General features: G+C 40.0%; 100 protein-coding genes, 1 tRNA gene and 2 pseudogenes (2 of these 103 running past the window's edge). 50 read left to right on the top strand and 53 right to left on the bottom strand.

The genetic code is table 11. The features are described from left to right. Both QQK02_RS05715 and QQK02_RS05720 read left to right on the top strand, forming a co-directional pair. On the top strand, window positions 1-1,001 hold the 3' portion of the coding sequence (locus tag QQK02_RS05715; protein ID WP_284207013.1) for a helix-turn-helix domain-containing protein. The gene continues 34 nt to the left of window position 1, outside the view; the window shows 1,001 of its 1,035 coding nt (coding positions 35-1,035); its start codon lies off the left edge, out of view; its stop codon occupies window positions 999-1,001. An 87-nt stretch (window positions 1,002-1,088) separates the two neighbouring features. Further along, entirely contained in the window at window positions 1,089-1,727 is a 639-nt protein-coding gene (locus tag QQK02_RS05720) for a transglutaminase-like domain-containing protein (RefSeq protein WP_284207016.1), read from the top strand. A 1-nt stretch (window position 1,728) separates the two neighbouring features. Here the strand turns inward: QQK02_RS05720 and QQK02_RS05725 are convergent, their stop codons facing one another. The 6 genes from QQK02_RS05725 to yjgA all read right to left on the bottom strand — a co-directional run bounded on the left by QQK02_RS05725 (window position 1,729) and on the right by yjgA (window position 20,449). Continuing rightward, window positions 1,729-2,373 carry a glutathione S-transferase family protein gene (locus tag QQK02_RS05725; protein ID WP_284207017.1) on the bottom strand — a complete coding sequence of 215 codons (645 nt, stop codon included), beginning with the start codon at window positions 2,371-2,373 and terminating at the stop codon, window positions 1,729-1,731. A gap of 132 nt (window positions 2,374-2,505) precedes the next feature. Continuing rightward, window positions 2,506-9,729, bottom strand: coding sequence for a thrombospondin type 3 repeat-containing protein (locus QQK02_RS05730; RefSeq protein WP_284207018.1), 7,224 nt, complete (start codon window positions 9,727-9,729; stop codon window positions 2,506-2,508). 206 nt (window positions 9,730-9,935) lie between these two features. Then, a complete protein-coding gene (locus tag QQK02_RS05735) occupies window positions 9,936-13,508 on the bottom strand; it encodes a S8 family serine peptidase (protein WP_284207019.1) in 3,573 nt (1,190 codons plus the stop codon). A 58-nt stretch (window positions 13,509-13,566) separates the two neighbouring features. Next, entirely contained in the window at window positions 13,567-17,424 is a 3,858-nt protein-coding gene (locus QQK02_RS05740; protein WP_284207020.1) for a S8 family serine peptidase, read from the bottom strand. Window positions 17,425-17,710: 286 nt separating this feature from the next. Beyond that, window positions 17,711-19,705 (bottom strand): hypothetical protein, encoded by a 1,995-nt coding sequence (locus QQK02_RS05745; protein ID WP_407705015.1) that lies wholly within the window; start codon window positions 19,703-19,705, stop codon window positions 17,711-17,713. 234 nt (window positions 19,706-19,939) lie between these two features. Continuing rightward, window positions 19,940-20,449: a ribosome biogenesis factor YjgA gene (gene yjgA / locus QQK02_RS05750; protein WP_284207022.1), complete on the bottom strand. Its 510-nt coding sequence runs from the start codon at window positions 20,447-20,449 to the stop codon at window positions 19,940-19,942. A gap of 150 nt (window positions 20,450-20,599) precedes the next feature. On the opposite strand from yjgA, the gene pmbA reads away from it, so the two are divergent. Beyond that, window positions 20,600-21,943 (top strand): metalloprotease PmbA, encoded by a 1,344-nt coding sequence (gene pmbA / locus QQK02_RS05755; RefSeq protein ID WP_284207023.1) that lies wholly within the window; start codon window positions 20,600-20,602, stop codon window positions 21,941-21,943. A 49-nt stretch (window positions 21,944-21,992) separates the two neighbouring features. Here pmbA and mgtE read toward each other — a convergent pair whose 3' ends face one another. The 12 genes from mgtE to QQK02_RS05815 all read right to left on the bottom strand — a co-directional run bounded on the left by mgtE (window position 21,993) and on the right by QQK02_RS05815 (window position 31,343). Next, window positions 21,993-23,354 carry a magnesium transporter gene (gene mgtE, locus QQK02_RS05760; RefSeq protein ID WP_284207024.1) on the bottom strand — a complete coding sequence of 454 codons (1,362 nt, stop codon included), beginning with the start codon at window positions 23,352-23,354 and terminating at the stop codon, window positions 21,993-21,995. A gap of 217 nt (window positions 23,355-23,571) precedes the next feature. Continuing rightward, a complete protein-coding gene (locus QQK02_RS05765; protein ID WP_284207025.1) occupies window positions 23,572-23,838 on the bottom strand; it encodes an HPr family phosphocarrier protein in 267 nt (88 codons plus the stop codon). Window position 23,839: 1 nt separating this feature from the next. Next, window positions 23,840-24,694 (bottom strand): RNase adapter RapZ, encoded by an 855-nt coding sequence (gene rapZ / locus QQK02_RS05770; protein WP_284207026.1) that lies wholly within the window; start codon window positions 24,692-24,694, stop codon window positions 23,840-23,842. Between the two features lie 6 nt (window positions 24,695-24,700). Continuing rightward, complete coding sequence (locus tag QQK02_RS05775) at window positions 24,701-25,153, bottom strand: PTS sugar transporter subunit IIA (RefSeq protein WP_284207027.1); 453 nt, start codon at window positions 25,151-25,153, stop codon at window positions 24,701-24,703. Window positions 25,154-25,158: 5 nt separating this feature from the next. Continuing rightward, window positions 25,159-25,446 carry a ribosome hibernation promoting factor gene (hpf, locus tag QQK02_RS05780; RefSeq protein WP_284207028.1) on the bottom strand — a complete coding sequence of 96 codons (288 nt, stop codon included), beginning with the start codon at window positions 25,444-25,446 and terminating at the stop codon, window positions 25,159-25,161. Between the two features lie 23 nt (window positions 25,447-25,469). Further along, window positions 25,470-26,972: an RNA polymerase factor sigma-54 gene (locus QQK02_RS05785; protein WP_284207029.1), complete on the bottom strand. Its 1,503-nt coding sequence runs from the start codon at window positions 26,970-26,972 to the stop codon at window positions 25,470-25,472. A 64-nt stretch (window positions 26,973-27,036) separates the two neighbouring features. Continuing rightward, window positions 27,037-27,768 (bottom strand): LPS export ABC transporter ATP-binding protein, encoded by a 732-nt coding sequence (lptB, locus tag QQK02_RS05790; protein ID WP_284207030.1) that lies wholly within the window; start codon window positions 27,766-27,768, stop codon window positions 27,037-27,039. Then, a complete protein-coding gene (lptA, locus tag QQK02_RS05795) occupies window positions 27,768-28,295 on the bottom strand; it encodes a lipopolysaccharide transport periplasmic protein LptA (RefSeq protein ID WP_284207031.1) in 528 nt (175 codons plus the stop codon). Before lptA ends, lptB begins: the two co-directional genes overlap by 1 nt. After that, entirely contained in the window at window positions 28,261-28,827 is a 567-nt protein-coding gene (gene lptC, locus QQK02_RS05800) for an LPS export ABC transporter periplasmic protein LptC (RefSeq protein ID WP_284207032.1), read from the bottom strand. The genes lptA and lptC overlap by 35 nt, the downstream gene beginning before the upstream one ends. After that, window positions 28,824-29,372, bottom strand: a complete 549-nt coding sequence (kdsC, locus tag QQK02_RS05805; RefSeq protein ID WP_284207033.1) for a 3-deoxy-manno-octulosonate-8-phosphatase KdsC — start codon at window positions 29,370-29,372, stop codon at window positions 28,824-28,826. Before kdsC ends, lptC begins: the two co-directional genes overlap by 4 nt. A 1-nt stretch (window position 29,373) precedes the next feature. Beyond that, window positions 29,374-30,339, bottom strand: a complete 966-nt coding sequence (locus QQK02_RS05810) for a KpsF/GutQ family sugar-phosphate isomerase (RefSeq protein WP_284207034.1) — start codon at window positions 30,337-30,339, stop codon at window positions 29,374-29,376. A 23-nt stretch (window positions 30,340-30,362) separates the two neighbouring features. Beyond that, window positions 30,363-31,343, bottom strand: a complete 981-nt coding sequence (locus tag QQK02_RS05815; RefSeq protein ID WP_284207035.1) for a calcium/sodium antiporter — start codon at window positions 31,341-31,343, stop codon at window positions 30,363-30,365. Window positions 31,344-31,612: 269 nt separating this feature from the next. Between QQK02_RS05815 and mlaF the strand changes: the two genes are divergently transcribed. From mlaF to murA, 7 genes are read left to right on the top strand one after another with little or no spacing between them, the layout of a single operon-like run. Then, window positions 31,613-32,416 (top strand): phospholipid ABC transporter ATP-binding protein MlaF, encoded by an 804-nt coding sequence (gene mlaF / locus QQK02_RS05820; RefSeq protein ID WP_284207037.1) that lies wholly within the window; start codon window positions 31,613-31,615, stop codon window positions 32,414-32,416. Beyond that, window positions 32,416-33,192, top strand: coding sequence for a lipid asymmetry maintenance ABC transporter permease subunit MlaE (gene mlaE / locus QQK02_RS05825; RefSeq protein WP_407705016.1), 777 nt, complete (start codon window positions 32,416-32,418; stop codon window positions 33,190-33,192). Before mlaF ends, mlaE begins: the two co-directional genes overlap by 1 nt. A gap of 15 nt (window positions 33,193-33,207) precedes the next feature. Continuing rightward, a complete protein-coding gene (mlaD, locus tag QQK02_RS05830; protein ID WP_284207038.1) occupies window positions 33,208-33,678 on the top strand; it encodes an outer membrane lipid asymmetry maintenance protein MlaD in 471 nt (156 codons plus the stop codon). An 8-nt stretch (window positions 33,679-33,686) separates the two neighbouring features. Next, window positions 33,687-34,331: an ABC transporter substrate-binding protein gene (locus QQK02_RS05835; protein WP_284207039.1), complete on the top strand. Its 645-nt coding sequence runs from the start codon at window positions 33,687-33,689 to the stop codon at window positions 34,329-34,331. Then, a complete protein-coding gene (locus QQK02_RS05840) occupies window positions 34,331-34,642 on the top strand; it encodes an STAS domain-containing protein (protein ID WP_284207040.1) in 312 nt (103 codons plus the stop codon). Before QQK02_RS05835 ends, QQK02_RS05840 begins: the two co-directional genes overlap by 1 nt. A gap of 11 nt (window positions 34,643-34,653) precedes the next feature. Then, on the top strand, window positions 34,654-34,911 hold the full coding sequence (locus QQK02_RS05845; protein ID WP_284207041.1) for a BolA family protein: 258 nt from the start codon (window positions 34,654-34,656) through the stop codon (window positions 34,909-34,911). Window positions 34,912-34,931: 20 nt separating this feature from the next. Then, entirely contained in the window at window positions 34,932-36,194 is a 1,263-nt protein-coding gene (gene murA, locus QQK02_RS05850; RefSeq protein WP_284207042.1) for a UDP-N-acetylglucosamine 1-carboxyvinyltransferase, read from the top strand. A gap of 57 nt (window positions 36,195-36,251) precedes the next feature. Here murA and QQK02_RS05855 read toward each other — a convergent pair whose 3' ends face one another. From QQK02_RS05855 to QQK02_RS05930, 16 genes and pseudogenes are all read right to left on the bottom strand, one after another. Continuing rightward, window positions 36,252-38,384, bottom strand: coding sequence for a peptidase domain-containing ABC transporter (locus tag QQK02_RS05855; protein WP_284207043.1), 2,133 nt, complete (start codon window positions 38,382-38,384; stop codon window positions 36,252-36,254). 311 nt (window positions 38,385-38,695) lie between these two features. Next, on the bottom strand, window positions 38,696-38,887 hold the full coding sequence (locus QQK02_RS05860; protein ID WP_284207044.1) for a hypothetical protein: 192 nt from the start codon (window positions 38,885-38,887) through the stop codon (window positions 38,696-38,698). Between the two features lie 17 nt (window positions 38,888-38,904). Then, the gene (locus QQK02_RS05865) at window positions 38,905-39,084 is read right to left on the bottom strand and encodes a class IIb bacteriocin, lactobin A/cerein 7B family (protein WP_284207045.1); all 180 of its coding nucleotides are present in this window, start codon (window positions 39,082-39,084) and stop codon (window positions 38,905-38,907) included. A gap of 168 nt (window positions 39,085-39,252) precedes the next feature. Beyond that, a complete protein-coding gene (locus QQK02_RS05870; RefSeq protein WP_284207046.1) occupies window positions 39,253-40,509 on the bottom strand; it encodes an HlyD family secretion protein in 1,257 nt (418 codons plus the stop codon). Between the two features lie 121 nt (window positions 40,510-40,630). Continuing rightward, entirely contained in the window at window positions 40,631-41,707 is a 1,077-nt protein-coding gene (locus QQK02_RS05875; protein WP_284207047.1) for a multifunctional CCA addition/repair protein, read from the bottom strand. Window positions 41,708-41,861: 154 nt separating this feature from the next. After that, window positions 41,862-44,039, bottom strand: a complete 2,178-nt coding sequence (locus QQK02_RS05880; RefSeq protein WP_284207048.1) for a peptidase domain-containing ABC transporter — start codon at window positions 44,037-44,039, stop codon at window positions 41,862-41,864. A 506-nt stretch (window positions 44,040-44,545) separates the two neighbouring features. After that, on the bottom strand, window positions 44,546-44,782 hold the full coding sequence (locus QQK02_RS05885) for a glycine zipper domain-containing protein (protein WP_284207049.1): 237 nt from the start codon (window positions 44,780-44,782) through the stop codon (window positions 44,546-44,548). Window positions 44,783-44,798: 16 nt separating this feature from the next. Next, window positions 44,799-44,996 (bottom strand): hypothetical protein, encoded by a 198-nt coding sequence (locus QQK02_RS05890; RefSeq protein WP_284207050.1) that lies wholly within the window; start codon window positions 44,994-44,996, stop codon window positions 44,799-44,801. Window positions 44,997-45,216: 220 nt separating this feature from the next. Further along, the gene (locus QQK02_RS05895; protein WP_284207051.1) at window positions 45,217-46,473 is read right to left on the bottom strand and encodes an HlyD family efflux transporter periplasmic adaptor subunit; all 1,257 of its coding nucleotides are present in this window, start codon (window positions 46,471-46,473) and stop codon (window positions 45,217-45,219) included. A gap of 151 nt (window positions 46,474-46,624) precedes the next feature. Beyond that, window positions 46,625-47,872 carry a multifunctional CCA addition/repair protein gene (locus QQK02_RS05900; protein WP_284207052.1) on the bottom strand — a complete coding sequence of 416 codons (1,248 nt, stop codon included), beginning with the start codon at window positions 47,870-47,872 and terminating at the stop codon, window positions 46,625-46,627. A gap of 3 nt (window positions 47,873-47,875) precedes the next feature. Then, the gene (locus tag QQK02_RS05905) at window positions 47,876-48,334 is read right to left on the bottom strand and encodes a hypothetical protein (RefSeq protein WP_284207053.1); all 459 of its coding nucleotides are present in this window, start codon (window positions 48,332-48,334) and stop codon (window positions 47,876-47,878) included. Continuing rightward, window positions 48,331-50,298: a site-specific integrase gene (locus QQK02_RS05910; protein ID WP_284207054.1), complete on the bottom strand. Its 1,968-nt coding sequence runs from the start codon at window positions 50,296-50,298 to the stop codon at window positions 48,331-48,333. The genes QQK02_RS05905 and QQK02_RS05910 overlap by 4 nt, the downstream gene beginning before the upstream one ends. Beyond that, on the bottom strand, window positions 50,295-52,103 hold the full coding sequence (locus QQK02_RS05915; protein WP_284207056.1) for a hypothetical protein: 1,809 nt from the start codon (window positions 52,101-52,103) through the stop codon (window positions 50,295-50,297). Before QQK02_RS05915 ends, QQK02_RS05910 begins: the two co-directional genes overlap by 4 nt. After that, a complete protein-coding gene (locus QQK02_RS05920) occupies window positions 52,103-53,680 on the bottom strand; it encodes a site-specific integrase (protein WP_284207057.1) in 1,578 nt (525 codons plus the stop codon). The genes QQK02_RS05915 and QQK02_RS05920 overlap by 1 nt, the downstream gene beginning before the upstream one ends. 104 nt (window positions 53,681-53,784) lie before the next feature. Continuing rightward, a pseudogene (locus QQK02_RS05925) lies at window positions 53,785-53,964 on the bottom strand (CCA tRNA nucleotidyltransferase); the annotation flags it as partial. Between the two features lie 222 nt (window positions 53,965-54,186). Next, a complete protein-coding gene (locus QQK02_RS05930) occupies window positions 54,187-56,364 on the bottom strand; it encodes a TonB-dependent hemoglobin/transferrin/lactoferrin family receptor (protein ID WP_284207058.1) in 2,178 nt (725 codons plus the stop codon). Window positions 56,365-56,575: 211 nt separating this feature from the next. Between QQK02_RS05930 and QQK02_RS05935 the strand changes: the two genes are divergently transcribed. From QQK02_RS05935 to QQK02_RS05955, 5 genes are all read left to right on the top strand, one after another. Further along, a complete protein-coding gene (locus tag QQK02_RS05935) occupies window positions 56,576-57,103 on the top strand; it encodes a MotA/TolQ/ExbB proton channel family protein (protein ID WP_284207059.1) in 528 nt (175 codons plus the stop codon). 2 nt (window positions 57,104-57,105) lie between these two features. Further along, a complete protein-coding gene (locus QQK02_RS05940) occupies window positions 57,106-57,453 on the top strand; it encodes a DUF2149 domain-containing protein (RefSeq protein ID WP_284207060.1) in 348 nt (115 codons plus the stop codon). 2 nt (window positions 57,454-57,455) lie between these two features. Further along, window positions 57,456-61,529, top strand: coding sequence for a cobaltochelatase subunit CobN (locus tag QQK02_RS05945; RefSeq protein ID WP_284207061.1), 4,074 nt, complete (start codon window positions 57,456-57,458; stop codon window positions 61,527-61,529). A gap of 198 nt (window positions 61,530-61,727) precedes the next feature. Next, window positions 61,728-62,615, top strand: a complete 888-nt coding sequence (locus tag QQK02_RS05950) for an aspartoacylase (RefSeq protein WP_284207062.1) — start codon at window positions 61,728-61,730, stop codon at window positions 62,613-62,615. An 82-nt stretch (window positions 62,616-62,697) separates the two neighbouring features. Further along, entirely contained in the window at window positions 62,698-62,898 is a 201-nt protein-coding gene (locus QQK02_RS05955) for a hypothetical protein (protein WP_284207063.1), read from the top strand. A gap of 37 nt (window positions 62,899-62,935) precedes the next feature. On the opposite strand, the gene QQK02_RS05960 is transcribed toward QQK02_RS05955, so the two are convergent. From QQK02_RS05960 to QQK02_RS05970, 3 genes are all read right to left on the bottom strand, one after another. After that, window positions 62,936-64,168: a uracil-xanthine permease family protein gene (locus QQK02_RS05960; protein WP_284207064.1), complete on the bottom strand. Its 1,233-nt coding sequence runs from the start codon at window positions 64,166-64,168 to the stop codon at window positions 62,936-62,938. 74 nt (window positions 64,169-64,242) lie between these two features. Continuing rightward, a complete protein-coding gene (gene upp, locus QQK02_RS05965; protein WP_284207065.1) occupies window positions 64,243-64,869 on the bottom strand; it encodes a uracil phosphoribosyltransferase in 627 nt (208 codons plus the stop codon). 131 nt (window positions 64,870-65,000) lie between these two features. Continuing rightward, window positions 65,001-65,252: a hypothetical protein gene (locus QQK02_RS05970; RefSeq protein WP_284207066.1), complete on the bottom strand. Its 252-nt coding sequence runs from the start codon at window positions 65,250-65,252 to the stop codon at window positions 65,001-65,003. 78 nt (window positions 65,253-65,330) lie between these two features. On the opposite strand from QQK02_RS05970, the gene QQK02_RS05975 reads away from it, so the two are divergent. From QQK02_RS05975 to QQK02_RS05985, 3 genes are read left to right on the top strand one after another with little or no spacing between them, the layout of a single operon-like run. Continuing rightward, complete coding sequence (locus QQK02_RS05975; protein WP_284207067.1) at window positions 65,331-65,933, top strand: glutathione S-transferase family protein; 603 nt, start codon at window positions 65,331-65,333, stop codon at window positions 65,931-65,933. Between the two features lie 21 nt (window positions 65,934-65,954). Further along, window positions 65,955-66,209 (top strand): zinc ribbon domain-containing protein, encoded by a 255-nt coding sequence (locus QQK02_RS05980; RefSeq protein ID WP_284207068.1) that lies wholly within the window; start codon window positions 65,955-65,957, stop codon window positions 66,207-66,209. Between the two features lie 10 nt (window positions 66,210-66,219). Continuing rightward, the gene (locus QQK02_RS05985) at window positions 66,220-66,687 is read left to right on the top strand and encodes a methyltransferase family protein (protein WP_284207069.1); all 468 of its coding nucleotides are present in this window, start codon (window positions 66,220-66,222) and stop codon (window positions 66,685-66,687) included. 76 nt (window positions 66,688-66,763) lie between these two features. Here the strand turns inward: QQK02_RS05985 and QQK02_RS05990 are convergent, their stop codons facing one another. After that, a complete protein-coding gene (locus tag QQK02_RS05990; RefSeq protein ID WP_284207070.1) occupies window positions 66,764-67,522 on the bottom strand; it encodes a SapC family protein in 759 nt (252 codons plus the stop codon). Between the two features lie 605 nt (window positions 67,523-68,127). Between QQK02_RS05990 and glpK the strand changes: the two genes are divergently transcribed. Further along, the gene (gene glpK, locus QQK02_RS05995; protein WP_284207071.1) at window positions 68,128-69,612 is read left to right on the top strand and encodes a glycerol kinase GlpK; all 1,485 of its coding nucleotides are present in this window, start codon (window positions 68,128-68,130) and stop codon (window positions 69,610-69,612) included. A gap of 104 nt (window positions 69,613-69,716) precedes the next feature. Here the strand turns inward: glpK and QQK02_RS06000 are convergent, their stop codons facing one another. Together QQK02_RS06000 and QQK02_RS06005 are read right to left on the bottom strand one after the other, a co-directional pair. Further along, window positions 69,717-71,132 (bottom strand): DUF4397 domain-containing protein, encoded by a 1,416-nt coding sequence (locus tag QQK02_RS06000; RefSeq protein ID WP_284207072.1) that lies wholly within the window; start codon window positions 71,130-71,132, stop codon window positions 69,717-69,719. A gap of 90 nt (window positions 71,133-71,222) precedes the next feature. Beyond that, a complete protein-coding gene (locus QQK02_RS06005; RefSeq protein ID WP_284207073.1) occupies window positions 71,223-72,122 on the bottom strand; it encodes a LysR family transcriptional regulator in 900 nt (299 codons plus the stop codon). Between the two features lie 122 nt (window positions 72,123-72,244). On the opposite strand from QQK02_RS06005, the gene QQK02_RS06010 reads away from it, so the two are divergent. From QQK02_RS06010 to QQK02_RS06075, 14 genes are all read left to right on the top strand, one after another. Further along, window positions 72,245-72,961 (top strand): histidine phosphatase family protein, encoded by a 717-nt coding sequence (locus QQK02_RS06010; RefSeq protein ID WP_284207074.1) that lies wholly within the window; start codon window positions 72,245-72,247, stop codon window positions 72,959-72,961. Between the two features lie 18 nt (window positions 72,962-72,979). Next, the gene (locus QQK02_RS06015) at window positions 72,980-73,750 is read left to right on the top strand and encodes an SDR family oxidoreductase (protein WP_284207075.1); all 771 of its coding nucleotides are present in this window, start codon (window positions 72,980-72,982) and stop codon (window positions 73,748-73,750) included. Window positions 73,751-73,793: 43 nt separating this feature from the next. After that, a complete protein-coding gene (locus tag QQK02_RS06020) occupies window positions 73,794-74,900 on the top strand; it encodes an NADH:flavin oxidoreductase (protein WP_284207076.1) in 1,107 nt (368 codons plus the stop codon). A gap of 21 nt (window positions 74,901-74,921) precedes the next feature. Further along, window positions 74,922-76,136: an acyl-CoA dehydrogenase family protein gene (locus tag QQK02_RS06025; protein WP_284207077.1), complete on the top strand. Its 1,215-nt coding sequence runs from the start codon at window positions 74,922-74,924 to the stop codon at window positions 76,134-76,136. Between the two features lie 14 nt (window positions 76,137-76,150). Next, on the top strand, window positions 76,151-77,182 hold the full coding sequence (locus QQK02_RS06030) for a phosphotransferase family protein (protein ID WP_284207078.1): 1,032 nt from the start codon (window positions 76,151-76,153) through the stop codon (window positions 77,180-77,182). A 31-nt stretch (window positions 77,183-77,213) separates the two neighbouring features. Then, window positions 77,214-77,975 carry an SDR family NAD(P)-dependent oxidoreductase gene (locus QQK02_RS06035; protein WP_284207079.1) on the top strand — a complete coding sequence of 254 codons (762 nt, stop codon included), beginning with the start codon at window positions 77,214-77,216 and terminating at the stop codon, window positions 77,973-77,975. Between the two features lie 15 nt (window positions 77,976-77,990). Then, complete coding sequence (locus tag QQK02_RS06040; RefSeq protein ID WP_284207080.1) at window positions 77,991-79,796, top strand: acyl-CoA dehydrogenase; 1,806 nt, start codon at window positions 77,991-77,993, stop codon at window positions 79,794-79,796. Between the two features lie 23 nt (window positions 79,797-79,819). Next, window positions 79,820-80,281 carry a MaoC family dehydratase gene (locus QQK02_RS06045; RefSeq protein WP_284207081.1) on the top strand — a complete coding sequence of 154 codons (462 nt, stop codon included), beginning with the start codon at window positions 79,820-79,822 and terminating at the stop codon, window positions 80,279-80,281. Window positions 80,282-80,292: 11 nt separating this feature from the next. Then, a complete protein-coding gene (locus tag QQK02_RS06050; protein ID WP_284207082.1) occupies window positions 80,293-81,198 on the top strand; it encodes an SDR family NAD(P)-dependent oxidoreductase in 906 nt (301 codons plus the stop codon). A 133-nt stretch (window positions 81,199-81,331) separates the two neighbouring features. Then, a complete protein-coding gene (gene fadD, locus QQK02_RS06055; protein WP_284207083.1) occupies window positions 81,332-83,002 on the top strand; it encodes a long-chain-fatty-acid--CoA ligase FadD in 1,671 nt (556 codons plus the stop codon). 4 nt (window positions 83,003-83,006) lie between these two features. Beyond that, window positions 83,007-84,065: a patatin-like phospholipase family protein gene (locus QQK02_RS06060; RefSeq protein WP_284207084.1), complete on the top strand. Its 1,059-nt coding sequence runs from the start codon at window positions 83,007-83,009 to the stop codon at window positions 84,063-84,065. 24 nt (window positions 84,066-84,089) lie between these two features. Beyond that, entirely contained in the window at window positions 84,090-85,088 is a 999-nt protein-coding gene (locus tag QQK02_RS06065) for an NADP-dependent oxidoreductase (protein WP_284207085.1), read from the top strand. Window positions 85,089-85,112: 24 nt separating this feature from the next. Continuing rightward, window positions 85,113-85,703: a hypothetical protein gene (locus tag QQK02_RS06070; protein WP_284207086.1), complete on the top strand. Its 591-nt coding sequence runs from the start codon at window positions 85,113-85,115 to the stop codon at window positions 85,701-85,703. 88 nt (window positions 85,704-85,791) lie between these two features. Then, the gene (locus QQK02_RS06075) at window positions 85,792-86,367 is read left to right on the top strand and encodes a hypothetical protein (protein ID WP_284207087.1); all 576 of its coding nucleotides are present in this window, start codon (window positions 85,792-85,794) and stop codon (window positions 86,365-86,367) included. A 66-nt stretch (window positions 86,368-86,433) separates the two neighbouring features. On the opposite strand, the gene QQK02_RS06080 is transcribed toward QQK02_RS06075, so the two are convergent. The 6 genes and pseudogenes from QQK02_RS06080 to QQK02_RS06105 form a co-directional block, all read right to left on the bottom strand. After that, window positions 86,434-87,537, bottom strand: coding sequence for a DUF2855 family protein (locus QQK02_RS06080; protein WP_284207088.1), 1,104 nt, complete (start codon window positions 87,535-87,537; stop codon window positions 86,434-86,436). 2 nt (window positions 87,538-87,539) lie between these two features. Then, window positions 87,540-88,448, bottom strand: a complete 909-nt coding sequence (locus QQK02_RS06085; protein WP_284207089.1) for an alpha/beta fold hydrolase — start codon at window positions 88,446-88,448, stop codon at window positions 87,540-87,542. A gap of 35 nt (window positions 88,449-88,483) precedes the next feature. Then, window positions 88,484-89,146 (bottom strand): nitroreductase family protein, encoded by a 663-nt coding sequence (locus QQK02_RS06090; protein WP_284207090.1) that lies wholly within the window; start codon window positions 89,144-89,146, stop codon window positions 88,484-88,486. Between the two features lie 125 nt (window positions 89,147-89,271). Next, entirely contained in the window at window positions 89,272-91,884 is a 2,613-nt protein-coding gene (locus tag QQK02_RS06095; RefSeq protein ID WP_284207091.1) for a TonB-dependent receptor, read from the bottom strand. Window positions 91,885-92,267: 383 nt separating this feature from the next. Next, window positions 92,268-93,069 (bottom strand): annotated as a pseudogene (gene dkgB / locus QQK02_RS06100) (2,5-didehydrogluconate reductase DkgB). Window positions 93,070-93,124: 55 nt separating this feature from the next. After that, window positions 93,125-94,537: an alpha-amylase family glycosyl hydrolase gene (locus QQK02_RS06105; protein ID WP_284207092.1), complete on the bottom strand. Its 1,413-nt coding sequence runs from the start codon at window positions 94,535-94,537 to the stop codon at window positions 93,125-93,127. Between the two features lie 141 nt (window positions 94,538-94,678). Between QQK02_RS06105 and QQK02_RS06110 the strand changes: the two genes are divergently transcribed. From QQK02_RS06110 to rpoS, 11 genes are all read left to right on the top strand, one after another. Next, window positions 94,679-95,551, top strand: a complete 873-nt coding sequence (locus QQK02_RS06110) for a LysR family transcriptional regulator (RefSeq protein WP_284207093.1) — start codon at window positions 94,679-94,681, stop codon at window positions 95,549-95,551. A gap of 189 nt (window positions 95,552-95,740) precedes the next feature. Beyond that, on the top strand, window positions 95,741-96,370 hold the full coding sequence (locus QQK02_RS06115) for a hypothetical protein (protein ID WP_284207094.1): 630 nt from the start codon (window positions 95,741-95,743) through the stop codon (window positions 96,368-96,370). 90 nt (window positions 96,371-96,460) lie between these two features. Further along, on the top strand, window positions 96,461-96,781 hold the full coding sequence (gene ftsB / locus QQK02_RS06120) for a cell division protein FtsB (protein ID WP_284207095.1): 321 nt from the start codon (window positions 96,461-96,463) through the stop codon (window positions 96,779-96,781). Then, entirely contained in the window at window positions 96,774-97,502 is a 729-nt protein-coding gene (gene ispD / locus QQK02_RS06125; protein ID WP_284207096.1) for a 2-C-methyl-D-erythritol 4-phosphate cytidylyltransferase, read from the top strand. The genes ftsB and ispD overlap by 8 nt, the downstream gene beginning before the upstream one ends. After that, window positions 97,493-97,972, top strand: coding sequence for a 2-C-methyl-D-erythritol 2,4-cyclodiphosphate synthase (gene ispF / locus QQK02_RS06130; protein WP_284207097.1), 480 nt, complete (start codon window positions 97,493-97,495; stop codon window positions 97,970-97,972). Before ispD ends, ispF begins: the two co-directional genes overlap by 10 nt. Beyond that, window positions 97,969-99,018, top strand: coding sequence for a tRNA pseudouridine(13) synthase TruD (gene truD, locus QQK02_RS06135; RefSeq protein ID WP_284207098.1), 1,050 nt, complete (start codon window positions 97,969-97,971; stop codon window positions 99,016-99,018). Before ispF ends, truD begins: the two co-directional genes overlap by 4 nt. 9 nt (window positions 99,019-99,027) lie before the next feature. Further along, window positions 99,028-99,780, top strand: coding sequence for a 5'/3'-nucleotidase SurE (gene surE, locus QQK02_RS06140; RefSeq protein ID WP_284207099.1), 753 nt, complete (start codon window positions 99,028-99,030; stop codon window positions 99,778-99,780). Beyond that, window positions 99,777-100,439, top strand: a complete 663-nt coding sequence (locus tag QQK02_RS06145; RefSeq protein ID WP_284207100.1) for a protein-L-isoaspartate(D-aspartate) O-methyltransferase — start codon at window positions 99,777-99,779, stop codon at window positions 100,437-100,439. The genes surE and QQK02_RS06145 overlap by 4 nt, the downstream gene beginning before the upstream one ends. Beyond that, the gene (locus QQK02_RS06150) at window positions 100,436-101,023 is read left to right on the top strand and encodes a YqaA family protein (RefSeq protein ID WP_284207101.1); all 588 of its coding nucleotides are present in this window, start codon (window positions 100,436-100,438) and stop codon (window positions 101,021-101,023) included. Before QQK02_RS06145 ends, QQK02_RS06150 begins: the two co-directional genes overlap by 4 nt. Window positions 101,024-101,025: 2 nt before the next feature. Next, complete coding sequence (locus tag QQK02_RS06155; protein ID WP_284207102.1) at window positions 101,026-101,874, top strand: peptidoglycan DD-metalloendopeptidase family protein; 849 nt, start codon at window positions 101,026-101,028, stop codon at window positions 101,872-101,874. A gap of 114 nt (window positions 101,875-101,988) precedes the next feature. Beyond that, window positions 101,989-102,900: an RNA polymerase sigma factor RpoS gene (rpoS, locus tag QQK02_RS06160; RefSeq protein WP_284207103.1), complete on the top strand. Its 912-nt coding sequence runs from the start codon at window positions 101,989-101,991 to the stop codon at window positions 102,898-102,900. Window positions 102,901-103,010: 110 nt separating this feature from the next. Here the strand turns inward: rpoS and traF are convergent, their stop codons facing one another. From traF to rpsU, 6 genes are all read right to left on the bottom strand, one after another. Next, window positions 103,011-104,453, bottom strand: coding sequence for a conjugal transfer protein TraF (traF, locus tag QQK02_RS06165; protein ID WP_284207104.1), 1,443 nt, complete (start codon window positions 104,451-104,453; stop codon window positions 103,011-103,013). Window positions 104,454-104,601: 148 nt separating this feature from the next. Continuing rightward, window positions 104,602-104,678 (bottom strand) — tRNA-Ile (locus QQK02_RS06170). Window positions 104,679-104,885: 207 nt separating this feature from the next. Then, window positions 104,886-106,739: an RNA polymerase sigma factor RpoD gene (gene rpoD, locus QQK02_RS06175; protein ID WP_284207105.1), complete on the bottom strand. Its 1,854-nt coding sequence runs from the start codon at window positions 106,737-106,739 to the stop codon at window positions 104,886-104,888. Between the two features lie 253 nt (window positions 106,740-106,992). Continuing rightward, window positions 106,993-108,753, bottom strand: a complete 1,761-nt coding sequence (dnaG, locus tag QQK02_RS06180; protein WP_284207106.1) for a DNA primase — start codon at window positions 108,751-108,753, stop codon at window positions 106,993-106,995. Between the two features lie 164 nt (window positions 108,754-108,917). Then, entirely contained in the window at window positions 108,918-109,364 is a 447-nt protein-coding gene (locus tag QQK02_RS06185) for a GatB/YqeY domain-containing protein (protein ID WP_284207107.1), read from the bottom strand. 32 nt (window positions 109,365-109,396) lie between these two features. Then, window positions 109,397-109,612 (bottom strand): 30S ribosomal protein S21, encoded by a 216-nt coding sequence (gene rpsU, locus QQK02_RS06190; protein ID WP_193022122.1) that lies wholly within the window; start codon window positions 109,610-109,612, stop codon window positions 109,397-109,399. A gap of 236 nt (window positions 109,613-109,848) precedes the next feature. On the opposite strand from rpsU, the gene tsaD reads away from it, so the two are divergent. After that, window positions 109,849-110,862, top strand: a complete 1,014-nt coding sequence (tsaD, locus tag QQK02_RS06195) for a tRNA (adenosine(37)-N6)-threonylcarbamoyltransferase complex transferase subunit TsaD (RefSeq protein ID WP_284207108.1) — start codon at window positions 109,849-109,851, stop codon at window positions 110,860-110,862. A gap of 63 nt (window positions 110,863-110,925) precedes the next feature. Here the strand turns inward: tsaD and plsY are convergent, their stop codons facing one another. Beyond that, window positions 110,926-111,540 carry a glycerol-3-phosphate 1-O-acyltransferase PlsY gene (plsY, locus tag QQK02_RS06200; protein WP_407705018.1) on the bottom strand — a complete coding sequence of 205 codons (615 nt, stop codon included), beginning with the start codon at window positions 111,538-111,540 and terminating at the stop codon, window positions 110,926-110,928. A gap of 183 nt (window positions 111,541-111,723) precedes the next feature. Between plsY and folB the strand changes: the two genes are divergently transcribed. From folB to QQK02_RS06225, 5 genes are all read left to right on the top strand, one after another. Further along, window positions 111,724-112,083: a dihydroneopterin aldolase gene (folB, locus tag QQK02_RS06205; RefSeq protein WP_284207109.1), complete on the top strand. Its 360-nt coding sequence runs from the start codon at window positions 111,724-111,726 to the stop codon at window positions 112,081-112,083. 2 nt (window positions 112,084-112,085) lie between these two features. Further along, complete coding sequence (gene folK / locus QQK02_RS06210) at window positions 112,086-112,577, top strand: 2-amino-4-hydroxy-6-hydroxymethyldihydropteridine diphosphokinase (protein WP_284207110.1); 492 nt, start codon at window positions 112,086-112,088, stop codon at window positions 112,575-112,577. Between the two features lies 1 nt (window position 112,578). Next, window positions 112,579-113,406, top strand: a complete 828-nt coding sequence (locus tag QQK02_RS06215; RefSeq protein WP_284207111.1) for an undecaprenyl-diphosphate phosphatase — start codon at window positions 112,579-112,581, stop codon at window positions 113,404-113,406. Between the two features lie 128 nt (window positions 113,407-113,534). Further along, window positions 113,535-114,692, top strand: coding sequence for an acyl-CoA dehydrogenase family protein (locus QQK02_RS06220; protein WP_284207112.1), 1,158 nt, complete (start codon window positions 113,535-113,537; stop codon window positions 114,690-114,692). 93 nt (window positions 114,693-114,785) lie between these two features. Beyond that, a protein-coding gene (locus QQK02_RS06225) for a tetratricopeptide repeat protein (RefSeq protein WP_284207113.1) crosses the window boundary here: on the top strand, window positions 114,786-115,343 show its 5' portion. Its footprint extends 291 nt past the window's final position; 558 of the gene's 849 nt are visible here — the first part of the coding sequence; its start codon is at window positions 114,786-114,788; its stop codon lies off the right edge, out of view.

A 115,343-nucleotide genomic window follows, 5' to 3' on the forward strand; every position in this document is an offset into this window, starting at 1 on the left:
GTTGGCACTTTCGAGAGTTTCAAAGAAGAGGCTATAGCATCAGCCAAATTTGCCAACAGTTTGATGTGCCCGAGTCAGTCTTTGACTCTCAAGGGCAAGATATTAGCGCTGAAAGTTTTGCCAACATTATTAAGCAAAGCGTCGAAGTGTTAAATGATGAATCGTTCGGTGGTATTGGCACAAGCTTACCGATGGGAAGCTTTCGAATGATGACCTATGCTTGTATTAGCTGTGTCACATTAAAACAAGCGATACATAGGGCTTTTAATTTCTATCAATTACTCACTAACCAAATTCATTGGCAACTAAAAATTGACGGTGATAAATGCCATTTGGTTTTTGATACTAGCCTAGATGGTACAACAGGATCGAGTCATAACTACTTTATTATTTTTACTACTTGTATCATTTGGCGCTGGTTAAGCTGGATGATAGATCAACCAATAAAAATTGATAAATTAGACCTAATATTCTCTCCTGTATTTGCTCGCTCTTATCTACCAGGTTTATTCAAAACCTCAGTTAATTATGAGCAGCAAAATACGGTTATTACATTTGACAGCGCGCTACTTGAACTTCCTGTTAAGCAAACGCCACAAACTCTACAAACATTTTTGATAAATGCGCCTGAATGCCTCATGTCTCATTATCAATCAAGCATGAGTTTGACGAAAAAAGTGCAAGAATATCTAGAAAAAACCGAATATATTGGTGAAACTAATTTGCAACAAGCAGCGGAGCATTTCTTTTGTAGTGAGCAAAGTCTGATTAGAGGGTTAAAACAAGAAGGCGCACGCTTTAAAGATATTAGAGAAAAAGTACGTAAACAAAAATCGACATATTATTTGGTGAAAACAGGGCTCACCAATCAGCAAATATCTGCTCAATTAGGCTTTTCGGAAGTCAGCGTGTTTTATCGTAATTTTAAAAAATGGTTTGGTGTTACACCCAGTCAATATCGAGAAAACCCGAGAAAGTCCGAGAAACTTCATGAAAACTGATACTAATACCCAGTAAATTGTCAGTAACCGTCATGTTATTCATTTGATATCTCATCATAATGGTAAAAAAATTTCGAATGAATCGTCATGCAAGAGTATTTACAAGCAACGCCATTTTTTAATTATCATCATCCTCAGGTTGTCGAATTTTACGAGCGCTTACCCTTGTATAGTAATGTGCCGGATATAGAAAATGCCGTGACAATTTATTATGCCGTGCGAGATACATTTCGTTACGAAACGAGTGCGGCTTTTAAAGGCGTACCTACCCTAAAGGCAAGCTTTTGTTTCGCGGAACAACAAGGTTATTGTTTACCCAAAAGTGCTTTGATGATTGCGTTGTGCCGTTTGGCGGGAATTCCCGCGAGAATTGGTTTAGCGGATGTTAAAAACCACCTCGCTAACCCTCAGTTACTTGAAAAGTTGCAAACCGATATTTTTTCAATGCATGGTTATGTTGATGCGTTTTTACAGGGGAAATGGGTAAAAGCGACGCCGGCATTTGATATCGCATTGTGCCAACGCCATCACATTAATGCTCTTGAATTTAATGGTGTTAACGATTCTATTTTTCATGAATTTACTGAAGAAGGAAACAAGCATATGGAGTACCTAGTTGATCACGGTACATTTTCTGATATGCCTGTTAATTTTATTCTAGAGAATTTTTCAAAACATTACCCACATTTAGCTCATCTTTTTGATGTTGAAGATAAGCAAGCTTAGGTTATCGATTGAATATTTGGTCTTCTGTTGCTTGTTGTTTTTGAGCAGCTTCAAGCGCCATAAAGTTAGTAAAAAAGCTACTCACTTTAGGCCATTTTTCTCTGTCAATCTCATAACCAGCTCTTTCGAGACTCATCAAGTTACTGCCTATAGCAACATCAGCTACCGACATTGCGCTACCAATAAAGTAGTGCTCTGAAATCAGCTTTGATTCTAAGAAGTCTAATACCGGTGGGATCAGTTCATTAATGACTTGTTCTACGCGTTCTTCATCGGTTGTATGATCAAAGAATGCTGGCCCGACTACGCGCTGAAAATAGAGCGCGTTAGTTGCTTCGGCCATTTTTGTGTCGGCATATTCTTCAAGCCATAACGCTTGACCATACTTTTCACTATTTTCAGGGTACAGTGCGTTTTCTGGGTGAACACGTTCTAAATAAGCAATGATAACCGACGAGTCTGAAATCAATGTTCCCTGATCCGTTTGATAGGCTGGTATTTTGCCAAGAGGACTTGCTTCCCTGAACGTTGGGTCGTCACTACCCGGTGGTACCATTTTTATTTCAAAAGGTACTTGCTTTACTGTGTGCGCTAACATCGCTTTTCTTACATATGGTGAAGCAGGAACACCTAAAATAGTCGCCATTTATTATCTCCTTTTCAATTTATTCAATTAGTGTAGCAAGTAAATGTTGCTTGCATAGATATTCTTGTCATAAAAAAAGACCTGAGATTTGCTCAGGTCTTTTTAATTAACGTTACTTAATTTCAATACCTATTAATTTAACTCGGCATCAAATGGGAAGGCATCATTTTCATCGGCTACACCGTCATTATCGTCATCATCATCAACAGCATCTAACATACCATCACCATCAGAATCTATGTCGTAAACTTCATAGAAATTTAGACGTGGTGCGATTGCCATATAGAAATCTTCGATATCAGATGGGAAGTTCCAAGCATTATTGTTTTGCTCTTCCCATTCCAATACGTACAGACGGTTGCCAACTAATTGGAGTGGACGCCACGAGCGAACTCGCCAGCGATTACATGAACTGTCGCCAGCCCAATCACAATCGACATAGTTGCCATCAAACTCATGGGTGAGGGCAGTTAAATTAATATTGCCGCCATTCATTTCCCAGAACCAGCGATCCCAGCCTTGGCGGTAACTATCGAAATCAAAGTCACCGGAATAGATTCGAGTAGAACGGTTATCACTGCTTTCTAAACGATAACCAAAATAGTTTTCCGCTTTAACATCACCATTTTCGTCATACGCGTCTGGGTTTGTTAACGTGAAACTGTTCATCAAGTAGTTATCTTGCAGCGGCGTTATATCAACGGCGTCGCTTGCAGTGACGATTAACTCATAAGATGAAAGCATCGTTGCATTATCACTTATGACAATTACTGCAGAATAACCCGTTTCATAAGCTTCGACTTTCTCAACTTTAACCGTGTTATTGCCAACCGTCAGCACTAAGAGACCGTCTGAATTGATTTCCCAATCCATAGCCAGAGAAAATATTTCTGACATAGCCGTGCCATTTTCATCAAACGTAACAACGTCATGTTGTTTTCTTGACCATTGGTTTTCGTCATCAATATTAATATTAACGGGTAGTACCCAATCACTTGTTAGATCCTCTGGCGTCCAAGCGATACTCGCTAGCGAAACACGCGCCATCAGGTCAATGACTGTACCTTCAGAATCCGTAACAAACGGTATTTGATCTGCAGAGCCGGTAAGCTGTTCTCGTTCCCAATCATCAACGATTAAGTATGAAAGTTGTTGTACTTGCCAAAACGTATGCTGATCACCATCACTTGCCAATCGCTGCCATTGCGTTTCGCCCGCTGAGATAGATATCTGAATTTGATAATCACCATACTGGGCAATGAAATTATCGGCTTGCTCTTGGGTAACGATGCCGATCGCAACAAGGTTTGATACTTGCTCATAACTACTGCTTTCTAAGCCTTGAAAGTAGATAGTCATCACATCGCTTTCAATTGCGTAGTCGGCACTATCACTGCCAAAACCATCGCTTTTAGTCATAAAGCCTTGGTCAAACAGATACTGAGCACCATCAAGAATGCCAATACGAACTCCAGGGTCATCTAACGCAGATTCCGAAATTGAGATATAGCCGTCCAGTAGGTCATCTGTGCTAAAGGCAAGTGCAGCGCGTACATCATCGTTGTATGGATCAAGGTCAGTACCATTGGCCACTCCGTCACCATCGATATCGTCGTCACTATTATCACCAATACCATCCATGTCTGTATCTGATGTTTCAGAATCATCAAATGGAAATGCATCTTCTTTGTCTGGTACGCCATCATTGTCATCATCATTGTCAGCGTTATTACCGATGAGGTCTTGATCTGAATCCATTGACTCTGACTGATCATAAGGAAACTCATCATCAGCATCAGGCACGCCATCATTGTCATCATCATTATCAATGCTGTCGAAAATGCCGTCTTTATCCCAATCTATATCGTAAACTTCGTAGAAATTTACACGTGGAGAGATTGCAATATAAAGATCTTCATCCATTGATGGGGTAGTAAACGCATTGTTATTACGCTCTTCCCACTCTAGCACATATAATCTGTTGCCAACGATTTGCAGCGGTCGCCAAGTTCTTATGCGCCAACGATTGCAATAGTCGTCATCTTGCCAGAAACATGATGCGTACACGCCATAATCACTGTGCCATAAGGCACTAATTTTTATGTCGTTAGTATCATCTTGCATCCAGAACCAGCGGTCCCAGCCATCGCGCTCGTTAAACGAATTAAAGTCGCCAGTGTAAATGCGTGTTGAACGTCCCCCACCGGTTTCCAATCGATAACCGAAATAAGATTCTGAATTAAGCATTCCTTCATCATCATAGGCATCAGGATTGGTTAGACTAAAGCTATTTTGCAGGTAGCTGTTCAGTAAAGGGGAAATATCAATATTTGTCCCAACTGGTACCAATAACTCATAAGACGAAATGGTATTTTGTCCATCAGAGGCTTGAACGATTGCACCAATACCTGTTTCAAAATCATCAATCTTTTGAATGGTGATTTCGACGTTGTCACCCATGTCTAAAACGAGTATGCCATCGACGTCAATTGACCAGTCCATTGCAATATCAAAAATATCCGATGTCGCTGTTCCGTCACCAAATTCAACCACATCAAACTGTTTACGATTCCATTGTGATTCGTCATAAAAGTTGATGTTTACCGGTAATGTCCAGTTATTCGCTAAATCATCTTCCGTCCAGGCAATCGTATCAATTGTCGATAAATCGGTTAGTTCAATTAATGAACCATCTGATTCGGTAGCAAAAGGTACTTCGTCAATAGAGCCGGTTAATTGCTCGCGTTCCCACTCTGGTAATATGAGGTATTCTAGCTCTTGTACTTGCCAGAACCTATGCATTGGCTCAGTGCTTTCTAGTCGTTGCCAAAATGATGTACCAGTATTAATGAGCACTTCAATTTGATAATCGCCATGGTTAGCTTTGAAATCATCTGCACTTTGTTGCGAGATGATACCGATATCAACCATGTCGTCTAATGTCATGAAGCTAGAGCTTTCAACCCCTTCAAAATACAAGTTAAGGGTGTCGCTTTCTTCAGTAAAATTAAAGTCTGCGAAGCTACTACCAAAGTTATCACTTCTTATTAAGTAACCGTCATTAAACTCGTATTGCTCACCATTTATAGAGCCAATTCTTATTGCTGGCTCTTCTAACGCACCTTCAACAATTAAGATATAGTTCTCAAGTAAATCATCAACCGTAAAGCTAATGGCCTGAGTTACTTCATCATCATAAGGGTCTAAATCATCGTCATTTGCAATAGCATCGCCATCGATATCGCCATCACTGTTGTCACCAATACCGTCTGAATCAGTATCAGAAGATTCTGAGTCGTCTAACGGGAAAGCATCGTCTTCGTTAAACACGCCATCATTGTCTTTGTCGTCGTCTAATGGGTCTGGTATGCCGTCTTCATCAGTATCAACATAATCAAAAGCTTCAAGGATGTTAGCTAGTGCAATAGAGTTGAATAAAATGCCATTATCATCACGCATGCCTGCTTCTTGCATAAAGCCGCGACGAACATAGGTTTCTTCTTCAAGTTCATTGTCTTCGAACACAAATGGCATAAGTTCTTCACTATGCAGATCAAGGAACTCGACCAAGCTTTCTGGCACGCTAAATGAGTAGGTTGAAATATCGCCTACCATGGCAACAGTTACATCGACAGACTCATACAAGTACGGTTCATTGCCATTTTGCGGGAACTTATAGATATCAGCCTTCAGGTTGGTGCCATTGGCATTACCGTTATCTGATACTAAAAAGGCTTCAACGTTATAGCCATTCTCAGAGCCTATCCAAATAGCGCCTTGCATATTGTCTACTGAACTACCGGTTTGGTTAACAATATCATCTAGTGATTGTGCTAACATTGGGCCGATTTCATCCCAGTACAGCGGTACACCATTTTGGCAATTTAAGCCTTCGCCAATCCAATCATCGCACCAGAATTCATAAGTATCTGCAAGTATTTCAACAAGTGGCATATAAGCTATCGCGCCTTCACTAAAGACTGCATCTTTTGCTATTGCGCCATAAAATTCTTCTTCAAGTAGTGCCAATTGCATAATGCCGGTGATTGGCGTTGATACGAGATTAATGTTCTCATCGCGCACACCTGTTGTGATTAGTGCTGTTTCACCGTTTTCTCCAAAGCTTTCTACTTCAAAAATATCAGGATCTTGCACAATGCCATCAGCGGTTAGTAGGTAATCACTACTGCTCTCTTCTTCTGGAACAAATGCTGTCCATTGATCGGTTTGAGCATCAAAGTAGAAGATAGATTCAGGGCCACTATTAGTGATAACGCCGTATTCATAGAATATTTCACGTACTCCAGAATCATTTTGATCGGTGTCACTTTCAAACCATGCGATGCCGTCAGTGAACGCTGTTAGCTCATTTGTATCAACAAATTGTGTAGCCGTTATTACACCCGTGACAGCACACTCAGTGCCAGTGTCTTTATCAAATGTTTGGCTATAGGCTACCGTTAAAACGCCTGATTCTTTGTCATACGCGGCTTCTTGAGCTTCAAAGTCGTCGTCTTCGTCGATAGGCATTAACGTTATATTACCAGCGAGATCTACAGTACCTACTACGCCACTATCTTCGTCGGAATCATCAGCATCTTTTATTGTTAATGCATCTTGATTCATTGTGATATCAAGCATCCATGTATCTGCTTGATGGACACTACATTTAGGGTCTGTTTCATCAAATGTTATGGTTTCAGTGGCAAGCCATGTACCGTTTAGATCAAAGCTGTACTGGTCACAAACATCACCAACACCGTTTTCATCAATATCGGTTTGGTCAGGGTTAGCAACCATAGGGCAGTTATCGCTATTGTCACCAATAAGGTCTTCATCCAAATCATTGGTTTCAGTAGGATCATTTGGGAATGCATCGGCATTATCACCTACACCATCTTCATCAGAATCCATAGATTCTTCAGCGTCAAAATCAAAAGCGTCTTCGTTATTAGGTACGCCATCACCGTCGATATCAGTGTCGTTAACGTCAGAAATAAAATCACCATCAAAGTCAGCAGGTTGATCTTCACCATTTAATGGATCAGAACCCGCATCAACTTCATCTTCATCGGTATATTGATCATTATCGTCGTCAGGGTCAGCATTGTTACCAATGTCATCTTGATCACTATCTAACCATTCGTTGATATCTAATGGGAACATATCCTCATCGTCGGCAAAACCGTCACCATCATCGTCATCGTCGGTTGCGTTGCCAATGCCGTCGCCATCGGTATCAATGAAGTCGGTACCTGGATTAGACGCGTCGTTATCATCGGGATCTTGGTCTGCTGGCCAGCCATCTTGGTCTGCATCACTGGCGACACTTCTTGTGTCATCTAGCGGGAAATCATCTTCGGTATCAAGCACACCGTCGTTGTCATCATCACTATCACATAGGTCACCAAAGCCATCTTCATCCGTATCAATTTGGCTGGTATTTATTACTAGTGGGCAGTTGTCAGTTCCATTCCCTACACCATCATTATCACTATCAAAGCGCTCCGCAGGATCTAAAGGAAATGCATCGCTGCCGTCAAAAACACCGTCATCGTCTGTGTCGCTATCTAACGGGTCGGAACCTATTAAGGCTTCTTGCTCATCAGTTAAATCATCACCGTCATCGTCTTCATCGGTATTATTACCAATACCGTCTAAATCCGTATCTAGTGTTTCAGTAGGATCGCGTGGGAAGGGATCGTCACCGTTGAGTACGTTATCGCCATCAATATCGGTATCAGTGTTATCGCCAATGCCATCGCTATCAAGATCGCCCGATTCAGACGCATCAAGCGGGAAAGCATCGTCATCATCACTTACACCATCGTTGTCGTCATCGGTGTCACTGGCTAAACCACCTTCGTTTGCAAGGCCATCACCATCGGTATCGACAAAGTCTACTTCTGGTACGGTTTCGTCATTATCATTAGTGTCTTGCCCATCAGGCCAACCGTCATTGTCTTGGTCAACAGCATTTGAGCGGGTTGCATCTAGTGGGAAGTCATCGTCTGTATCAACAACACCATCGCCGTCATCATCGTCATCAGCATTGTTACCGATGCCGTCTTCATCGGTGTCGAGAAACTCAGTGTTATCTAATGGAAAATCATCATTTTCATCAATAACGCCATCATTATCATCGTCTGAATCTGAAGCTGCTTCATCAATATCTGAAGTTCTCAAACCGTCTGAAACGATATAACTGACATCTGGTATGCCATCGTTATCGGTGTCAGTATCAGCCGCCGCAGACTCTGGAAAGTCATCATCAGTGTTTAATACACCATCACCATCAATATCTGGTGATGTTTCAGCTGGTTTGACAACGATTTCTTCATCGGAATTCTCAAAATCTGATGTGTCAGTGTCATCTTGGCCTGTTTGCTCTGTTTCGCCAACAACTACATCTTTAACATCGGCGACGGTTCTGCCGTCTGGATCATTAGGAATAGGTAATGTGGAAGGGTCTTGCGCTAATACGTCTAGGGCTTCTTCAGGGTAGCTTGCAGTATCTTCACCATCTACCTGTCCATCAATTTTACCGTCTGATAAATCGGCAGCCATATCGTCAATAATATTGTTGGTCGATGAATCTGTGTCACCACTTAGTTGTTGCATTTGAAATACAACTGCCGTCAATGCTTCAACGGCACTGCGATAAGCTGTAGTTGATGTTTGCGCGTCAATATCAGTGGTTGATTCATCAATTAACGGAGGTGTTGTAAAAATATCGACTTCATCATCTAAGCCAAAACCCAAGGTAGATTTCACTTGGCTTTGGGCCGCAGGCATTGCTGCTAACACTTCTTCTAACGTGGTATCACCATCGTTATTACCTGTGTAGGGCGCAGTATCTGAGTCAGCATTTGAGAAAATTAACGAGACAGTCATATCTGTTAATGGGGTTGCGTAAATCGCAATCTCGTTGTCAATCATCTCTTGAGTAAGCAGGGTACTAACATTGGTAATTACAGGGGCTTGCCCTGTGGTTATATCAATGGTTCCTTCGATTGCTGTAATTTCGAGTAAGTAAGGTGGGGTTAATGGAAGAGTAAGGTTGAGGCCTTCAATTTGTGCTTGGTCATTGGTAGAGGCTGTCCCAACTATCTCTCCTTTAAAGCCTTCTGCACTTGTATCTATTAGATAAACGTTAACTTCAGCAAGAGCCATTGGCCCTTTTACACCACCACCAGAAAACGCTACGACTTCTGGTTCAGGAGGGGCTGGCGGTTCGGGTACTACGATTTCTCGAACATCGTCATTACTATCAGAACAACTTGAAATAAAAGATACCAGGCCAAAGAGTAGTATTACCTTTAAACAGGAGGAGCTTATTTTTTTTAACATATCCATACTATATCCCAGTGAATGTTAGTGCTTGATGAATGTCATTAAACTGTCATAAATGGAATTCATTTAAGTTACTTGAGATTAGTACAAAATTGGCATTTTCCAAGGTAACCTTAAATAAAATAAGGTTAATTGTTTGTTCAGGGGTAAAAAAAAAGCCCCTTACCAAAGAGATAAGGGGCAAATAATATAGGGTTTTATTATTATTTTTATTTGGTTTTTCTTAGTCGGTAGCTAGCTAAAGATAAGAATAGTAAGACGAAGTAACCCAAACTACCGCCACCGCTTGATGGTGAAGATGTTGGTGGCGTGACTGTCGGTGGCGTTACTACAATAGGGGCCGCTTCCACATTTACAGCAAATGATGTACTCGCTTGATTAGCGCCATCTGAAGCGGTAACGATAACTTCAAAACTACCAACTTCTGTTAATGTGCCAGAGATCATTTCATCGCTAACTGATAAACCATCGATACCTGATACTGAATAGGTTAATACATCTGATTCTGGATCAGAGAATACACCTGAGATATCAACGTTTAGGGCAACATTGCCCGAGTCAGTAAGTTGTGTATCAACATCGCTAATACTGCCGACAACTTCAGGAGCAAGATTAATTTCTTCATTTTCGAAACTAGTCAGTTCGATAAGTGTTGAACCAATATTGCGTTTTAACTCCGCTGTAGAGCCCATCTCAAGAAGACCATAATATTTTTTATTGGCTTCAAGTGCTTTGGATTCTTCACTAGCTGTTAAGTAACCATTAATTGTAAGGTTCACATCGAAGGCTTCATCGGCAACTACTTGAATTGGTGCGTCAATATCAAATGAAGCATCATCGGTATAGGTGATGTGTGCCACTTCAATTGTAACGTCATCAACTTCTCCGGCTTCTATACCCGTATAGTTATGAGCAAATATCCAGTAGTTACCAGCAATAGGAGTCTCAATAATACACTCTTCATTAGAGTCAACATGACCTGATATACAAACTAACGAGTAAAACATCTCTAAACCGTTAGGCAATCCATCACCGTCTTCATCAATACCGACAAATAAGTCCATATCTGGTGCAGTTGTATCAGTAATTTTAACGACTAAACGTTTAGTGTAAGGACGAACAATCGTTTCTGTTACAAATAGGTTGTCCATATTTGATGTAGGCGAATCTTTTTCACTAGTATTTGAAGAAGCACGAGCTTGACCAGAGAAGTCTTGAGCTTTAAATAAGCCAAAACCTTTAGTTTGCAAATCACTAGAGCCAGAGGTAACAACATCTTCAATCACTATTTCGTTAGTGACGTTGTTCACGTCACCTGTCACACGATTAACTACAATGCCCGCTTTAAACGCGATGGTTGCTTGAAAATGGGCATTACTAATAGAACTGTCACTCGGTGTTAAATCTACATAGCCGTGCACCCATTCATCTACCAAGTTCACATTTGATGACGCTGTAATTGTCAATTCTTGGCTTTCACCTGCTTTAAGTGTGAAAGTTGCTGGGCTAACTTCTAATTCAAAACCTGGGTTTAATAGCTCATAGCTTGCGGTCCACGTTGCGTCCTTAGTAGCCGTTACCGTGCGAGTCCATGAACATGATGTAACACACTCATTATCGACCATTGATGTAGAGTTTAATGTTCGAGGGTCGCCATTTAAGTATGGGTCTGTAGCTAAATATTCATCAATTGAAATATCAAGCAATAGACCAGCATTAATCGCATTATTAACGCGAATACTACCTGCACCTTGAGCAAAGAAATCTGAGCGAAGTAGCTCACCGTCGCCACCATCATCGGTATATGTCAGTTTATGTGCAGTCGACATAATGGCAGATTGAGCTTGTGCCGGTGTCCAATCAGGGTGAACTGAATAGATAAGAGCAAGTGCACCAGCAACATGCGGTGATGACATTGATGTACCACTCATCGTTGAATATGGAGCGGTTTGTGCGTCTTCAGTAAATGGTGCGTCATCGGCCATCGCTGCATAAATATCAACACCAGGACCGGCAATATCAGGAGAGAAAATATTGGTATATGGTTCGTTAGGACCACGAGAAGTAAAGTAACCTGCGATATCACCTAGGGTTTCATCTTTTGTGATTTCAGCGCCGGTAATTGTTGCAGTATGGTCGGTACCTGATGACAACCAGTCAACAATTGTTTTGCCATCAGTTGCGTTGACATGAATCGCAGGAAGCAAGTGTGTGTCAGCATTTACAGTTGCAGAGCCACCTTCAATATTAATTAATATTAAACCGCCAGCACCGCCTTCTTTTACGTTTAAACCTTTGCGTACGCGAGCAATCTCGCCACGTTCACAAACAACGATTTCACCGTTAAATGTACCTTCTTCAAACGGCGTAAGACACTGTGCGTCACCAAAATCCTCTGCTAATACGACAGTACCAGTATAACCATCTGTTGCACCTTGACCTGTCATAGCGTTAGGTGTTGAGTCACCGCCACTAAAGCCTTCAATTGTTTTATCCGTAAATGACTGATCGTGAGTATAAGCCGCTACCGTTGTGATCCATGGTGCGTTACCCGGTGAGCCAATGGTTGATGCTTCGGGCCCCGCGTTACCTGCAGAGGTCGCTACATGAATACCCGCTTCACGCGCATTTAAAAATGCTAAGGCATCAAGAGATTCCCATGGGCTTCGAGGTGAACCACCTACAGAGTAGTTAAGAACGTTGATACTATTGTCAATTGCATGTTCAACGGCCTTCACCGTTAGTTCTGTATAACACCCTGAAGAAACGTCACATACTTGATAACTCACAATATTTGCATGAGGAGCGACGCCGCTCATCGAGTCTAGTTTAAATTCAGTTTTACGTGCAATAGTGCCAATGTCATCTTCTAATGACATGTATAAATCCACATCATTTAAGATATTACCAGCAGCTGTTGATGCAACATGGCTACCATGGCCTTGGAAGTCATAACCAATGAGTACTTTTTCATCGATTTCTTCAATGTCGTTATTAATGACTTCAGGGTAACTGTTAATAATTTCAGGGTAGCTGATAATGCCAATTAGCTTGTCATTACAGAATTTAGGATACGTTTGACAGTCACCTAGGTAGACACCTTCACCTAACGGGTTGGTGTGATCGTAGCCGTCACCACCAACATCGGCAAAAGAAGGGTGGTAAGCGTTAATACCTGTATCAATAATACCTACGATAGTTCCTTCGCCTTTTGTACCTATATGTTCAGCAACACCAGCCCAAACATTTTTAGCGCCAATAAACTCAGGACCAGAGGCCGTATGTAAATAGTGCATTCCTGCTTTTTGTACTGCACGCACTTCTTTTTGTTTGCTAAGCAATGCCGCTTCAGCTGGCGTTAATTCAACAGCCACTGCGTTTAGCACTGTTTGATAATTATGTTTTGGTGAAAAATCTCGACCTAAAATTCGCTTGGCTTTTAGTGCGAAGGTGTCTTGTTTATTTTTTAGGTAAGACTTGTATTGAATACTTGAAGCTGATTTTGTGTTTAAAACACCGTTTTTAGTTACATTGGCTGAGTTTGCCGCAATGCTTGTAGCTGTGTAGCCTTTTAAATCACCAGAGTAGTTGGCAAGAGGGCTATCGGTAAATTGAACAAAGTATAATGAATCTGAACGTGCTTTATCTGCACGCATCATCTTGATTTTTTCTTTAGTCGGATTAATTTGGTGAGTAGCGCGCGCATCATCCGTTGCCGCATTTATAGATGTCGAAAGTGCACCTGCTGCAATCATTGCAATATAAGAAACTTTAAAATTCATAATTGGATCTCGTATTAAGATAAAGGAAGCTCTAAGGAGCTTCCTTTAATACGTTGGTTTATTTACGACGACGGAATGCAACTAAGCCTGCTAAGATGGCTAACATGCCACCCATGCTACCGCCACTGCTAGTTGTGTCTGCCATTTCGGCTGAAACTGAGAAGTCAGCTGTTGTTTCGTGAACACCGTCTGATGCTACAACCGTTACAACATAATTACCTGACTCAGTTACGTTCCCCGATACTGTTGTACCGTTAATGCTAACGTTGCTTAGTCCTGGCGCACTCGCTGTATAAGTTAATGCTTGACCTTCGCTTTCAACGAACACACCGGTAAAGTCAATGCTAAATGCTGTTGCATTATCGCCTGATAACTTCACATTAACAGCTGGTACTGCTGCAGCTACGTCAGCCATAACTTCAGGTGCTATATCGTTAACATCGTTGATATAAACCATCACCATTTGCGGAGTACCTAAACCGTTACCCTGTTGAGCGACAATTTGAACTTCGTATTCAGATTGGTTTTCGTAATCAAGCGCATCTGGATTAGCGACAACTAACTCAAGTGTTGCTTGGTCAATTGCAAATGGTGAACCTGGTAAGGCATTAACAATATGCAATTCGTGTTGTTGACTTTGAGCATCACCAACTGCAAAGAAACCAGCAGTGTCTAGTTTGATTTGGCCAACAACAGTACCCATTTGAGCATCTTCATCAATTGAGAATTTTTGACCACCACGCACATCAGCATGCACTGAACCGTCTTCGTCATCAAAATCAACAAAACCACGTTCAAAGAAGTTATCAGCCGTGCTAATTACCATGAACTCGCCTTTTGGACCGTTATAAAAATCTGGTTTTGCTGCCGCAATAGAGACTTTTTCTCCTGGAGAAGCTCTGTATATGTGGCTTAACTCAGCAGTTTCTATCGATTCTTCGTCTGAGACATGACCTAGACCTATACGTACAGATTTATCAACAGTCATAACTTCACACCAAGAACCTAGCCAGCCTGATTGACAAACTTCTTCTTCCGCGTAGTAACCGCCTTTAACAGGATTAAATTGAACGATTGGTTCACCCTTATCGCGAATAGCGTCACGGTCAGTTTCTAAGTGAAAGCCCATATTTTGATCAAAGTCTTCAATAGAATCTAGCTCGTGGTGATAAAGTTCATCGACACAAACTTCAGAAACTACGTTTGTACCGTCGTTAGAAAAACGTACTGGTAACTTTGACTCAGTGTAACGACCTGAAGGGTTTGTCCAGTCGTACTCTTTGTTGTAATTAATGTAGAACGTTGCAGGTTGGCCTTTGCTATTCAGTTGAACAAACGGTTGGTTAACAACTTGAGATTCATCCCAAATTTCGATGCCATTGAACGCATTATTAGCACCATTATCTAAAACAATTTGCTCATGAAAAAGGTCGTAAAAGAAAAGTGGTGCACCAATTTTGTCCATGTAGTTAGCTAATGCTACATTTGCCGGTTGGAAAAAGTTAACCGCAATAGATAACTTTTTACCTGAACTACACATCGCTTCATCGTATAGACCACCGCCGACTGCGCGAATTTTATGACCAGATACGTTCTCTTTTCCTAAAGGTTCGTGCGCGTTAAATTGAAATAAAGGATATGCTTCAAACGTTGTTGCTGACTGTGACTCGTTTACAAAACTAGATGTTTTAGCTTTGTAGGTTTTAGCGCCCCACTCACTGTCCGGGTAGAAAGTCTCAGCCCAATCAACACCAACCCATTCACTGCGACCTAAATCAGAGTTCCAACCTAATGAATATGGGTACTCTTCGCCGATTGCCATTTTATCTATTGTGGTTTCGTTTCGTGCTTGAATCATCCAGCCGACATTAATTTCAGGGTTGCCATCAGACGTCAACGTGAAATAGCCATTTAATTCCGTTGACTTTAAGTTTTCAGGCGTAAAGTCTTCTGTCGACTGTAATGGCCATTCAGGTAACATAGTACCGTCGATATTGACTTCAATTGCAACTTCAACCGAAGAGTTAGCTGGTATATTGACACTTGCCGGGTAGTTAATCTCTAGTGCGTCATGTGCCGCTTTTTCGCCATTCATCATGTAGCTCATGTTATATGTTTGAGCACTATCTGAAAGATTGCGTAACGTAATGTGTTTCGTTACGCGCTTATGCGTCCCCACTTCATGGAAACCAAATTGAATATATGGTTGGTAGCTAGTTTTTTCCCAGATAACAACTGGTGATGAAACAGCTGCTTCTACATCTGTTAAACCATGACCGATCAATAGCAACTCTGCCATTTCACTGTCCATATCATCGTATTCAGCGATATTTTTCTCAGTTGCTGTATTGGCTAAAAGTGCTTTGATTTCTACTGGACCTAAAGCGGGGTTAGCACCTTTAATGACAGCAGCTGCGGCAGCAATTTTAGCAGCAGCAGATACCGCATCTGTTCGCATATCTTTTGTATCAGCAGCTTCATCAGCTTGTGAAATTCGCATGACAGGGATATCGTTCGCTATTGCCATAATCTCAGGCTTTAACGCTTTAGAACCTCGCACAGGCCCCATTGGCGACCAATCTGCTGCGCTAAGGCTATCATCGTCAGCTAAGATTGCTGAACCTACCGTAATTGCATTTGTAGCCGCGCCTTCTGTTGATGTCCAGCTACGGAAGCGATCTTCGACTATATTACCGTTTAAATCTTGAACACCACCGGCACCCGCATGGGTAACGATAGTCGTGCCTAATGCTGCTGCACGTTGGATGATCGTTTGAACAAGACTGGAACCACCAGCGCCACCGCTAGCATTTTGATCAAAAAACGCTGCGCCAGAGCCCGCGTCTAAAAGCACGACATCAACGTGATCGGAAGTGTCGCCATCTTCATTTGGATCAAGCGCGTGCTCGATAGCCATCATTATATGTTCTGATCTTGCAGTGCGTACGTCAAATTGCGATGGATTCCAGCTGTATGGTGAAATGTTGGTTACTTTGTATGCAAATAATTTTGCACCGGGTGCTAATTGGTGAACGATACTCGCTAATTCTGTACCCATGCCTGTTGGATACTCCCAGCCACTCCAATGCGAACCAACTAAGTTTTGGTCAATTGGGTTGGCATCTTCACCATAGTTTTCACTGTTGAAATCTTTACCACCAATAACCACATCTGTAGGAAAACCGTCATAGCCTGGAATAGCGTCAGCTGATTCGTCAACATCTGGTGTTGTCGGGTCATCTTCAACAGCAGGAATAGTTGGACCTACTGCACCATTTTCAAAGGCTTCCATGTAACTGCCAGCTAAAGGTGGTGTTTCAGGATCACCATCGTCACCATATTCCCCGTTTCCGCCAAAAAATGAATGCGTATAATCAATACCTGTTGATACGATTGCTACGGTTGCGCCTTCACCGGCCGTATCGCTGCCAGTTAATGGCTCCATCATGACAATTTCTTCAGAAACAGCTTCACTGCGTTGCTGATTCGATAGTGTGTATGACTTGTTGTTCTGTGCAAGTGATGTTGTTCGTACAACTTCATTTACCGCTGTAACACCTGAAATTTGCTGTAATTGCTCTTTTGTGATGTGCGCACTAGAAATCGTAATGAAGTTACCAAGCAACTTAGATTTACCGACGACTCTCACTTCGCTATCAAGCGACATGACGTGGTTCAAAATCGATTCTTGTTGGCTTGCCACTTGTGCAGCTTCGTTTTTGTAGTTGTGTTTACCTTTCACATATTTGGTTAAAGCAGGAGCGTGTGACAAGTGAACGGTATATTCTATCGCCTTTGATTGGTTTTGTTTGAAGCTAGTACGTGATTCCACTTGAGCACTTGTATCAGCAATTACATTACCGGTAAGTAATGCGCCACTGATACACAATGCTAAGGCACTTTTGTTAAATCTCATTGACATGTTTCCTTTGATATATTTTTTGTTATTGGCGAAATCTTTATTGTTGTTTTTATTCGCCAAGTTAGTTCTATCGAACAAGGAATTCATGAGCAAGAGTAGGTGATTCTAAACTAACTCCAATTAACTTCTTTTTAACGTCATAAGAAGTTCTAAAAAATTTCATTTACTATATTTATCAATAGTTTGTTTGGTTTTTTTTTGGGGTTGTTTTTCAAACGGTGATAGCAAAAAAAGGCTGAAAAACCAGCCTTTTTTGTTGTCTAATTGGTCGGTTTTTGTATTATTCGTGAGTATGCAATGAAATTGGAATCGCATTAATATCAGCTTCATTCGTTATTTTTAAAGTTGCGATAAACTGATTGCTATTCGCTGCTGAAATACCAAAATATCTTCGAATGGTGTTTTTGGGGAATGAAGCAAGCACAGCAACGCTACCATCTTGGCTAATACGCTTTACTTCATCAGTAAATTTATTGCGATTCAAATAATACAAGGCACCGTCAATACAGAAAAACGAACCGTAGTCAAAATCAGCAAGTTCATCTGTTATTTGAATAAATGATTCAGTACGTGGGTTGTATTGCCAAATACCAGCTTGATTTAATCGTGACATATACAAGTTGCCATCATCACTTTCAATAGCATACTGCTCGTTTTTTTGGGTAAGTTGTTTAATTGTTGAAGACGATAGATCAAGGTTATATATGCCGGATGTTTCACCATTAGTGCTGAAAAAATAAATTGATTTTCCATCTTGTGCCCAAGACAGGTTTTCAACTTGTAGGCCATTAGTATCTAATTTTTGAAGTTGGTTCGTTGCCAATGTACCTAAATATAGACTTGTTGCTGAGCTCTTAGTAGAGGCTATTTTAACGACATATTTTTTTTCATCAGGCGATACCGCAGGAACGGTAACGTTGCCTAAGTCTTTCGTTAAGTTTTCACTATTGAGGGTTCCTTTCAACCAAACAGACCATAAGCCACTTCTATTGGATAAAAACATAATTTCTTTAGTTCGAGGTAAGTATCTGCCATACATATCTCGTGACGAGGAGGAAACACGACGATTTATTTTACTTGTTTTAAAGTCAACTAAGGCAACATATTCTTTAGATATATGATCTGATATTGCTAAATTATTTTGCTGATTATTGTAGCTAATAGTGCTGGGTAACGTTCTATTTGCGATGTGTTGGTGAGCGTTTGTTGATAAATCGATGTGTTCGATAATAAACTGGCCGCTTTTAGCGTAATTAACGATAACCGCGTCCTCTTCACCGTGAATACTAATATCGACAATTGATACTTGTCCCTGAAGAATTGTTTTATTTTCGCCCGCTTGCTGGGCAATAACGTCGTAACTTTGTGAACCTCTTTCCCTAATGAATACTAGTTTTTCATTATTAGGCGTTAATTGTGGTGCGAAGTCAGCTTCATGAACCTGAGGGAAAGTTAATTGTGTTGCTGTTTCACTGGTAAAGTCGTAACGAAATAAAGCGGTCGAACCAGCTGTACGCTTACTGTAAATAATAAAGTTATCTGCAGTATTAGACCAGGTGATTAATTTGCGAAAAGACTGATAATAGCAACCGGTATCTATGAGGGAGTCTTTATTGGTGGCAAGTTCACGAAACCTTATTTCACACTGGCCTTGTTCGGTAATTCGGGCGTAGGCTAGTCGTTTATCGTCATACGACCATGCTGGTGACGTTTCTTCCTGATCACCCATAGAAATAAGGTTTAGTGGCGCATCAGCTGATGTAAGGTTTTTTACATAAATTTGGCCTTTTTGGCCTTCTCGTAACCATTGGAAAGCAATTAATTCACCATTGTGTGATACAGCTGGGTACTCTTCGATACCCTCAAACGTGGTAATAGGATGATCTTCCACGGGGTGACTAATTGGGGCTGTTTCTTGTGTTGAAGTTAAATAGAAAACAGTGATTGCAATTAGGCTTAAAACGATAAACGTTATTAAGAAATAAATGATTGACGATGAGCGACTAATTTTCGACTGCTCATTGGCGATATCTTGGCTAGTCTGATCGCTTATTGGCGATGCCGTAAGCAATAATTGATAGCCAACTTTTGGAATGGTGTGAAACGCTTCTTCCTCAATACCTAGTTCGTTAAAAGCTTTTCGCAATGACCAAATAGCGTTGGTTACGCCACGTTTGCCTACCCCTTCATTACCCAACCAAATAGTCGCTATCGCATCTTCTTTATTAACGATTTGTTCACTACTGTCAAAAAATAACAATAGAAAGTCGAACACCTTTGCTTAAAGTTTAACCTGTATTTCTTCACGAGAAAGCACCATGGTTTGGCAATCGAGAATACAATCGTGAATGGAGTACTGCAAATGGGTCATGAATTAACTACGTTTATAACAAAAGGTGCTAGGCATATAAGGGATTTTAAGCTCTATAATAGGGGAAGTGCGGACTAAAACTCAATAGCGAAAACGTTATTTACGTTAATTAGCCCACTTTACGCTATCAGATGACTGCTAGCTGTTCTCTTTTATATATTGAAATAACGTTTTGTAATGTTTCGACGGCTTTTCCGCTTTATGTTCTTTTGCCGCTTGGCGAATAAGTTGACGTAGTTTTTGACGCTCTAGGTTTGGGTATTGCGCTAATACCGATTCAACAAAGTTGTTATCGCTGGTAATGAGTTCATCACGTGTTTTTTCGAGCTTGGCAAACTCTAAGTTTTCTTGTTGGTGCTTATTTGCGTAAAAGTCTAGTTTAGCTTGAATCGCATCTAAATCTGCTTCACGTAATAGCTTACCTAGATATTGCATATGGCGCTTGTGGGCTTCATGCTTATTTTTGATGCGATCAGCCAATGTAAAAGCATCTTGAATGTCTTCATCAACTGGTAATTCATTACGTTGTTTTTTAGGTAAAGCGACAAGGCGTCGTCCTAAATCTTGTAAGGCAAGTTTCTCTTTTTTTATGTCAGTTTTACTTTTTAATTCTTCGTCGAAGAACTCTTCTTGATTTTCTGTGGTCATTGTTGCGCTAGATTAACTTTCTTGAATATCGACAAGTATACAAAAAAAACGAATTAACCTCCATGGAGTCGTGATTGAACATGACAAAATAGAGATATTTTCTACCGCATATGGTTATAATGCGCTATCAAAACATCAAGATGAACTTATATGAGCGACAAGGTAGACATTCACCAACAAATCGACGACGTAAAACAGCGTGTAGCTAAAGTATTAGAATTAGCTAGTTCTTTAGGAACAGACGGCGCTGAAGTCGCATTAAGCCGCCAACAAGGATTAAGTGTAGGTACACGTTTAGGTGAGGTGGAAAATGTGGAGTTTACCAATGATGGCGCGTTAGGCATTACTGTTTATCAAAACGGTCGTAAAGGCAGCGCATCAACCGCAGATTTGTCTGATGATGCATTAAAGAAAACCGTTGAAGCTGCTGTTAATATTGCAAAGTACACGTCAGTTGATGATTGTTCTGGTTTAGCTGATGCAGATCGACTTGCTTACACGCCAAAATCGCTAGATTTATATCACCCAAAAGCATTAACAACAGATGATGCTATTGAGTTGGCTTTGGCGTGTGAAAACCACGCTTTAGCTTATGATGAGCGTTTAACAAACTCAGATGGGGCTACTTTAGCGTGCTACGAAGGGTTTAAAGTTTATGGCAACAGTAACGGGCAACTTGTTGGCTTTCCAAGCTCTAGGCATAGTTTAAGCTGTGTCATGATCGCCAGTGATGGTGATGATATGCAACGAGATTACGCATATACGGTTAATCGTAATTTTGACTTATTAGACACGGCGAAGTTTGTTGGTCAAAAGGCGGCATCTGAAACCTTATCTCGTTTAGGCAGTCACAAATTAAGTACATGCAAGACGCCTGTTATGTTCCGCGCTGACATTGCCAATACCATTTGGGGGCATTTTATTGCTGCCATTAGCGGTGGTAATTTATATCGCAAGTCATCATTCTTAATTGATGCATTAGGTGAGCAAATATTCCCTTCTTTTTTAAATATTGAAGAGCGTCCACATATTGCGGGTGCTTTAGCAAGTAATGCATTTGATAGTGAAGGCGTAGCAACCCAAGATCGCGATATTATTAAGGGCGGAGCTTTAGAAACCTTTTTGCTAACGAGTTACTCTGCACGTAAATTAGGTATGGAAACGACTGGTCATGCTGGCGGCATTCATAACTGGATTGTGTCGAGCCAAGGTGGTGATTTTGAAGCCATGTTGAATAAGCTAGGTACCGGTCTTTTGGTTACAGAGCTAATGGGGCAGGGCGTAAATGTGGTTAACGGAGATTACTCTCGTGGTGCAGCGGGCTTTTGGGTTGAAAATGGTAAGATTATGTACCCAGTTGCAGAAGTGACGATTGCCGGCAATTTACAACAAATGTTTAAAGGCATCGTTGCTGTTGGTGATGATATTGATAATAAGGGAAGTATTCGTACGGGCTCTATCATTATTGATGAAATGCAAGTTGCCGGAAACTAAAAGATAGTATTGATAAAAGGTCAATGTGAGCAGTCACATTGGCCTTTTTTTATGGTGATAATAGCCAGGTTGCCGTACCTAAAAATGCGAAAATACCGACGATATCAGTAATCGTTGTTAATATCACGCTACCAGCAAGTGCCGGGTCAATATTCATTTTCTTCAATAAGATAGGAATCAATACGCCTGACGCACCTGCAACGGTTAGGTTAACCATCATGGCAAACGCAATAACTAAGCCTAAGCTTATGTCTTGTTTCCATAAAACAACCACGCCAGCTATGACTAAAGACCAAATCAAACCATTTAAGAAACCAACGGCTAGTTCTTTATAAAGTATTAAACGTGAGTTACTGTCACCGATATGACCTAAGGCAATACCGCGAATAACAAGTGTCAGGGTTTGGTTGCCAGCAACACCGCCCATACTCGGCACAAGCGTATTTAAAATGGCTAGTATGGCTAATTCGCTAAGAATGCCTTCAAACATCGAACTAACAGCTACTGCCATTAATGCTGTTACTAGGTTTACGGCTAACCAAACAGAGCGTTGTTGTGTACTTTTTACAACAGGGGCGAAGGTATCAGCCTCGTCATCTAAACCCGCCATACTCATTAATGAGTGTTCTGCTTCTTCACGAATGATATCAATGACATCATCTATGGTGATACGACCAACTAGGCGACCATTTTCATCAATTACTGGAGCCGAGAACCAGTCATATTTCTCGAAAAGTTGCGCAACGTCTGCTTCAGGCATATCGGCTTTGACTGCCGTGACATCATCATCGATTAGCGTTGATATGATCACTTCGGCACGCGCTGTCACGATTGATGATAAAGATACTGAGCCAATGAATAAATCATTGCGATCAACAACGTAAAATGAGTCAGTTGATTCAGGCAATGTGCCTTTCAATCGTAAATAACGTAATACCACATCAACCGTCACATCAGGACGAATAGTGATAGTATCGGTGTTCATGATACCGCCAGCGGTATCTTCTTCATACGATAAAGCTTGCTCGACGCGAGTTCTATCTTGATGATCCATTGTGTTGATTACTTGCTGGTAGACACTATCGGGCAGTGTACGCAGTACTTCAGCAATATCATCGATATCCATACCTTCAGCAACAGCAGCAACTTTTTCTGGTGCCATGTTTTTAAGGATGGATTTACGTACTTCTTCGTTGAGCTCTTCTAACACTTCACCATGCATATCGGGATCGATAAGCTGCCAAAGTACTAGACGGGTTTTTGAGGTAGAAGACTCTAGCATTAATGCTAAGTCGTAGGCTGGCATCTCTTGAAATAAATTTCGAACATAGACAAACATACCGCTATCAATGGCGGCATTGATTTGCTGTAACCTTAATTGATTGTCTTCTTGTTCGAGAATTTCCGGCATACTGACGCCCTTTGCCGTATCGTTTGTAACGATGTAACTGGTTAAGCAGTTAGTTAATTTGCCATAACTAGATGACAACTTTTAGATCTATAGCGTTAAGTCTATCTTAAAAAGATAGGTTATTCAGCATATTATTTGAAATTTAGCGGATAAATTTTAAAGCAGGAATGAACGAAAAAGTATGTGTTATATTGGCTGAATCTACTATTTTTGATGACTACTCTTCGTCAAATTTATCTTCAATGAGCTGACAAATTGCATCGAGTGCATCTTGGGCTTGAGGACCGTCACTTTGAACCGTGACCTTTTTACCTTGGGCTCCTGCTAAAAGCATTAAACCCATAATTGAGCTCGCGTCGACGTGTTTTTCACCCATACAAAGTTGAACGTTAGCGTCAAATTGGCTGGATAACTTTGCAAGCTTTGTCGCAGGACGTGCATGAATGCCTAGTTTATTGATAATAGTGACAGTTCTTTCAAGCATCTTACGTACTTTTTACTTTAATATCTCTATGACGAGATTGGATATCGTTGCGCTCTTTACGTAAATTCGACGCTAATTGCTCAGCAATATAAACCGAACGATGTTTACCACCGGTACAGCCAATAGCTATCGTGACATAACTGCGATTATTACGTTCTAAATGTGGTAACCAGGTTTGTAAAAAACTATTAATTTGCCAGACAAATTTAGTCACTAACGGCTCAGAACCAAGAAAATCTATGACGGGTTCATCAAGCCCTGTTAAACCTTTAAGTGATTTATCCCAGAATGGGTTCGGCAAGAATCGAGCATCAAATACATAGTCTGCATCTTGAGGAACACCATGTTTAAAGCCGAAGGATTCAAATACGATCACCATTTTGCCTGACTTTTTACCTAAAATCCTTTCACGGACAAGATCTGATAATTGATGCGGTGTTAACTTGGTTGTATTGATATATAGATCAGCGCGGATAATAACCGGTTCAAGTAGTTTTTTCTCAAGCTCTATGGCTTGATCAAGTGCCATATCTTCTTTGATCAAAGGATGCAGGCGGCGAGTCTCGCTGAAACGACGAATCAAATCGGAATCATCAGCATCAAGATACAAAACACTTAATTCAACGGCATTAGGTAAATAATCGATGACTTCGATAATATCATTTGGATCGTTAGGTAAGTTACGTACATCGAGTGATACGGCAACATTCTCATAGTCATTAATCACTGTGTGGGTTAGCGCAGGTAATAGGTTTACAGGAATGTTATCAACACAATAATAACCTAAATCTTCAAGTACTCTTAAGGCTACAGATTTTCCAGAGCCAGAACGACCACTAACAACGAGTAATTTCATATCTTCCTATGATGCTTCTTGAATAATATCGAATAACTGATGGTTATCTTGACATTTTCTAATATGTTTAACGAATTTTTTGTCGCCAAATAACTTAGCGATATTTTGTAAGGTACTTAAATGCTCTTTACAACAATCTTCCGGGACAAATAGCGCGATAAAGATATCGACAGGGCGATTGTCTATTGCATCAAAAGGGATAGCTTGGCTTGTTGTGATTAAAACAGCTACAGCTTGTTTACAGTGATTTAAGCGACCATGGGGAATAGCGATACCATTACCAATGCCTGTACTACCTAATTGTTCTCGTTGAGTGAGGCTTTGAAGTAAGTCGTGTTGACTCATGTCTGGAAGTCTTCGAGAGGCAGCATCGCAAATGGTATCAAAAAGGCGTTTCTTACTGCTTGCTGGCGCTGCACATATAGTGCAGTCCAGCGTTAATATGTCTTGCAACTTCATTTTTTTTAGTGTTTTTTCATCTTTTCTTTGTGTTTAATGACTTGACGATCAAGCTTATCAACTAACGAATCGATTGCAGCATACATGTCTTTGTCGTCAGATGATGCATGAATTTCACCACCATTTAAGTGTAAGGTTGCTTCTGCGATCTGTTGTAGTTTTTCTACATTAAGTACAACGTGCACATTATTAATGTGATCAAAATGTCGCTCGAGCTTTGCAAATTTGGAATTGACGTATTCGCGCATTGATTCAGTAACATCTACATGGTGACCAGAAAGATTAATTTGCATAAGCTTTTTCCTTATTACTAAGTTTAAAGTAAACTTTTTCTTTGGTTAGACGGCGGAATAGATAACGATTCTCTGTATTTAGCTATTGTCCGTCGGGCTACATTAATGCCTTGTTCAGCTAACAACTCTGCCATTTTACTATCGCTCAACGGCTTTGACGGTAGTTCAGCAGACACTAATTTTTTAATTAATGCTCTAATAGCAGTTGATGAACACTCTCCTCCGTTTTCAGTACTAACATGGCTTGAAAAGAAATATTTCAATTCAAAAATACCGCGTGGGGTATGCATATACTTCTGCGTAGTCACACGTGAAATCGTTGATTCATGCATGTCTACAGCTTCAGCAATATCGTTTAAGACCATCGGCTTCATAGCTTCTGGACCGTATTCAAAAAAGGCTTGTTGGCGTTGTACAATACAATTAGATACTTTCAATAATGTATCATTGCGGCTCTCTAAGCTTTTAATGAACCACTTAGCTTCTTGTAAGTTTGAGCGAATAAATTGGTTATCTTCAGATGATTTCATTGACCTTGTCATAGCGGCGTACTGTTGATTAATCGACAGTTTTGGCGCTGTGTCAGGGTTTAGTTCTACCACCCAACGGCCGTTTTTCTTTTCAACGGACACATCTGGAATGATGTACTGCTCTTCTGATTTGATAACACTATCGCCAGGGCGCGGATCGAGTGTTTGAATAAGTCTAATTACTTCACGTAATTGATCTTCTTTCAATTTCGTCTTGCGCATAAGTTGACGATAGTCTCTGTTGCCCAACAAATCAATATGGTCAGTGATAATTTGTTTACTTTCTTTGAGCCAAGGCGTGTTTTCATCAAACTGATTTAGTTGAATAAGTAAACACTCAGGAATTGAGCGAGCACCTACACCAATTGGATCAAACATGTTGATGCGTTTTAATACGGCCTCTACTTCATCTAGCTCAACGTCTTCTTTGCCTAAACTTTCTAAAATATCTTCACTTGTAACGGTTAAATAGCCGGCATCGTCGATGGCATCAATGATTGCCGTCGCAATGGCTTCATCAGTTTCGGAGAATGGCGTAAGCCCCATTTGCCAGCGCAAGTGATCTTGAATTGAGTCCGTGGTTTCGCCTTGGTAGGTATAGTCTTCAGATAGAGGAGCTGAACTTGACGATGATGAACTAGCGCTATAGTTGTCATCCCATGTTGTATCCATGGCGAGCTCTTCAGGAATATCGGTTTTTTCAAGCGCTTCATTCGTGCTTACTTCGTCAGAAGTAGGCTTAGCTTCTTCCATACCGTCTGATGATGATGCCGTTTGGCTTTCACCTAAAAAGGCTTCTTCAAGTGAGTCAGGAGAGCTTTCATCCGTGGTTTGTTGTGTATTTTCATCAGCCTCTAGTAGCGGGTTGCTATCTAGTGCTTCTTGTATTTCTTGTTGCAAATCCAGCGTCGAAAGTTGCAACAGTCTTATCGCCTGCTGCAACTGGGGTGTCATTGTTAGCTGTTGTCCGATACGGAGTTGTAATGATGGACGCATGTAGCTTTTATTATTCCTATTTATTTACAAACTTATAATGAGTCAATGAGACTCTTTCCATTAACTATAGCGTGAATTGCTCACCTAGGTACACATCTCTTACTCGCTGATTGGCAAGAATTTGATCAGCGTCACCTTCGGCGATTAATTCACCGTGGCTTACAATATAAGCTTTCTCACAAACATCAAGCGTTTCACGAACGTTATGGTCGGTAATTAATATACCAATACCGCGTTGCTTTAAATGTAAAATGATTTTCTTTATATCGCCAACCGAAATTGGATCTACGCCGGCAAAAGGTTCATCGAGTAAAATAAACTCTGGATCTGCAGCCAATGCTCGTGCAATTTCTACACGGCGTCGCTCACCACCGGATAAACTCATGCCTAGATTATCTTTTATATGGCCAATATTGAATTCTTCAAGTAATAATTCAAGTTTTTCAATACGTTCTACTTCATTTAGTTCTTTTCTTGTTTGCAAAATCGCCATGATATTATCGTATACAGATAGCTTTCTAAATATAGAGGCTTCCTGAGGTAAATACCCTAAACCTTTGCGCGCACGCTCGTGCATTGGTGATAATGTCAGGTCTTCGCCATTTAATTCTATAGAGCCTTTGTCATTCGCAACAAGACCAACAATCATGTAAAAAGAGGTCGTTTTACCGGCACCATTAGGGCCCAATAAACCAACAATTTGGCCGGTTTCAACACTTAGGCCAACATTCTTTACAACTTCTCTACCTTTGTAGGCCTTTGCAAGACCCTCGGCTTTTAATAATCCTTGCGTCATTACTCTTTATTCGCTTTATCTTTTGATTTTGGCTTCAAGATTGTTGTAATACGCTCTGTAGGTTTACTTTGCGCTTCGAGCTGCTCAGTAAGCGTGTTATAGACAATTTTATCACCACTAACTTCACTACCTTCTTGGCTTAGTTTTGCACCACCAGAAATAGTTATCGTGTGAGTAAGCGGTTCATAAGTAATCTCATTTGCTTCTAATTTAATTGGCGTGCCGTCGTCAAGAAGCTGCTCAAATGTTGCGGGTTTACCTTTGGCTAAGTAGGTTTTGCTATCTGTCGCATCATGCTCAATCACTTGCACTAAATCTGCATGTATAACTAAAGAGCCTTGGGTGATAACAACATCATCAAGGTAACTTGCTATTTTATTTTTTAGATCGCCTGCTTGTCTTTCTGCAGTGATGACAATCTCTTGAGATAAATCTGCTTTGCTCGCATTGGCAAGTGGTGCAAACATCAATGAGCTAGCAATAATTGCTGTACTAAGGTGTAATTTTTTTATAAATGGTTTGTACATGTTCAGTTAGTGTCATCTGTGTTGTGTTAAGGTCTACAATTAAGCCTGAGCCATACATGATAAAATCTTTTCCTTCGATCATGATGGTTTGATCTGAACTTAAAATATTCGTATTCAAATCAAGTTCTAAGTACTTTCCATGTATCTCTTGAACTAAACTGTCTTCATCTGTCGCAACAAGTTGCACGCGACTTTCAAGCCTAACCCTATTGTTATGATTCAATGTGCCATGTTTAGCGCTTACTTTCCATGGTGCAGATGTGTTTTTTGGATATAAGGTATAATTTGGCTCTGTAAAAAATGTTGTGTTGCTTTCATTGAAGTGCTCCATTTTCTCGGCATTAATGATGTGGGATAGTTTGCCATCAGCGAGATAAATATTGGTACTTAAAGATTCGGCAACATAATCAGGTAAAAGTTCCTCTACTTGATTGTTGGTACTAGGCGCTTTTTCGTGATGCCATTGAAAAACACCATAGATACTAACACTTAATATAAAAACAATCAGAGAGAAGCTTGTCAGTTTGCTCATACACTAGCGCCTTTGGCATCATCGAGTGTGTTGTGTTGTTGCATGATTAAGTCACATAACTCACGTATTGCGCCAAAACCACCAGGTGTAAAGGTTACAAAGTCTGCCTTTGCTTTGACTAGAGGGTGTGCATCGTTAACCGCTACGCCTAAACCGACGGCTTCAATACAAGCTAGATCGGGAATATCATCACCCACATAAGCAACCTCGTTTTTTGCTAAACCAAGTAATTCAATAATATCATTCAATGCAGGCAATTTATCTTCTTGGCCTTGTACAATGTATTTGATATTTAGGGATTTCATTCGGTTAGAAACAATATTAGAGCGTCTGCCGGTAATAATACCGACATCGACACCAGAACTAATTAGCGCTTTTACCCCGAAGCCATCTTTTGTGTGAAACGCTTTTAATTCTTCGCCATCATTACCTAAATAAATGCGGCCATCAGAAAACACGCCGTCAACATCACACACTAAAAGTTTAATGTTCTTTGCTTTTTCAAGTACGTGGCTATCAACATCGCCATATAGAGTATTGCTCATTTTAAAGTACTCCTGCACTAAGTAAGTCGTGCATATTCATTGCACCAACAACTTGGTGTTGCTCGTCAACAATTATTAAACCATTAATTTTTTTATCTTGCATAATTTTTAGTGCTTCTGCAGCTAACATTTCGCTATTAGCCACAACAGGGTTTTCAGTCATAACGGTCGTTATAGCGTCGTGATGAATATCCGTTTTTGAATCGAGTACACGACGTAAATCACCATCGGTAAATAGACCGGTAAGCTTTTTGTCACTATTGACAACAGCGGTCATACCTAGCCCTTTAAGGCTCATTTGAACAAGTGCTTCTTTGATTTTTGCACTTTCATCGACAATAGGTAATCGCTCACCCGTATGCATAATATCAGTTAAGCGTAGCAGTAATCGTTTACCTAAGCTGCCGCCAGGGTGAGATAATGCAAAATCATCAGCGGTAAAACCACGCGCATTCAGCAGGGCTACAGCAATCGCATCGCCCATCACTAAGGTAGCTGTTGTACTTGACGTAGGCGCTAGACCTAGTGGGCAGGCTTCTTGTTCCACTTGAATGCAGACATGTGTGTCCGCCAATTTAGCGAGGGTTGATGTTTCATTGCTACTCATAGCAATAAGTTTAGCGCCAATACGTTTTATTACTGGAGTAATCGATAAGACTTCAGCTGTTTCACCTGAATTTGAAATGCAAAGCACGACATCTTCAATGGTGATCATGCCGAGATCGCCATGACTCGCTTCACCAGGGTGGACAAAAAATGAGGGTGTCCCTGTACTTGCTAACGTCGCAGCTATTTTGCCACCAATATGACCTGATTTACCCATGCCAACGACAATAACACGACCTTTACAGTCGTACATGTACTGGCAGGCTTGAGCAAAGTTATCGTCTATGAATCGATGCAGGCCTACGACAGCTTGTTGCTCAATGTCGATGACATTTTTTGCTAGTTGTTTAAAGTCTTTCATTTATAAACCTTTAACTGATGATGCTAAACAAATAACAGTATTTGGTAGCCAATAAAGCATGCCAATAGAACGGCACCTTTTGCACGTGTTACTCTAAATGCACCTTTCACTCTACTGAAGCATAAGGCGAAAAGTAATAGCGTGATTGCTAACATGATTGGCGCATCTTGGGTTGCAGCTTGTGCATCAATTTGACCCGGAGCAATCACCCCGGCTAATGATAAAACAGCTAATATATTAAAGATATTCGAACCTATAATATTGCCAAGCGCTAAGTCATCTTCTTTTTTGATAATACTTGCGATACTCGCAGCAAGTTCAGGCAAACTTGTGCCAATCGCGATAATTGTTAAACCAATCACTAAATCACTTACGCCAAAAGCTTTAGCAATAAAGGTTGCTGAGTCAACTAAATAAGAAGCACTTAACGGTAATAGAATCAATCCGACAGCAAGCCATAAAAAAGACATCGGTTTACTTACAGGTTCAGGCACATCTGCTTCAGCTTCTGCGATATAAGGATCTTCTTCGCTCTTGTTATTGACTTGTTTTTTGCGTCGTATGGTTAGAAATAGTAGACCAAAGATATAAACGAAAAATAAAATAAGTAAGACGAGGCCCTCAACAAAACTGAAGTACTGATCCCATAATACGTAACAAGCTAACATAGTGATAGCAAGGATGAGAGGCAGCTCCTTTTTGATCGTATTGGACGATACTTGTAAAGGTGCTAGCAATGCAGTGAGACCAAGAACTAATGCTATGTTAGTAATGTTTGAGCCGATAGCGTTACCAATAGCTGTATTTGGAGAACCTTGAAGCGATGCTGTGGCGGCAACCATCATCTCAGGTGCGGAAGAGCCCATTGCAACAATTGTTAGGCCGATTACCATTGGTGAAATGCCGTAATTTCTCGCAATAGAAGATGCGCCAAAAACGAATTTATCGGCACTCCATACTAAAAATACTAACGACACAATTAAAATTAAACACTGTACTAACATGTAAATCCCCTTTTAGTAGGCGAATTGTCGCTTCTTGTGCTTGAAAACGAAAGTAGAATTCTAATTTTCTTACGAAAAAAATACATATTTAGCTGTTTTGTGATGAAAAAATCATCTTGTAACGTACTAACACCTGAAAATTGTTGAAATTATTTTCTTTCAAATGATTTATACATATTTAATTACGATTTTATTGTGCAGGGAGTCTCGCCCTAAGGTAGAATTCGCTTCGTATGAAAAAATGAAACATTGATGTTAAGATTGGATTTATGACAGATATTTTAGTTGATATTAAAAATATGACGTTCAAAAGGGAAGAGCGGACTATTTATGAGAATATCAATATATCTATTCCCAAAGGTAAAGTTACCGCCATTATGGGCCCTAGCGGAATAGGTAAAACAACATTATTAAGATTGATAGGTGGTCAATTAAAACCTCAGTCTGGTGATATTCTATTCGACGGTCAAAATATTCCTACTTTGAGTAGAAGTCGTTTATATGACGTGCGAAAACGTATGAGCATGCTATTTCAAAGTGGTGCTTTGTTTTCAGAGATGAATGTGTTTGACAATATTGCCTTTCCTATAAGAGAACACACGCAATTAACTGACGACATTATTGAGAAAATGGTGTTAATGAAATTGCAGGCAGTAGGTTTACGGGGTGCAAAGGATTTAAAGCCAAGTGAGCTTTCTGGCGGTATGGCAAGAAGAGCGGCATTAGCTCGTTCGATTGCACTTGATCCTGAATTAATTATGTATGACGAGCCTTTTGCCGGACAAGATCCTATTTCTATGGGAGTGATTGTTCGTTTGATTAAATCGCTAAATGAAGCGCTTGGTTTAACGTCAATTGTTGTCTCGCATGACGTCACTGAAGTGATGAGTATTGCCGATTATATTTATATTATTGCTGAGCAAAAAGTTATTGGGCAGGGCACAGCGCAAGAAATCAGAAACCAAACGTCAGGCTTAGTTAATCAGTTTGTTCAAGGTGAAGCAGATGGCCCAGTTCCTTTTCATTTCCCAGCAAAAGGTTTGAAGGAAGAGTTGTTGAAGGTGACCAAATAATGGAATCAATATTACGACTTGGTCAATCAACGGTTAGCGTATTCTCTGGTTTAGGCCGTGCTGTGATTATGCTGATGTCTGCGTTATTGCATGTACCTAACTTTAAAAAAGGCTATCCACTGCTTGTTAAGCAACTTTATGCTGTGGGTAGTTTATCGCTCATTATTATTGTTGTTTCTGGTGGTTTTATCGGCATGGTATTGGCCCTTCAAGGTTATACCATATTGGTTGATTATGGTGCTGAAGCAAGCTTAGGTCCAATGGTGGCATTATCATTGTTACGAGAGCTTGGCCCTGTGGTCGCAGCGTTGCTTTTTGCTGGTAGAGCAGGATCCTCATTAACGGCAGAAATCGGTTTAATGAAAGCAACAGAGCAACTTTCGAGCATGGAGATGATGGCTGTAGATCCATTGCGACGTGTGATAGCGCCACGTTTTTGGGCTGGCTTTATTGCAATGCCTTTACTGGCGGCTATTTTTTCAATGGTTGGTATTTTAGGTGCCCATTTGGTGGGTGTTGACTGGTTAGGTGTTGACTCAGGTACGTTTTGGTCAATGATGCAGTCGCAGGTTGAATTCGGTAAAGACATTATGAACGGCATGATTAAAAGCGTTGTGTTCGCGTTCGTGGTGACTTGGATAGCTGTTTATAAAGGTTATGACTGTGAACCAACATCGGAAGGCATTAGTCGTGCGACGACTTCTACGGTAGTGCAGTCGTCATTATTAGTTTTAGGTTTAGATTTTGTACTAACCGCATTAATGTTTGCGCGTTAGAGGATAGGTGAAGACATGGTGTCAAAAAAAGTTGAATTTATTGTAGGTCTGTTTGTCGCATTAGGGTTGGCAGCAATTTTAGCATTGTCATTAAAAGTGGCTGATAGTGGTTTCTCAGGCAATGGTACAACGTATCAGTTGTATGCAAAGTTTGAAAACATTGGTGGCTTAAAAGTTCGTTCGCCAATCAAAGTTGGTGGCGTGGTTATTGGCCGTGTTAGTGATATTAGTTTAGATAGTGAAGATTTTACCCCTGTCGTGACACTCGATATTTTTGAAGAATATGACAATTTTTCTGAAGCTACGTCGGTCTCTATCTTAACGTCGGGTTTATTAGGCGAACAATATTTAGGTTTACAACCAGGTTTTATTGACGAGTCACTTGAAATATTGCAACCGGGTGACTACATCGAAGATACAAAATCAGCATTAGTGCTAGAAGAGTTAATTGGGCAATTTTTATTTAGCCAAGGAAGTGGTGACTAGAGAGAGTTATGAAAAAGTTAAGTGGATTACTAATCGGGGCTTTACTAAGTATTCAAGTTTTTGCATCAGAAGTAAGTAAAGAAAACCCTTATCAAATGATTGAAGAAGTGGCAGATATCACCTTTAAGCGTGTCGCAAGCTCGCAAAGTGATATTCGTGCTAACCCTAATTTGTTAAAAGATGTTGTACGTGAAGAATTAATTCCTTACGTAGACTATCGCTACGCCGCATTAAAAGTGCTTGGTACGAATTTAAAGAAAATCGATAAAAAGGATTTGAACGAGTTCATTCCTGTTTTTAAAGAGTACTTAATTACTTCTTACGGCCAAGTATTTACTATGTACAATAACCAAGAAGTTAAATTTGAACCGGCAAAGTCAACAGCGAACAAAAAAATTGTTGCAGTGCAAACCTTGGTTATTGAGCCAGGTCGGGAACCTATTAGTATTGCTTTTAAGGTGAGAAAAAACCGTAAAACCAATGAGTGGCGCGCGTTTGATATGATTGCAGAAGGCGTGAGTTTATTGGACTCTAAGCAAGCTGAATTGAGTTCTTTGGTGCGCCAAAAAGGCTTACCTTATGTTACTAAGCTTTTGAAAGAAAAGAGCTTGCAAGATATTTCATATAGTAACAGCGTAGAATTACCAAACTAATGTCAACACTTACGATTAAACAACAAGGTAGTATTTTTGAGCTTGCCGGTTCATTAAACCGCCATAGTGTGCCTGATATTCATAAAAAACATTTGCAGAGTATTTGTGAGCAGCAAAGCTGTACCCTTGATTTTTCACAAATTCAAGATGTCGATACTGCCGGTTTAGCATGGGTATTATTAGTTGTTGAAAAGGCGCAAAAGCGTCAATGTGAAATAAACTTTATTAACTTGCCTCAAGATATGGTTAAATTAGCAAAATTAAGCGCTGTTGATACCTTATTCCCCAGCCAAGAAACAACCGCAAGTTAAGAGGAATTATTGTGGACGTAGATCAAATTAAAGCGTTAATTAATGACGCGCTATCGTTAGACGAATTACATGTAAGTTTTGACGGCTCTCAATGTAAAGTGATTGCCGTATCAGATATTTTTGCTGAGATGTCTCGTGTTAAAAAGCAGCAAACAATTTTTGCACCGCTTTCAGAGTCAATCAAAGAAGGCACAATTCACGCAGTTTCAATAAAAACTTTTACTACGGAGCAGTGGCAACGTGATAAAATGTTTAACTTACCTATTTAATTCATAGAAAGAAGATTACTTTGGACGCTTTTAAAATTAACGGTGGTCAACCGTTGCGTGGTGAAGTCACTATCTCAGGTGCAAAAAATGCAGCATTGCCAATTTTAATGGCGGCTATCCTGAGCGAAACGCAAGTGACAATTCATAATGTACCTCGCTTAAATGACATTAATACTACCCTTAAAGTACTCAACTCTTTAGGCGCAAAAGCACAATGGGTTAGTGATAACTCACTTACGATTGATGCAAGTAAAATTGATAACTGTAAAGCGCCATACGAATTAGTAAAAACAATGCGAGCCTCTATCTTAGTGTTAGGCCCGTTGTTAGCTAGATTTGGTCACGCTGAGGTTTCATTGCCAGGTGGTTGCGCTATTGGTGCGCGCCCAGTTAACTTACACATTCACGGCTTAAAATTAATGGGCGGTGATATAGAAGTTGATCAAGGTTATATCTTAGCTAAAAAAGATGGCCGTTTATCTGGTGCTACTATTTTTATGGATACTGTAAGTGTTACCGGTACTGAAAACTTAATGATGGCGGCAGCATTAGCTGATGGCACTACCATTATCGAAAATGCTGCACGTGAACCTGAAATCGTAGACTTAGCAAACTTCTTAAATGCGATGGGCGCAAAAGTTGAGGGTGCAGGCTCAGATACGTTAACTATTGAAGGTGTGAAATCACTTCAAGGTAGTGAATATACGGTAATGCCTGATCGCATTGAAACAGGTACCTTTTTGGTTGCTGCAGCGGTTACTCAAGGTAAAGTGCGTTGTTTAAATACTGATGCAAAATCACTTGATGCTGTTATCAGTAAACTGCAAGAATCTGGTGCGCAAATTACAGTTGGTGACGATTGGATTGAGCTTGAAATGAAGCAGAAACCAAAAGCCGTTACGATTAAGACAGCGCCACACCCAGCGTTTCCTACTGATATGCAAGCGCAGTTCGTTGCTTTAAATGCAATTGCTGACGGCACAGCAACGACAACGGAAACAATTTTTGAAAATCGCTTTATGCACGTACCAGAGCTTCAACGCATGGGAGCTGATATTTCATTGGAAGGTAATACGGCAATTTCTCATGGTGTTGAGTCACTAAATGGTGCACAAGTAATGGCAACCGATTTACGTGCTTCTGCAAGTTTAGTTATTGCTGGCCTTGTCGCAACGACTGAAACTCAGGTTGATCGCATTTATCATATTGACCGTGGTTACCAACATATTGAAGATAAATTACAAGCATTAGGCGCTGACATCGTTCGTATCTCAGCGAGCTAAAGCCTATTTTATCTAGCATTAATAAAATCCCTAAGTTGAAAAGCTTGGGGATTTTTTTTAGCTAGCTGTTTGGCTAATATTATTTGCTAAATGGCTTAATTGCCCATTGTTTAATTCAAATACTTGGTCTGCCATACTAATGGTTTCCTGACGGTGAGCAATCATCACCCGAGTCATTGGCAAGTGTTGTATTTGTTCACTAATTTTGGCTTCGTTATCTTTATCTAAGTGGCTTGTGGCTTCATCCATAAATAGTACGCAAGGTGACTGATAAAGTGCTCGTGCAAGTAACAGTCGCTGAACTTGCCCACCAGATAGGTTTGCGCCCATATCGCCAACTAATGAGTTATAGCCCATTGTCATGTTGGCTATGTCATCATGAATTGCTGCTAAGTGAGCACATTGTTCTATTTTTAAATAGTTAGGTTGAGGATCAAAAAAACTAATGTTATCGGCGATAGAGCCTGCTAGTAAGGTATCATCTTGCATTACTGCTGCTATATGTTTTCGGTAATTTTTTAAGCCAAGTTGAGTAATGTCTTTACCATCAAGTAGCACCTTTCCGGAAGTGGGTTTTAATAACCCAAGCATGATTTTCATTAATGTTGTTTTACCCGCACCAGAAGGGCCGGTTATCGCGATCGAATCACCACTGTTTAGGGAAAGGTTTATATTAGCTAAGATGTTTTGTTGATCATTTCCATATCGAAAAGAAATATTCTCTAGCGTTAGCTGGCCCTTAGCTTCAATGATTTGTATTGTCCCCTCTCTATGTTCTTCTTGTTTTGTTAAGGCGATATCGGCAATTCTATCTAGATGAAGTCGCATCATTTTAAATTGAATGATTTGCTCTATTAAATTTGCAAATCTAGATGTTAGTTGGTTTTTATAAGCAATAAAGGCCAGTACCATACCTACTGTTAAGCTATTTTCCATCACCATGATGGCTGCTAAGTAGATCACTATTACATTTTCTAAACCAAACAGTAACTTATTAAAAGAATCAAAACTGATATTCAGTCTACCTAAGCGAATTTCGCTGTTAATGACGTCTGCATAGCGGTTTTGCCAAATCCCTTGGCGTTGTGATTCGTTGCTAAACAGCTTTATGGTTTGCATACCACGCACGCTTTCGAGAAAGTTGGATTGTTCTTTTGCTGATGTTTGGATCAGTTCTTCGGTTGCTTGATGTAATGGACGATATAGGGCTAAACGAGCAATGGTATAAAGTGCGATTGCACACAATACTACAGCAGTTAGTTTTAAGGAATAAAGCGCCATCATTATCAGGACGGTAATAGCCATGAAGCCATCAACAAAGGTTTCAACAAAACCAGTGGTAATGCGCTCTCGTATTTGTGTAAGTGAACCAAAGCGAGAAACAATGTCGCCAACATGGCGCGATTCAAAATAGTTCATAGGTAAACGCAATAGGTGCCTAAGTAAGTTCACGCCCATTTGCATATTTAGCACACTAGAAACTCGTAACACCAGCCAACTTCTTACTGCGTGGGTAATGGTTGAAATTATCGCAATAAGCGCAAAACCTAACGCTAAAATTGTTAAGAGTGAATCGTCATAGCTAACAAGCACTTCATCGACCACCCATTGCATATAATATGGGGTCATTAAAGCGAAAACCTGAAGCGTTAAGGACAACCCAACTAACTTTACAAGGCTCAATTTAAGTCCTGAAATAGAGCTCCATAGCTGGGAGAGTTTCATTTGAGATTTTTCTTTTTTCTTCTCAAATTTACTGGTTGGTGTGAGCTCTAAACAAATACCTGTAAAGTGTTTGCTAAACTCTTTTACATTTAAAATGCGTTTGCCAACAGCGGGGTCATTGATTGAAAATTTTGCAGTGCTCCCTTTACCTGAAACTTTGGTTAAAACGACAAAGTGGTTCATGTCCCAGTGCAAGATACAAGGCGTTTGAAGTTTATGAACTTCATCAATCGGGCATTGTAAGGCTCGACTAGCTAACTCTAAGTGATCACCTAGCTCGATGAGTTGCTGGAGGTTCATTCCTTTTATGTCGGCTGAATATTTTTTTCTTATGGTAGGTAGATCAATATCGCGACCGCAGTAGCAAGCGATCATCGCCATTGACGCTAGGCCACATTCAGCGATTTCTGTCTGGAGGATAAGTGGAGTATTTTTTACTAGATTAAAATTTAAAGTAGAGGTCATGAGGTCTCACTTTCTGCGGAAAGCATATGCGCAAACAATTATCGAAATCATGCACGCAATTGCTCCGATAATTTCAATTTGTTGAGTCGAGGCTCCAATTATTTCCGAAAAAAAATATAATATGACTAGAATCATTACAACTGTAAAAACTATTTGAAGTGTTGCTAATTTCAACCTTTGTGCAATTGGCTGAGGACTTTTTCTTTTAGATTCTTCTATGCAAATAATAATGATTGAACAAACTAATAAGATAATTAAAGACATAAGCTTTCCGTCAGTAAAGCCCTCTATAAAAAAGGGCTGTAATAATTTTATGCGCAGTTTGGATTATTTACGCATTCGGTGGCAGCTTTTTGTGCTGCCTCTTCACGTTCTTTTTTACTCTGTTGGTAATTGTTATATGCTTTTTTTGCTAGACTACCTATTGCAATACCAATAGCTATTCCGGCTAGAAAGCCTCCGCCATTTACCTGGCCAATTTCTTTTGGGGTTAATTGTTTCATAGTTTTCTACCTTTCAATTAGTCTTGAACAAACCAAGAAGCTACTGCACCTATAGCTATACCTGCGGCCTCTTGAACTTTTTTGTTTTTAGCTACTTTTGTAGCAAGTTGTCCTGCTCTGACAATTAAAATTACTGCAGCTACGGGTAATACACCACCATTCACTTCTTTTACTTCATTTATGCTTAGTTCACGCATAACTTTCTCCATGTAATGAACACATTTATTCCGTTTTGTGTTCGTGTTGTTGCTAATTATAAAATTAGCGTTCATTTGACTAATTTAAGCTTCAAGATGAATTTATTAAACTAGCCTTTCCTTTTTCAAACCTCGCAATAAACTCCATTTTCGAGATTAGAAAATATTTTAGCTTATCCTACCTTTTAAGCTATAAATTGGCTCTAACAGCCACTCAATCAATGATCGTTTTTCTAACATAATGTCGGCTTGTAATAACATGCCGCTTTTTAAAGGAAATGCTTTCCCGTAGGCGTTAACCTGCTGCTGACTTAAGTTAGCTTGCAATCTATAAACTGGCTCTTGCAGCTGTATTGGCAAAGATACTTCATTGGGTGAAATTAACGCTCTATCTACACGGGTAATCTCGCTTTTGATAAAACCAAAGCGCTGATAAGGAAAAGCATCAAACCTGAGACGTGTTTCTTGCCCTAAGGTTATAAATCCAGCTGAGCGTGTGGGTAATAGAATTTCAGCGATAAGCTCAGAGCCCGCGGGGAGAATATGCAATAAAGGTGTTGCATGTGATTTTGAAGAGGAAAGCGTTTCACCTTGCAAAACTTGAATACCTGTAACTGTGCCAGCATGGCTAGCGGTTACTGTATATCGGTGCTGATTTTTATATTGTGCGAGTTGATTTTCAAGCTCGGCTTTTTGTCTAAGTAAGCTGTTAACCTGCAATGTATATTGGTGAGGAATGTTTCGACGATCATGGTTTATTTGTGCTACCTGGTTGTCAGCCAGCACTAAAAGCCTTTGTATCCGTTGATTATCTTGTTGCGCATCAAGTATTGCCTGTTGATATCTTTGTGCTTCAAAAGTCGACGCATAACCATTTTTATTGAGTAGGTTTAGGTTTTCTTGCTGTGATTGTAATAAAGCCAATTTATCTTGTGCTAGGGTTGCTTGAATGCTTAATGCGGTTTGTTCTTTGGCTATCGCTTTCTCGCGACTTTTGAGGTTTGTTAGCTCAGTTCTTTCTAGTTGTTTATGTTGTGCAATTTGATTATTTACAAGGTCTAATTGTTGTTGAACTCGACTAATAAGCTGACTTCCTAAGGATTGTCCGTCTGCATTGGTTTGATGAATGACTATGGTTACAAGAGCTGCACCTTCCTCAACGTGATCTCCTTCTTTCACCCAAAGTTTTTCTATCGTACCACCACGCGGAGCAAAGCTTTTAATTACCCCTTTGTTGGGCATTAAAAATCCGCGCACAGTTTCTTTGCGCGAATATTCAGCGTTCAATAGAAAAAGAATGATTGACACAGTAATGACCACCAATAAAGTTACAGTTAGCTTTATTGACATCGGTTGCGTTAAGGTAATCGCGCCTGTTAAGCGCTGACTTTGGTGATTGATGGCTTCCTGCCTGAACAATGTCATATTCATTCCTTTGAATATTTAATTGTTAAAAAATTAGTTCAGGAAAGCAGATTGATCAAATAAAATTTTATAAAACTTTAAAATATAATTCATATACCGTTATTAATTTCTTAAAAATCAATTAAATAGTTGGTACGGTAAATTTGGTTTTATGGCCAGTTAATATGGCTAGCTTCTCTTCATTCATTGCGTCTTTTATTTCCTTACCTTTCAACCCTTGGTCTACATAAGGCTTAGCTGATACTTGTTGGCAAGCGTGAAAGCCTTCAAGTAAATAATCAGCTTGCGGGTAAGGGCGCTCTTCAAAGCCTGTTCTCCCCTGAAAGTCAGCTTTGTTCGCAATTAAAAAGTCGGAAAACATCTCAGGTTTTCGCCAGACATCGAGTGAATTAAACATTTTCAAAATCGTTTTAGGGTTTAATTCGAACGCTTTATGGCAATGCAAATGGTATTGGCAAACCTGCAGTGCTAAATGCTCATAGCTTTTTGGTACTTTGAGTTTTTTGCATATCTCTTTTACGAGAGGAAGGCCGGCACTTTCATGGCCATGATGGCTAGGCCAGTGGTTTTCTTCAGTTAATCCTTTTCCTAAGTCATGGCAAAGCGCAGCAAAACGAATTGACGGTTTATCGGATAAAACGACAGCTCGTTGTAAAACCATTATGGTGTGGATACCAGAACAAATTTCTGGGTGCCATTTGGCTGGATTTGGAATACCCCATAACTTATCTAAACTTGGCCAAATTCTTTCAAGTGCGCCACAGTCTTTTAGTACTTGGACAAATATGTCTGGATGATTTTCAGTAAGTGAACGATCAAACTCTTTAAAAATACGCTCTGATGAAAGGTTTTCCAATTCATTTTGCTCAACAATATCTGCCATTAAATTCATTGTTTCAGGCGCAACGCTGAATCCGTAATCAGCATATCTAGCGGCAAATCGAGCAACGCGTAAAACTCTTAGTGGGTCTTCAACAAATGCAGGACTGACATGTCGCAACACTTTAGCCTGCAGATCTTTTTGTCCGCCGTATGGGTCAATTATTTTTCCATCAGGGCCTTTGGCCATGGCATTGACAGTGAGATCTCTTCGCTTTAAGTCGTCAACTAAACTCACGTCTGGTGATGCGTGGCAAACAAAACCTTGGTAACCATGACCTTGTTTCTTTTCTGTGCGAGCTAGGGCGTATTCGTCCACTATTACACTTTATGTTGTGTGAATGTAATGAAAAGCATTATATCGCTTGGTTTTTAAGGAAGTTGATTGAAGAGCATCATATTTAAAATAAACATGTGAAAAATTAAGTTCCAAACTCAATTTTTCACACTTTTATACATAGATCCTAAATAGCTTAGCTAGCGGTTTTAGAGCATATATCGTTTAAATTTGTTAGTGTACCATTTTCTAAATGATAGACCTGTTCAGCCATATTGATCGTTTCTTGTCGGTGAGCAATCATAAGTCGCGTCATCGGTAAATGCTGAATCTGTTCGCTAATTTTAGCTTCGTTATCTTTATCTAAATGGCTTGTTGCCTCATCCATAAATAAGACGCAAGGTGATTGATATAAGGCACGAGCCAAAAGCAACCGCTGTACTTGCCCACCTGATAAGTTTGATCCCATATCACCAACGAGTGAATTATAACTCATAGTCATCTTAGTGATGTCATCATGAATAGCTGCTAAATGAGCGCATTGTTCTATTTTTAAGTAGTTGGGTTGAGGATCAAAAAAGCTAATATTATCTGCGATAGAGCCTGCTAATAAAGTATCATCCTGCATTACGGCTGCTATTTGTTTTCGATAGTTTTTTAAACCAAGTTGTGTGATATCTTTACCATCAAGTAGCACCTTGCCTGACGTTGGTTGTAATAATCCCAGCATGGTTTTCATTAACGTGGTTTTACCTGCGCCAGATGCACCTGTAATTGCTATAGAATCACCTGCATTGAGCGTTAAATTTACGTTGTTTAGGATAGGTGTTTGTTCTTCACTGTAACTAAAGCAGATATTTTCTAAAGTAAGCTGACCTTTAAATTGATTTTCTTCAGACGGGGTATCACCTGATAGATATGCAGCTTCGCCTTCACGGTTAGCCTCCTGCTCAGTGAGGGCAATATCTGAAATCCTATCAAGATGCAGTCGCATCATTTTAAATTGAATAATTTGTTCAATTAAATTGGCAAAGCGAGCAGTAAGTTGTCCTTTATAAGCAATAAAAGCCAGCACCATACCCACCGTTAAGCTATTAGCCATCACCATAAGTGCAGCAAAATAAATCACCAATACATTTTCCAAACCAAACAACAGTTTGTTGAAAGAACTAAAACTGATGTTTAAACGGCCCAAGCGTATTTCACTATTAATGACTTCCGCATAGCGATTTTGCCAAATGCCTTGGCGTTGGGATTCATTACCAAACAACTTAATGGTTTGCATACCGCGAATATTTTCTAAAAAGTTAGACTGCTCTTTGGCTGATGCTTGGATCATTTCCTCGGTGGCTTGGTGAAGCGGACGATATAAGGCTAATCGCACTAAGGTATAAAGCGCTATTGCAGCAAGCACCACAGCGGTAAGCTTTAATGAATAAAGCGCCATCATTATTAGCACAGTAATAGCCATCACACCATCAACCAGTGTTTCAACAAAACCAGTGGTAATACGCTCACGAATTTGAGCAAGTGAGCCAAAACGTGAAACAATATCGCCCACATGACGTGATTCAAAATAATTCATCGGCAAACGCAGTAAATGCCTAAGCAGGTTTACACCCATCTGCATATTGAGCAGGCTAGAAAGCCTTAAAATCAACCAACTACGTACAGCATTAGTTACTACTGAAACAATAGCGATTAACGCAAAGCCAATGGCTAATACTGTAAGCAATGGCTTATCAAAACTAATTAATACTTCATCCACTACCCACTGCATATAATAGGGGGTCATTAAGGCAAAGAGTTGCAGTACCAACGACAAGCCAATTAGTTTTAACAGTCCTGATTTTAAGCCCGACATTGAAGACCACAACTGGGTAAACTTTATTTGAGCTTTCTCTTCTTTTACCTCCAATTTACTGGTAGGTGAAAGCTCTAAGCAAATACCTGTAAAGTGTTTACTGAACTCTTTGCAGGTTAACATGCGTTTTCCCATAGCTGGATCATTAATTGAAAATTTTGAACTCTTACCTTTACCTGAAACTTTTGTTAGTACAACAAAGTGATTCATATCCCAGTGCAATATACATGGTGTTTGTAATTTATAAACTTCTTCGACAGTGCACTGCAAAGCTCTTGTAGCTAAACCTAAGTTATCGCTCAAATTGATCACTTGTTGTAGATTCATCCCATTTTTGGCTGTAAACAGCTCCTTCCTCATCGACTGAATAGAAATGTTACAGCCATAGTAACTCGCAATCATAGCGACTGAAGCTAAGCCACACTCAGCAATCTCTGTCTGCAATACTAAAGGGACTGATTTTGTTCGACTAAACTTTAAGAGACTTGTAGCAATTGAAGAGTTTTTCATATTAATTTACCAGATGTGACGTTTTATGGGAGAATTGTGCTTTACTCAAAAATACATTACGTATACTTTCTTATCATAATAAACGAAAAAGCTAGAGAAAAAGTAAGGCACCCAAAAAACAATAACCATATATTTATATGGCTTAAATATAAATTGAGAGATGCTATTGTAGCTAAAGAAAATGTACTTACTATGAACATAGATAGAAGAGATCTATCAGTTTGCTCTGTAACTATTTTTTGATCTCTTAATAAAAACGCAAGTACTCTTAAAAAAGGAAATTTTGAATTATCATTATTTAGTTTAGTTCCGCCTTCAAACCTATATAACCTTGCAGATACTAATATCGCTAGTAAAGCGAATAATACTGAAACTGTCATTGAGTCCTTACTCGCAGAAATATAGGAAAGATTTATGGAGAAGACTATGTACAAATAAACATTTAATTTTGTCATTTTATTTATCCCAAAAAGTGGCTCTTTGATAAAACAAAGAGCCAGAATGAATTAAGATTGGTCAGCTTCGATTTGATCCATAACACTGTCAATACCGCCAACAACTGCACCGACTACTCCGCCAACTATTCCGCCAACTAATGTACCTGCACCGGGAGAAACCATTGAGCCGATAGTTGCACCTACGGCTGCACCGTCAAGCGCACCAGAACGCGCTCCTTCCAAAGCTTCTCCACCATCAACACCACCAGAAACTTCCAAAATTTCATTTGAACTTAGTACTTTCATTTTATTTTATCCTTGATTATTCACTAAAATACTCTATCGCGGCACCAACTACAGCAGCAACAGCCATTGCGCCTAGAGTTACAGGGTTTGAAGCTGAAACCACAAATGCAACCGTAGCAGCTGTGGCTGCACCACTTATTGCACCTTGAACGGCATCAACTGCATCGCCACCGCCATTTACTAGCTCTAATTCTTTTACGTTTAATTCACGCATAATGCTATACTCCATATCTCCGACATTTTTATTATGTCGGGTGATTAATTTGCTCAATATCTCATGATAATGAGCTGTTAATTAGGCTGACTTTAGTTTGTCTCGCTAAAGTTTGACTAAAGTCAGCCGCTTTATTTTCTAACAAGGCTTTTCACTATTGCCGTATCAGAAAAATTCCTTTAGACCCTGAAATAAATTCAGGGTGACAATCATGTATCAGTTAACTTACTCGTCCTTTTAAGCTGTAAATTGGCTCTAGTAACCATTCAATCAAAGTTCGTTGTTCCAACATAATATCCGCTTCAAATAGCATTCCGCTTTTTAGTTCAAATGCTTGTCCGTAGGCTTGCATTTGATGCTTGGTTAACTTTGCTCTTAAGCGATAAACTGGCTCTTGAAGTGCTATTGGCAGTTGTACTTCATTTGGCGCAATAAGTGCGCGGTCTATGCGGGTGATCTCACTTTCAATAAAACCAAAGCGTTGATAAGGAAAAGCATCAAAACGTAAGCGTGATGTTTGACCTTTGGCAATAAAGCCTGCGCTTCGAGTTGGCAATAGTAGCTCAGCTACTAACTCTGAACCTTCAGGAAGAATATGCAGAAGTGGTTTTGATTGCGCTTTCGAAGGTGATAATGTTTCTCCTTCAACCACTTGAATACCTGTGACTATGCCTGCATGACTAGCGGTTATTGTGTAGCTATGATTGTTTTGTACTTGCGCTAGTTGATTCTCAATATCCGCTTTTTCACGCAGCAAACTATTAATGCGTAACTTATATTGTTGAGGTAAATTTGCTTTATCAAAAGCGGTTTGATTAATTTGGTTGTTTTGTTGAAGTAGTAAACGTGCGATATTTTGTTTTTCTTGCTTTGCTTCAAGTAATGTTTGTAGCTGGTTTTCTTTTTCAAATTTAGAAATGAACCCGCTAATATTCAACTGCTCAACATCTCGTTGTTGACTCAACAGCAATTCAAGTTTTTCGTTGACAAGTTTAAATTGACTTTCTAGTGCTACTTTTTCACTCTTTAATGCTGATGCTTTGTTTTTTAAATTTTGATTTTCTTTTATTTGAATCGCTTGGTATTGGCTTATTTCTTCATCAAGCAATGATAATTGTGACGTTAGTTGCTTTTGTAGTTTGCTACTTAAGCTCAAACCATCAGCACTGTTTTGGTGGATGATCATAGTCGCTAGGGCTTGGTCTTTTTCAACAACATCACCTTCTTTAACCAATAAACGCTCAATTGTCCCACCTTGAGTAGCAAAGCTTTTAATAACCCCTTTATTTGGCATTAAAAAGCCACGTACTGTTTCTTTGCGAGAATATTCGGCTGTAAATAAAAACGTGACAATTGCGATAGCAACAGACACTAATATTAAAACAGTTAGTTTGATAGATAACGGTTGCGCTAAGGTGATTGCACCTGTTAAACGCTCACTTTGATGGGAAACAGCTTCCTTTCTAAATAACGACATATCAAATCCTTGAATACTTAGCGGTGTGGACTCTAAAACACTTAAAGTTGCATCGTCAAGTATTAATTTACAATAAATTAACTTTTTGAGAGCTTTTACCCCCCCCCCCCTAAGTAATATTTAACTTATTGTATTTAATGATTTAAATTGGCTAGTTCGGTTTATCGAAATTATTTTTTATTGCTTGAATAATACTCACTCTTTCATTATTAATAGCCTCTTTTATTAGCTTGCCGTGTATGCCATTTTCGACAAACTTTTTGGCGTTTACCTTTAAGCATTCATTTACGGCAAGGTGGAGTAAATCAGCTTGAGGATATGCTCGTTTTTCAAATCCTAGTCTGCCTTTAGCATCAGCCTCACAAGTTATTAAGAAGTCTTCAAATTCTTGTGGTTTTCGCCAAACATCCAGTTGGTTGAATAAGGTTAAAATAGTGCTTGATTTTAGCTCTAAAGCTCTATGGCTATGTAAATGAAATTGACACACTTTTAGTGCCAGTTGTCTGTATTCATTGGGAGTTTTAAAGCGATTACACGATGTTTCAACTAGAGGGAGTCCTCTAATTTCATGCCGCTTATGGCTAGGTAGTTCATTTTTGGGTGTGACACCTTTGCCAAGATCATGACAAAGTGCTGCAAATCTGATGGTGGTTTTAGAGGATAGCCGTGTCGCTTGTTGCAATACCATCATGGTATGAATGCCTGTGCAGATTTCTGGATGATGTTGTACTGGGTTAGGTATCCCCCAAAGTGCGTTGAGTTCAGGCCAAATGATAGCCAGTGCATTACACTCTCTTAACACATTAAAAAAGATCTCTGGATGATCTTCGCTTAAGGCTGAGAGAATTTCTTGACTTACTCTTTCTGGTGTTAGATATTCTAATTCCCCAGCATCTGCGATGCGCTGCATTTCTACCATTGTTTCAGGGGCTATAGTGAACTCATTAAACCGTGCTGCAAATCGAGCAACCCGCAATACTCTTAATGGATCTTCAACAAAAGCAGGGCTAGTATGGCGGAGTATTTTGTTTTGAATATCCGTTTTTCCGTTGTATGGATCTATAATCAAGCCAGTATCAGGATTTTGTGCCATTGCATTGATGGTGAGGTCTCTTCGGCTTAAATCTTCTTCTAGGGTGACATTTGGATTGAAATCAACTTCGAAGCCTTTGTAGCCATTACCAGTTTTTTTCTCTGTTCTCGCTAGTGCCCATTCTTCCTTATTTTGAGGGTGGAGGAAGACTGGAAATTTACCCACTCGATTAAAACCTTGTTTAAGCATTTCACTTTCTGTTGAGCCAACTACTACCCAATCACGATCTTTTGCTGTGATTGTTGTACCAAGCAACCTATTCATTTCATTGTCTCTAACATAACCGCCAACTAAGTATACCTTCATTGTTTATTTCCTATTAATTGGCGTAACTGAGCCGTGGGTTAATTGTCTAATTTCTTCTTGTAGTTCATAAATACGAAAGTGCAAGGAAGCTTCTTTTTCAACGATTTGGTCTGCTATCGCTTTAAAAGTATCTCTTTGCTCTTTGTAAGTTTCTTTCAAGCGTTTTTCTGTTTTAAGCTTTCGCTTCAATTTTTCAACTTCACTTTCATCCACCTGATGCTCAATTAGGGATTCTATATAGGTTGTGCCATGCTCTTTTTCATAATTTGCAATAATAGCTTCGGCCTCGTTGACAAATTCAGGAAATTTATGGATGTAACTCGCACTTAAGCCAGCTTCGTTATTGATTCTATTCAGTGTTATTTTGCCGCTTGGCTTCACTTTTTCTGGTTTACCATCTAGTAATCTATTCATTGCTGCTTTTAAGCGAGCTTCTGTGATTTGCTTTTTAGAAACTTTCATAATTTTTCTCTCGCTATTAACATGGTTTGTGACTTAATCTCAGCCTCAAATGGAATGAAGTCTAAGTTATGTTTTGATAATGTGATTTCAATAGCCTTAATTTGGGTATACATTTGAGTCAGGATACTCGCCATATAAGTTCTTTCGTCATTTAGTGCATTAAATCTTGCTATAAGGCGATTTCTGACGGGAATTCGGCTTTTAGCCTTCTCTGGTGTAACTATTTCATGCTGACAAGTAACAGTTGATGTTTCAGAAGCGCAAATACGGTCACACGTTGGGTTAGTGCAAAATCCAGTAGGGTGTTCAACAATACTAAGTGCGCCATTTTTAACTTGCTCTTTTATCTCATCACGAGACATGTATATTTCACCTGCGTAACAATCGCGCTCTTTTGCTATTCGCTCCCCTTCTTTGCCAGATAATGTTTCTGACTCATTAAATATATGAAAGAGAATATCTGTGTGAAGATCTTCATTAGCAGCTTTGACCAATTCTTTTAATTCATCATCAAGCTCAAAATCCATCTGTGCAGCTAATTGAGAGTGATTTGCATACCATGCTGTCATAGCAATATTTAGATGCTTATATTGGTGTTTTAAGGTCATTAAATTGCCAAGCTTATTTCTGACAAGAAATACTGCAAAGGTGCGTCTAAAGTCGTGTGGAGATAGCTTCGGTAGGAAACCTCCTACATGAAGAGTGCCTTTTCGTGTCGGATTTAATAAATCAAATTCATCAACATCGGCTTGAGTTGCGGATATATTGTATTTTTTTTGAAACTTGAGATAGCGTCTAGCGTAGCTTTTCTGCTGGATAAATTTTGTTTTTTGTGAGATCACTCCCAGTGTTATAAAAGCGGTATTTAACTCTCGCTCTGCAATTTTCTTTTCGTCTTCATGGTAGCTTTCTATTATTACTTTGTAGATGTCTCTGGCATATTCACTCATATCATATGCAAGTTCAATTGCTTTTTCTGATATGGGGTGAGTAACCCAAGCTTCGCGTGTTGGTACTCCATTTTCGTTTACTTTAGTGATTTCACCGAGTAATAGAGGAATGTCGAATTCATCAGAGAAAGGAACTGAATCATAGCTATTTTTATCAAAACTGACGCTTTCACCTAAGCGAACACCACTAAACCCTTGTATAACCAGTAAGCAGGCTGATTGAATTTCAAGTATATCTTCAAATAACAAAGATAATTTAAAGTCAGGAACATTGTGTTTAATTTTGTTTATACGAGCAGTAACTCTATGTTGCAATGCGCTCTTTTTAACCTTTCTTTTTAAATCAGCTTCTTCGAATACTTCTTTTTGTGTTTGAATGGCTTTAGCATTGATTGCGCTAATTTCATGACGATATGGGTGATATTTATCAACTATATCCATAGCTACTTTAAATAGTTGAGATGACATGCCCTCAGGTATAGCTATATGTTGTTTTTTTACCTGTTTAGTTGAACAAGCAAGCCCCTTAGTGAATTTATACTTGGTGTTTTTCTCATAGCGAGAAATTACTCCAAGATCGTGTAACTTTCTTAAGCAAGCTAATACTTGGTCTAATATTGTTATAGAGTATTTTTTATTCTTTAGATTGTTTTTAAATTGACGATAGTAATTGTCTTGATTCAGCTTTGACCACATAGTTGAGCCAAGACAATTGGCGATAAGCTTTAAATTATTAATCCGCATCTGTAGGACAGAAACTGAGCAAGGGGTCTGTTCGTGTATTTTATAAACTACTTTTTGAATATCTAAACGATGGCTTTTCTCAACATTACTAAAAGTAACTTTGTTTTCTTTACCTACGCCTGTCTTTAATTTTGCAACAAAACTCCATTCAATATCTTGCATACGTGAGCAAACAGAGCCATCGCTGTAAAAAGTAACAACAGGGTTATTTGTATCATAGGCTGCACTTTCTACGTTGGTATGCTTTTGATGATCGGAAGTTGAATTCATGAGTAAACTCCTAGTAGGTCGTTAATGGAGTCTTTATCACTATATAACGGATGAGGATTGTCTTTATTTAGTTCAGTGGCAGCATCAAATTCGCTAGGAGCTACTTCTTTGAAACGTTTTAATATTTCGACCACGGTATTTAAAATTTTACGAAATTTTGAGGATGGTGAGCTGTTAATAGCAGATCTATTTAAGCTTTCTTCAATGGTATCTTTAAACGAAAGCATCAACCAAATATCATCCTTCTCTGCAATGAGGCGGTGATCACCACATCCGAAGCAATCAAGAAAGTCAGTGCAAGAATTGATAGAATCATTTAATGCAAGACCCGCTTTTTTCAAAGCATTAATAACTTTTTTCGCTTTATCACCTTGTGGTTTTTCGCAGCGCATCCCACTGGGGGTTTTATTTGCTGCGCCTTTTTTCTTTAACTTTTTATAGTCAAAGTTTGATAGAGGGTCTTTAAACTTAAAAGATAGCTCTTCAATGGCTTCTTTTTTATTTTTGCCTTTGGCAATACCTGCTTGCACTTGAAACGCGCCTGCTAATGAGCGCTGGTGATCTTGCTCAACACCATTCAGGTAAGAGCTACGAGCTGTTGATACCGTGGTATTATTAGCGTTAGCAACTTCAACTACGCTGTTCATTACTTTCATTAGAATATCTGAACGTGTTTTTCTAAAACGGCTTGAGTTTATATGGGCGTAACCGTATTTAGCGAGTTGCTCATTAATTGCGTTCTGTGGTGGGTTTTTGAGCCAATTACCAAGGGGTTTGTCTTTGGCTATGTGGGGAAAAAGTAATGCATTTGGATTATTTTTTGTTAATTTTTCCGATAAAAGCAGCCACATTTCTACAAACTCTTTAGCTCGTTTAGTAAATCCTATAGGATTATCTTGTTGTTGGTCATTTGAACGACCTTTGACTGAATCAAAAGTGTATGAGTCTCCTGTTCCTTTTTTAAACTTAACATCACTCCGCTTCATCTTACATAAAGGCGCGAAGTTCATACCTGTTAACATAAAGGTAATCATCATGGCGCAACGGATCATGTGATTTTCCCAGTTACCTCTTACTGAAATTCTTGCCCCATTTTCAATTTTACTTATCTGCTTTTTTGTATGGCCTGTTTGGGATAATTTATCGGGATCAAAGAATGGGTGTATTTGGGGTTTAGTACCAGATAAATAATGTGACGATAATATTTTAAATGACTGGTAAAGCGTGTTAGCTATAGGTTTTAACTCTGCAATAGATAAAGCTTTAAAGGAATTTACTGTTTGCTTTCTTCCTTCAATGATTGGGATTTTTCTTAATAGCTCAATTTTACCTTGTTCTCTAAGAATTTTACTTACGCCAGTAAACTTTAGCGTTATCGTATTGCGAGATATTTCCCCTTTATCAGCTAGACCTATTAGGTAGCTATGAAAAGCTAATACGTTGGCTTCTTCAAAATCAGCTACTCGATTATCTGAATCTAAATATTTCACATAGCGAATTAAGCTATCAAAATATGTTTTGGTTGTTTCATTGATTGTTAGTGAATTTAGTATACTCCAACACTCTCGAATGAAATCTTCCCTATTCATATCGACCAACTCTGTTCCTGAAACGAAATTTCCATTACTTTTTCCACCCGTTGCTATTCTGGGGCAGTCTTTATATTTCAAACGTTTGAAGTAGCAATTTGTTCCTTGTCTAATGTTTATTACCATTGCTTCAATGGAAATAGGGTGAACATTATTAACTATTTCTTTAGGTTCGGACTTTAATGCTTTGCGTTTTTTCTTCCCTAGTAGACCCATTAGTATTCCCCCATGTCACAGTCACATTCATCAAGAATGAAATCTAATGCATGTTCGTAAACTTCATGGCCTGATAACTCATTTTGTGCAAATTTCAAATAGGTCATTGTGGTGTCAGGGGAGACGTGCCCTAGTCGGGCTTGAATATAATCAATAGCTTTATCTACATTCATACCCTTAGTGATAAGTTGTTTGAGTGTTTCTACTGCATAGGTTGATCTTAGGTTATGCGGCTTATGCTCAAAGTCATAACCTAGACTTTTAGATACGGTGTTACGGATCTCACACCATCGAGCATTACTCGAAGATAATGAGTACGGCTTACCTTTATTATTTAGAAATAGATATGGTTCATCTGGGACCAATATAGAGTCGATAAATGCTTTGCATTCCTCAACGTTTTTCTCAATAGCAGTTAATGATCTAGTTTTTTGTGAAGGGGTATTTACACCATCTTTCTCAAGCTGATCATATTCTTGAATGACTTCCTTGCTTTTACTCACTGCTCTTTCGTACTTTTTTTTCCTTTTTATATAACGTTCACTGTTTAAATAATTGTGTAGTTGCAGCATAAGCCCAATTGGTACATGTATGGTTCGGTCTGGGTTGCCTTCCCCTTTGGTTTTGGTATTACTTTGTGAACCTATATCTATTGGACAATAACCAAGGCTGCTATCTTTATCATTCGGTAAACGAATATGGCTATGCCTAAGCGTTAGCATTTCTTCTCTGCGAATACCTGTATGGCGTTCTAAAAGAAACATAAAGGCACTTTCCACATCAAGTCTTGCTACATTTTGACTTCCATCAATAACTTTAATTACTTGTCGTTCTTTTCTAATAATGCGATCAACTTCTGACCACTCTGCAGTTGATAGGGGGATTAATGGTCGTTTGGTGCCGTCATTTCTCATATCACGGCCAAGCTTTAAACGAAGATCAGTTGTATGAACAACATGAGTTGAACTTGCTTGAATATTGTCTGACTTGTTTTCTAATTCAATACGTAAAATTTCATGCTCAAACGGTTTATTTTTGAACTGATAGCCTTTTAATAGATAGTGTTTATAAAAGTTAGTAACTACGCCAATGTAGCTATTACAGGTTGAGCGTGCTAGATGTTCATCGGGATCAGTGGATGCATATATTGCTTTAAGATATTTTCTGTATTTGTATGTAGGTTTTTCACTGTTACGAAATGGCATTTCATCCCATCTCATAGGGCGGTTTTGACATTGCTCACAGATTACTTCTTTAGGGCACTCGCCTTGACCAATCGTTTGAGTTTCTAAAAAATGAAAATAATGAATAAGAGCTGTTGAATAAGTATTGGTATTTAAAAGCTCATCATTAACTTTTTTGTGTATTAAAAAGTTATTAGCGGCATCTAAATATTCGATATTGATAAGTTCGTTATCTTGTCTGGTGTGCCTTTGAAGTAATGTGAACGTTTGTAGAGGAGAGCTATTGTTGATTAAAACTTTGCACTCACCATGCTCATCTATAATTGCTTTAGGAGAGCCTAAGCTAAAATTTTTTATGGTATATCCAATAATCTCTTTTTCTACGGTAGACATTTAATACTCTCCCATAAACTGAGTATCAACGTTACCATACATATAACAAAGTCACAACTTTTTGGTGTGTAGTAAAGGTGTTTTGAAAATCAAGTGTAGTATTGTTCATCTTTGGTTTTTGGATGTAAAAAAACAGGGAAGTCTTTGCCGACCGGTTCATAACCTAATGACAGCATTTGTTCTTGAGTTGCACCAACGACTACGTAGTCACGTTCTACAACTTTTCGGTTTAATAATTCATCGCGAACAGCGCCGCCTACAAGGTAGGTATTTAATACGGTCATTACATCAATCTTGGTACAAATAATACAGGGAATATTAGCACGAACATGCACGCTAGATAAAACGAAAGCGCATAAAGTTGGTGTGGATTGTTGTTTCAGTTTAAGGGGATTTTATAAGGAAAGGGTGGTTCAGTTCGTAAGCGCTCAATAACGTTTAGCGTGCCTGGAGTTGCTAGCGTTATTCTTACAAACTGAACCTGCTTGGAGGAGGTTAAAAAATAATTAAAATTGAAAACTCACGTTAGCTGCGATTGTTCTTCCGCTTTCAGTAAATCCGCTCAGGTCTTGACCTGTCGCATGGCCGTTTAAATCAATTTGCTTCACGTATTCTTTATCAAACAAGTTGTTAATCGCTACATTGAACATCCATTGATCGTTTACTTCGTAGCTAACCATCGCATCAACGGTGCCATAACCTGCTGCTTTGAATTCGCCTTCATTGGCTTTTTTCATGTCGTCAGCCCAATTAACAACAACATCAGCTGTTAGGTTATCAAGTGAGTAAGTCACGCCGATAACTCCAGATAAAGGTGTTAATGTTGTCAGGTAATCACCTGTCGTGTCATCTTCGCCTTCGTTGTATGCAGCATTTGCGTAAACCGCAATCTCATCATTGATATGGTAGCGAACGGCTGCTTCAATGCCTTTAATTGTTACGGCATCGATATTACGGTATTGATAAACCAATACATCGGCAGGTTGGCCCGTCCAAGGGTTAATACTTGTTTCAATATCAACTAATTCAGTTGATAAAAAGTTGTCATATTCGCTGTAGTAGATTGCACCGCTAAAGAATAAATCACCCGTGTGGCCACGAACGCCAATTTCAAAGGTATCGCTTTCTTCTGGAGATAGGTCATCACTTGGTACGATTTTATAACCGTATAGAGAATTATCATGGTTGATATACGCTAAGTCGTATGCAGGTACTTTGAAGCCTTGACCGTACTGAGCAAAACCAGCGATTGTGTCAGAGAACTTGTAGAGAGCACCAATATTCAATGATACGTTGCTTTCATCAAAGTCTTTGTATGCGCTGCCATCTTCTTTCAATGCGCCATTTGCAGTCATTTCATACTGGTCAAAACGTGCGCCTGGTGTAACAGTTAGCTTGCCGTCTAACATTGTGATTTCATCATTGATGAAGAAACCACTGCGCTCAACATCTGTTTTTGGGAATTTATCTTCTTCTTGTGGGTATCCCGTTTTAGCTACACCTTCTACTTCATAAAGCTTTACTTCAGTTCTCGTTGATTCTGAGTTTTCAATGTCTAACCCGTAGCCAATGGTATGACTGTCATTGAGTTGCAAACTTGCATGAGAAATAAAGCCAAGCGTATCTTGCGAATAAACAGATGTTTTCCACATATCGCGAATTTCAATCAGTGGAAAACCGAAGTTGGCATTAATGTCTAGTTGACCATATTCAACGTCAGTTTGCTCTGTATCATTTTGATAAATAGACACACTTAATACATCGTATAAGCTCGTTTTAGTTTGAGAGAAATAACGCAACTGGAACGACTTATTCTCTTGTTCACTTGTGCTATTTTCATCTGTGATTGTGTAACCATCTAAATCACGGAAATACTCAAGTAGACCATAGGCGTAATCACCTTTTACGTCTTGTTTCCAGAAGTCAGCAGACAAACTAATGTAGTCAGTTTCGTTGATATTGTACTTACCTTTATAAAGTAAAGATTCAGACTCAATATCTAACGCTGGTTCTGTTTCATGGTAGTTTTGTTGTTCTTCACCAGAACGTTTTGTTGCATGCAGTAAATGTTCAACATCACCCGTGCGTAGGGCCAAAGTAGCACCAGTGCTAAATTGTTCACTAATTGAGTTGTAGCCAAATTTTATTTTACCGGCAAAATCTTCATCATCTTGTAGATAGTCGTTCGCGTCTTTTGTGGTAAATACCACAATGCCACCTAATGCATCAGAACCATAAAGAGACGATGCAGCGCCTTTTGCTACTTCTACTTGTTTCACGGTATCTGTATCGATGAAACCACGACCGACAATGTCGTTTAGACCATTAGCACCATAGCCTTCATTCATTCGCATACCATCTTTAATAAGAAGGATACGATCACCACCCATACCACGAACAATGATATTTTGTGCCTGGCCAGCGTCGCCCGTCACTTCAACGCTGGGATCGTATTTAAACAGTTGACTCATGTCAGTAACTACCTGCTTTTCAATATCTTGTGCACTAATTACCGTAACACTACCAGCAACATCTTTAAGAGGTTTGTCAACGCGTTTACTCGTTACTGTAATCGTTTCTAAGTTTTCTAAAACGGTTGCCGGTGCGTCGTCGGCAATTGCTTGACCTGTGGCGAATGTAGCTGCGATTGCCACACTAATAGCTGATAAATGGTGCTTAACCATGAGTCTTTAAATCCTATATTTGTTTCGTTTGGCGGTATTAAAAATTAGCCGCGTCTTGATGTTCTTTTTTCAACATAACCGATCAAAAACTTAATGTAAACACAAATGCGAATAATTATCATTTGTTGTAATTGTTTTTTATCTTATATAGAATGCCTGCCATCAATCTTGAAAAAGCTTGTTTTTTTAGTGTTTGGAGATAACAACAAAAATGAATATTGAATTAATTGAATTGAGCATGTCAGAAGTATCAACCATGCTAATGACCCCTGTACTGATACTTATCGTGCTAATGATGGCCTATGCACTGTTTGCCAGTGGACGCTTTATCGCACAGTTGGTCATTCGCCGACAAAATAATGTGAGTTACGTGCGCCAAATAGCTTCACTTGAAGGCAAAACCCTCAATGGCTACCCAATTCATAATTATTTTATTAATAACCCTACAGCGAGTGAAGACGAGCTTGAAGTTGTCGCGTTAAAAGAGTTAGAAACACTGCGTATTGTGACACGTGTTGCGCCTATGCTGGGTTTGATCGCTACGATGATCCCTATGGGACCTGCGTTACAGGCTCTTGCTGACGGTAATATTCAAGGTATCAGCGAAAACCTTATTATCGCTTTTGCGGCTGTTATTTGGGGTTTAGTTATCTCGTCAATAACGTTTTGGCCAGCATCCGTTAAGAAGCGTTGGTGTGCAAACGAGCTCATTAACATTCGTAAGTTGAAAGAGGTTTAGTCGTGCGTTTTCTAGATGATGATGAAGAACTAAACCCAATTGTTAGCGCAGTCAATTTAGTTGACGTTTTTCTTGTGATTATTGCTGCACTGATGATTGCCTTAGCGCAAAACCCCCTCAATGTCTTTAACGACGACGATGTGACCGTTGTGAAAAATGCCGGTAAGCCGAATATGGAAGTCATCGTTAAAAAAGGTAAAGAAATCAAACAATATAAATCAACTGGCGATATTGGTTCTGGTGAAGGTATGCGAGCTGGCGTGGCATATAAAATGGCAGATGGCAGCTTTGTTTATGTACCAGAAGATGGCCAAGATGATGGCGCTCAGCAACATAGTGAAGGGAAGTAATCATGCTAAAGCTTATCAAAGATAAATTAGCTACGAGTTTAATCAATCTAACGCCATACTTGATCACTATGTTGTTAAGCGTTGCGTTAATCTTAACAACATTTTGGGCAATGCTTGTTGTTAACTATGCTCAAGCACAAGCGCTTTCTGCCAAGCCCCAAGTTCTGTTAATGATGTCGTCTCATGCATCTAAGCCCAAAGGGGAATTACTAAAAAGCTTAGCGAGCGAACAACCTTTTGATTTAGTTGTTTACTCAACCAAAGGTAAAGATGATGCGCAAATCGCCCAAGACTGGCAGTCTGCGTCTTTGATCTTACTGGACGGTATTAATCCGGCGCTGAGTAAGTTTATGTTCGCTAAACATCAGCCACTTTTAGCGCAGTTTCCCAATGTACCTGTTGTGTCTCTAGGTGACTTAGATAACGATGCAATGAACCAAGGCTTAGACGAGCAAAAGCAAACAGCCATTGGTAACTATTTTAACAATGCTGGTCGCTACAACTATCAGCAAATGATGTACTACATTGCAAATAACGTGCTAGGTTTATCGTCGGAACAAGCCAAAACACCTTTTATTGTGCCCAATGTTGGCTTATACCATCCGCAATTTGAGGGTCAGGTAACGTCAAATGAACAGGCGTTTTTTGATTTTCTAGCACCCGAAGCCAATCAAGTTGTGATCGCTATTGGTATGCACCGAAGTGTTGTTGATTACGAACAACAACAAATTGTTGATGCGCTTATCAAAGGTATAGAAGGTAAAGGCGGTAAAGCGTTAGGCTTTTTCTTTGAAGGAAATGACGAAGCGTTAAATTACACCGACTTGTTAACTCATGAAAATGGTCAGTCTCGTGTTAATTTACTCATCAATTATCGGTCATTGCATTATGTTGAAAAGCGTCGTGGTGAGTTTGAAAAACTCGGTGTACCTGTTTTACATGCGTTGAATTACACTGAAGGTGATCAACAACAATTTGAAGCAGATCATGCAGGCGTATCGCCGTCATTAACACCGTTTTTCCTCGTCATGCCTGAAGACACGGGAAGTGCTGATCCAACCATAATTGCCGCTAATGAGAAAGGTGAAAAAGTAGCAATTGACTACCAACTCAACGCATTTATTGAGCGTGCATACAATCATGCGTCTTTAGCACACATTGAAAATTCAGAGAAAAAGGTCGCAACCTTTATTTGGAATTACCCGCCAGGCGAAAAAAATATTGGTGCAGCTTTTTTAGACGTTCCTTCATCTATCGAACAAATTGCCATAGCAATGAAAGACAAAGGCTATTCGATAAATGTCAAAGATAGCGCTTATTTAATAGAGTCGGCGGGGAAATTACTTCGTCCCTATTATCGTGGCGAAGATGCTGAAGTACTGATTGAGCAAGACCTTGCTGAATATATGACACTTCAAACTTACTTAGATTGGTTTAATGCCTTACCTGAAACTGTTACTAAGCCAATTGTTGAACGTTGGGGCAAGCCAGAAGACAGCGGTATGTTGCGTGAAACAGCAATCGATGGTCTGTTAACCAAAGCGTTTGTTATCCCGCGTATGAACCTAGGTAATATGATCGTGTTGCCACAAGGTGTGCGTGGGGAAACGCAAGAAGAGCATTCTTCACTTTATCACTCAACTAAAACGCCGATTAATCATAGTTATTTAGCTATCTATTTGTTTGCTCGCGAAGTATTTAAAACCGATGCTTACATCCACTTAGGCACACATGGCTCGCAAGAGTGGTTAACAGGTAAAGAACGTGGTTTATCGGTATACGACGCACCAAGTTTAGCGATTGGCAATAAACCTGTGTTTTATCCGTATATTATCGATAACGTTGGTGAAGCAATGCAGGCCAAACGTCGTGGCCGTGCAACGATGATCAGCCATTTAACGCCAGGTTTTGCGAAAGCTGGCTTATATGTTGAAGTTGCTGATCTAAATGAAAAAATAGCAAGCTACATGATGTTAGAAGAAGGCCAAACGAAAGCAAATACAAAAGCGGAAATTGTTTCAATGGCAAACAGTTTGAATATGCTTAACGACCTTTCTATGACGGAAACTGAATTAATTAATGATTTTGACAATCAAATATCGCGCATTCAAGATCACTTAAACGCGTTGGCTCAAATGAGCCAGCCATTAGGTATTCATATTTTTGGTAAGTTGCCAAAAGAAGCACATTTGTATTCAACCATGTTACAAATGTTAGGTGATGACTTTACAGAACGCGCTAAAACCTATGAGCAAGCCAATGGTTTAACGGTTCCTGCCGATCAGCAGTTTGACGAGCGCAACGTTAAAAAACTTGAAGCGTTAGACGGATTTCAATTAGTAAGTCGCTATGTAAACGAGCCAGAGTCGCTTGCAAATTTAGATGAGCAACTTACGCAAGACTTAACATTAGCAAAAGCGTATTGGGACAACTTCCAAGGGATTGCTGAAATCAAAAACCTGCTGTTAGCGCTCGAAGCAAACTATATACCTGTCAGTTACGGTGGCGATCCTATTCGAAACCCAAATGCAGCGCCAACAGGTCGTAACTTAATCGGTTTTAACCCCGCAAAAGTGCCTTCTAAAGAAGCCTATGACGCTGGTGTCACATTAATGAATCAAACGATTGATGCTTATGTAGAAAAGCATGGTAAGTATCCTGACAAGTTAGCATTTTCATTGTGGTCACTAGAAACCATGCGTCATCAAGGCGCCTTGGAAGCGCAAATTTTGCATGCCTTGGGACTTAAGCCTAAATGGAACCGCCAAGGTAACGTTGTAGATACCGAAGTGATCCCGATGAGCGAGTTAAACCGCCCTCGTATTGATGTCGTTATTTCGGCAACTGGTTTATACCGTGACGCCTTTCCAAATGTCATGCTGTGGCTTGCCAAAGCAATTGATAAAGTAGCTAAAATGAAGGAAGAGAATAACTTTGTTTATCGTCATGCCAATACATTAAAGCAAGAGCTACTTGATAAAGGAAAATCTGAAGAAGATGCAAATTACTTATCGTCTATTCGTATTTTCTCAAATGAAACGGGTAATTACGGCACAGGCTTAGCGGCAAGCTCTTTAGCGTCTGATACGTGGGAAACTGACGATAAACTTGCTGACTTATACCTTGATCGCATGGGTTACGCTTTTGGTTATGATGAAAAGCGTTGGTCTGAAAATGTCGGTAATGCGCTCGGCGACGGTGAAGGCCTCTACAACAAGGTACTATCTGGCACAGACGGCGTAATATTTTCTCGTTCAACAAACTTATATGCATTAATGACCAACGATGACCCTTTCCAATACTTTGGTGGAATAGGGCTTGCTGTTCGTCATTTAGATGGTGCTACGCCTGAAATGTACGTTTCTAACCTGCGCAAGAAAGATCAAATTAAAACCCAAACCCTAGATGAGTTCGTCAACCAAGAAATGCGTTCACGATATTTTCATCCTCGCTGGATTGAGGCGATGCAAGATTCTGGCTACGCAGGTGCAACGGCAATCTTAGATCGTATGAATAATATGTGGGGCTGGGAAGTGATGACGCCAGAAGCTATTCGTGATGATCAGTGGCAAGAGTTCTTTGAAGTGTATGTTGAGGATAAATATCAAATGGATATGCGTGAGTTTTTTGAACAGGCGAATCCAGAATCACTCGCACAAATTCTAGAGCGTATGCTTGAAGCTGTGCGTAAAGGCTATTGGCAAGCTGATGAAGAAACGTTGAAGAAAATGGTTGAAACTTATACTGAAGTAGCCGCTGAATTTGATGTTGCCAGCCAAAATGAAAAGTTCAATGAATATATGGATGCAACGGCTGCTGGATTTGGTATGACACCATTATCACAGGCACTTGCTAATGCCATGGCAAATGCTCAAGCGGCATCGATGCCACAGATTCAACAAGTTCAGGGGCAAAAACTAGAAGAACAGGTACAAAGTCAAGAAGTCGATAATGACTACACTGCTGTTTACGTATTGATCGCTATATTCTTGCTTGGAGTTTTTCACGATGTATTTAGAAAGCCTAAAGCTGTTGTTTGGTCTTTTAAACCGGTTGAAATGAAACGCGCGGCGTAATTGTTAGCGCTATTTGTAAAAAATCACTTCTCTGTGATCGAGCCATAATGGTTCATGTTTTAGGCGATAGTTATGCTATCGCCTTTTTTTTGGATTTTTTCTAGCTTATAACAACTAATACTAGTTAACAGGCAATATTTACGTAAACTAGAGATTATTAGTATTGCGTTATGAAATCATTAGGTAAGGGCAAAATAGATGGCAAAAATAGAACAAGTAGCCGTGGTTGGCGGCACACATGGAAACGAATTTAGTGGCATTTACTTGTTAAAAAAGTGGAACAAACGACCTGAATATCTCGAAAGAGAGGGATTAACTATTCATACGTTATTTGCCAATACGAAGGCACACGAAGAGAATAAACGCTATATCGATTGTGATTTAAACCGTCAGTTCATTTCAACAAGCCTTGCTGACAATTCGTTAACTAATTATGAGCAAAGTCGTGCTAAGGCAATAAACGCAGAGCTGGGCCCAAAAGGTGATGCAAAAAGTGATTTTATTATCGACTTGCATAACACCACATCAAACATGGGACCCACGTTGATTTTGTTGCAATCAGACCTATTTAATCGCCAACTAGGCGCTTATGTACTGGCTAAAATGCCAGAAGCCGTCATCGTTTTTGAAGACCAAGTGAGCCTTGAAGAACATTACTTCTTAGCGTCAGTTGCTGCTCAAGGCGTGATTGTCGAAATTGGTCCACAACCTCAGTCGGTAGTGCGTCAAGATGTACTTGATTATATGGAAGCAATGACTCAACACATTCTCGATTTTGTTGTGTTATTTAATAAAGATGAAGTGACAAGCTTGCCTGAAAGTTATCAAGCATATCGTTATATCGAAAGCTTGAAACTACCTGAAGACGAACATGGTGAACGCATTGGTATGGTTCATAAAAATGTTCAAGATCAAGATTTTAAGGTACTTACAAAGGGAGACCCTATTTTTACTTTATTTGACGGTGGTGAAATTTGTTATCAGGGCGATTATGAAGCCTATCCTCATTTTATCAATGAAGCAGCCTACTATGACAATAACTTAGCGATGTCGTTAGCAAAAAAAGTCTCAATGCTAACGAAATAGTCGATGGTTATTTACGGTAAAATAACAGCTTGCTGTAAATAAATGAACTACACTTATAAGAGCGCTAATGTTGGAGGAACTTATGGATGTAGCATCATATCGACGATTAAATGAGCTCGTTACAAAATTCTCGAAGAATAGGCATAACGAGCATGAGTATATGGAAATACATCACATACTTGATGACGCAATAACGCGTATTGAAGAGATTGAGTTAACGGAAGTCTCGTATAACGATGACTTTCAAATAGAGCTTGAAAGAGAGCTAGCAAAAGCCAAATAACGCAACGCGCATTATTTGGCTTTTTTATTTAAGTATCTTATTCGTCTGCTTCTTTTGGGAGAACTAAGTTCAGGACAATAGCGACGACACCACATAAGCTAATACCTTGAAGGCTCCATTCTCCGCTACCAACCATCATACCGCCAATACCAAACACTAATGTTGTCGACACGATAATAAGGTTACGTTGCTCTGATAGGTCGACTTGATCTTTAACTAATAAATTCATCCCTACGCTAGCGATAGAGCCAAATAGTAAGGTTAAAATACCACCCATTACTGGAGCAGGAATGGTTTGTAAGCTCACGCCAAATTTGCCAATAAATGCTAAACAGATAGCGGCGATAGCGGCAAAAATCATAATGACCGGATTAAACATTTTGGTGAACATCACGGCGCCAGTCACTTCTGAATACGTTGTATTTGGTGGTCCACCGAACATAGACGCTAGCGAAGTTGCAATACCATCGCCAAACAAGGTGCGATGTAGGCCTGGCTTTTTAAAATAGTCTTTACCGGTAACGTTACTTATGGCAAGTAGGTCACCTACGTGCTCAATAGCCGGTGCTATCGCAACCGGGATCATAAATAAAATTGCAGGTAGGCTAAATTCAGGCGTTATAAAATTTGGCACAGCAAACCATTGTGCTTGACTAACGATCTCAGTATTCACCATGCCCATGAAATAAGCGGCAATGTAACCAATAAAAACACCAGACATGATAGGCACGAGTCTAAATATTCCACGACCTAAACTTGCCACGGCTAAGGTTGTTAATAGTGAAATCATTGAAACAATAATGGCTTGTTCATAAGGAAAAAGTTGAGCCGAACCATCACCAGCCTTACCCATCGCCATGTTTACGGCAACGGGAGCAAGGCTTAAACCAATAACCATAATGATTGGGGCAACCACAACCGGTGGTAATAGTTTTTGCAGAAAGTGAGTACCTCGAAATTTTACGGTAATTGCCAAAACCATATAAACAATACCGGCAACAAAAAGAGCGCCCATAGTTTGTGGCATGCCGAAGTGTTGAACCGAATAAGTAATAGGTGCAGCAAAAGCGAAAGAGGATGCTAAAAATATAGGCACGGTATTCTTTGTAACGAAATGGAACGCTAACGTACCTATACCCGCGGTAAATAAAGCAACGCTTGGATCTAAGCCTGTAATAAGTGGCATTAAAACTAACGCACCAAAAGCGACAAAGAGCATTTGCAAACCTGCAATTGCATTTTTAATAGTAATATCTTGATTGTTAAACATACTGCGCCTTTAACAAAGTGTTAAACAATAAAAAGCCTAAGTGGATACTTAGGCTTGTTGATAATAAAAGAGGGTTATTGCGTGCCGAAAATTTTATCGCCAGCGTCTCCTAATCCAGGAATGATGTAGCCGTTTTCATTAAGGTGGCTATCAATTGCTGCGGTATAAATTTCAACATCAGGGTGTGCCTTTTGCATTTTTTCTAAACCTTCTGGCGCTGCGACGAGTACTAACGCTTTAATATTTTTACAGCCAGCTTCTTTTAGAATGTCGATTGTGGCGACCATTGAGCCACCTGTAGCAAGCATAGGGTCAACAACAAGCGCTAAACGATCTTCTATGTTAGAGGTTAGCTTTTGGAAATAGGTGACGGGCTCCAAGGTTTCTTCATCGCGATATAAACCAACAACGCTCACTCGAGCACTTGGAATGAGTTCTAACACACCATCTAGCATACCAATACCTGCTCGAAGAATAGGTACAACGGTAACTTTTTTACCTTTAATACGCTGACCTTCGATGTCACCATTCCAACCAGCAAACTGGTAATTCTCAACTTCTAAATGTTTAGTTGCTTCATAAGTTAATAAACAACCTACTTCAGCCGCTAGTTGGCGAAAGTCGCGAGTGCTTAGCTTTTCAGCACGCATTAAACTGATTTTATGTTTAACCAAAGGATGATTAATTTCGTGAATTGCCATGCTAAGCTCCTTATCTGCTCTTGTTCTCGACACAAACAGCGAGATGTTAGCACACTCGTTATGTTTGCTCGTAAGTGATTGTGTTTTTGTTGTGATTAATTGTAGCTTACGTGTGATAGATCAAAGCTTATTTATTTAGCGAACGCTTTGTTACCTATGATTTTTAATGCTGGCGTTCCTCTAACTAAAGCGTCACGAGCAAATTGCGTGTTGCACTGGGGGCAAATACCTTCAGTTGACGTATAGTCTTTCGTAATGCGTTCTTTAAAGCATTTAATTAACGCACCTTTGCCGCCTTTTTTATACTGAAAAAGTTGTTGCCGACATTTTTGACAATAGATATCGACTGATTTTTCTGGGGCTTTTTTGTTCGGTTTTGCCATAAGTTATGATACAAAAGCACAATTGATAATTGCTATTCTACTAGTGAACGCGTTACACGCAATAATAAGGAGTAATTAGTGGCGAAGATATATGGAGATAGAAAATCAGGCAATTGCTATAAGCTTGAGTTACTTTGCGAGCTACTTAAACTTGATTATCAATGGCAAGACGTTGATATTTTGGCGGGAGAAAGCCAAAAACCTGAGTTTTTAGCTAAAAATCCAAACGGTAAAATCCCTTTATATGTTGACGAAGATGGTTGGTGTTTGAGTGAGTCGAATGCCATCTTGAACTATTTGGCAACAGGAAGTGACTTTTTGCCGCGAGATGGCAAATCATTAGCTAAAGTTCAGCAATGGCAATTTTTTGAGCAGTATTCTCATGAGCCCTACATTGCTGTCGCGCGTTATATCAATTTGTATTTGGGCTTACCTGATGAGCGTCGTGAAGAGTATGTATCAAAACACCAAGGCTGTTACAAAGCATTGTCGGTGATGGAGCAGCAACTGGCAAAGACGCCTTTTTTAGTGGGGCAACATTGCACGGTTGCGGATATCTCTTTGTATGCCTATAGTCATGTTGCCGAGCAAGGGGGCTTTGATCTATCAAATTATCCAAACATTACGACTTGGTTTAAACGAATAGAATCTCTTGAAGGCTATGTGGAGATGAAAAGCTAAGGTAGCGTTAAGGAGCAAATAATGGGGAAGTTCTGCCAAAGTTGTGGTATGCCAATGGATAAAGATCCAGGTCACGGCGGTACAGAAAAAGATGACGTTAAATCAACATTATATTGTAGTTACTGTTATCTTGATGGCGAGTTTACTCAAAGCGACTTTACTGCTCAGCAGAAGCAAGTATTTTGTATAGAAAAAATGAAAGAGCAAGGGTGGCCAGGTTGGCTAGCTTGGCTTTTTACTCGTAATATTCCAAAATTAAAACGATGGCAAAAATAAAGGAGCCTGAGTGAATACGCAGTTTTTAATGTTAAAAATTCCACCCTTATTACTAGTCACTATTTTTGCCGTTGTAATGTTTATTACCTCACTGTTTGCTGGTGGGGCTATTGAACTCACCTTATATCGAAAAGTAGGCATCGCAATAACGCTAATCTTAGCTTGTTACTTTAGTCTTGCTGGTGTTTTAGCGTTTAAAAAAGCACAAACAACGGTCAACCCTATGTCACCAGAAACCAGTGCAAAGCTCGTTGATACTGGTGTTTATCGCATTTCTCGAAATCCGATGTACGTTGGTTTTGTTATGTGTTTGATTAGTTTTTCAACCTACTTAGGCCACACCTTTTTATTCTTGTTTATTCCTGCTTTTATGTTGTATATGAATAAGTTTCAAATAAGTGCTGAAGAGCAAGCGTTAACAAAGTTGTTTGGCGAGAACTATACCCAATATTTAGGTCGGGTTAGACGTTGGTTATAGTTAAAAAGTAAGTAGTAACAGTGCGTAGTGCAAAAAAAAGGAGCTAAATAGCTCCTTTTTAACTGACAGCGTAAAATTATTGGGCAAGTTGAAATTGCATATTCTCAATAAGGTTTGCCGGTTGCTGATGATTATGTAATTGCATCATACGGTTCATTTGAGTTAATGAAGCTAGCATTGCGTAGATTGCAGGGTAATATCCGCGCTCTTCAAACAATGCTTTATCTTGCGCAGACAATTCACTTAAGCCTTCTTCTTTTACGGTGAAAAGACCTTTAATGGTTGTTTTTTCGCCAGCAGCAAATGTAATCTCTAGATCAAGCTCTTTTAACAAACCAAGTCGAGTTAATTGGTTAATAAACTCAATAGTGGTTATTTCATGTTGGTATAACTCACGCATTGCTTGCTGTTTTGCTGTAACCGCTTGTGAAGCACTACCGTCGTCGTTAAACAACTTCATACTTTGCTCTTCTTGCTGCATGCTTACTAAGCTTGAGTTTGTATCAAGTAAAGGCACGATACGGTTTGGATTGTTAGGATCCGCTACAACTTGAAACGGTAACAACGACAAGCTTTGTGGCATATATGCGACATTCATCGCATTTTCTTGCTGATAAAATACGTTATGGCTATCGAGTGCCATCAATGCAATCGCATCAAATTGATCAGTTGACGTATTTTTAATAAAGAATAAAGGGTAGCTAGTTGATGCAACGGCAAACTCACTGACCATGACGGCTGCGTTTCGTTTCGTTTTAATTGCTGGAAAATCAACACCTTCTTTTAAGAAAAATGCACTATGATTTTGTGGTGATAATGGGGCTAGGTTTTCCATAAATCTCTCTGAATGAATATAGTTATTATATTGATATTATTTAGTTTATTAGCAGTATTTTAAGGCTTAAAGGTATTTATGCTTTTGACTAACAACTACCTAACTGGTCTATATTTTCTGCATTTTTAAGTACTTAGGTGATAAGTAAAATGTCGTTTATCTATTTAAGTACCCACACCATAAACGTTCGTAATGGTTTTAATTGGCGGGAAATATTACAGCTGCATGTGAAAAATCACTGTTTAATTGTCGCCTATATTGCCACAAGCTTTAGCGCACGTTAAGGCTTTAGCGCAGGTTTTTGCATGGCATCAGTGATAAATTTATCTAGTTAGGGAACGTTGTCGTTCAATGCTTTTATCGTCTTGATGATTAAGTAAGCGCTTAGTGTCTGAAACTATTAAAATTAATTTTTGTTATCTTTTTGACTTGTAGACAAGAGGATAATAATTTTGCTTATAAGATGTCCCCTTTTTTACCATACTGTTATCTGGCGTTACAGTCTGTTGCTTGTCATCATATATCCCATGCTATTATCAAATAGTCATTTATAATCAGATAAATGAGTTATTTTAATACTCGGCAGACAGTAAAGGTTGTTGCACATGAAAGAATACATTTTAGCGATTGATCAAGGAACGACGAGCTCACGAGCGATGTTGTTTGATTGCTTAGGTAATGTAGTTGATAGTGAACAACAGGAATTTCCTCAATATTATCCCAAAGACGGTTGGGTTGAACATACGCCTGAAGAACTATTGGCGTCGGTGATGTCCACGTGCCGTAAGTTAATGTCAAAGCAAAATATTCAAGCTGGACAAATCAAATCTCTTGGCATCACTAATCAACGTGAAACTACGATTGTTTGGGATAAAACGACGGGAAATCCGATATACAATGCGATTGTTTGGCAGGATAGAAGAACCAGTCAATATTGTCAGGAGCTTAGCGAGCATGGTCATGGCAACATGGTTGCCGAGAAAACTGGGCTGTTGCTAGATCCTTATTTTTCCGCCACGAAATTAAAATGGATATTAGATAATGTTGAAGGTGCTCGGGATAAAGCACAAGCGGGTGAATTAGTTTTCGGTACTGTTGATACGTTTTTACTTTGGCACTTAACTGATGGTCAGTCTCACTTTACCGATGCGACAAATGCTTCGCGTACCATGTTATTTAATATTCATGAGCAATGTTGGGATGATGAATTGCTTGAGCTCTTTAATATTCCAAAGTCACTCCTGCCTGTTGTGCTAGATAGTTCAGCTGATTTTGGTGTTACCTCTACACAAATGTTGGGTTTTGATATTCCTATTCAAGGCATCGCGGGAGACCAGCATGCTGCGCTTTTTGGTCAAGCTTGTTTTGAAAAGGGCAGTGTAAAAAGTACATATGGCACCGGCTGTTTTGTAATGGTAAATACTGGGGATACGGTATTTACCTCAACCAATAAACTACTCTCTACCGTTGCCTATCGTATAGATGGTGAAGTGACCTATGCGTTGGAAGGAAGTATTTTTGTTGCAGGCGCTGTGATCCAATGGTTGAGAGACGGCCTAGAATTAATTTCCAACGCGAGCGATTCAGAGCGTTTGGCGATGGAAGCCAATCAAGATCATGGCGTTACATTAATTCCTGCGTTTACCGGATTAGGCGCGCCATTTTGGGATCCTGATGCTCGTGGCGCAATTCTGGGTTTAACAAGAGATACTGGCATCAAAGAAATTGTTAACGCTGCCTTGCAATCTGTGTGTTATCAAACAAAAGACCTACTGACCGCTATGGAAAAAGATGGCATTGAAATTTGCACGATTAAAGTTGACGGTGGCATGACAAATAATGAGTGGTTATTGCAGTATTTATCAGATTGCTTGCAGGTTGAAGTTGAGCAACCTAAATCTGCTGAAACAACGGCTTTAGGTGTAGCATTTTTGGCGGGTTTAAAAGCAGGAATCTTTGAGTCAGTCACTCATATTCAGTCACTGTGGCAAAGCACCGCCAAATTTCAACCAAAAATTAGCAATGAGTTAGCAAGCGAGCATTATCAACGATGGATTAATGCGATAAATCGGATTCGCACAACGTCATAAAACATATAGTTATGATATAAAAAGGAGAGCTAGGCTCTCCTTTTTTAGTTCGTTTTCTAGGTTATGATTATTGGTCTAAATAACTTTCATCATCAGGTCTAAGCTTATTCAATAAACGCATCCGACAAAATCAAGTTTGCTGGTATTGCCGCAGGGTCATTTACTGCTGTCGCCGAATAAATTTTACCCGCCATTAAATCGAGAATACCTGTGTCAATTGCTACGGTCTTAGTGCCAGTTGCTGTCACTTTCACGCTGTATTCACCAGGTGCCAGTGTCACAAAGTTAGTTGTTGCTTTAAATGGTACATCACTAAACGCAGGTTCTACATCATCTATCATGCCATCTGCCGTCACGTAAATATCAACGTTACCAACACTTGGGTGAGCATGTGTAATGCGCACTTTGGTTTCGGTAGCAACAGAGCGCACGTTGTCCATCAATACGTAATATTCAAGTGCTGCATCGTCCATTGCGTCAAGTGTACCTACAGCATTCACTGTGTATTTGTTGTTAGTCATTACCGACAACTCACTTGAAATACCCGTCACTGTATTATCTGCGGTCAAGCGAGCGTCAACAGTATATGTACCTTCTGGTAAATCGACATAGCCAGTTACGCCACCAAATGGTGCATTTGAAAGCGCATCTACTTTGCCATTATCAACAAAAATGTCGACATTCGGTACATCAGCTGCTGCATGGATAACACGCACTTGTGCTGTTGTTCTGTCGTCGTAAAGCGTCGACGTAGTGCTACCATCATTAACAAGTAACTTCACAGGCGATGTCATCACTTCTGTATTTGGCACTGCAGCAACGAACAGATCGGCGCCAGCGGCTAAATCTGGTAAAACAATGTCATATGCAACTGTTCCTGCACCGTCCATCCCTTCAGGGATTACGAGGCGAACACGATATACACCTTCTGGTACTTCTACTTGGTCGGTCGCTTCACCGTAGCCCAGCGTAGCAAGTGGTGTCGTTAATTCATCTGTAGCACCAGTAATGTGCAAATCAACGGTAGGTGCGTTTGGCGCTGCATGCAACACTTGAACGCGGATATTGCCATCAGCGACATCAGTACTACTATTCGCAATCACGGCAGCAGCTAAATCATTCGATGTTTCGTCATCTTCCATCACGTAACCGTGAGCAATAACTGTGTATTCTGTGTCAGCAGCTAGGGCTACGTCTCCCAAATCTAACACTGTAGCAGTGCTTTCATCTGGCAAAATCGCATCAACCGACAGCATGTAAGAGCCTTCAGTTAACGATAAAAAGCCTGATCCAACGCCATAATCAACACTAGCCAAACCCTCAATAATATCGTCACCTGCTTTTACATTAACCAATGGCGCATCGGCTGAGCCGTGAATAACACGTACATACGTGGTGCCAAGTTCAGGGGCTGGTGGCTCTGGCACAACGATATCTCGTGCATCGTCACTATCAGAACCGCAACCCATGATGACAGCAGCTAACGCTACAGGTACAATACTTTTTATGATCCTTTTCATTGTTCTACCTTTAATTGTAATGTGTAAATTGCAAAGCTCATTACGCTAAGGATTCAATAGAAGGATCATTTTTTAATCAACTTTTCAAAATCACAGTTTATCTTGTGTTGAAAGAATCATTTTGTTTCTTAGCCATTGGTTTGCTGGATCTTTATCTACATTGCGGTGCCAGTAAAGATGTACATCAATGTTTGGCAAGGCAACAGGTAACTCAAAAATATCAATTGCAAACACCTTTTGATAAAGCTGTGCAGCATTCTTTGGTAATGTAAGAATTAAGTCGCTATTGACCACGACACGACAGGCCGACAATAGGTGCTGACACCTTAACGATATTTTACGCTGTAATCCCAAACGACCTAATTCAAAATCTTCTAAACCAGGACCACTGGTTCGTGAGGAGACAAGGATATGATTGAGAGATAAATAGCTTTCTAGCGTCATTTTACTGTTAAGTGCGGGGTGATCTTTTCTTGCAACAACAACCAATTGATCGGTTTCTAATTGGGTATGAAGGATATTTTCACTCACTGGTAGCAGAATATCGATCGCTAAATCAATATCACCGCTAGCTAGTTTGAGTTCAAGGTCGCTTCGTTTGGTTCTATTGGTCGCCAATGATAATTGAGGCGCTTCCACTCTTAACTGTTTAACCAATGGCGGCAAGTAATATGCTTCTAATGAGCTATGTAACGAAATAGCACATTGCTTTTTAGAGGATTGAGGTTCAAATGCTCTTGATTGTATTAATGATATCTCTAATTTTTGTAAAGCCTCTCTAACTTCAACTATCACGTTTTTCGTTAATGCGGTTGGGCGCATTTGGTTGCCTTGGCGAATAAATAGCTTGTCTTCGTAATGGGCGCGCAATTTAGCGAGTGCATGACTAACGGCAGGTTGCGATAGGTTCAAGGCAGCAGCAGCTTTAGAAATATTACCTTCACAATAGATTGCTTCAAATACGATAAACAAATTCAGATCTACTTTCATTTTTTAGTTTTTTAACTATTCGTCACACGAATAGAGCCCTATTCAAACTATTCATTTGTTTAATTTGTATGGCAATAATAGGATGAGTTCAAGGATTATTTTAATAATATGTGAATAGGTTGATGGCTTCTTTGTATCTCATTCGTCACGGGCAAGCGTCATTTGGTCAGGCTGACTATGATTTATTGTCTGAAAAAGGACAAAAGCAAGCGCACGTGCTCGGTCAAAGTTGGCGAGCACAAGGTCAACCAAGCTACTGCTATTGTGGCAGTCTACTCAGGCATGAACAAACAAAGCACCATTTTTTTTTAGGCTTAGAACAAGCTCAGCCAGCAACAGTTTCTCATTCAGGTTTTAATGAGTTTGATCATCAAGATATTTTAATTAAATATCAGCCAAAGTGGCGAGCTTACGATGAAATGCAAACACATTTCCGTCGATTTCCAGATCCCAAAAAAGCGTTAGCAATAGCATTTGATAGTGCTGTAATTCGCTGGATGTCAGGGGAGCATGATGAAGATTACAAAGAATCATGGCCAGTCTTCAAAGTTCGATGTATCCAAGCGCTACAGGATGTGATCAAACAGCAGACAACGATTAAACAAGATAATCCAGAAATTCACCAAGACATTGTGGTATTTACTTCTGGTGGGCCAATAACCGTGATGTTAAGTCATGTCTTAGGGCTTGATCGTCAACAAGGTTTAGCTTTAAACCAACAACTTAGAAACACTTCAGTGACTAAATTACTCTTTGATAAACATCGAGTAAGTGTCGACTTTTATAACAATTATAGTCACCTATCTCAGCACAATGCTGAGCTTATTAGCTTTCGATAAAACAGGTAGAGAGGACGTATGAGTAACCACGAGTTATTTGATTTAACAGGAAAGATTGCCCTTGTTACAGGCGCCAGCCGAGGTATTGGCGAGCACATCGCCAAAACCCTCGCGAACAGTGGTGCCCACGTGTTGGTGTCGAGTAGGAAAATAGAAGGTTGTCAGGCTGTTGTTGATGATATTGTCGCTCAAGGTGGTAAGGCTCAAGCAATACCCTGTCATATCGGAGAAATGGATGATATTGAAAATTTGTTTAGCCAAATTAAAAGTGAATTTGGTCGATTAGACATTTTAGTCAATAACGCAGCGGCAAACCCTTATTTTGGTCATATTCTAGAAACGGATTTAATGGCCTATCAAAAAACAGTTGATGTAAATATCAGTGGTTACTTTTTCATGTCTAAATTAGGCGCGCAAATGATGAAGGAGCAAGGCGGTGGCGCGATTGTTAACGTTGCCTCGGTAAACGGTGTGATTCCAGGTGATTTACAAGGGATCTACTCAATTACCAAAGCTGCGGTAATTTCTATGACCAAAGCATTCGCGAAGGAATGTGCTCAATTTAACATTCGCGTAAACGCTCTTTTACCTGGTGCAACCGATACCAAGTTTGCATCGGCACTGGTTAAAAACCCTGAAATATTAAAACAAGCGATGGCACATGTGCCAATGCGACGAGTTGCTCAACCTGAAGAAATGGCTGGCACCGCATTATATTTAGTTTCTGATGCCGCTTCATACACAACGGGTAGCTGTATCAACGTTGATGGTGGCTATTTACTGGCTTAGTAGATAGCAAATGACCGTCAAAAGAATTTTAAAAGGAAAACCAATGAACACTGAAAAATTATTTGAAGCTGTAAATTTAGGCAATTTGAGCCTAAAAAATCGCACCGTGATGGCACCGATGACGCGAACATTTTCTCCTGATAATGTGCCAACACCAGATGTTGCTGCTTATTACCGCCGTCGTGCCGAAGGCAATGTAGGTTTGATTATTACCGAAGGTACCTGCATCAATCATGCTGGCGCTCATGGTTATGATCGTGTGCCAGATATCTTCGGCGAAAAAGCCATGGCTGGTTGGAAAACGGTTGTTGATGACGTGCATGCAGCAGGCGGAAAAATAGCGCCACAACTTTGGCATGTAGGCGCGGTAAGAAAACCCGGTGTTGGCCCTAACAAAGAAGCGCCCGCTTATAGTCCTTCAGGTTTATACAAACCGGGCGCGGAAAATGGCGTTGCAATGAGTCAAGAAGATATTGATGAGGTTGTTGCAGCGTTTGCTCAATCGGCACTTGAATCTAAAGAGGCAGGTTTTGATGCGATTGAAGTGCATGGCGCGCATGGCTACTTGGTTGATCAGTTCTTTTGGGAAGGCACTAATCAACGTACCGACAAATATGGTGGAAGCTTAGAAAAACGCTGTCAATTTGCCGTTGAGATTATTCAGGCAATTCGAAAAGCAGTTGGTGATGATTTTCCTATTATTTTGCGTTTCTCTCAGTGGAAGCAGCAAGATTACGATGCAAAACTTGCTAACACCCCCAAAGAGCTTGAAACGTTCTTATCAATTTTATCAGATGCTGGCGTTGATATTTTTCATGCCAGTACCCGTCGATTTTGGGTACCAGAGTTTGAAGGCTCAGATCTAAACCTTGCTGGTTGGACTAAAAAGCTTACCAACAAACCTGTGATCACCGTTGGCAGTGTTGGATTAGATACTGACTTTATTGGTGAAGGAATGACTGACTTAAGTGGTACCTCAAACCCTACCGGTATTGAGGGATTAATTGAGCGTATTGAAAACGATGAGTTTGATCTTGTTGCTATTGGTCGTGCGCTACTTGTTGACCCACAATGGTTAAACAAAATTCGTGAAAATCAACTGGAAGACATTAAGCCATTTAACAAAAAAGCACTAGGTAGCTTGAGTTAACAAACATTACGGGGCACAAACATGAATTTTGAATACAGCGAAAAAGTTCAGCAATTACTATCGCAAGTCATTGATTTTATGGAAGAGCATGTTTATCCAAATGAACAGCTCATGCATGAACAAGTTGAGCAAGACCGATGGTCAACACCACCTTTACTGCAAGCATTAAAAGCCAAAGCAAAGGCTAAAGGTTTGTGGAATCTGTTTTTACCGATTAGTTACGGGGAATATAGTGCTGGTTTAACAAATTTAGAATATGCCCCGTTAGCAGAAGAAATGGGCAAAGTGTTTTGGGCACCAGAAGTGTTCAACTGTGCCGCACCTGATACTGGCAATATGGAAGTACTTGCCAAATACGGTAATGATGAACAAAAAAAACGCTGGTTAGCGCCTTTACTTGCAGGAGAAATTCGTTCCGCATTTGCCATGACAGAATCAGAAGTAGCGTCTAGCGATGCAACTAATATCGAAACACGCATAGAGCGCGACGGAGATGACTACGTCATTAATGGCCGAAAATTTTATATTAGCGGAGCTTGCCGAAAGCAATGTGAAATTATGATCGTGATGGGTAAAACTGACCCAGACAATTCGAATCGTTATATTCAGCAGTCTCAAGTATTAGTTCCTATGAATACTCCTGGTGTTAACGTTATTCGTCCGATGAAAGTATTCGGTTATGAAGATGCGCCCGAAGGCCATGCTGAAATTGTTTTTGATAATGTTCGAGTACCTAAAGAGAACATTATTTTGGGCGAAGGACGCGGATTCGAAATCGCCCAAGGGCGTTTAGGACCAGGTCGTATTCATCATTGCATGCGTTCAATAGGCGCCGCTCAACGCGCACTTGATATGATGTGTAAGCGTGTTAATGAACGCATTGTTTTCGGTCAGCCAATGATCAAACAGCAGTCAGTGCGTGAAGATATTGCTATGTCAGCCTGCCAGATTGAACAAGCCAGATTAATGACGTTAAAAGCAGCCCAGATGATGGACACGCAGGGTAACAAAGCAGCAAAAGAGCTTATTGCCATGATCAAGATTGTTGCACCGAATATGGCATTAGATGTGTTAGATCGCGCTATTCAAATTCATGGCGCGGTTGGCGTATCGCAAGATACCTTTTTAGCACATATGTACGCAGGTCAGCGAACACTTCGATTAGCTGACGGCCCTGACCAAGTTCATATGATGCAATTGGGGCGTGACTTAGCTAAGCGTTTTGCTAGCGCATAATTAAGGGTAAAAAAATGACATCAAAAGACGATATCAATCTAGCATCATTATCAAGCTACCTTGAATCTCATATTGCTGATTTTAAAGGCCCTATTACGCTTGAAAAGTTTGATGGCGGGCAATCTAACCCTACATTTAAAGTCACTGCCTCTTCGGGAGTTTATGTGCTGCGACGCCAACCTCCCGGCAAGCTACTTAAATCAGCACACGCTGTTGATCGCGAATATCGCGTGCTTGATGCACTTAAAGACAGCAAGGTGCCTGTAGCTAAGGTTTATCACCTATGTGAAGACAAGAGCATTATTGGCTCTATGTTTTATTTGATGGAATATTGTGATGGCACCGTTTATTGGGATGCACCATTAAAAGACATCTCAAGTAATGACATCCGAAGTAAAATTTATGATCAAATGAATCAAACATTGGTCGCACTGCATCAAGTCAATATAGAGGCTTGCGGTCTAGGTGATTATGGCAAGCCAGGAAACTACTTTGAGCGTCAACTAAATCGCTGGGTAACTCAATATCGTGCATCTGAGTTGAAACCCATTGATGCGATGGAAAAGCTGATGGCTTATTTAGAAAGTCACTTACCCGAAGATGACGGTAAAACCTGTTTAGTGCATGGCGATTTTCGTCTCGACAATATGATGTTTGATAAGAAGTCTAACGAAATTATTGCCGTACTTGATTGGGAGCTTTCAACCTTAGGTCACCCGTATGCAGATCTCGCGTATCAATGCATGCAGTTGCGAATGCCGCAAGGTTTAGGCGGCGTTGATGGGTTGAAGGGAATTGATAGAGAAGCGATTGGTATTCCAACAGAAAAAACATATGTCGACTTATATTGTCAGCGTATGGGCATAGATAAAATCGATAATTGGGCATTCTATTTGGCGTTTAGCTTTTTCCGATTGGCCGCCATAGTTCAAGGTGTGGCTAAACGTGCATCCCAAGGCAATGCGTCGAATGCCAATGCCGCTAAAGTAGGCGCGTTTGTTGAGCCACTAGCGATGATGGCACTTGAAGTAATAGCAACAGAATAAAAATAAACAACAGGCTTTTAGAGGATAAGACATGGATTCATTGTTAGATTTTACCGATAAAGTGGTACTTATTACGGGCGCTGCACAAGGCTTTGGTAAGTTATTATCAACAGAATTGGCTAAACGTGGCGCTAAATTAATTATTAGTGATATCAAAGCTGAGCAAGTACAAGCGGTGGGCGATAGCATTGCTGCTAGTGGCGCTGATGTTTACGCGATGACGTGCAATGTTGCCAGTAGTGCAGACTGTAAAGCGATGGTTGATAAGGCCCTTGAAGTTTTTGGTCGTGTGGATATTGCGGTAAACAACGCTGGTATTGCCCATAATTTCGGTACGATTCATGAGATTGAAGAAGATGTTATGGACCAGCAATTTGCCGTTAATGTTAAAGGCGTGCAATTTGGTATGAAGCATCAAATTGGCCAAATGCTTAGCCAAGGTGGTGGCACCATTTTAAACGTTAGCTCAATGGCAGGTCTAGGCGGCGCGCCCTTAGCGGGCGCATATGCGGCAGCTAAACATGCAGTGATTGGTTTAACGAAAACCGCGAGTGTTGAATATGCAAAACAGAATATTCGTATCAATGCGATTTGTCCGTTTTTTACCTTAACGCCGATGGTCACTAATATTGCAGACAGCGAACTGCAAAAGAACTTAGGTAAACGAGCACCGATTGGTCGCTTAGCCGAGCCGGAAGAAGTCGTTAACACTATGCTGTTAATGCTATCTCCAGGAAATACTTATATGACAGGACAATGTATCGCCGTAGATGGCGGTGTGTCAGCAGTTTAGCGACAGGAATAAACGATGTCAGCACCTATGCTTAATGAACGAGACTTAGCGTTTTACTTATACGAGCTTTTTGATACGCAAGCGTTATGTCAGCGAGAACGTTATCAAGATCATGATAAACAAACGTTTGATGAAGTGATTAACACGGCAAAAACGATCGCAGAAAAGTACTTTATGCCGATAAGACAGAAACTTGATGTTCATCAACCAACTTTTGACGGCACTAAAGTTCATTTGATTGATGAAATGAAACCTGCTTATGACGCACTTAATGAGTCTGGTTTGCCTTCTGCTTGTGCTGATTATGAATTTAACGGCATGCAGCTACCGCCAATTGTTTCGTCAATAGCGGGCGCTTACTTATCTATTGCCGGTGGTAATGCCGTAGGCTATTCGATGCTGACAACGGCTAATGCCAATTTACTTGCTGCCCATGGTAGTGACGAGTTAATTGAGAAATGGGTTGTGCCTTTGCGTGAGGGGCGCTACGCCGGCACGATGGCGATGACAGAGCCAGATTGTGGTTCAGGTTTAGCTGATTTAACAACCTCGGCAAGTAAAGATGAACAAGGTAATTATCGGATAACAGGCAGTAAAATTTTTATCTCTGGCGGTGATCATGATTTGTCGGAAAATATTGTCCATTTAGTGCTAGCTCGTATCAAAGGCGCCCCTAAGGGAATCAAAGGTATCTCTCTTTTTGTGGTGCCTAAATTCCTCGTGAATGAAGACGGCACAATAGGTGATAGTAACGAAGTTGCATTATCAGGGCTGTTTCACAAAATGGGTGGCCGAGCTCACACCTCAACGGCACTTAGTTTTGGTGAAGATCAGGGCGCTATTGGTTACCTCGTTGGTGAGGAAAATAAAGGGCTACAATATATGTTTCATATGATGAATGAAGCACGTATTTTAGTTGGTACAGGCGCAGCAGTTATTGCCAATGCGGGTTATCAGTATTCATTGGATTATGCCAAAAACCGTCCTCAAGGCAGACTTCCTTCATCTAAAGATCCTTTGTCGCCAATGGTTAGTATTATCGAGCATGCTGATGTTCGTCGCATGTTACTTGCGCAAAAAGCCTATGCAGAAGGTGCGATGGCGCTTGTATTGTATGGCGCGCAGTTATCCGATGATGAAAAAACGGCGCAGACCCAAGAGCAAAAAGATCATGCCCATTTATTGTTAGATTTTCTTACGCCAATTATTAAAACTTGGCCTTCAGAATATGGCCCTAAGGCGAATGATTTAGCGATTCAAGTGCTTGGCGGTCATGGTTATATCAATGAACATCCAGTAGAAATGTTTTACCGAGACAACCGCCTTAATCCTATCCACGAAGGTACAACAGGTATTCAGTCTCTTGACTTATTGGCGCGCAAAGTGGTGATGAATAAGCAAGCAGGCTACAAAGCAACGATTGTTGAAATTGAGAAAACTATTCAACAGGCAAGTGCCCATGAGTCGCTAGCTCAATATACTCAGCAATTAACCAATGCACTTAACACCTTAAATAAAACCACGGTCTTTTTATTGCAATCAATGGCAACCAAAGACATTGATTTAGTGTTGGCAAATTCAGTGCAGTACTTGTCAATGTTCGGCCATGTCATTATTGCTTGGTTATGGCTAAAGAAGGCTGTTTTGGCAAATCAAGCGTTAGCAACTTCACAGCATGAAGAAGAGCAAGCTTTCTACCAAGGAAAACTGCAGGCAACGCAATATTTTTATCGCTATGAACTGCCACAAATTAGTTTATGGGCTGAAACATTGCTGTCTCTTGATGATACGACGATGACGATGCAAGAAAACTGGTTTTAGTTGGATTTAATTAAGGAAATAGTATGGCGACCATTATAAAAAGAACTGACATCGATAACTACATTGATCATCAAGCTGAGCCAACTACTTGGCATCAAGTCACGCAAAAACAAATTAATCAGTTTGCCGACTGTACCTTTGATCATCAGTTTATTCACGTAGACGAAGAGAAGGCCAAAGACACGCCGTTTGGTTTAACTATCGCCCATGGTTTTTTATCTCTATCTATGTTGTCGCATTTTGCAGAAGAGTTCTCTTTGATCATTGATGGCTTTTACATGGGTATCAATTCAGGATTCGACAAAGTCAGGTTTTTGCAGCCAGTAACGGTAGACAGTAATATTCGAGCACACGCACAAACCTTGTCGATAGAGGAAACTAAACCAGGACAATTTAGGCTAAAAACGCAAGTGAGTGTTGAAATCGAAGGAAATGATACACCTGCACTAGTGGCTGAGTGGATTTCCATTCAATTGGTTAAATAAAGGAGTAAACAATGACAATTAGCTTTAAAAATAAAGTCGCCATAATTACAGGTGCTGGTAATGGTTTGGGTCGAGCACATGCACTGGAATTGGCAAAGCGTGGCGCAAAAGTTGTCGTCAATGATTTAGGCGGTGCACGAGATGGCAGTGGTCATTCATCACAAGCAAGTGAAGATGTCGTCGCCTTAATTAAGGCTAACGGTGGCGAAGCTATTAGTCATGGCGCTAATGTAGCTAATTTTGACGAAGTTCAAGACATGGTTGATACGGCAATTGCTCGTTGGGGACGAATTGATGTGTTGATCAATAACGCCGGCATATTGCGCGACAAATCGTTTAGTAAAATGTCTTTAGACGACTTTAAACTCGTTATGGATGTTCATGTTATGGGCTCTGTAAATTGCACAAAAGCTGTCTGGGACATCATGAAAGAGCAGAATTATGGTCGAGTCGTGATGACAACCTCATCAAGTGGTATGTATGGTAATTTTGGCCAATCTAACTATGGCGCAGCAAAAATGGCTCTCATCGGTTTAATGAATACGCTCGTGCTAGAGGGGGCTAAAAATAACATACGGATCAATGCAATAGCGCCAACTGCGGGCACACGTATGACAGAAGATCTAATGCCGGAACAAATTGCACAAATTCTCTCGCCTGAAGCTGTGACTGCGGGGTTATTAACCTTATGTGATGATGACGCGCCCAATCGAACTATTTTATGTGCTGGTGCCGGTGGCTATGCCACTGCCAACATGTTTGAAACAGAGGGTGTTTTTTTAGCGATAGACGAACAATCGCCGGAAGCTGTCAGAGCGAAATGGTTAGAGGTAACGAATCAAGACAAACAAGCAGCGCTTGATGCTGGTGTAAAACAATCAGAAAAATTTGTTAAAAAGGCAATGGCCGCGTTATAGCTAAACTTTTGTGTGATTTCGAAGAATTTAACCACAAATTCGTAGTAAAAGATAATATTCTCAGTTAGGTTAAATAGCTGATAAAAAATAAAAACAATTAACTAGTAGAGTTATTAAGTTGGGGGAAAGTTACATGGAAAAAATTTGGTTAGAGAAGAGTTACCCGCCAGGTGTGCCGTTCGAGATTGATCCAGAAAAATACAGTTCGCTCGTTGAAATTATCAATAAATACCTTGTCCAATTTAGTGACAATACGGCTTTTATCAATATGGGTAAAAGCCTTACTTATAGCGAAGTTCACCAACAAGCAAAAACTTTTGCCGCTTATTTACAAAAAGACTTGGGACTACAAAAGGGCGATAAGTTTGCCATTATGATGCCCAACACGTTGCAATATCCGATTGCATTGTTTGCAGGCTTATTGGCGGGATTAACGGTGGTGAATGTTAATCCTCTCTATACTGCTCGTGAGCTTGAACATCAACTTAAAGATTCAGGTGCAAAAGCAATTTTAATTATTGAAAACTTTGCTCATACCTTAGAGCAGGTCATCGATAAAACAGATGTTAAACATGTCGTGATAACGGGTTTAGGCGATAGACTTGGTGGACTGAAAGGCATGTTAGTTAACGGTGTCGTTAAATATGTTAAGAAAATGGTGCCTAAATATCATTTACCTAACGCTGTAAGGTTTAATGATGCAATGGCTAAAGGAGCAAAACGATCATTTGACGAGGTAGAGGTCTCAGGTGATGACTTAGCTTTTTTACAATACACAGGTGGCACGACAGGTGTTTCCAAAGGTGTCATGCTTTCTCACCGCAATATGGTGGCAAATATTGAGCAGTCAAAAGCCATGACCAGCCCTATTTTTGATGTAGGTAAAGAATTTATGGTTACCGCTTTACCGCTTTATCATATCTTTGCTCTCAACTCGAATTGCCTGAGTTATATCTGCCACGGTGGTCAAAACTTACTTATTACAAACCCTAGGGATTTACCTAATTTCGTTAAAGAGTTATCAAACTATCAAATTACTGCCATTACTGGCGTTAATACCCTTTTTAATGGTTTATTGCATACGCCAGGGTTTAATGACTTAGATTTTAGCCGTTTAAAGATATCGTTTGGTGGCGGTATGGCTGTTCAAGAGGCCGTTGCCAATAAGTGGAAATCAGTAACAGGCAATCATATGCTTGAAGGCTATGGTTTGACAGAGTGCTGTCCTATGGTGTCGAGTTCACCTTATAACCAAACAGAGTTTAATGGCACCATTGGTGTTCCTGCAGCTTCTACCGATGTTAAACTTGTTGATGATAACGGCGAACGAGTGCCTCTTGGTGAACCTGGTGAATTGTGGGTGCAAGGGCCACAAGTTATGCAAGGCTATTACAATCGCCCTGATGCCACAGCTGAAGTAATGACAGACGATTGGTTTGCTACCGGCGACATTGCCACGATGGATGAAAACGGCTACCTCAAAATTGTTGATCGCAAAAAGGATATGATCATTGTGTCAGGCTTTAACGTTTATCCAAATGAAGTGGAAGAAGTGATCATGATGCATGATGGTGTCGTGGAAGTTGCTGCTATTGGTATGCCGTGTGAAGTCACTGGTGAAAAAATAAAAATATACCTTGTGTCGGACAGTGAAGATGTCACTAAAGAGTCGATTATTGCTCATTGCCGTAAACATTTAACTAATTATAAAGTTCCTAAAATTATCGAATTTTCTGACGACTTACCTAAGAGTAACGTGGGCAAAATTTTGCGTAAGGAACTACGAGATTTAGAGGCAAGTTAAGTTAATGCTCGACATTTATGCAGGTGAATCTGCTCGAAAAACAATAGAAGAAAATGGCTTTAATGCAGATTTATTCACCTCATTTTTAGGGGCCAGTGGTGGCCCTAAGTGGTTTACGCTGTTCGGCCTAGATAAATATTGCTTTGGTGAATTTTTCAAAGGAAGAACGGCACCTTTAAATATTATTGGCTCAAGCGCCGGTGCGTTTCGAAGCGCTTGTTTTGCGCAAAAAGATCCAGTAGCGGCCACCAAACGTTTTGCTAAACATTACAGTGAAACAACTTACACAGAAAAACCAGACGCAGCGGAAATTACAAAGAGCGTTATCGACATATTAGATGATCTTTTTGGTGAAACCGGCACTGACGAAATTATTCATAATGATGTCTTTAAAGCGCATTTCTTAGTGGCAAAGTGCAATGGATTTGCTGCCAGTGAAGATAAAACCAAGCAGTTTTTAGGTATGTCTAAGAGTTTTATCAACAATGCGCTATCAAGGAAACGATTAGCGTCTCAGTATGAACGTTATATTTTTCAACAAGCCAGTAGTAACTTATCGCTTGCTGATGAAGACGGTTTTGCCACCGTCAGGAAGAGTTTAACACCAGAAAATATTCGTCAGGCATTAATCGCGTCCGGTGCAATACCTTATGTAATGAAAGGAATTGAGAATATTCCAGGTTGTGAAACCGGCATGTACCGAGATGGTGGCATTATTGATTATCACTTTGATTTTAATATTCAAAACCCTGGATTAACGCTTTACCCACATTTCAGCTCAACATTGAAAGCAGGGTGGTTTGACAAAAGCTTGTCTCGAAAAGTACGAGCAAAGCATTACGACCGCACGGTTGTTATTTGTCCTTCACCTAAATATGTGGCGACGTTGCCATACCAAAAAATTTCAGATCGTAGTGACTTTACGGAAATGGAAACTCAACAACGACTTGATTACTGGCAACACATATTACATGCCAGCGAATATTTAGCAGAAGACTTTGATCAGTTTGTACAACAGCCTTCAATTAGCAAAATTAAACCGATGCAAGCATTGCTCGGTTAGCTTTACAAATAAGAGAGAGTAAGCATGACAATGTATAAAGCGATCAATTTAGTTGCTCGACCATCTGGTGGCCCGATAGGACCTGACCTTTTTGAGATCGTCGAAAAACCAATGCCAGAAGTTGCTGATGGGCAATTTTTAATTAAGCAAACCTATATGTCGTTAGATCCCGCAATGTTTGGCTGGATGAGTCCTGACACCAATAGCTATATTCCACCCGTTGCACTAGGTGAAGTGATGCGCAGTTCAGGTGTGGGTGAAATCGTCGAAAGTAACCACCCTGATTTTAGTGTCGGTGAGCACGTTATGGGCATGTTTGGTTGGCAAGAGTACCTTGTGTCTGACGGTAAAGGCATGAATAAAGTACCTGCAGGCGTTTCTGATGAAATGGTTTTAAGTATTTTTGCCTTACCCGGTTTAACTGCAACGCAAGGCCTATATGGCATTGGTAAACCTCAATCAGGTGAAACACTGGTTGTAACAGGAGCTGCGGGCTCGGTTGGCTCTATTGTAGGTCAATTAGCCAAAGCTGACGGCCTTAACGTGATTGGTGTGGTAGGTAGTGATGAAAAAGCCCGTTGGGTCGTTGAAGATTTAGGTTTTGACGGTGCGATAAATTACAAAACTGACGATTTAGTGGCTAAACTTGAAACACTAGCGCCAAACGGTGTCGATGTGTATTTTGAAAACACCGGCGGTGAGATTCAACATCATGTTTTCAATAAGATGAATACACATGGTCGTGTTGCTGTGTGTGGCATGATTGCTGATTACGCTAAAGCGGTGCCAAGTCCAGGTCCTAATTGGATACCAATGATCAAGAAACGCTTAACGGTTCAAGGCTTTGCTATGCCAGATCATTTTGGTGAAATTCCACAACTCTTAGGTAAGTTAACGCCTTATGTAACTTCTGGGAAAATTAAGTACCGCGCTCATGTGCTAGAAGGTATAGAAAGCGCTATTACTGGTCTTAATATGTTTTTCACGGGTGAAAACCAAGGTAAATTGATGGTTAAGCTATAACCGCAAACAACCAAAGGAACGAACATGAAAAAAATTATAATGTTATTGAGCCTAGTGGTCTGCATGTCGTTTAGTGCTTTTGCTAACGACCAAGTAGCGCTTAAAGATAAGATTGAAAATATTGATGATGCGAGCTTTCAATGTATTAAATCAATGACCAAAGTACGTGGTTTTTATGTTGATAATATTGATAGCGAGCGATTGGATGAAACCCTACTCGTTGCTCAAGCGGGCAAAGGTGAATATCCAGCCGGCTCAATTATTCAACTTGTACCGACTGAGGTTATGATCAAGCACCCTAAAGGGACTAACGATAAAACTAACGATTGGGAATTTTTCGAACTAAAAGTTGATAAACAAGGTAGCAAAATTCATGTTCGAGGATTTGAAAATGTCGTGAACAAATTTGGTGGTAACTGTTTAGATTGTCACCAAAAAGCGAAGCCAGAATTTGATATGGTGTGTGAGCAAGGACATGGCTGTGATCCAATTCCAATTACGCCGGCAATGACTGCTGTCATTCAAAAGACAGATCCTCGTTGTGAAGTGAATTACACACTCAATGCTGAAGAAATGGCGATTGCGAAGCAATTAAAAGCATTATTTGGCGGTTAACTTTGACGTAACAAGTTATAATTGTTAAAAGAAGGTGCGCTTAGCACCTTTTTTATTGGAAAGAATTCAGCACGTTAAGGAACATATTATGATTCGTTTGGTTTCCCTCGTTATAGGCTTGATGTTAACTGCATGTACTTCACAAATGTGGCAGGCGCCTACTTATCAAGAAAAAATTCTCGGCTACTACGGTGCTAAAGAAGAAAAGCTACTGATCGTTGAGGGTGAAGAATATAGCTATATTTTTGAAGCGACCCAACAATTAATCGACGTACTAGTGGCTAGTCGTACACAACCTTTTGCCCCGTATTACAGTGACTTTAAAGTGGATGAAAATAATAATGTGCGTGGTAACTTTGAACTTATCGCACGAGGAAATCCTGACAAAGAGCAGCTTCGGCAGATGGGCTTCTTCGAGAACAAATATAAAAACATGGTAATGCAGGTGCCATTAACTGGAAAAATTTATAAGTTAGAAGGTGAAATTCCTTTAGAAAAACTTAAGACAGATCATTTTGTGCTTGTACAAACGCCTGAAACTGGTTTATCAACACTGGGCAAGGTTGTTGCAACGCCAGCTACCTTAACTATAGATGCAGGCATGGTGATTGCGGCAGGAAGTATTTTTACAATGGTCGGCACGTTGAGTGCTATTGATCGATAAGCGATTAACAAAGAATTATGGAATAAGGCCTGCCTGAGTTGTTCACGCTGGCTTTATTTTTAGCGTTTAAAAGTGCTGAATTTTATTAATATAACCGATACTTGCATTGGCTTTTCCAGATAAAACCTTTAAATATCGCTGTGTAAACTTATCAGCAGAGTTATTATCACAAACCGTTAAATGCTCGAGTTTAAATTCTTTTTCACTAAACTTAATGAACTGATAAAAACTTTTCGCCATTAACTGCAGTAACTTATCTTTACCCCAATCGGCACTTCGTTTTTGCATTTGGTGCGGTGCAAAAAACATGTGTGGTTGTGGGCCTTCTAGAGACTGCTCTATTTCAACGTGTTGAAAGTGGGTCGCGCCAACTCTGCACGAATAGCATAATCGAGTGTTAAATAAGCCGTGTATCTGCGCTAATACATGCTTGTTACCCGCCATATCAACCAATACGCTTTGTCGATTATTATTGAGTGTATCAATAGCGTCATAGCTAATGACTTGGTCAAAACAGCCAAGCGATTTAACATAATCAACGCGAGAGGCGGATGTAATGCCTATTGCTGTTTTTTCACCGCGCGCTTTAATCGCAAAAGCAAGGGCGATACTCGTTTTGCTTGACGCACTAGTAATTAAAAATTGCTCGGCGTCAAAATACCGGTTATCAAAGAAGAAGTCTTCAATTAGCCAGGCAGTGGTATATAGCCCACGTAGTAAAATATCTAAATCTTCACAAGCCTTTTGATAAGTAGGGGAATTTTCAACACGTTCAAAAAAGCTATATATAGGCGCTAAGCTCAATCGTTCCGGTTTCATGTCGTAAAAGCCTGCGCTAGATACTTTTCCCGCTTGAATCGTTAAGTGACTCGACATTGGAAAAAAGCCCCATACTCGCTCACCTTCTTTAATATCAGCATGGTTGGTCTTTACAATGGTGCCATAACCCATCACAGGAATTCGGCCTAATTGTGGCTGACTGGCAGAGAAAAATTGCCAATAACCTAAGAAATCCCCCATTACCGCATAGCTAATGTTATTTGCCGTTAAGGCAAATTTATCTATCGCAATCACAATATTATTTTCAGGCAACTCATTTGGCAGTTTTTGCTGACAATATTGATATTCATTGAACGTTTTTTTGTTCACTTCGAAAGTTGTTTGTAACATTGCTACGTTCGCTGAATAAATGTTTGAATATGTTGATTCACTTCTTCATTTTTTTCATGGTGTAACCAATGTGATGCGTCGTTGAAAGTGACAAGCGAAAGGTCGTCTATGTAGTCGGATAAACCATAAGTACATTCTACGACAAACGCTTGATCTTGCTCGCCCCACATTACTAAGGTTGGGCGGCGAATATTAATTTGAGGAATGGTCATTTCTTGCGTGCTAACAACAGGGCCGCCATTGGCAACTTGTTTTTGGCTAGACGGCGCTAACTGAGGCATGGCGCGATAATACTGCAACATACCATTGATTGCCCCTTCTTGTTGCCAAACCTCTAAATAGCGCTGTTTAAGCGATTCAGTGAGTATATCGTCCTGCATGCTTGATAAGATCTTATCGAATAAAAATTGATAATTATTTGCCATCAGTTTACTTACTGCGTTTTTGGCTATCAGTTGGTGAATATATTCACTCTTTAGCTGCTGATTTGGGTTGTTAATCATTTCACGTGTAAAAGTACTTGGGTGAGCAGCATTTAGGATGATAAGGCGAGAAAATAGTTGTGGGTAAAAGGCAACTAACGGCCAGGCTATAGCACCTCCCCAATCATGTGCGACTAAAATTACTTCTTGTTGGTGAGCGACAGCTTTTATAAACTTTGAAAAGAAGCTAATTAAATTAGGTACTTGATAAAAGTTTATATTACTTGGCTTGTCGCTTAGGTTGTAACCGGGAAGATCCGGTGCTATTACTCGGTAATTCTGTGAAAAGTAAGTTATTTGGTTTTGCCAAGTATGCCAGCTTTCGGGAAAACCATGTAAGAATACGATAGTTTGGCTATGATTTTCTCCCGCCTCAACAAAATGTATATCGACTTCATCAATAGTGACATGTTGGTGTTTTACAGACATCGTTTTTCCTACTCGTTACTTACCTATGTTGTTCTTTAATCAAAGAACTGCACCGCGTTTTCTAACGGTTCACGTTCTGTTCGTGCTTTATTGGCTGGTGCATCATCTTCAGGATAACCAAATGACATGCCAAATAAGATACCGCGCTCTTCGGGAATGTTTAATAACGCTTTGACGGGCTCTGGAAATTGGCCAAGCGCGCCTTGCATACAGCTATTGATCCCTTGCTCTTGTAAAAGCAAAGAAAGGGTTTGAGCGTAAATACCTAAATCGACTGCGCCCATAATATTGAGGTATTTTTCCATAGTGAAAAATGCAACGTGCGGCGCATCAAAAAATTGCCAGTTTTTAACCATCGCCATTTGTCTCGCTTGTTTATCTTCACGAGCAATACCAAGCGCGCTATAAAGTGCATTTGCCGAGCCGAATTGACGATCTCTGTGTGCACCTTGATATTGCGGTGTCCAATCAAACTCTGGGGTAGGTTTAGCACCGTTCATCAATATTTTCATTAATTGTGCTTTAAGTGCTTCTTTCTTTGCACCTGAAACGACATAGACTTGCCAAGGTTGTACATTGCAATTCGATGGAGAAAGTTGGGCATCCTGAAAAATTTCCGTCAAAGTTTCTTGAGGTACGGCTTTAGGACTATATGCGCGAGTGGAATAGCGATTCGATAAAATGTGTTTTAATGACATGGATAGCTCTTTATTTTTAAAATGGAAATAGCCCTTTCGGGCTATTTTAAATTGTAAGGTTGTTATCTTGACACTGTTTATAATGACTGAAATAGCTAAATAAACTAGTGACTTAAATAATCATTTTAAAAACGTTTTTTAAACGTAATACCGTAAGTTACCGGCTCTGAAACATAAGCATTTAACTTACCTTCCTGTAGCGGCGTATTAAAGTTTGTACGGTTAATATATTCCTCATCAAACACATTACGTCCCCATAAGATAATATCGGTATCGTATTCTTCTAAATTCATATACCAACGTAAATTAACTAAGTTGTAGCTATCTTGTGTCGCATAAGGGTCGTTACTACCATCAAGCACCATATCGCCTGTATAGCTATATTCGACTTGTACGTATGAGAAGATGTTTTCACTTAAGTAAAACTCTTTTTTCAGTTTTAACATTAATTGATTTTCTGGCTCACCCGCTGGACGATCGCCTGAACGATTACAGTAAGGATTTGGGTTTGCAGGATCTGCGCTTTCTTGGCCAGGATCTGTAATACCTGTGTGCCATGAATAGGCAACCCAACAGTTACCGCGTTCAAAGCTCTTATACTCTGCATTTACGTATGCATATGCCAAGTTTACTTCGATTGAATCAGTAGGGAACCATGATGACTCTAGTTCAAAACCTGATATTTCATAGTCACCTGCGTTTTGTAAGTTAAAGCCATTACCAGTAAAGGTATTTGCTTGGAAATCATCAACCGTCGTGTAATGGGCAGCAGCGTTGATACGAAGGTTTTGTTCAATAAAGTCTTTCTTTAAACCCACTTCAAATGATGATGAGGTTTCAGCATCAAATATTGGCTCAAATCCTTCTCTAATACGGTCTGTATTTGTACCACCTGACTTATAGCCAGTGCCGTAAGATGCATATACCATGGTATCGCGGTCAACTTGATAACTTAGTTTAACCGTACCCGTGATTTGATCATCTTCTAATGTTTCATTGATATCAGCACGTGAGGCAGTTGTTGCGCCTAGTGCTTGGAATCCCCAGCCTAATGTTTGGAAGGGGGCAATAGCACCTAAAAAGTTAGGGTCAAATGGACTCATTTGGCCTGCACCAACTGCAGCCAACATTGCACCTGCTACTCCTGCACCATAAATCAATGTGCCCGGCACTGGCGCTGCTGGGTCACCTATTGCAGAGAAAAATGTTGGGAACTCAGAGCCATCAGGTAGGTTTTCACTAAATACCGTCGATAAATCTTTGCTTTCATCGGTATATCTTAAACCTGCGGTTAGCGTTAATGCATCAGTTAACTTGTAATCAAACTGGCCAAAAATGGCATAGCTTTCATGATCTTGTTCAGCGATATGATCGAAACCTGTACCCATAGGCGCTGCTTCAGCTGACGGTGCAATAGCGCCACCAGTTAACGCGCTTACGCCGTCAATTCCTGCTAAAAGGGGATCTAAAGCACCTTGGAAGCTAGACATAAAAAACGGATTGAACAATGTATCTGTATACAAGCTATAGTCTAAGTCTAAATCTTGGCTAAAGTAATATAAGCCTAAGATATAGTTTAGTTTTTCACTGGTGTAGTCTAAGCGAATCTCTTGTGAAAAAGAGCTTTGGGATGCATCATTTTTAGTACCGAATAAGTCAGCGTCGGTAAAATCTGTATCAGTGTCATCAAAAGATTCAAAGTTACGGTAAGCTGAAATTGCCGTGATTGAGTAGTTGTTATCTATCTCATAGTTTATTTCCATCGAAAGACCTTTGTCTTCCATGGTGGAAACCGGTAAAAATGACAAGGCAACTTCACGATCATAGAACGCGTCACCACCTGCGAACACGGTACCACCTAAGCCAGGCAGTACAGCATCACTACCAAATTTACCTGGGATTTCTGTTGCTTGTAAATTGCTTAGTTGTACCGGTGCGGCACAACAAATTTCATCAATTTCTGAATAATCAGCAATAAAGCGAATTTCTAATTCGTCTGTTGGTGTATAAAGCGCCTGTAATCGTGCGCCCCAGCGATCACGGTCATTGAGTTTGTTGTCACCTAAATTTACGTCATCAACGATACCATCTCGTTGGCTACCAAATGCGGTAATACGAAATGCTAGCACATCTTCAATTGCTGACATTGAAGCGGCACCTGAAAAGTTGACCAAACCATAATTACCTACGGTAGCTTCTACAAAGCCGTCTTCACCATCGTGGCTTGGTTTTACAGTACGAACTAATATTGCGCCAGAAGGCGTGTTTTTACCGAATAAAGTACCTTGTGGACCACGCAATACTTCAACAGCTTCAACATCAACAAGGTTGTTGATCATGGAGTTTTGACGAGCACGGTACACGCCATCAACGTACAAGCCTACTGACGACTCTAAACCGAAGTTTTGTGAAGAGGTACCAACACCACGAATTGAAAAGCTTGAATTGGTTGCACTTTGGCTTTGGAATGCACCTAAAGCAGGCACACTTGTTTGTAAGTCGTACATATCTTTAATGACGGCTTCAGACATTTCATCACCAGAAAATGCCGAAACTGCGATAGGTACTTCTTGTAAGTTTTGTATACGTTTTTGTGCTGTTACGGTAATGGTTTCTAAACCTTTGTCTTCAGCAGCGTCAGGTGTTTCTTGCGCTATACCTGTAAAGGAATTCATACTGAAAATAGCAGCTACGCTTATTGCGAGCCTACTCGGCTTAAATAATTTATTCGTTTTCATTGAGCTCTCCCCGTCATTATAGGCGACAACTAACTGCCCACTTTTTATATTTATTTTGTTTAATTTCTAGGCTTAAATACGTTTATTATTTTTGTTGTTTAATATTTGTACTTGTTCAATTTGACTAGTAAAAATGGGCTTGTCAAACATTTCAATAGTGTAGAAACTCTAAAGAAAGTCATAAACCACTGTGAGATATTGCACCAAACTTGACAGTGCAAAGGTGCACCTTGTCTGACCTGTGGTTAAAGTATTTATTCTAAAAGCTAAATAAATTTTAATTATTTTAACTATAGATTTGGTGAATTATGCTTTTAGAGGATAGAAACGAGAATTTACTATATGTGTTGGTGCGCCTAATAGGTTTAGGCGCACTCAAACTGTTAGTCCCAATGTGGTGAGAAGTCTGGAGTAGCGATACGATGATTACAATGTAATTGATTTATTTTTTCAACGTCATTTTGTTCTAATTGAATGTTGAGCCCAGCAAGGTTTGCTCGAATGTTTTCTGCTTTGGTCGATGATGGAATTGTGATCAACTTATTGGCCTGCGTCCAAGCAATAATCACTTGAGCTGGCGTACATTGTTGAGCACCTGCAATACCTTCAATTACTGGGTCTTTAAGTACTTTGCCAACCGCAAAAGGCATGTAGCCAGTAACCTTAATGCTATGTAAATGGCAATAATCTCTTAACGTTTGATTGGTTAGGTAAGGGTGCACTTCAACTTGATTGGTCAGAATTTTATATGTGGTAAATGCAGGCTTAATTTCTTCAAGCTGGGCAATCGTAAAATTTGACACGCCTATCTCGCGCGATAAACCGTGCTCTTTTGCCAACACCAGTTGTTTGGCAGCATCAAGCAAGCTGGTTTCTTTTGGCGGCGCAGGCCAATGGATTAATAACAAGTCGATATAATCGGGTGCCTAATTTATTTAAACTTTCTTTGACACTGGGCAAAAACTTTTCATCAGATAAATTATCATTCCATACCTTGGTTGTGAGAAAAATTTCCTGTCTTGGTACCTTACTATCAGTAATGGCTTGTCCAACTTCAAGTTCGTTACCGTATATTTGCGCTGTATCAATATGTCGGTAGCCTGCTTTGAGCGCTGTGAGAACTGATTGGTAGGCAACATCACCTTCTAAACGAAATGTGCCAAACCCCATTGATGGAATATCCATAATTTAACCTTTTTATATTTAGATGGCGCAGTTTACGCCTGCCTGATGTTAAATGTTATTGCTTTACATACACACGATAGCCGTATGCAGGAATCGTTAATGTTGATTCTGGAACGAGATTTGTAGCTGTTTGACTAAAATACTCTTGATATTGACCTAGTTGAATATTTTCATTGAACTGGACCTGTGTCGGCTGATCAGAGAAATTAATCGCAACAAAGACTTTATCGCCGTCCTTAATGCGGGCAAAGGAGAATACTTGCTTTGGTTTGTTATTAGGTACCGGGATCATTTTGCCGCCCCAATTGCCATTCCAAAGTGCTTTATTTTGATGTTTTAAGGTAAACAATGATTTGTATAAATCGCCAATAGGGTGAGACTGCCAGCTAATTTCATCTTTATCGAAGAACGCCAAAGATCGATCTAGGCCAGCTTCTTGTCCACTGTATAGCAAAGGCATGCCTTCTGCTGTCACTGTTAAGACAATGCTCGCTTCTAAATAAGGGCCATGGCGTTCAAACATGCTTTGCTCCCATGAGTTTTTGTCATGGTTATCAACAAAGTTCATTTTAATAGCATTATCTGGCCACGCATTAAGAGCATGCGCAAAATAGTGGTAAACGCCTGAAGCATCTTTATCACCTTTATTAACGGCCTCAAGGGTGTCATGGAGTTTCCATGCGTAACTCATATCGAACGCTTTTTTGTGAAGATCACGGGCGTCCCATTCTGCGAGCATAAATACCGGCTTAATATCGTCGAGCTCAGTACGAACATTGTCCCAAAAATCGGTTGGAATAAAACCAGCTACGTCAGCACGATAGCCATCAATATTGGTTTCTTTTACCCAATATTTTAAGGCGTTGGTCATGTACTCACGCATTTCAGGGTTTTGATAATCAAAGTCGATTATATCGCTCCAATCCCACCAAGGTGTTGGTTGAAAGTTGCCGTTATGATCTTTGGTATACCATTGTGGATTTGTTTCCGTTAGCGGATTGTCCCATGCGCTATGGTTAGCAACCCAATCAATAATAACGTACATATCCATGCTGTGCGCCCGATCAACAAGCGCTTTGAAATCATCTAATGTGCCAAATTCTGGGTTAACAGCCATGTAATCTTTTACTGCGTAGTAGCTACCTTTTTCTCCTTTACGGTTTTTATCACCAATCGGGTGAATTGGCATCAGCCAAAGAATATCAACACCGAGTGCTTTTAATCTTGGCAAATGTTCAGCAAACGCATTGAATGTGCCTTGTGGGGTATATTGACGGACATTTACTTCGTAAATTGTTGCGTTTTTAACCCATGCAGGGTGTTCAATCTCAACGTAAGGCTTAGGCAGATAATTTGTCATTGATGGCTGCTTGCTAATTTGTGATTGTTGCGATGTGCTTTGTTGGCTACATGCTGTTAATCCAAGTAATAGCAGTAGGGCAGGTAATTGCCATATTTTTGTTTTCATTTTTTAGCTCAACTTAGTAAACGAGTCGTTATTGTTATAGGAAATGCTTGGTTTAAAAATAGCCGTTGAGAAAATCACTGTTTCTGTATAGAAACAAACGGTGTATTATTTTTATTTTAGGGTTTAATCGTTGAGGGTTACATGCATTTAGAGCAATTGAGGTTGTTTGCTGAATTAGTTAACCATGGCAGTTTTACTAAAACCGCTGACGCTTTAGGTGTTTCAAAAGCCTATTTGTCTAAACAGATTAAAGCGTTAGAGCTTGAACTTAATTGCCAACTACTGTTTCGTAATACCCGTTCTATGCGCTTAACAACCGCAGGCGAAAGTATTAACCAGCGCGCCCAAAAGTTAACGTCTTTTTGGCAAGAAACACAGCAACTTGTTAAGCAACAAGAAGAAAAATTGGAAGGAACGGTTCGATTCACTGCACCTACAGGTTTAATGCAATCAAAACTTTCGGTGTTGGTTGGTACCGTTAATAAGCAATATCCAGGGATTAAACTTATTTGTGAAACGGGCAACCAAACTCACAACTTAGTCTCTGAGCCCTATGATTTTGCGATACGCATCACCAACACGCCACCAGATGATATGGTTGCGCTTAAATTGATGACATCCGCGTATATATGCTGTGCAAGCCCTGACTATATTGCACAGTTTGGTCAGCCTAAAACGCCTGAAGAGCTTAAAGAGTATGATTGCATCGCATTACACTATTGGCGTAATTGGCTATTTGTGAACTCAGGGCAACACGTCGATGTAGCCGTTGACGCCAAGTACCAGTTTTCTGATAACAGTTTGCTAAAGGATGCTGCGCTAAACCATTTAGGTATTACACGATTACCGGCATATTTGATAGAGAATGAGTTAGCACAAGGAGAGTTGGTCAATGTTTTACCTGAGTATTTGGGAGAAACACGCGATGTTTATTTGCTTTACCCACAAGAGCTTAATCGCCCAGAGCGCGTAAAGAGCGTGCTCAACTGTATTAAGTCAATGATTACCCAGTAAATTAAGTCATTCTTACAAAGCTTAATATATCGAAGAATTTATGTAGCCTGCAGCATGTCAATTTGGTGCTAAGCACTTCAATCTTACAGAGAAAAACAGCTGCTGAGATGGCTTGAGTACCAAATAGTGCTTTTTTTAACGTGATATTTTGCTTAAACTGTAAGCAATATTCCGCTGTTTTTTATACATATGACGCAGGCTTTACTTTGGCAAGATGACATTGAGCATAATGATGATTATGCGAAATTGTGTAATGCCCTCTATGAAAGAGAGTTAGCCACGCTTGCTCAAAGTGTTAATGTGTCGGTTCAAGGATTGCAGTCACGCTTAAAAAGCCTACCTTATTACATTAAACGCACTGCAGATCATATGACATTATGTGACTCCCCGTTAGCTCTTGATGTGCAAAACGGTAGTTGGACACTTAAGCAATCGGCTAAAATGCCTGACCTTAATAAAGACTTTGCTGCTACTTTGCGTTGGTATAGCGCAACTACGTTGCCATTGGGGTTAGTTATTCCAGTTCAAACATTACAAGGTTATGAACTGGATTCTATTGATAGAGTAGATACCGACAAGCTGCGTTTTCGCACTAATGCTCATGGTTGGTTTAGTTTTTCAGAAGAGCAAGAGCTTGAACCTGAAGTTAATTTTCATTTAATCAAACCTACAAAGCGTGCATTTATGTTAGCGTGCGCTGGGCATCGATGGGTGAATCAACAAAAAGCACAACCTAAAAGGCTCTCATTGAGAGAATTACTGTTATCTTGCAATATTAATTGGAAAAACTTCAAAAAAACGGCACCACCAATACGATAAGTGTTAATTAACGCATAATTTTAATTTACTTAACAGATCACCCTTTTATAATAGCTATAAGACATACCAACAATAAGTTTACACAGCGCTATGCGTGTCGTTTCTATTATCTTGCTTACATTTTTGCTATTGCTACAGTACCGACTCTGGTTCGGCAAAAACTCTGTGCCTGATTATTTAGATCTGAAAGAAGAAGTCACACGTCAAACCGCTGATAACGATAAACTTAAACAACGTAATAAGATTCTTTATGCTGATATCGACGACTTAAAGTCGGGTGTCGAAGCGATTGAAGAGCGCGCGAGAAATGAATTAGGTTTAATTAAAGAAGATGAAGTTTTCTTTCGCGTGATCCCAAAACACAAAGAAGAAGCGTTGGATAATCAATCCAAGGAAATTGTCATTGAATAAGCATAGGTCGCCACGCTTTGCTGTAGTTGTTCCAGCAGCTGGCGTGGGGAAGCGAATGAAGTCAGCTTGCCCAAAGCAATATTTAAAGATCGCTGATAAAACCGTTTTAGAACATACTGTCGATAGGCTACTTAAGCACCCACTCATTGATAAAGTTATCATTGCGTTAGGTCAGCATGATGAATACTTTAACTCAACCAGCCTACCTCAAAATAAACATGTTGAAACGGTTCTCGGTGGTCAAGAGCGGGTTGATTCAGTATTGGCAGGGCTACATAAATTGGCTGAGCTCAATTTTGAATGGGCTATTGTGCATGATGCAGCAAGACCTTGCGTGAGTGTTGAAGATATTAATCAGTTGATAAAACGTTGTTTATCAGCAAAACAAGGTGGCTTATTGGCCTATCAAGCAAAAGACACGATTAAACGAGCTTCGTCGACGCAAGAAGTTGAAAGTACCGTCGACCGCTCTGTACTTTGGCATGCACTAACGCCTCAGATGTACCAAACAACATTGCTTATCAATGCCATTGAACAAGGCTTAAAGCAAAACTATGTTATCACCGATGAATCATCTGCAATTGAGTTTATCGAACAGCCGAGTCTATTGGTAGAAGGTGCTAGCGATAATATTAAGATTACAAGACCAGAAGACTTAGCATTAGCTACGTTTATTTTATCAAATCAACAAACAATGAAGCAGGAAGAAGTATGCGAATAGGTCATGGTTTTGATGTCCACAAATTTGGTGGCGAAGGGCCAATTGTTTTAGCTGGTGTTGAGATAGACTATCAGCAAGGGTTTGTTGCCCATTCTGATGGCGATGTTGCTATTCATGCATTATGTGATGCCATTCTTGGTGCGTTAGCACTGGGTGACATAGGTAATCACTTTCCCGATACAAGTGACGAATATGAAAACATATCGAGCCGCATCTTATTGCGTCATGTCGTTGGCTTGATGAAAGACAAAGGCTATCAGTTAGGTAATGCAGACATTACCATCGCTGCACAAGCTCCAAAAATAGCACCGCATTTATTGCCAATGAGAACATGTTTAGCAGAAGATCTTACCTGTGATATTGATCAAGTAAACGTTAAAGCGACGACCACTGAAAAATTAGGTTACGTCGGTCGTAAAGAAGGGGTTGCTGTGCATGCGGTTGTCTTACTAGAAAAGGCGGTTTCATGAGTGAATTAAAACCCGTACCTTATTTACATGGCACCCCACAATCCTCAGGTAAATTAAGATCGCAAATGGCAGATTTCAAAGTGTTTGAAATCTTACCTTTTGAGCCTTGTGGAGAAGGTGAACACCTTATTATTCACATTGAGAAAACGGGTGCCAATACGGTATTTGTGGCACGTCAGCTGGCTAAGTACTTCGGTGTCGCAGAAAAGTTTGTAACCTATGCGGGCTTAAAAGATCGATTCGCTATTTGTCAGCAGTCTTTCGGCGTACATGTACCCGGTAAGAAAAACTACGATCTTGGCGATCTAGACATTGAGGGGGTTAAAGTCCTCAGTTGGCAGCGACACAACAAAAAATTAAAAACTGGCGCGTTAATTGGTAATCGCTTTGAAATTACCTTAACTGATGTTAGTGATGTTGAAGATGTGGAACAACGCTGGCAGAAAATTTGTACGCGCGGCGTACCGAACTATTTTGGCGAACAACGTTTTGGTATTGATGGTGGCAACATCGCGCGCGCTCAGTATTTATTTGAAGGCAATAAGGTTAAAGACAAGAAAAAGCGCAGTATTTATCTTTCTGCTGCAAGATCACTAATTTTTAATCAAATTGTCGCTAAACGCATTGAAGAAAATATGTACGATGTGTTGCATGCAGGTGATGTTTGCATGTTAGCGGGTACGCAATCTGTTTTCTTGGCAGAAGAAGTTGATGACACATTATTAAATCGTCTGGATGAAAAAGACATCGATTTAACGGCTTCCATGTGGGGAGCGGGTTCATTAATGAGCCAAGGTGATATTGCAGAACTTGAAGAAGACGTTGCCAATGAAAATGAACTTTTTGCAAAAGGCCTAGCAAAGTTTGGCTTGAAACAAGAGCGCAGAAGAATACGTTTAACTATTGCACAGCCGAAAATAGCAGTTAGCGAAAACCAAGTAACCGTTAGTTTCTTTTTACCTTCTGGCTGTTTTGCTACGACAGTTTTGCGTGAACTATTGAACTATCAAGACATGACAGTGCGTGTTACTAAAGAAACGTCATAAGGAAGTAAGATGAAGATATTAGTGAGTAATGACGATGGTGTGAATGCACCTGGTATGAAGGTTTTACAACAGGCGTTAGCAGCCCTTGGCGAGACAATGGTAGTTGGCCCTGATAGAAACTGCAGTGGCGCTAGTAACTCACTAACACTCATTAACCCTTTGCGTACCCAGGTTTTAGATAATGGTTATATTAGTGTCAATGGTACACCAACAGACTGTGTCCATTTAGCGATTAGCCAGTTGTGTGAAACGCCACCTGATTTAGTGGTCGCAGGTATTAATCATGGCGCAAACCTAGGTGACGATGTTCTTTATTCTGGCACTGTAGCGGCAGCTACTGAAGGACGTCATATGGGGATGCCAGCAATTGCTGTTTCGCTTGTTGGCAAAGAAGAAAAGCATTATGAAACAGCGGCGCAAGTAGCCGTTAAAGTGATTGAACGCTTAAAGGCTCATCCATTAAAGTCAGATCAAATTTTAAATATTAATGTGCCAGATATACCGATATCAGAGCTCAAAGGTATTAAAGCAACACGTTTAGGGCATCGTCACAAAGCCGAAACAATGAAAAAAATGAAAGACCCATGGAATCGCGATATCTATTGGTACGGTTCGCTTGGCCAAGAATTAGACGCAGGTGAAGGAACAGATTTTCATGCCGTCGCTAATGGTTTTGCTTCGGTAACGCCGTTAACAGTTGATATGACAGCCCATAACAGTTTAAATACTATGCAACAATGGATAAGTGAAGTTAAATTATGAGTCGACTCGTAGGTAGCAGAATTGGTGGTAAGTCGAGTAGAAGCGGCGAAGTGTTGGCTCAGCAGCTTGCAAATGAAGGAATTACCGACCAACGAGTGTTACAAGCTATAGCACGTTCGCCACGTCATATTTTTGTACCAGAAATTCTAGCGCACAAAGCTTATGAAAATAACGCATTACCTATTGGACAAGGCCAAACCATTTCACAACCTTATATTGTTGCAAAAATGTCAGAACTTTTGCTTGAAGATGGTGTCCCAGAAAACGTATTAGAAATAGGTACGGGGTCTGGTTATCAAACGTCTATTTTGGCGCAATTGATTCCTAAGGTTTATTCAGTTGAGCGAATTAAAACGTTGCAGTTTCAAGCTAAACGTCGATTGCAGGCGATGGATCTGCATAACATATCGATGAAGCATGGTGACGGTTGGAAAGGCTGGCAATCAAAAGCACCTTTTCAAGCAATTATTGTGACTGCAGCGCCAACAAGTGTACCGCAAGCTTTGCTAGACCAACTCAGTGAAGGTGGCAAGCTAGTGATTCCGGTAGGCGATCAAACCCAAGTATTGAAAATAATTACAAAACAAGGCGAGCAATTTCATGAGAAGCTCGTTGAAGCCGTAAAGTTTGTACCTTTAGTTCCCGGAGCCGTTGTTTGAAGATTTTTTCTAAGCTGTATGAATGGACCATGCAGTGGGCAGAGCATAAGTTTGCACCTAGAGCCCTAGCGTTTTTAACCTTTATTGAATCTATTTTTTTTCCTATCCCACCAGACGTACTGTTAGCGCCTATGGTGTTGTCTAAGCCTGAAAAAGCTTGGCGCTTTGCCACCATAGCTACCGTATCATCTGTACTTGGCGGTGCACTTGGTTACTGGCTAGGCGCATGGATGTTTGAACCATGGATTGAACCAGCAATTAACCAGCTAGGTTACGGCCACAAACTCGAGCAAGTCATGCTATGGTTCGAGCAGTGGGGCGTGTGGGTGGTATTTGTCGCAGGCTTTTCGCCAATCCCTTACAAACTCTTTACGGTTAGCGCAGGATTTTTGAGTTTAGCGTTTCTACCCTTTTTAATTGCTTCGACCATTGGTCGTGGTATGCGATTTTTTCTCGTTGCAGGGTTAATTAAATTAGGGGGGGCTGAAATGGAAGCAAAAATTCGCCGCTGGGTTGATATTATCGGTTGGGGTGTTGTTGCCTTAATTCTTGTTGCATATATCTATCATACCCAAACGAGTTAGTTATGTTGGGAGCTAACTGGTATAAAAATGCTATTCTAGTATGTTTACTGTTACTTGCAGGCTGTTCTTCTAAGCCTCAAAAGCCTGCCCCTGTTGTAGACATTCAAGGGCATGCTCCCATCACTAACAAGTCTAAAAACACGCTCCAACAAAGTGAATATTTAGTTAAAAAAGGTGAAACCTTATACGCTATTGCATGGCGTGCGAATGTGAATGTGAAAACATTAGCTTCATGGAATAATATCACCGCGCCTTACCATATCTACCCAGGACAGAAGCTATCGCTTTCGAAGGCAATTTCAAAGCCAAAAAATAGTGCAAAAACTCCACCTCAACCGAATAAAAACTCAGCTAATAAAAGTGAAAAAAATGTAAAGAAAGCGGTTGATCAGAAAAAAAATCAGGAGTATGGTGTTAATGAAGGTGGACAAAAAATCAACAGAAAAAGTACACAAAAACAAAGTACTTTCTCTCAGAAAATCCGCCGATGGCTATGGCCACATAACGGAAAAGTAGTTCAAACCTTTTCTACTAAAGTACAAGGAAATAAAGGCATTGATATTGCCGGTCGCAAGGGAGATAACATCAAAGCTGCGGCATCTGGCACTGTTGTATATGCTGGTAATGCATTAAGAGGTTATGGCAACCTCGTTATAATCAAACATAATGATGATTATCTCAGTGCATATGCCCATAATGATCGTATATTGGTCAAAGAGCAACAACAGATCAACGCTGGTGATGTAATCGCCAAAATGGGAGATACCGACGCCCAAAGAGTCATGCTTCATTTTGAAGTTCGCTTTCGTGGCAAGTCAGTTAATCCGCAGAAGTATTTGCCGAAAAAATGATCGAAAGATTAATAAACTCGTCACGTTAATAAATTAATAATAAATAATAATTATAAATGGAGAGCAATTGTGTAGTTAATACCAATAATAATACTTGCTATTAGGAGAAGTGGCATGGGCATTAATAAAGAAATAAACGATGTTGTTGTTGAACCGGTAAGTAAAAAGAGAGAGAAAGAAGAAGCATCTTCTAACTTAGATGCGACCCAGCTTTATTTAGGAGAAATTGGTTTTTCGCCTTTGTTAAGTGCAGAAGAAGAAGTTTACTTTTCCCGCCTTGCCCTGAAGGGGGATGAAGCAGCGCGTAAGCGCATGATCGAAAGTAATTTAAGACTCGTTGTGAAAATTGCACGACGATACAATAATCGCGGCCTTCCACTATTAGACCTTATCGAAGAAGGTAACCTTGGCCTAATTAGAGCTGTAGAAAAGTTTGATCCAGAACGTGGATTTAGATTTTCAACATATGCTACCTGGTGGATTCGTCAAACCATTGAACGCGCAATTATGAATCAAACGCGCACAATTCGATTACCTATTCATGTTGTGAAAGAGCTAAACATATACTTACGTACAGCTCGTGAGTTAATTCAAAAGCTAGATCATGAACCAACCGCAGAAGATATTGCAAGCGAGCTAGATAAGCCTGTTGAAGATGTCAGCAAGATGTTGAAACTTAACGAGCGCATTACATCGGTTGATACACCTTTTGCTGGCGATTCAGAAAAAGCCTTGCTTGATGTCATCCCAGATGAAAAAGGCGGTGGCCCAGAAAATAAATTGCAAAACAGTGACTTGAAAAACAATATTGTGGTTTGGCTAAATGAGCTTAACTCTAAACAACGTGAAGTGCTTGCTAGACGTTTTGGTTTATTAGGTTATGAAGCTGCAACACTAGAAGATGTTGGTTCTGAAATTGGCTTAACCCGTGAACGTGTGCGTCAAATTCAAGTAGAAGCATTGAAACGTTTAAGAGACATGCTAGGTCAACAAAACCTATCGTTAGAGTCCTTATTCCAAGAATAATGCTGTAAAAAGTAATGCATCGAAAGGTCAACGAATGTTGGCCTTTTTTATTGCTAATATTTTGATATGGAAAAACGTACGTGGTTTTTAGCATTGGCGCCTATTGCTGATTAATAGCTAAATTGAACACCTAATGAAACGTTTAAGCCTCGCATATATTTATCATCATCAATGGTGACTGTATCGAGAGTCGAGGCAATATCAAGGTTAAAAAACTTCATGAATGTTATGCCGGCATTTAAGTAACGCAACTCTGAGCCTACCAGATTTTGACTAAAGCCAAATCTAGCGCTTGGCAACCACCAATTATCTGCAGCATAGCCCGCGGTTACGTTAACCCATTGATATTTGTCTAACATTGGGTCTGAAACTGGGTTAGCGTCAAACTCGGCTCTTAAACTCCACTTTTTATCAGAGGTAAATACAGCGCCTTGCAGTGTAAGTTGACGTTCTAGGGTAAAAATTTCGTTTTTGTCTAGCTCATTGAGTACATAAGTAGAGCTATACCTGCGACGATCGATTGTTGGATAATCATAATGACTTTCAATTGTGTTCTTTAAATGTGCGGCAACAAAGTAATGTTGGCTAGCAAAAGAAAGCCCCAAATCAATATCAAATCCATTCTCATATGAGTAATCTCCATTACGAATATCTTTAAATAGAGATTCGGCATCTTCAAGATCACCAACTCTCACATCTAAATTTGTCATACCAACGTTATAGAATGTAGGCTTTGCTCCCCAATACATCGTTCCATAATCATTGCTGAACCATTTCTTTGAATAGGATAGGTTAACCTTGGTAATACGAGCTGATTTGACGAGTAGCAAGCTATCGTTAGTTACACGCAGCGTTATTCCTTTATTGGCAGGGTTGTAATACATAGTTAAGCCTGCACTTAAATTTAACTCTTGTACGCCGTCGTCTTCAGTAAAATCTGGGATTCGTTGAAGTTCACTCACCGCTTGTTCCGCATCAAACTCTACATTCTCTAAGATACCAACTGCTTTAGAAAATCCAGTGTAGCTAAGACCTAATAATAATGTACCGCCATGGTAATCGGTGTTAATAACAAAGGGAGCTTCTACACCAATTTCTGTTTTGGCGTAACCTTCTACTGCAATAAGCGCGAGTAAACTCGCTAAAGAAATGACTTTGTCTTTGACAAGTTCAACGCGTTCTTCAAGGTCAGGGTATGTTTCAAATACTTTATCCCAATCAACTAAATCTGGACGCTCTATTGGATTGGTGGGTGCGCCAGGTGGTGGCTCTGTTGGCTCGAAATTCCCAGACAGTTTATTGTATGCATCAAACAGATCATCGAGGTCGCCATACTCTATTGAAGCAGAAAGATTCACCATACCACCAGCCATTAAAGTACTGTGATTGCTATCAATAACAAGTGCTGTGTTTGCCGGGTTTGCATCGCTACTTAACGCTTGTTGAGAAAAGTTTAATTTTGCATGTTTGGGCTGAATTTGTGAGAAAGTACTTGAACTAAAGAGTAATGCAATTGATAAATAAGCTAGGCGGTAAACGTTTATTTTTTGCATTTTATAAGGCACCGAAATAATAGAGTTAATTTCAGTATACAAAAATATAAAAAATTAGCCTAAGTCTTTTACATCAATAACGTTTTTAAGATGTAAGACGAGTGGCAGTATTGCTAAGGTCATTAACGGATAGTTTAAAGTTTTGAAATGGTGGCCCCTCCCAGACTTGAACTGGGGACCTACCGATTATGAGTCGGGTGCTCTAACCAACTGAGCTAAAGGGCCATTCCAAAGAGTTTCACAAGATCTTGTGATGCGGGGCAGTATAAGCATTTTTTATTTTGTTGTCACGCGCTCGTCTTTAAAAATCTTGATATAAGCGATTGATAGCTTAAAACTTATCCAATTTTGTGATTTCAACATCTTTTGTTGTTGCCGCGAAAACAAAAAATCCAGCCGAAGCTGGATTTTTCAATAAATCATCGCTTATTTTTACTCGCCGTCTAAGAAACTCTTAAGTTGCTCAGAACGAGAAGGGTGGCGAAGTTTACGAAGCGCTTTAGCTTCGATTTGACGAATACGCTCACGTGTTACGTCAAACTGCTTACCTACCTCTTCTAACGTATGGTCAGTATTCATATCAATACCGAAACGCATACGTAAAACCTTTGCTTCACGAGCCGTTAGGCCTGCTAATACTTCGTGAGTAGCATTTTTCAGGTTTTCAGATGTAGCAGAGTCTACTGGTAGTTCACCACTATCATCTTGAATGAAATCACCTAAATGCGAATCTTCATCGTCACCAATTGGTGTTTCCATTGAGATAGGCTCTTTAGCAATCTTTAATACCTTACGAATTTTATCTTCAGGCATTACCATGCGTTCTGCTAATTCTTCAGGCGTTGGCTCACGACCCATTTCTTGTAACATTTGACGAGAGATACGGTTAAGTTTGTTAATCGTTTCAATCATGTGTACAGGAATACGAATTGTACGTGCTTGGTCAGCAATTGAACGAGTAATTGCTTGACGAATCCACCATGTTGCATAAGTTGAGAACTTATAACCACGACGGTATTCGAATTTATCAACCGCTTTCATCAAGCCGATATTACCTTCTTGAATTAAGTCCAAGAATTGTAAACCACGGTTTGTGTATTTTTTCGCGATCGAAATTACTAGACGTAAGTTAGCTTCAACCATTTCTTTCTTAGCGCGGCGAGCTTTTGCTTCACCAATTGACATACGACGGTTAATGTCTTTAATGCCATGTACATTTAAGAAAGTTTCTTGTTCAAGCATTGTTAGCTTGTGAACACAGCGTTCTACATCCAATTCAATGTCAGATAGTTTCTTCGCATATGGTTCGCCCGACGCTTTTTGCTCTGCAAACCATTCTAAACTTGTTTCATTGCCAGGGAAGATTTTGATAAAGGTTGCTTTTGGCATACCTGCACCAACAACACAGTGCTTCATTATCAAACGTTCTTGTACACGCAATCTGTCCATAACTTGACGCATGTTTTTAACTAAACGATCAAATACTTTAGGCACAATACGGAATTCTTTAAATACGTCAGCTAATGCATCAATTGCAGCTTGCGCATCATCATGGCCGCGACCTTTATCAGCAATCACTTTGTTAGCAGCTTCATACGCATCGCGCAATAAACCGAATTTTTCGCGCGCTTGCTCTGGACAAGGGCCTGTATCTACTTCTTCTTCATCATCGTCTGAATCATCGTTAGATTTTAAATCAGTATCTTCGTCATCTAACTCTTCTTCTGATAACTCAGAGCCGATATGTGTTGCAGCTGCTGCAACGTCGTCATCTTCTGCGTCTGGGTCTAAAAAGCCGACAATAATATCACTTAAGCGTGCTTCTTCTGCTTCGAAGTTATCCCATTGCTCTAACAAAAAGTTAATCGCTGGTGGATACTCTGCAACGCTACGCTGTACTTCTTTAATGCCTTCTTCAATTCGCTTAGCGATAACAATTTCGCCTTTACGTGTTAGAAGCTCAACAGTACCCATTTCACGCATATACATACGTACAGGATCTGTTGTTCGGCCAATTTCGCTTTCTACAGTAGCTAGTGCTTGGGCTGCTGCTTCTGCAGCGTCTTCGTCAGTATTAGCTTCTGACATCATTAACGTATCGGTATCAGGTGCATTTTCAAATACCTGAATACCCATATCGTTGATCATACGAATGATGTCTTCAACTTGGTCTGAGTCGATAATATCTTGAGGAAGGTGATCGTTAACTTCAGCAAAAGTTAAATAACCTTGTTCTTTACCTTTGGTAATTAACTCTTTAAGTCTAGATTGTGGGGCTTGATCCATTGACTAGTGTCCACCTTTTTGGCTGCAAATTGAGAACAAATAAAGCCGTATATTATAGCTAGTTGACTATAAAAATGCCAGTGTTTAACTGATGGTCAATTAAAAAACTAACGGCGATATTACATGGTCACTGATATGGGGGTGATTTATACGAATACAACCCAATTTTTAATTTAGTGACAAGTTTTTATAAAAAGTTTATATCGCGAATGTTCTAGATTTATTTATTCTTGTTATTAGCTATAGCTTAGCATCAACCTTGATTAAGTAAAGCTTGTAGCTCTTGTTTTTCTTGAAGGTTAATCTCACCGATACGGGCTTTTTGCAGCAGTTGCTCAGTACGTTGTTCGATAAAACTATTGAACAACTTCTCAACCGTATCCAGGAAAAACTCTTCAGCATTTTCACTCATAACGCCATGTTGCCAAATAGCAAGTTTCGCTAATTGTTGCTCTTCTGGCTTGCCTCGATAATATTCGATAAATTGTGCACTGGTCATTTGAGGGCGATCAAGTGCTAGGTGAATCATTTCATTTAACAATGGAATGCCGGGCATATTTATGTGGGCAAGCAAATGAGGGTGAGGCATTTTCCCCGCCAGTGCAGGTTGCTCAAGTAATAACGCAATCGCTAATCTTGTTGGTGTTGCTTTTGTTGTTTTTTGTCGTGATATTTTCTGCGCATTAGATTGGTTTGCCGAAGATAATCGCTGTAACTGTTTTTCATGGCCAGCACCAAACTTATTCGCTAATTCGGTAATTATTGCTTCTTTGAGTGTGCTTTCTGGTAACTTGTCTAAGTAGGGTTGAAACATTTCAACGAGCCCAGATTTACCTTCTAATGAAGTGATATCAACGCGAGATAATAGATGCTCAAATAAAAATTTTGATAACGGTGTGGCTTGAGCAAGCAGTTGTTCAAACGCATCTTTCCCTTTTTCGCGCACCATAGTGTCAGGGTCTTCACCATCAGGTAAAAAGATAAATTTCAAGGTGTAACCGTCACGTATCAGTGGTAGTGCATTTTCCATTGCGCGCCAAGCGGCATCACGTCCTGCTCTGTCACCGTCGTAACAACAAATAACTTCTTTTACGGTTCTGAACATGGTTTGTAGCTGTTCAAAGGTGGTTGCCGTGCCTAGTGATGCAACAGCATAATTAACACCATGTTGTGCCAAAGCTACAACATCCATATAACCTTCAACAACCACTAATTTTTCTAGGTTCTTATTTGCTGTTTTTGCTTCATGCAGGCCATATAACTCTTGGCCTTTGTGATATATTCGTGTTTCTGGCGAGTTTAAATATTTAGGTGTACCGTCACCAAGTACTCGCCCACCAAACCCAATATGTCGTCCACGTTTATCGCGAATAGGGAACATAATTCGACCACGGAATCTATCATACGGTCGTTGTTTATCGCCTTGAATCGCCATGCCTAAGTCAACAAGTTGTGCACTGGCGGCTTTCGATTGACCGAATGCTTTCATCATGCCATCCCATTGATCTGAGATATAACCAATACCAAATTGTTTAACAATTTCACCCGTTAGCCCACGACCTTTTAAATAGTCAATTGCACTGTCTTTATCTTCAGCAACCTTTAATTGTTGCTGATAAAAGCGACTAATTTGTTCCATGAGTTCATAGTCGTCTTTTCGTTGTTGTGCAGCTTCAATATCTTTTCGTTGCTGGGCAGGTGATTTAGTCGATTCTTCTCTTGGTACATCAAGAGAATGGAATGAGGCTAATTCTTCGATTGCATCAACAAACTCAAGGCGATCAAATTCCATGATAAATGAAATAGCGTTGCCGTGTGCGCCACAACCAAAACAATGATAAAACTGTTTATCTTGGCTTACGGTAAATGAAGGGCTTTTTTCTGTATGGAATGGGCAGCAAGCTTGATAGTTTTTGCCTGCTTTTTTTAGCGGAACTCTGCCATCAACGAGCTCGACGATATCGGTTCTTGCTAATAGGTCGTCTATAAATTGTCGAGGGATCAAGCCAGCCATAAAGAAAAATCTTTACCTTGAAGTTTAGAATGATAATTTGCTTATTCTACACATTTAGCGTGAACAATGTAGTAACAAGCATAAAGAATTTGAATTAATCTTTAGAAAAAATAAAGCCGTATTAACTTAGAGCTAATACGGCTTTATCAATATGTTATTTCTGCTTATTTATTCAGAGCAGCTCTTACTTTTCCACTTACTGCGCCTAAATCAGCTTTACCTTGCATGGCTGGTTTAAGTAAACCCATTACTTTACCCATATCTGCCATTGAGGTTGCACCTGATTGTGCGATTGCGTCATTAATCAATTGATCAATTTCTGCGTCAGTTAATGGTTGTGGTAAGAAATCTTCAAGTGCTGAAACTTCTGCAGCTTCTTTCGCTGCAAGTTCATCACGACCACCGTCTTTGAACATTTTGATTGATTCTTTACGCTGCTTAACCATTTTGGTTAATACCGCAATAATACCATCATCATTCAATTCGGTTTTGTTGTCGATTTCTGCCTGCTTTATAGCAGAGATCGCCATGCGAATTACACCAAGACGATCTTTGTCTTTAGCGCGCATAGCGACTTTCATTTCGTCTTTGAGGTTATCTAGCAGAGACATCTGCAATTCTCAACAATATATAACTAAGGTTATTAGTACATACGAACGCGACGTGCGTTTTCTCTAGAAACTTTCTTAGCGTGACGCTTAACTGCAGCAGCTTTTTTACGCTTGCGTTCCCAAGTTGGCTTTTCATATGATTCGCGACGGCGTACTTCTGAAAGAATACCTGCTTTTTCACATGAACGTTTGAAACGACGTAATGCTACGTCAAATGGTTCGTTTTCTCTTACTTTAATTACTGGCATGTTGCCTTCTACCTTAGAAATATATCTATATAATACGGCGCATATCTTCGGTTCTTGTACCTGATATCCACCCGCTCTATCAAAAATGGGTGGCACATTCTATTCCGATATCTGTGACGTGTAAAGTTAATTCATCTTTAATCTGGTTAATTTCTATGAACAGGGGTAAAATCCCGCTCTAATTGAGCACGTATGATCGTGTTCGCGCTGTTTAAATTGTAAAAAGGTGCTAATTAATGCGAATTTTGGGTATAGAAACTTCATGTGATGAAACGGGTATTGCTATCTATGATGAAGATAACGGTATCCTTGCGCATCGTTTATATAGTCAAATCGCCGTTCATGCTGATTATGGTGGCGTAGTACCTGAGCTTGCATCGCGAGATCATGTTCGTAAAACCATCCCACTTATTAAAGAAGTGTTATCTGAAGCTGGTATGACGCCAAAGGATCTTGATGGTGTTGCATATACGGCAGGCCCAGGGCTTGTCGGGGCATTATTAGTTGGTTGTTCTATCGGGCGAAGCTTAGCTTATGGTTGGGATTTACCTGCGGTACCTGTGCATCACATGGAAGGGCATTTATTAGCGCCTATGCTAGAAGATGACGTACCTGACTTTCCTTTTGTTGCGCTTTTAGTGTCGGGTGGACATACCATGTTAGTGCGCGTTGATGGTATCGGACAGTATGAACTATTAGGAGAGTCTGTTGATGACGCTGCCGGTGAAGCGTTTGATAAAACAGCTAAGCTACTAGGATTAGATTATCCAGGTGGTCCAGTTCTAGCTAAAATGGCTGAGAATGGCACGAAAGGTCGATTTAAGTTTCCTCGGCCAATGACAGATAGACCAGGATTAAATTTTAGCTTTTCAGGGCTTAAAACGTTTGCCGCCAATACGATTGCCAAAGAAGAACAAACTGAGCAAACAAAAGCAGATATTGCTTATGCTTTCCAAGAGGCGGTTGTTGATACACTTGCAATCAAATGTAAGCGCGCCCTTAATCAATGTGAGCTTAATCGTTTGGTCATTGCCGGTGGTGTAAGTGCTAACACATCGTTAAGAGAAAAGTTGGATTCATTGACGGCTAAGTTAGGTGGCAAAGTTTTCTACCCTAGGCCAGAGTTTTGTACCGACAACGGCGCAATGATCGCTTACGCAGGTATGCAACGACTAAAGGCAGGTGTATTTGCTGACCTTACGTTTAAAGCAACACCTCGATGGCCGCTAGATACATTGCCACCAGTGTAAAGATTTAAGTATAAAAAAGGGGAGCGTAAATTATTTACGCTGCCCTTTTTTATTTTAGAATGGTTATTCTGCGCCTAAGTCATCATCGTGTTGAGATTTTTCAACTTTAGGTTCGGTGCCTTTTAGTAGTCGAGAAATATTATCTTTATGCCTAAATATGATCAGTATTGAAATCATAAGCACAGGGTAAACATAAATAGGTTTTAACAAATAAGTATATAGTGGAGCTAATGCAACGGTAACAATAGCAGCAAGGCTTGAGTATCTTGTTTGTTTCATCACGACAAACCACGTCAATATCAATAAGCCTGCTAAGTCATAGCCAATCGGAAGTAATACGCCAAATGCAGTAGCAACAGCTTTACCACCTTTGAAATCAAAAAATACTGGGTACATATGCCCCAAACAAGCGGAAACGGCTATTACACCTAGATACACAGGTTCTAGCCCTAAAAAGTAACCACTCCAAACTGGCAATGTTCCTTTTAGTACGTCAAAAAACAGAACCATCGCAGCTGTTGGCTTATTGCTTAAGCGTAAAACATTTGTCGCGCCTGGGTTTTCTGAGCCTGCTTCACGAGGATCTGGTAAATTGAGCATCTGACAAATGAGGACAGCACTTGATATAGAAGCAAACAGATAGGCAAGGATAGACATAATGACAGTAATCAATAACATCAACAATATCCCCCTTAATTTAGTAAAATTAGCTTATTTGCTGCTCACTTATGCATTGTATCCTTACCCGTACTAGTTTTTCTAGAGCTTGATGGGTAAACTGATGCAAATTTTTCGTTATAACAAATTATCTAGCATACAGATAAGTTTACACGACACTAAAGCAATACATTGAGAAGAGTAATGGATAAAGTTTTTATTTCCGGTTTATCAATTCAAACAACGATTGGTTTTTATCAATGGGAAAAAGAAATTAAGCAAACGTTAGTGTTTGATCTAGAGCTTGGTTGGGACATAAAGCCTGCAGCATTAAATGATGAATTGGATAAAACGCTAGATTATGCCGCTATCTCAGTCGACATTGAACGTTTTGCCAACGCTAACCCTGTTGATTTGCTTGAAACACTCGCGGAAAGATTAGCGACGCATCTTATGGATACGTATCATATTACATGGCTTAAGATTAAACTGCATAAACCTAATGCCGTGCATAATGCAACCAGTGTAGGTGTTGAAATAGAGCGAAGTAAGGCTGTTTGTTAAATATGGCGAAAATCTATATTTCTATTGGCTCTAATATTGAAAAAGAAATCAATATTATTAAAGGGTTAGATGCTCTCTATCATGAGTTTGGTGAGCTATCATTGTCGCCTTTATTTGAAAGTGAGTCGATTGGCTTTGCTGGTCCTGTCTTTTTCAATATGGTGGTTGGCGCATATACTGAGTTGCCGCTTGAGTCGTTAGCAAAAACACTAAGACAAATAGAGTATGATCACGGCAGAGATTTTAATGCGGTGAAAAATAGCCCTAGAACACTCGATCTCGATTTGTTGCTATATGATGATGTCATTACAGATACGCCGGTTCAAATTCCGCGTGACGAAATAACAAAAAATGCGTTTGTTTTGTGGCCGCTGGCAGAGTTAATTCCTGACGCAGTGCATCCGCAATTAAGCAACAGCTATAGCCATTTGTGGCAAGTTTTTGATAAAACAACACAACAACTAAGGAAAGTGCCACTGAACTGGCAAGCATAATATGAGTCTTATTGAAGTTTTTTTACTCGCCCTAATTCAAGGTTTAACTGAATTTCTGCCTATTTCTAGCTCTGCTCATTTAATCTTACCTTCACAATTATTAGGTTGGATTGATCAAGGAATGGGGTTTGATGTAGCAGTACATGTTGGTTCTTTATTGGCAGTTTGTCTCTATTTTCGAAAAGAAATTGGCGACATGGTTGTTGCTTGGTACGCAACACTTACGCCGAATAAAGAAGATGATGCCGCGCTAACAGCAGAAGAAAAGTTAAATGGCCGTTTAGCATGGTGGATTGTATTCGCGACAATTCCAGCAGGAGCATTTGGCTTTTTTGGCGCAGATTTTATTGAAGAAAATTTACGTTCGGCGCTTGTGATTGCTATCACCACGATAGCTTTTGGTTTATTGCTTGGTTTTGCCGATATAAAAGCAAAACAGAATGTTTCTTTAGAACAGTTTACCTTTAAAAAAGCAATGATTATTGGTTTTGCACAAGCAATAGCAATTATTCCTGGCACGTCTCGTTCTGGTATCACCATGACTGCAGGTTTAATGCTTGGTTTAAGTCGTGAAAACGCTGCTCGGTTCTCATTTTTAATGTCTATTCCTGCCATTGCTATGGCTGGCGGCTATTTGACGCTTAAACTGGTAATGGGCAACGAGGTTGTCGACTGGACTGCCATGGGAATTGGTGCGCTTTTATCATTTGTTAGTGCATATGCTTGTATTCATTACTTTTTAATATTGGTTAATAAAATCGGCATGATGCCATTTGTTATCTACCGTCTTGTATTAGGCGGTGTCTTGCTATGGTTCGTTACTCAATAACTGTAAAAATTTCATAACACTAAAAGCGCACCCAATGGTGCGTTTTTGCCATCTAAACCCTGAATAAGTTGAGTTAGCATGAGATACTTCCTCAATATAATTTATACAACAGACAAAGAGTACAACAGATGGATTTTTCATTAACAGAAGAGCAATTGATGATCCAAGATATGGCTAAGAAGTTTGCTCAAACAGAATTAGCACCTATCGCAGCATCGTTAGACGAAGGTAAAAATCATGATCAGTTTCTCGCTAATTTAAACCAATTAGCTGAACTTGGCTTTATGGGGATGAATGTTAAAGGCGAATATGGCGGTGTTGAAGCAGGCACCGTTGCATTTAGTTTAGTTCTAACAGAATTAGCAAAAGTGTGCGCATCAACTGCCGTCACAACCTCTGTAACTAATATGGTTGCTGAAGTTATTCAAGCCGTAGGTACGCAAGAACAAAAGCAAACCCATCTAACTAAAATCTGTACCGGTGAATATAAGGCTGGTGGTTTTTGTTTGACGGAACCAAGTGCAGGCTCAGATCCGGCAGGGATGAAAACAACGGCAACACGAGACGGTGATGACTTCGTGCTAAACGGTAGTAAAATCTACATCACCTCAGGTACCTTTGCGGGTGTGTTTGTCGTTTGGGCGGTAACAGACACACAAGCACCTAAAGGCAAAGGCATTTCTTGTTTTCTAGTTGAAGCTAACACGCCGGGTTTAACCATTGGTAAACTGGAAGATAAAATGGGACAAAAAGCGTCTCATACCACCGAAGTACACTTCGAAAACTGTCGCATTCCAGCAACGAATATGATGGGCGAAGAAAATAAAGGTTTTGCAATTGCTGTTGGTGAATTAGCCGGTGGTCGAATTGGTGTTGGTTCATTGGCGCTAGGTATTGGTGTGGCCGCGATGGATTACGCCCGAGAATTCATCACTGAGCGCGAGCAATTCGGTAAACCTTTGGCTAATTTTCAGGGGTTGCAGTGGATGCTAGCTGACCGGTATACCGAGTTAGAAGCTGCGCGCTTATTATTAATGCAAGCTGCTTGCGACAAAGATGCGGGTAGAAACTTTAGTAAAGCAGCATCTATGGCTAAACTATTCGCAACAGAAAAAGCGAATAGTGCTTGTTATGATGCATTACAAATGCTTGGTGGTGCTGGGTATATCAAAGAGTATCCATTAGAGCGTATGGCACGTGACGTTCGCATTACTTCTATTTATGAAGGCACGAGTGAAGTTCAGCGCATTATTATTTCTCGAGAATTATTAAAAGAAGTTGGTTAATAGGTATTTTCCATGAATTATTTGGGGTAAAGCGCTTGTTTAAAATAGCTTTGTCCCCAAATATTAAGGAAACGAACTACTGATGAGTGCGCAATGATCAAACCTGCCTTACCAATAACAATCGAAAACTTTCAACAAGTCATTCTCGAAGAATCAAAAGCCAAACTTGTATTAGTCGCTTTTTGGGCTGACCAAGTGCCTGAAAGTGTGGCATTAAAAAGTACCTTAGAAACAGCTACTGCTGCCCATACTGAACATGTTTTAATGACTTCTATCGATTGTCAGATTGAACAGCAAATCGCTGCGCAATTTGGTATTCAAGGCTTACCAACAGCTGTGTTTATTAAAGATGGCCAACCGATTGATGGCATTGCTGGCCCTCAACCAGACGAAGCAGTTCAAGCCTTTTTAGACAAGCACTTACCTAAGCCAGAAGATGCGTTGTTAAAACAAGCACAAGAAGCTTTGGCAGCTCAAGATGCTAATCTAGCGTTTACGCTTGCTAAACAAGCATACGAGCTAGATGCTCAACGTATTGATATTAAGTTTAGTTTGATAGAAGCCTGTATTTTGGTGGGTAAGCTTGAAGATGCGAAAGCCTTACTTGAGACCATTACGATGGTTGATCAAGATACAACCTATCAGGCGCTC

Origin of the sequence: Thalassotalea eurytherma (assembly GCF_030161415.1) — a bacterium.
GTDB lineage: Bacteria > Pseudomonadota > Gammaproteobacteria > Enterobacterales > Alteromonadaceae > Thalassotalea_G > Thalassotalea_G eurytherma.

Excerpts from the sequence above, each read along its gene's own strand:
- QQK02_RS05720 (WP_284207016.1), top strand. The coding sequence starts at position 1,089 with ATGCAAGAGTATTTACAAGCAACGCCATTTTTTAATTATCATCATCCT.
- QQK02_RS05725 (WP_284207017.1), bottom strand. The coding sequence starts at position 2,373 with ATGGCGACTATTTTAGGTGTTCCTGCTTCACCATATGTAAGAAAAGCG.
- QQK02_RS05730 (WP_284207018.1), bottom strand. The coding sequence starts at position 9,729 with ATGGATATGTTAAAAAAAATAAGCTCCTCCTGTTTAAAGGTAATACTA.
- QQK02_RS05735 (WP_284207019.1), bottom strand. The coding sequence starts at position 13,508 with ATGAATTTTAAAGTTTCTTATATTGCAATGATTGCAGCAGGTGCACTT.
- QQK02_RS05740 (WP_284207020.1), bottom strand. The coding sequence starts at position 17,424 with ATGAGATTTAACAAAAGTGCCTTAGCATTGTGTATCAGTGGCGCATTA.
- yjgA (WP_284207022.1), bottom strand. The coding sequence starts at position 20,449 with ATGACCACAGAAAATCAAGAAGAGTTCTTCGACGAAGAATTAAAAAGT.
- pmbA (WP_284207023.1), top strand. The coding sequence starts at position 20,600 with ATGAGCGACAAGGTAGACATTCACCAACAAATCGACGACGTAAAACAG.
- mgtE (WP_284207024.1), bottom strand. The coding sequence starts at position 23,354 with ATGCCGGAAATTCTCGAACAAGAAGACAATCAATTAAGGTTACAGCAA.
- QQK02_RS05765 (WP_284207025.1), bottom strand. The coding sequence starts at position 23,838 with ATGCTTGAAAGAACTGTCACTATTATCAATAAACTAGGCATTCATGCA.
- rapZ (WP_284207026.1), bottom strand. The coding sequence starts at position 24,694 with ATGAAATTACTCGTTGTTAGTGGTCGTTCTGGCTCTGGAAAATCTGTA.
- QQK02_RS05775 (WP_284207027.1), bottom strand. The coding sequence starts at position 25,153 with ATGAAGTTGCAAGACATATTAACGCTGGACTGCACTATATGTGCAGCG.
- hpf (WP_284207028.1), bottom strand. The coding sequence starts at position 25,446 with ATGCAAATTAATCTTTCTGGTCACCATGTAGATGTTACTGAATCAATG.
- QQK02_RS05785 (WP_284207029.1), bottom strand. The coding sequence starts at position 26,972 with ATGCGTCCATCATTACAACTCCGTATCGGACAACAGCTAACAATGACA.
- lptB (WP_284207030.1), bottom strand. The coding sequence starts at position 27,768 with ATGACGCAAGGATTATTAAAAGCCGAGGGTCTTGCAAAGGCCTACAAA.
- lptA (WP_284207031.1), bottom strand. The coding sequence starts at position 28,295 with ATGTACAAACCATTTATAAAAAAATTACACCTTAGTACAGCAATTATT.
- lptC (WP_284207032.1), bottom strand. The coding sequence starts at position 28,827 with ATGAGCAAACTGACAAGCTTCTCTCTGATTGTTTTTATATTAAGTGTT.
- kdsC (WP_284207033.1), bottom strand. The coding sequence starts at position 29,372 with ATGAGCAATACTCTATATGGCGATGTTGATAGCCACGTACTTGAAAAA.
- QQK02_RS05810 (WP_284207034.1), bottom strand. The coding sequence starts at position 30,339 with ATGAAAGACTTTAAACAACTAGCAAAAAATGTCATCGACATTGAGCAA.
- QQK02_RS05815 (WP_284207035.1), bottom strand. The coding sequence starts at position 31,343 with ATGTTAGTACAGTGTTTAATTTTAATTGTGTCGTTAGTATTTTTAGTA.
- mlaF (WP_284207037.1), top strand. The coding sequence starts at position 31,613 with ATGACAGATATTTTAGTTGATATTAAAAATATGACGTTCAAAAGGGAA.
- mlaE (WP_407705016.1), top strand. The coding sequence starts at position 32,416 with ATGGAATCAATATTACGACTTGGTCAATCAACGGTTAGCGTATTCTCT.
- mlaD (WP_284207038.1), top strand. The coding sequence starts at position 33,208 with ATGGTGTCAAAAAAAGTTGAATTTATTGTAGGTCTGTTTGTCGCATTA.
- QQK02_RS05835 (WP_284207039.1), top strand. The coding sequence starts at position 33,687 with ATGAAAAAGTTAAGTGGATTACTAATCGGGGCTTTACTAAGTATTCAA.
- QQK02_RS05840 (WP_284207040.1), top strand. The coding sequence starts at position 34,331 with ATGTCAACACTTACGATTAAACAACAAGGTAGTATTTTTGAGCTTGCC.
- QQK02_RS05855 (WP_284207043.1), bottom strand. The coding sequence starts at position 38,384 with ATGACCTCTACTTTAAATTTTAATCTAGTAAAAAATACTCCACTTATC.
- QQK02_RS05860 (WP_284207044.1), bottom strand. The coding sequence starts at position 38,887 with ATGAAACAATTAACCCCAAAAGAAATTGGCCAGGTAAATGGCGGAGGC.
- QQK02_RS05865 (WP_284207045.1), bottom strand. The coding sequence starts at position 39,084 with ATGCGTGAACTAAGCATAAATGAAGTAAAAGAAGTGAATGGTGGTGTA.
- QQK02_RS05870 (WP_284207046.1), bottom strand. The coding sequence starts at position 40,509 with ATGACATTGTTCAGGCAGGAAGCCATCAATCACCAAAGTCAGCGCTTA.
- QQK02_RS05880 (WP_284207048.1), bottom strand. The coding sequence starts at position 44,039 with ATGAAAAACTCTTCAATTGCTACAAGTCTCTTAAAGTTTAGTCGAACA.
- QQK02_RS05885 (WP_284207049.1), bottom strand. The coding sequence starts at position 44,782 with ATGAAAGTACTAAGTTCAAATGAAATTTTGGAAGTTTCTGGTGGTGTT.
- QQK02_RS05890 (WP_284207050.1), bottom strand. The coding sequence starts at position 44,996 with ATGCGTGAATTAAACGTAAAAGAATTAGAGCTAGTAAATGGCGGTGGC.
- QQK02_RS05895 (WP_284207051.1), bottom strand. The coding sequence starts at position 46,473 with ATGTCGTTATTTAGAAAGGAAGCTGTTTCCCATCAAAGTGAGCGTTTA.
- QQK02_RS05900 (WP_284207052.1), bottom strand. The coding sequence starts at position 47,872 with ATGAAGGTATACTTAGTTGGCGGTTATGTTAGAGACAATGAAATGAAT.
- QQK02_RS05905 (WP_284207053.1), bottom strand. The coding sequence starts at position 48,334 with ATGAAAGTTTCTAAAAAGCAAATCACAGAAGCTCGCTTAAAAGCAGCA.
- QQK02_RS05910 (WP_284207054.1), bottom strand. The coding sequence starts at position 50,298 with ATGAATTCAACTTCCGATCATCAAAAGCATACCAACGTAGAAAGTGCA.
- QQK02_RS05915 (WP_284207056.1), bottom strand. The coding sequence starts at position 52,103 with ATGGGTCTACTAGGGAAGAAAAAACGCAAAGCATTAAAGTCCGAACCT.
- QQK02_RS05920 (WP_284207057.1), bottom strand. The coding sequence starts at position 53,680 with ATGTCTACCGTAGAAAAAGAGATTATTGGATATACCATAAAAAATTTT.
- QQK02_RS05930 (WP_284207058.1), bottom strand. The coding sequence starts at position 56,364 with ATGGTTAAGCACCATTTATCAGCTATTAGTGTGGCAATCGCAGCTACA.
- QQK02_RS05935 (WP_284207059.1), top strand. The coding sequence starts at position 56,576 with ATGAATATTGAATTAATTGAATTGAGCATGTCAGAAGTATCAACCATG.
- QQK02_RS05945 (WP_284207061.1), top strand. The coding sequence starts at position 57,456 with ATGCTAAAGCTTATCAAAGATAAATTAGCTACGAGTTTAATCAATCTA.
- QQK02_RS05950 (WP_284207062.1), top strand. The coding sequence starts at position 61,728 with ATGGCAAAAATAGAACAAGTAGCCGTGGTTGGCGGCACACATGGAAAC.
- QQK02_RS05955 (WP_284207063.1), top strand. The coding sequence starts at position 62,698 with ATGGATGTAGCATCATATCGACGATTAAATGAGCTCGTTACAAAATTC.
- QQK02_RS05960 (WP_284207064.1), bottom strand. The coding sequence starts at position 64,168 with ATGTTTAACAATCAAGATATTACTATTAAAAATGCAATTGCAGGTTTG.
- upp (WP_284207065.1), bottom strand. The coding sequence starts at position 64,869 with ATGGCAATTCACGAAATTAATCATCCTTTGGTTAAACATAAAATCAGT.
- QQK02_RS05970 (WP_284207066.1), bottom strand. The coding sequence starts at position 65,252 with ATGGCAAAACCGAACAAAAAAGCCCCAGAAAAATCAGTCGATATCTAT.
- QQK02_RS05980 (WP_284207068.1), top strand. The coding sequence starts at position 65,955 with ATGGGGAAGTTCTGCCAAAGTTGTGGTATGCCAATGGATAAAGATCCA.
- QQK02_RS05990 (WP_284207070.1), bottom strand. The coding sequence starts at position 67,522 with ATGGAAAACCTAGCCCCATTATCACCACAAAATCATAGTGCATTTTTC.
- glpK (WP_284207071.1), top strand. The coding sequence starts at position 68,128 with ATGAAAGAATACATTTTAGCGATTGATCAAGGAACGACGAGCTCACGA.
- QQK02_RS06000 (WP_284207072.1), bottom strand. The coding sequence starts at position 71,132 with ATGAAAAGGATCATAAAAAGTATTGTACCTGTAGCGTTAGCTGCTGTC.
- QQK02_RS06005 (WP_284207073.1), bottom strand. The coding sequence starts at position 72,122 with ATGAAAGTAGATCTGAATTTGTTTATCGTATTTGAAGCAATCTATTGT.
- QQK02_RS06010 (WP_284207074.1), top strand. The coding sequence starts at position 72,245 with ATGGCTTCTTTGTATCTCATTCGTCACGGGCAAGCGTCATTTGGTCAG.
- QQK02_RS06015 (WP_284207075.1), top strand. The coding sequence starts at position 72,980 with ATGAGTAACCACGAGTTATTTGATTTAACAGGAAAGATTGCCCTTGTT.
- QQK02_RS06020 (WP_284207076.1), top strand. The coding sequence starts at position 73,794 with ATGAACACTGAAAAATTATTTGAAGCTGTAAATTTAGGCAATTTGAGC.
- QQK02_RS06025 (WP_284207077.1), top strand. The coding sequence starts at position 74,922 with ATGAATTTTGAATACAGCGAAAAAGTTCAGCAATTACTATCGCAAGTC.
- QQK02_RS06030 (WP_284207078.1), top strand. The coding sequence starts at position 76,151 with ATGACATCAAAAGACGATATCAATCTAGCATCATTATCAAGCTACCTT.
- QQK02_RS06035 (WP_284207079.1), top strand. The coding sequence starts at position 77,214 with ATGGATTCATTGTTAGATTTTACCGATAAAGTGGTACTTATTACGGGC.
- QQK02_RS06040 (WP_284207080.1), top strand. The coding sequence starts at position 77,991 with ATGTCAGCACCTATGCTTAATGAACGAGACTTAGCGTTTTACTTATAC.
- QQK02_RS06045 (WP_284207081.1), top strand. The coding sequence starts at position 79,820 with ATGGCGACCATTATAAAAAGAACTGACATCGATAACTACATTGATCAT.
- QQK02_RS06050 (WP_284207082.1), top strand. The coding sequence starts at position 80,293 with ATGACAATTAGCTTTAAAAATAAAGTCGCCATAATTACAGGTGCTGGT.
- fadD (WP_284207083.1), top strand. The coding sequence starts at position 81,332 with ATGGAAAAAATTTGGTTAGAGAAGAGTTACCCGCCAGGTGTGCCGTTC.
- QQK02_RS06060 (WP_284207084.1), top strand. The coding sequence starts at position 83,007 with ATGCTCGACATTTATGCAGGTGAATCTGCTCGAAAAACAATAGAAGAA.
- QQK02_RS06065 (WP_284207085.1), top strand. The coding sequence starts at position 84,090 with ATGACAATGTATAAAGCGATCAATTTAGTTGCTCGACCATCTGGTGGC.
- QQK02_RS06070 (WP_284207086.1), top strand. The coding sequence starts at position 85,113 with ATGAAAAAAATTATAATGTTATTGAGCCTAGTGGTCTGCATGTCGTTT.
- QQK02_RS06075 (WP_284207087.1), top strand. The coding sequence starts at position 85,792 with ATGATTCGTTTGGTTTCCCTCGTTATAGGCTTGATGTTAACTGCATGT.
- QQK02_RS06080 (WP_284207088.1), bottom strand. The coding sequence starts at position 87,537 with ATGTTACAAACAACTTTCGAAGTGAACAAAAAAACGTTCAATGAATAT.
- QQK02_RS06085 (WP_284207089.1), bottom strand. The coding sequence starts at position 88,448 with ATGTCTGTAAAACACCAACATGTCACTATTGATGAAGTCGATATACAT.
- QQK02_RS06090 (WP_284207090.1), bottom strand. The coding sequence starts at position 89,146 with ATGTCATTAAAACACATTTTATCGAATCGCTATTCCACTCGCGCATAT.
- QQK02_RS06095 (WP_284207091.1), bottom strand. The coding sequence starts at position 91,884 with ATGAAAACGAATAAATTATTTAAGCCGAGTAGGCTCGCAATAAGCGTA.
- QQK02_RS06105 (WP_284207092.1), bottom strand. The coding sequence starts at position 94,537 with ATGAAAACAAAAATATGGCAATTACCTGCCCTACTGCTATTACTTGGA.
- QQK02_RS06110 (WP_284207093.1), top strand. The coding sequence starts at position 94,679 with ATGCATTTAGAGCAATTGAGGTTGTTTGCTGAATTAGTTAACCATGGC.
- QQK02_RS06115 (WP_284207094.1), top strand. The coding sequence starts at position 95,741 with ATGACGCAGGCTTTACTTTGGCAAGATGACATTGAGCATAATGATGAT.
- ftsB (WP_284207095.1), top strand. The coding sequence starts at position 96,461 with ATGCGTGTCGTTTCTATTATCTTGCTTACATTTTTGCTATTGCTACAG.
- ispF (WP_284207097.1), top strand. The coding sequence starts at position 97,493 with ATGCGAATAGGTCATGGTTTTGATGTCCACAAATTTGGTGGCGAAGGG.
- truD (WP_284207098.1), top strand. The coding sequence starts at position 97,969 with ATGAGTGAATTAAAACCCGTACCTTATTTACATGGCACCCCACAATCC.
- surE (WP_284207099.1), top strand. The coding sequence starts at position 99,028 with ATGAAGATATTAGTGAGTAATGACGATGGTGTGAATGCACCTGGTATG.
- QQK02_RS06145 (WP_284207100.1), top strand. The coding sequence starts at position 99,777 with ATGAGTCGACTCGTAGGTAGCAGAATTGGTGGTAAGTCGAGTAGAAGC.
- QQK02_RS06155 (WP_284207102.1), top strand. The coding sequence starts at position 101,026 with ATGTTGGGAGCTAACTGGTATAAAAATGCTATTCTAGTATGTTTACTG.
- rpoS (WP_284207103.1), top strand. The coding sequence starts at position 101,989 with ATGGGCATTAATAAAGAAATAAACGATGTTGTTGTTGAACCGGTAAGT.
- traF (WP_284207104.1), bottom strand. The coding sequence starts at position 104,453 with ATGCAAAAAATAAACGTTTACCGCCTAGCTTATTTATCAATTGCATTA.
- rpoD (WP_284207105.1), bottom strand. The coding sequence starts at position 106,739 with ATGGATCAAGCCCCACAATCTAGACTTAAAGAGTTAATTACCAAAGGT.
- dnaG (WP_284207106.1), bottom strand. The coding sequence starts at position 108,753 with ATGGCTGGCTTGATCCCTCGACAATTTATAGACGACCTATTAGCAAGA.
- QQK02_RS06185 (WP_284207107.1), bottom strand. The coding sequence starts at position 109,364 with ATGTCTCTGCTAGATAACCTCAAAGACGAAATGAAAGTCGCTATGCGC.
- rpsU (WP_193022122.1), bottom strand. The coding sequence starts at position 109,612 with ATGCCAGTAATTAAAGTAAGAGAAAACGAACCATTTGACGTAGCATTA.
- tsaD (WP_284207108.1), top strand. The coding sequence starts at position 109,849 with ATGCGAATTTTGGGTATAGAAACTTCATGTGATGAAACGGGTATTGCT.
- plsY (WP_407705018.1), bottom strand. The coding sequence starts at position 111,540 with ATGTTATTGATTACTGTCATTATGTCTATCCTTGCCTATCTGTTTGCT.
- folB (WP_284207109.1), top strand. The coding sequence starts at position 111,724 with ATGGATAAAGTTTTTATTTCCGGTTTATCAATTCAAACAACGATTGGT.
- folK (WP_284207110.1), top strand. The coding sequence starts at position 112,086 with ATGGCGAAAATCTATATTTCTATTGGCTCTAATATTGAAAAAGAAATC.
- QQK02_RS06215 (WP_284207111.1), top strand. The coding sequence starts at position 112,579 with ATGAGTCTTATTGAAGTTTTTTTACTCGCCCTAATTCAAGGTTTAACT.
- QQK02_RS06220 (WP_284207112.1), top strand. The coding sequence starts at position 113,535 with ATGGATTTTTCATTAACAGAAGAGCAATTGATGATCCAAGATATGGCT.